105 protein-coding genes, 1 tRNA gene, 1 pseudogene and 1 riboswitch (2 of these 108 cut by a window edge) are annotated in these 114,061 nt (G+C 64.4%); of the genes and pseudogenes, 50 read left to right on the top strand and 57 right to left on the bottom strand.

The annotated features are described in order from the left end of the window. From AWB67_RS02290 to AWB67_RS02315, 6 genes are all read right to left on the bottom strand, one after another. Positions 1–131: the beginning of an SRPBCC family protein gene (locus AWB67_RS02290; protein WP_087654625.1), read on the bottom strand. Its footprint begins 691 nt before the window's first position; only the first 131 of its 822 coding nucleotides appear in the window; its start codon is at positions 129–131; the stop codon falls past the left edge of the window. Between the two features lie 95 nt (positions 132–226). Further along, positions 227–595, bottom strand: a complete 369-nt coding sequence (locus tag AWB67_RS02295; protein WP_087654626.1) for a DUF427 domain-containing protein — start codon at positions 593–595, stop codon at positions 227–229. A 204-nt stretch (positions 596–799) separates the two neighbouring features. Then, the gene (locus AWB67_RS02300) at positions 800–1,282 is read right to left on the bottom strand and encodes a hypothetical protein (protein WP_087654627.1); all 483 of its coding nucleotides are present in this window, start codon (positions 1,280–1,282) and stop codon (positions 800–802) included. A 126-nt stretch (positions 1,283–1,408) separates the two neighbouring features. Continuing rightward, positions 1,409–2,926, bottom strand: coding sequence for a DegQ family serine endoprotease (locus tag AWB67_RS02305; protein WP_087654628.1), 1,518 nt, complete (start codon positions 2,924–2,926; stop codon positions 1,409–1,411). 396 nt (positions 2,927–3,322) lie between these two features. Next, complete coding sequence (locus AWB67_RS02310; protein WP_087654629.1) at positions 3,323–4,624, bottom strand: ATP-binding protein; 1,302 nt, start codon at positions 4,622–4,624, stop codon at positions 3,323–3,325. Further along, positions 4,624–5,286, bottom strand: a complete 663-nt coding sequence (locus tag AWB67_RS02315; protein WP_087654630.1) for a response regulator — start codon at positions 5,284–5,286, stop codon at positions 4,624–4,626. Before AWB67_RS02315 ends, AWB67_RS02310 begins: the two co-directional genes overlap by 1 nt. A 236-nt stretch (positions 5,287–5,522) precedes the next feature. On the opposite strand from AWB67_RS02315, the gene dacB reads away from it, so the two are divergent. Further along, positions 5,523–7,112, top strand: coding sequence for a D-alanyl-D-alanine carboxypeptidase/D-alanyl-D-alanine endopeptidase (dacB, locus tag AWB67_RS02320; protein ID WP_235025007.1), 1,590 nt, complete (start codon positions 5,523–5,525; stop codon positions 7,110–7,112). Positions 7,113–7,494: 382 nt separating this feature from the next. Further along, entirely contained in the window at positions 7,495–8,646 is a 1,152-nt protein-coding gene (locus tag AWB67_RS02325) for an SGNH/GDSL hydrolase family protein (RefSeq protein WP_235025008.1), read from the top strand. A 257-nt stretch (positions 8,647–8,903) separates the two neighbouring features. Here the strand turns inward: AWB67_RS02325 and AWB67_RS02330 are convergent, their stop codons facing one another. The 9 genes from AWB67_RS02330 to AWB67_RS02370 all read right to left on the bottom strand — a co-directional run bounded on the left by AWB67_RS02330 (position 8,904) and on the right by AWB67_RS02370 (position 18,479). After that, positions 8,904–9,926: an L-threonylcarbamoyladenylate synthase gene (locus tag AWB67_RS02330; RefSeq protein ID WP_087654632.1), complete on the bottom strand. Its 1,023-nt coding sequence runs from the start codon at positions 9,924–9,926 to the stop codon at positions 8,904–8,906. 10 nt (positions 9,927–9,936) lie between these two features. Then, positions 9,937–11,124 (bottom strand): 5-(carboxyamino)imidazole ribonucleotide synthase, encoded by a 1,188-nt coding sequence (locus AWB67_RS02335; protein ID WP_087654633.1) that lies wholly within the window; start codon positions 11,122–11,124, stop codon positions 9,937–9,939. Between the two features lie 48 nt (positions 11,125–11,172). Further along, positions 11,173–11,691, bottom strand: a complete 519-nt coding sequence (purE, locus tag AWB67_RS02340) for a 5-(carboxyamino)imidazole ribonucleotide mutase (RefSeq protein ID WP_087654634.1) — start codon at positions 11,689–11,691, stop codon at positions 11,173–11,175. An 18-nt stretch (positions 11,692–11,709) separates the two neighbouring features. Next, positions 11,710–12,612 (bottom strand): phosphoribosylaminoimidazolesuccinocarboxamide synthase, encoded by a 903-nt coding sequence (locus tag AWB67_RS02345; protein ID WP_087654807.1) that lies wholly within the window; start codon positions 12,610–12,612, stop codon positions 11,710–11,712. A 145-nt stretch (positions 12,613–12,757) separates the two neighbouring features. Then, positions 12,758–13,822: a class II fructose-bisphosphate aldolase gene (fba, locus tag AWB67_RS02350; RefSeq protein WP_087654635.1), complete on the bottom strand. Its 1,065-nt coding sequence runs from the start codon at positions 13,820–13,822 to the stop codon at positions 12,758–12,760. Positions 13,823–13,974: 152 nt separating this feature from the next. Then, positions 13,975–15,411: a pyruvate kinase gene (gene pyk, locus AWB67_RS02355; RefSeq protein ID WP_087654808.1), complete on the bottom strand. Its 1,437-nt coding sequence runs from the start codon at positions 15,409–15,411 to the stop codon at positions 13,975–13,977. Between the two features lie 331 nt (positions 15,412–15,742). Beyond that, positions 15,743–16,933: a phosphoglycerate kinase gene (locus AWB67_RS02360; protein WP_087654636.1), complete on the bottom strand. Its 1,191-nt coding sequence runs from the start codon at positions 16,931–16,933 to the stop codon at positions 15,743–15,745. A gap of 461 nt (positions 16,934–17,394) precedes the next feature. Continuing rightward, on the bottom strand, positions 17,395–17,718 hold the full coding sequence (locus AWB67_RS02365) for a branched-chain amino acid transport AzlD family protein (RefSeq protein ID WP_087654637.1): 324 nt from the start codon (positions 17,716–17,718) through the stop codon (positions 17,395–17,397). Further along, on the bottom strand, positions 17,715–18,479 hold the full coding sequence (locus tag AWB67_RS02370) for an AzlC family ABC transporter permease (RefSeq protein ID WP_087654638.1): 765 nt from the start codon (positions 18,477–18,479) through the stop codon (positions 17,715–17,717). Before AWB67_RS02370 ends, AWB67_RS02365 begins: the two co-directional genes overlap by 4 nt. Positions 18,480–18,802: 323 nt before the next feature. Here AWB67_RS02370 and AWB67_RS02375 point away from each other — a divergent pair, with 323 nt between their 5' ends. The 6 genes from AWB67_RS02375 to AWB67_RS02400 all read left to right on the top strand — a co-directional run bounded on the left by AWB67_RS02375 (position 18,803) and on the right by AWB67_RS02400 (position 23,515). Then, the gene (locus AWB67_RS02375; protein WP_087654639.1) at positions 18,803–19,723 is read left to right on the top strand and encodes a branched-chain amino acid transaminase; all 921 of its coding nucleotides are present in this window, start codon (positions 18,803–18,805) and stop codon (positions 19,721–19,723) included. Between the two features lie 81 nt (positions 19,724–19,804). Next, a complete protein-coding gene (locus AWB67_RS02380; RefSeq protein ID WP_087643042.1) occupies positions 19,805–19,999 on the top strand; it encodes a zinc-finger domain-containing protein in 195 nt (64 codons plus the stop codon). Between the two features lie 142 nt (positions 20,000–20,141). Then, positions 20,142–21,194 (top strand): lipopolysaccharide heptosyltransferase II, encoded by a 1,053-nt coding sequence (gene waaF / locus AWB67_RS02385; RefSeq protein WP_087654640.1) that lies wholly within the window; start codon positions 20,142–20,144, stop codon positions 21,192–21,194. Between the two features lie 190 nt (positions 21,195–21,384). Then, positions 21,385–21,831, top strand: coding sequence for a nuclear transport factor 2 family protein (locus AWB67_RS02390; protein ID WP_087654641.1), 447 nt, complete (start codon positions 21,385–21,387; stop codon positions 21,829–21,831). 48 nt (positions 21,832–21,879) lie between these two features. Continuing rightward, a complete protein-coding gene (locus AWB67_RS02395) occupies positions 21,880–22,956 on the top strand; it encodes a hydrolase (RefSeq protein ID WP_087654642.1) in 1,077 nt (358 codons plus the stop codon). Beyond that, positions 22,949–23,515, top strand: a complete 567-nt coding sequence (locus AWB67_RS02400) for a DUF2946 family protein (RefSeq protein WP_087654643.1) — start codon at positions 22,949–22,951, stop codon at positions 23,513–23,515. The genes AWB67_RS02395 and AWB67_RS02400 overlap by 8 nt, the downstream gene beginning before the upstream one ends. A 145-nt stretch (positions 23,516–23,660) precedes the next feature. Here AWB67_RS02400 and AWB67_RS41700 read toward each other — a convergent pair whose 3' ends face one another. Next, positions 23,661–26,012 (bottom strand): M48 family metalloprotease, encoded by a 2,352-nt coding sequence (locus tag AWB67_RS41700; protein ID WP_235025009.1) that lies wholly within the window; start codon positions 26,010–26,012, stop codon positions 23,661–23,663. A gap of 442 nt (positions 26,013–26,454) precedes the next feature. Between AWB67_RS41700 and moaC the strand changes: the two genes are divergently transcribed. Then, positions 26,455–26,934 (top strand): cyclic pyranopterin monophosphate synthase MoaC, encoded by a 480-nt coding sequence (gene moaC / locus AWB67_RS02415; RefSeq protein WP_087654644.1) that lies wholly within the window; start codon positions 26,455–26,457, stop codon positions 26,932–26,934. Between the two features lie 6 nt (positions 26,935–26,940). Here the strand turns inward: moaC and AWB67_RS02420 are convergent, their stop codons facing one another. The 8 genes from AWB67_RS02420 to recA all read right to left on the bottom strand — a co-directional run bounded on the left by AWB67_RS02420 (position 26,941) and on the right by recA (position 36,283). Then, positions 26,941–28,755 carry a PglL family O-oligosaccharyltransferase gene (locus AWB67_RS02420; protein WP_087654645.1) on the bottom strand — a complete coding sequence of 605 codons (1,815 nt, stop codon included), beginning with the start codon at positions 28,753–28,755 and terminating at the stop codon, positions 26,941–26,943. A 182-nt stretch (positions 28,756–28,937) separates the two neighbouring features. Continuing rightward, positions 28,938–29,513 carry a pilin gene (locus tag AWB67_RS02425; protein WP_200822156.1) on the bottom strand — a complete coding sequence of 192 codons (576 nt, stop codon included), beginning with the start codon at positions 29,511–29,513 and terminating at the stop codon, positions 28,938–28,940. A gap of 138 nt (positions 29,514–29,651) precedes the next feature. Further along, positions 29,652–30,365 (bottom strand): TerC family protein, encoded by a 714-nt coding sequence (locus tag AWB67_RS02430; protein ID WP_087654647.1) that lies wholly within the window; start codon positions 30,363–30,365, stop codon positions 29,652–29,654. A gap of 157 nt (positions 30,366–30,522) precedes the next feature. Further along, a complete protein-coding gene (gene sucD, locus AWB67_RS02435; RefSeq protein ID WP_087654648.1) occupies positions 30,523–31,404 on the bottom strand; it encodes a succinate--CoA ligase subunit alpha in 882 nt (293 codons plus the stop codon). Between the two features lie 121 nt (positions 31,405–31,525). Beyond that, a complete protein-coding gene (gene sucC, locus AWB67_RS02440; protein ID WP_327365224.1) occupies positions 31,526–32,707 on the bottom strand; it encodes an ADP-forming succinate--CoA ligase subunit beta in 1,182 nt (393 codons plus the stop codon). Between the two features lie 97 nt (positions 32,708–32,804). After that, on the bottom strand, positions 32,805–33,422 hold the full coding sequence (locus AWB67_RS02445) for a DUF2889 domain-containing protein (RefSeq protein WP_087654650.1): 618 nt from the start codon (positions 33,420–33,422) through the stop codon (positions 32,805–32,807). Positions 33,423–33,754: 332 nt separating this feature from the next. Then, positions 33,755–34,660: a recombination regulator RecX gene (gene recX, locus AWB67_RS02450; RefSeq protein WP_445344207.1), complete on the bottom strand. Its 906-nt coding sequence runs from the start codon at positions 34,658–34,660 to the stop codon at positions 33,755–33,757. A gap of 549 nt (positions 34,661–35,209) precedes the next feature. Beyond that, positions 35,210–36,283 (bottom strand): recombinase RecA, encoded by a 1,074-nt coding sequence (recA, locus tag AWB67_RS02460; RefSeq protein WP_087654652.1) that lies wholly within the window; start codon positions 36,281–36,283, stop codon positions 35,210–35,212. A 236-nt stretch (positions 36,284–36,519) separates the two neighbouring features. On the opposite strand from recA, the gene AWB67_RS02465 reads away from it, so the two are divergent. The 6 genes from AWB67_RS02465 (at position 36,520) to AWB67_RS02490 (ending at position 42,497) form a co-directional block, all read left to right on the top strand. Further along, positions 36,520–37,281, top strand: coding sequence for a response regulator (locus tag AWB67_RS02465; RefSeq protein ID WP_087654653.1), 762 nt, complete (start codon positions 36,520–36,522; stop codon positions 37,279–37,281). 7 nt (positions 37,282–37,288) lie between these two features. After that, positions 37,289–38,875, top strand: a complete 1,587-nt coding sequence (locus AWB67_RS02470) for a sensor histidine kinase N-terminal domain-containing protein (protein ID WP_087654654.1) — start codon at positions 37,289–37,291, stop codon at positions 38,873–38,875. A gap of 221 nt (positions 38,876–39,096) precedes the next feature. Continuing rightward, complete coding sequence (locus tag AWB67_RS02475; RefSeq protein ID WP_087654655.1) at positions 39,097–40,755, top strand: MFS transporter; 1,659 nt, start codon at positions 39,097–39,099, stop codon at positions 40,753–40,755. 98 nt (positions 40,756–40,853) lie between these two features. Continuing rightward, positions 40,854–40,930: transfer RNA gene (locus tag AWB67_RS02480), tRNA-Met, on the top strand. Positions 40,931–41,320: 390 nt separating this feature from the next. After that, positions 41,321–42,037, top strand: coding sequence for a haloacid dehalogenase type II (locus AWB67_RS02485; protein WP_087654656.1), 717 nt, complete (start codon positions 41,321–41,323; stop codon positions 42,035–42,037). Between the two features lie 58 nt (positions 42,038–42,095). After that, positions 42,096–42,497: an FKBP-type peptidyl-prolyl cis-trans isomerase gene (locus tag AWB67_RS02490; protein WP_087654657.1), complete on the top strand. Its 402-nt coding sequence runs from the start codon at positions 42,096–42,098 to the stop codon at positions 42,495–42,497. 159 nt (positions 42,498–42,656) lie between these two features. Here the strand turns inward: AWB67_RS02490 and AWB67_RS02495 are convergent, their stop codons facing one another. After that, positions 42,657–43,307, bottom strand: coding sequence for a glycine zipper 2TM domain-containing protein (locus tag AWB67_RS02495; RefSeq protein ID WP_087654658.1), 651 nt, complete (start codon positions 43,305–43,307; stop codon positions 42,657–42,659). Between the two features lie 154 nt (positions 43,308–43,461). Here AWB67_RS02495 and AWB67_RS02500 point away from each other — a divergent pair, with 154 nt between their 5' ends. Further along, a complete protein-coding gene (locus AWB67_RS02500; RefSeq protein WP_087654659.1) occupies positions 43,462–44,322 on the top strand; it encodes an MBL fold metallo-hydrolase in 861 nt (286 codons plus the stop codon). Between the two features lie 6 nt (positions 44,323–44,328). On the opposite strand, the gene AWB67_RS02505 is transcribed toward AWB67_RS02500, so the two are convergent. Further along, complete coding sequence (locus tag AWB67_RS02505) at positions 44,329–45,039, bottom strand: FadR/GntR family transcriptional regulator (protein WP_087654660.1); 711 nt, start codon at positions 45,037–45,039, stop codon at positions 44,329–44,331. Between the two features lie 65 nt (positions 45,040–45,104). Here AWB67_RS02505 and dgoD point away from each other — a divergent pair, with 65 nt between their 5' ends. Both dgoD and AWB67_RS02515 read left to right on the top strand, forming a co-directional pair. Further along, positions 45,105–46,253 carry a galactonate dehydratase gene (gene dgoD, locus AWB67_RS02510; protein ID WP_087654661.1) on the top strand — a complete coding sequence of 383 codons (1,149 nt, stop codon included), beginning with the start codon at positions 45,105–45,107 and terminating at the stop codon, positions 46,251–46,253. 378 nt (positions 46,254–46,631) lie between these two features. Continuing rightward, the gene (locus tag AWB67_RS02515; protein ID WP_087654662.1) at positions 46,632–46,934 is read left to right on the top strand and encodes a hypothetical protein; all 303 of its coding nucleotides are present in this window, start codon (positions 46,632–46,634) and stop codon (positions 46,932–46,934) included. Between the two features lie 352 nt (positions 46,935–47,286). Here the strand turns inward: AWB67_RS02515 and AWB67_RS02520 are convergent, their stop codons facing one another. Next, a complete protein-coding gene (locus AWB67_RS02520) occupies positions 47,287–48,222 on the bottom strand; it encodes a CopD family protein (protein ID WP_087654663.1) in 936 nt (311 codons plus the stop codon). Positions 48,223–48,340: 118 nt separating this feature from the next. After that, on the bottom strand, positions 48,341–48,703 hold the full coding sequence (locus AWB67_RS39405) for a hypothetical protein (protein ID WP_125477535.1): 363 nt from the start codon (positions 48,701–48,703) through the stop codon (positions 48,341–48,343). Between AWB67_RS39405 and AWB67_RS02525 the strand changes: the two genes are divergently transcribed. The 4 genes from AWB67_RS02525 (at position 48,702) to AWB67_RS02540 (ending at position 53,255) form a co-directional block, all read left to right on the top strand. Beyond that, the gene (locus AWB67_RS02525; RefSeq protein WP_087654664.1) at positions 48,702–49,445 is read left to right on the top strand and encodes a c-type cytochrome; all 744 of its coding nucleotides are present in this window, start codon (positions 48,702–48,704) and stop codon (positions 49,443–49,445) included. The genes AWB67_RS39405 and AWB67_RS02525 overlap by 2 nt on opposite strands. A 21-nt stretch (positions 49,446–49,466) precedes the next feature. Beyond that, complete coding sequence (locus AWB67_RS02530; RefSeq protein WP_087654665.1) at positions 49,467–50,762, top strand: c-type cytochrome; 1,296 nt, start codon at positions 49,467–49,469, stop codon at positions 50,760–50,762. Positions 50,763–50,895: 133 nt separating this feature from the next. Then, positions 50,896–51,516, top strand: coding sequence for a PAQR family membrane homeostasis protein TrhA (gene trhA / locus AWB67_RS02535; RefSeq protein ID WP_087654666.1), 621 nt, complete (start codon positions 50,896–50,898; stop codon positions 51,514–51,516). A gap of 254 nt (positions 51,517–51,770) precedes the next feature. Further along, entirely contained in the window at positions 51,771–53,255 is a 1,485-nt protein-coding gene (locus AWB67_RS02540) for a DEAD/DEAH box helicase (RefSeq protein ID WP_087654667.1), read from the top strand. A 47-nt stretch (positions 53,256–53,302) separates the two neighbouring features. Here the strand turns inward: AWB67_RS02540 and AWB67_RS02545 are convergent, their stop codons facing one another. Beyond that, a complete protein-coding gene (locus AWB67_RS02545) occupies positions 53,303–53,815 on the bottom strand; it encodes a pyridoxamine 5'-phosphate oxidase family protein (RefSeq protein ID WP_087654668.1) in 513 nt (170 codons plus the stop codon). A 75-nt stretch (positions 53,816–53,890) separates the two neighbouring features. Then, positions 53,891–54,718, bottom strand: coding sequence for a ferritin-like domain-containing protein (locus AWB67_RS02550; protein WP_087654669.1), 828 nt, complete (start codon positions 54,716–54,718; stop codon positions 53,891–53,893). 424 nt (positions 54,719–55,142) lie between these two features. On the opposite strand from AWB67_RS02550, the gene AWB67_RS02555 reads away from it, so the two are divergent. Both AWB67_RS02555 and AWB67_RS02560 read left to right on the top strand, forming a co-directional pair. Beyond that, complete coding sequence (locus AWB67_RS02555) at positions 55,143–55,922, top strand: DeoR/GlpR family DNA-binding transcription regulator (protein ID WP_087654670.1); 780 nt, start codon at positions 55,143–55,145, stop codon at positions 55,920–55,922. 294 nt (positions 55,923–56,216) lie between these two features. Further along, entirely contained in the window at positions 56,217–56,414 is a 198-nt protein-coding gene (locus AWB67_RS02560) for a hypothetical protein (protein ID WP_087654671.1), read from the top strand. A 58-nt stretch (positions 56,415–56,472) separates the two neighbouring features. Here the strand turns inward: AWB67_RS02560 and AWB67_RS02565 are convergent, their stop codons facing one another. Next, entirely contained in the window at positions 56,473–56,877 is a 405-nt protein-coding gene (locus AWB67_RS02565) for a hypothetical protein (protein WP_235025011.1), read from the bottom strand. 200 nt (positions 56,878–57,077) lie between these two features. Here AWB67_RS02565 and glpD point away from each other — a divergent pair, with 200 nt between their 5' ends. From glpD to ribB, 4 genes are all read left to right on the top strand, one after another. Beyond that, on the top strand, positions 57,078–58,640 hold the full coding sequence (gene glpD, locus AWB67_RS02570; protein WP_087654672.1) for a glycerol-3-phosphate dehydrogenase: 1,563 nt from the start codon (positions 57,078–57,080) through the stop codon (positions 58,638–58,640). A 35-nt stretch (positions 58,641–58,675) separates the two neighbouring features. Next, the gene (gene glpK, locus AWB67_RS02575) at positions 58,676–60,172 is read left to right on the top strand and encodes a glycerol kinase GlpK (RefSeq protein ID WP_087654811.1); all 1,497 of its coding nucleotides are present in this window, start codon (positions 58,676–58,678) and stop codon (positions 60,170–60,172) included. Between the two features lie 170 nt (positions 60,173–60,342). Then, on the top strand, positions 60,343–61,050 hold the full coding sequence (locus tag AWB67_RS02580) for a helix-turn-helix domain-containing protein (protein WP_087654673.1): 708 nt from the start codon (positions 60,343–60,345) through the stop codon (positions 61,048–61,050). A 112-nt stretch (positions 61,051–61,162) separates the two neighbouring features. Next, positions 61,163–61,324, top strand: a riboswitch (FMN riboswitch). Positions 61,325–61,476: 152 nt separating this feature from the next. Further along, entirely contained in the window at positions 61,477–62,211 is a 735-nt protein-coding gene (gene ribB / locus AWB67_RS02585; protein ID WP_087654674.1) for a 3,4-dihydroxy-2-butanone-4-phosphate synthase, read from the top strand. Positions 62,212–62,226: 15 nt separating this feature from the next. On the opposite strand, the gene AWB67_RS02590 is transcribed toward ribB, so the two are convergent. The 3 genes from AWB67_RS02590 to AWB67_RS02600 form a co-directional block, all read right to left on the bottom strand. Next, complete coding sequence (locus AWB67_RS02590) at positions 62,227–62,913, bottom strand: HAD family hydrolase (protein WP_087654675.1); 687 nt, start codon at positions 62,911–62,913, stop codon at positions 62,227–62,229. Positions 62,914–62,979: 66 nt separating this feature from the next. Next, on the bottom strand, positions 62,980–64,155 hold the full coding sequence (locus tag AWB67_RS02595; RefSeq protein ID WP_087654676.1) for an MFS transporter: 1,176 nt from the start codon (positions 64,153–64,155) through the stop codon (positions 62,980–62,982). Between the two features lie 22 nt (positions 64,156–64,177). Further along, positions 64,178–64,561 carry a VOC family protein gene (locus AWB67_RS02600; protein ID WP_087654677.1) on the bottom strand — a complete coding sequence of 128 codons (384 nt, stop codon included), beginning with the start codon at positions 64,559–64,561 and terminating at the stop codon, positions 64,178–64,180. A 108-nt stretch (positions 64,562–64,669) separates the two neighbouring features. Here AWB67_RS02600 and AWB67_RS02605 point away from each other — a divergent pair, with 108 nt between their 5' ends. The 14 genes from AWB67_RS02605 (at position 64,670) to AWB67_RS02670 (ending at position 79,477) form a co-directional block, all read left to right on the top strand. Next, positions 64,670–65,647, top strand: a complete 978-nt coding sequence (locus AWB67_RS02605) for a LysR family transcriptional regulator (RefSeq protein ID WP_087654678.1) — start codon at positions 64,670–64,672, stop codon at positions 65,645–65,647. Positions 65,648–65,741: 94 nt separating this feature from the next. After that, on the top strand, positions 65,742–67,103 hold the full coding sequence (gene miaB, locus AWB67_RS02610) for a tRNA (N6-isopentenyl adenosine(37)-C2)-methylthiotransferase MiaB (RefSeq protein WP_087654679.1): 1,362 nt from the start codon (positions 65,742–65,744) through the stop codon (positions 67,101–67,103). A 31-nt stretch (positions 67,104–67,134) separates the two neighbouring features. Next, on the top strand, positions 67,135–68,250 hold the full coding sequence (locus tag AWB67_RS02615) for a PhoH family protein (RefSeq protein WP_087654680.1): 1,116 nt from the start codon (positions 67,135–67,137) through the stop codon (positions 68,248–68,250). 16 nt (positions 68,251–68,266) lie between these two features. Continuing rightward, complete coding sequence (ybeY, locus tag AWB67_RS02620) at positions 68,267–68,737, top strand: rRNA maturation RNase YbeY (protein ID WP_087654681.1); 471 nt, start codon at positions 68,267–68,269, stop codon at positions 68,735–68,737. Between the two features lie 15 nt (positions 68,738–68,752). Next, the gene (locus AWB67_RS02625; protein WP_087654682.1) at positions 68,753–69,415 is read left to right on the top strand and encodes a gamma-glutamylcyclotransferase; all 663 of its coding nucleotides are present in this window, start codon (positions 68,753–68,755) and stop codon (positions 69,413–69,415) included. A 190-nt stretch (positions 69,416–69,605) separates the two neighbouring features. Continuing rightward, positions 69,606–70,511, top strand: coding sequence for a CorC family transporter (locus AWB67_RS02630; RefSeq protein ID WP_087654683.1), 906 nt, complete (start codon positions 69,606–69,608; stop codon positions 70,509–70,511). A gap of 88 nt (positions 70,512–70,599) precedes the next feature. Continuing rightward, positions 70,600–72,237: an apolipoprotein N-acyltransferase gene (gene lnt, locus AWB67_RS02635; RefSeq protein ID WP_087654684.1), complete on the top strand. Its 1,638-nt coding sequence runs from the start codon at positions 70,600–70,602 to the stop codon at positions 72,235–72,237. 148 nt (positions 72,238–72,385) lie between these two features. Next, complete coding sequence (gene glyQ / locus AWB67_RS02640) at positions 72,386–73,393, top strand: glycine--tRNA ligase subunit alpha (RefSeq protein WP_087654685.1); 1,008 nt, start codon at positions 72,386–72,388, stop codon at positions 73,391–73,393. 17 nt (positions 73,394–73,410) lie between these two features. Continuing rightward, a complete protein-coding gene (gene glyS, locus AWB67_RS02645; protein WP_087654686.1) occupies positions 73,411–75,510 on the top strand; it encodes a glycine--tRNA ligase subunit beta in 2,100 nt (699 codons plus the stop codon). A 23-nt stretch (positions 75,511–75,533) separates the two neighbouring features. After that, positions 75,534–76,091, top strand: coding sequence for a D-glycero-beta-D-manno-heptose 1,7-bisphosphate 7-phosphatase (gene gmhB / locus AWB67_RS02650; RefSeq protein ID WP_087654687.1), 558 nt, complete (start codon positions 75,534–75,536; stop codon positions 76,089–76,091). Positions 76,092–76,131: 40 nt separating this feature from the next. After that, complete coding sequence (locus AWB67_RS02655; protein ID WP_087654688.1) at positions 76,132–76,905, top strand: lysophospholipid acyltransferase family protein; 774 nt, start codon at positions 76,132–76,134, stop codon at positions 76,903–76,905. Between the two features lie 82 nt (positions 76,906–76,987). Beyond that, positions 76,988–77,896 carry a M48 family metallopeptidase gene (locus AWB67_RS02660; RefSeq protein ID WP_087654812.1) on the top strand — a complete coding sequence of 303 codons (909 nt, stop codon included), beginning with the start codon at positions 76,988–76,990 and terminating at the stop codon, positions 77,894–77,896. A gap of 117 nt (positions 77,897–78,013) precedes the next feature. After that, positions 78,014–78,400, top strand: coding sequence for a lactoylglutathione lyase (gene gloA / locus AWB67_RS02665; protein WP_087654689.1), 387 nt, complete (start codon positions 78,014–78,016; stop codon positions 78,398–78,400). Between the two features lie 123 nt (positions 78,401–78,523). After that, positions 78,524–79,477 (top strand): DMT family transporter, encoded by a 954-nt coding sequence (locus AWB67_RS02670; protein WP_087654813.1) that lies wholly within the window; start codon positions 78,524–78,526, stop codon positions 79,475–79,477. Position 79,478: 1 nt separating this feature from the next. Here the strand turns inward: AWB67_RS02670 and rsmA are convergent, their stop codons facing one another. The 4 genes from rsmA to AWB67_RS02690 all read right to left on the bottom strand — a co-directional run bounded on the left by rsmA (position 79,479) and on the right by AWB67_RS02690 (position 85,191). Continuing rightward, on the bottom strand, positions 79,479–80,294 hold the full coding sequence (gene rsmA, locus AWB67_RS02675) for a 16S rRNA (adenine(1518)-N(6)/adenine(1519)-N(6))-dimethyltransferase RsmA (RefSeq protein WP_087654690.1): 816 nt from the start codon (positions 80,292–80,294) through the stop codon (positions 79,479–79,481). Positions 80,295–80,331: 37 nt separating this feature from the next. Continuing rightward, positions 80,332–81,318 (bottom strand): 4-hydroxythreonine-4-phosphate dehydrogenase PdxA, encoded by a 987-nt coding sequence (gene pdxA, locus AWB67_RS02680; protein ID WP_087654691.1) that lies wholly within the window; start codon positions 81,316–81,318, stop codon positions 80,332–80,334. Between the two features lies 1 nt (position 81,319). After that, on the bottom strand, positions 81,320–82,666 hold the full coding sequence (locus tag AWB67_RS02685; RefSeq protein WP_087654814.1) for a peptidylprolyl isomerase: 1,347 nt from the start codon (positions 82,664–82,666) through the stop codon (positions 81,320–81,322). A gap of 131 nt (positions 82,667–82,797) precedes the next feature. Beyond that, positions 82,798–85,191 (bottom strand): LPS-assembly protein LptD, encoded by a 2,394-nt coding sequence (locus AWB67_RS02690; RefSeq protein WP_087654692.1) that lies wholly within the window; start codon positions 85,189–85,191, stop codon positions 82,798–82,800. A gap of 238 nt (positions 85,192–85,429) precedes the next feature. Here AWB67_RS02690 and AWB67_RS02695 point away from each other — a divergent pair, with 238 nt between their 5' ends. From AWB67_RS02695 to purB, 3 genes are all read left to right on the top strand, one after another. Then, complete coding sequence (locus AWB67_RS02695) at positions 85,430–86,455, top strand: aminoglycoside phosphotransferase family protein (protein WP_087654693.1); 1,026 nt, start codon at positions 85,430–85,432, stop codon at positions 86,453–86,455. A gap of 9 nt (positions 86,456–86,464) precedes the next feature. Further along, positions 86,465–87,178, top strand: a complete 714-nt coding sequence (gene murU / locus AWB67_RS02700; protein WP_087654694.1) for an N-acetylmuramate alpha-1-phosphate uridylyltransferase MurU — start codon at positions 86,465–86,467, stop codon at positions 87,176–87,178. Between the two features lie 85 nt (positions 87,179–87,263). After that, a complete protein-coding gene (gene purB, locus AWB67_RS02705; RefSeq protein WP_087654695.1) occupies positions 87,264–88,652 on the top strand; it encodes an adenylosuccinate lyase in 1,389 nt (462 codons plus the stop codon). Between the two features lie 77 nt (positions 88,653–88,729). On the opposite strand, the gene AWB67_RS02710 is transcribed toward purB, so the two are convergent. The 4 genes from AWB67_RS02710 to edd form a co-directional block, all read right to left on the bottom strand. Then, positions 88,730–89,224 carry a gluconokinase gene (locus AWB67_RS02710; protein ID WP_087654696.1) on the bottom strand — a complete coding sequence of 165 codons (495 nt, stop codon included), beginning with the start codon at positions 89,222–89,224 and terminating at the stop codon, positions 88,730–88,732. A 10-nt stretch (positions 89,225–89,234) separates the two neighbouring features. Then, entirely contained in the window at positions 89,235–90,596 is a 1,362-nt protein-coding gene (locus AWB67_RS02715) for a GntT/GntP/DsdX family permease (protein WP_087654697.1), read from the bottom strand. Positions 90,597–90,937: 341 nt separating this feature from the next. Further along, on the bottom strand, positions 90,938–91,570 hold the full coding sequence (eda, locus tag AWB67_RS02720; protein ID WP_087654698.1) for a bifunctional 4-hydroxy-2-oxoglutarate aldolase/2-dehydro-3-deoxy-phosphogluconate aldolase: 633 nt from the start codon (positions 91,568–91,570) through the stop codon (positions 90,938–90,940). Positions 91,571–91,648: 78 nt separating this feature from the next. Next, positions 91,649–93,544 carry a phosphogluconate dehydratase gene (gene edd / locus AWB67_RS02725; protein WP_087654699.1) on the bottom strand — a complete coding sequence of 632 codons (1,896 nt, stop codon included), beginning with the start codon at positions 93,542–93,544 and terminating at the stop codon, positions 91,649–91,651. 301 nt (positions 93,545–93,845) lie between these two features. Between edd and AWB67_RS02730 the strand changes: the two genes are divergently transcribed. Next, positions 93,846–94,685 (top strand): MurR/RpiR family transcriptional regulator, encoded by an 840-nt coding sequence (locus AWB67_RS02730; protein ID WP_087654700.1) that lies wholly within the window; start codon positions 93,846–93,848, stop codon positions 94,683–94,685. Between the two features lie 196 nt (positions 94,686–94,881). Here the strand turns inward: AWB67_RS02730 and AWB67_RS41705 are convergent, their stop codons facing one another. The 12 genes and pseudogenes from AWB67_RS41705 to AWB67_RS02785 all read right to left on the bottom strand — a co-directional run bounded on the left by AWB67_RS41705 (position 94,882) and on the right by AWB67_RS02785 (position 106,083). Then, the gene (locus tag AWB67_RS41705) at positions 94,882–95,127 is read right to left on the bottom strand and encodes a YadA C-terminal domain-containing protein (RefSeq protein ID WP_235025012.1); all 246 of its coding nucleotides are present in this window, start codon (positions 95,125–95,127) and stop codon (positions 94,882–94,884) included. A gap of 8 nt (positions 95,128–95,135) precedes the next feature. Then, positions 95,136–95,348 (bottom strand): annotated as a pseudogene (locus AWB67_RS43315) (hypothetical protein); the annotation flags it as partial. A gap of 20 nt (positions 95,349–95,368) precedes the next feature. After that, on the bottom strand, positions 95,369–96,301 hold the full coding sequence (locus tag AWB67_RS02740) for a type I secretion system permease/ATPase (RefSeq protein WP_087654701.1): 933 nt from the start codon (positions 96,299–96,301) through the stop codon (positions 95,369–95,371). A gap of 542 nt (positions 96,302–96,843) precedes the next feature. Next, entirely contained in the window at positions 96,844–97,260 is a 417-nt protein-coding gene (locus AWB67_RS02745) for a CopD family protein (RefSeq protein WP_087654702.1), read from the bottom strand. A gap of 23 nt (positions 97,261–97,283) precedes the next feature. After that, complete coding sequence (locus AWB67_RS02750; RefSeq protein ID WP_087654703.1) at positions 97,284–98,555, bottom strand: glutamate-5-semialdehyde dehydrogenase; 1,272 nt, start codon at positions 98,553–98,555, stop codon at positions 97,284–97,286. Positions 98,556–98,687: 132 nt separating this feature from the next. Then, entirely contained in the window at positions 98,688–99,785 is a 1,098-nt protein-coding gene (gene holA, locus AWB67_RS02755; RefSeq protein WP_087654704.1) for a DNA polymerase III subunit delta, read from the bottom strand. Positions 99,786–99,797: 12 nt separating this feature from the next. After that, positions 99,798–100,403 carry an LPS-assembly lipoprotein LptE gene (locus AWB67_RS02760; RefSeq protein ID WP_374729795.1) on the bottom strand — a complete coding sequence of 202 codons (606 nt, stop codon included), beginning with the start codon at positions 100,401–100,403 and terminating at the stop codon, positions 99,798–99,800. Between the two features lie 26 nt (positions 100,404–100,429). Beyond that, positions 100,430–103,024 (bottom strand): leucine--tRNA ligase, encoded by a 2,595-nt coding sequence (leuS, locus tag AWB67_RS02765; RefSeq protein WP_087654706.1) that lies wholly within the window; start codon positions 103,022–103,024, stop codon positions 100,430–100,432. A 205-nt stretch (positions 103,025–103,229) separates the two neighbouring features. Then, entirely contained in the window at positions 103,230–103,658 is a 429-nt protein-coding gene (locus AWB67_RS02770; RefSeq protein ID WP_087654707.1) for an ExbD/TolR family protein, read from the bottom strand. Between the two features lie 5 nt (positions 103,659–103,663). Then, entirely contained in the window at positions 103,664–104,329 is a 666-nt protein-coding gene (locus tag AWB67_RS02775) for a MotA/TolQ/ExbB proton channel family protein (protein WP_087654708.1), read from the bottom strand. 21 nt (positions 104,330–104,350) lie between these two features. Beyond that, positions 104,351–105,148, bottom strand: coding sequence for a 4-hydroxy-tetrahydrodipicolinate reductase (dapB, locus tag AWB67_RS02780; protein ID WP_087654709.1), 798 nt, complete (start codon positions 105,146–105,148; stop codon positions 104,351–104,353). A gap of 116 nt (positions 105,149–105,264) precedes the next feature. Then, entirely contained in the window at positions 105,265–106,083 is an 819-nt protein-coding gene (locus AWB67_RS02785) for an outer membrane protein assembly factor BamE (protein WP_087654710.1), read from the bottom strand. A 199-nt stretch (positions 106,084–106,282) separates the two neighbouring features. Here AWB67_RS02785 and fur point away from each other — a divergent pair, with 199 nt between their 5' ends. Beyond that, positions 106,283–106,711 carry a ferric iron uptake transcriptional regulator gene (gene fur, locus AWB67_RS02790; protein WP_087654711.1) on the top strand — a complete coding sequence of 143 codons (429 nt, stop codon included), beginning with the start codon at positions 106,283–106,285 and terminating at the stop codon, positions 106,709–106,711. Positions 106,712–106,791: 80 nt separating this feature from the next. On the opposite strand, the gene AWB67_RS02795 is transcribed toward fur, so the two are convergent. The 3 genes from AWB67_RS02795 to AWB67_RS02805 form a co-directional block, all read right to left on the bottom strand. Continuing rightward, a complete protein-coding gene (locus AWB67_RS02795) occupies positions 106,792–107,307 on the bottom strand; it encodes an ureidoglycolate lyase (RefSeq protein ID WP_087654712.1) in 516 nt (171 codons plus the stop codon). Positions 107,308–107,312: 5 nt separating this feature from the next. Continuing rightward, positions 107,313–108,323 (bottom strand): allantoicase, encoded by a 1,011-nt coding sequence (gene alc / locus AWB67_RS02800; RefSeq protein ID WP_087654713.1) that lies wholly within the window; start codon positions 108,321–108,323, stop codon positions 107,313–107,315. 81 nt (positions 108,324–108,404) lie between these two features. After that, positions 108,405–109,739 carry a C4-dicarboxylate transporter DctA gene (locus tag AWB67_RS02805; RefSeq protein ID WP_087654714.1) on the bottom strand — a complete coding sequence of 445 codons (1,335 nt, stop codon included), beginning with the start codon at positions 109,737–109,739 and terminating at the stop codon, positions 108,405–108,407. A gap of 238 nt (positions 109,740–109,977) precedes the next feature. Between AWB67_RS02805 and AWB67_RS02810 the strand changes: the two genes are divergently transcribed. The 3 genes from AWB67_RS02810 to AWB67_RS02820 all read left to right on the top strand — a co-directional run. After that, positions 109,978–110,679, top strand: a complete 702-nt coding sequence (locus AWB67_RS02810; RefSeq protein ID WP_087654715.1) for a FadR/GntR family transcriptional regulator — start codon at positions 109,978–109,980, stop codon at positions 110,677–110,679. A 243-nt stretch (positions 110,680–110,922) separates the two neighbouring features. After that, positions 110,923–112,071 carry a formylglycine-generating enzyme family protein gene (locus AWB67_RS02815; RefSeq protein ID WP_087654716.1) on the top strand — a complete coding sequence of 383 codons (1,149 nt, stop codon included), beginning with the start codon at positions 110,923–110,925 and terminating at the stop codon, positions 112,069–112,071. 82 nt (positions 112,072–112,153) lie between these two features. Then, positions 112,154–114,061: the 5' portion of an arylsulfatase gene (locus AWB67_RS02820; RefSeq protein WP_200822153.1), read on the top strand. It continues 528 nt past the right edge of the window; 1,908 of the gene's 2,436 nt are visible here — the first part of the coding sequence; the start codon lies at positions 112,154–112,156; its stop codon lies beyond the right edge, outside the window.

A 114,061-nucleotide genomic window follows, 5' to 3' on the forward strand; every position in this document is an offset into this window, starting at 1 on the left:
TATTCGCCGCCCGGCAGACGCGCGAACGATTCGCAATTGTCGAGGCTCGCGCGCAACAGCGCGAGGTCGCCGAGCGCTTCCCTGACGTGCGCCAGGTCGAGCGGAACACGCAACGTATCGGTGACTTCCATCTGAGCCTCCCGGGCAAAGACTGCACTCGTTACTCGTTCTGTGTTTTTTGCGGCGATGTTGCGTGCTAACTAAGTGCTTGGTAAGTGCGTGACGCTCAGGAAGTCACGTCGATCCGATCGACGCGCGATGCGTAAAACGCCAGATAACCCTTTATTTGCGAGGCGCCCTCGACGGGCTGTTCATAACTCCAGGCGGCGTTTTCGACCGGGCCGTCTTCGGTGAGCAAGTGGTAATAGGTGGCGTCGCCCTTGATCGGGCACCGCGACGTATGGATCGACCGTTCGAGGCGCGCCATGTTCACGTCGGCGCGAGGGAAATAGTACACGGGCGGCAAGCCGGTTTCGGCGACCACCAGCGACGCATGCGTGTCCGCGAAGGTCACGCCCTGATGGATCACCCGGCAGCGCCGGCCGTTCAGCGTAATCTCGATGCGATGCGCGGATTGATGCGTGTCGGTGTTCATCGATGCCCTCCCGGTTCGTCTGAGCTGGAAACGCAAAGGCTGCGCAAGGCGCATGCGCCAAGACTACAGCACAAAAAAAAGCCACGGGAAGCGTTTCCCGTGACTTCATTATGAGACAAATGGCGGCCGCCTTGTGGGTGCTTTCGCGCCTTGGCCCGATCGTTTCTTTCGGACGTCCTGGCGCGCCCGAGCGTTGCTAAAACGTCACTGAATATTCCAGTGGAAGGCGCTTTTCGACTTGCCCGGACCCTCGACGCTGACCGCGTGCTTCTGCTCCTGGTCCTTGTACTTCGCGAACACGGTGTACTTGCCCGGCGGCAGCTTGACGAGCATGTACGGGCCCATTGCCTCGGTATTGAGCAACTCAGCGTTCTTCCCGTCGAGGATGCGCACGTGCACGCCCGACAGATAGTCCGCCGTCGGCCCGGTGAAGCGCAGCGAAAGCGGCCAGTGCGACTGTTCGCGCTGCAGCGCCTTCGATTCGTCGAGCCCGACGCCGCCCGACGTATATGACACGCTGCCCTGCTGCTGGACTTGCGGCAAGCCGCCGCCGTTGGTGTTGCCGGCGCTGCTCATGTCGGTGGTATCGGTGCTCGATGCCTGCGCCCACGCGCCGCCTGCCGCGCCGAGCGCGAGCACGGCCGCCACTGCGGCGGCCGCATGTTTTCCTGTGGTCTTGATCGTCATTGTGGTCCGCTCCTTGTGTCCGCTCGTTCGCGGATACGGTCAACCTGAACACGCCCGATGCGCCGTCAAGACGCGATGGGGCCCGAGCGTTGGCGACAGCAACCTTCGTGCCCGATCAGCCCAGGTTTAGCCGAGATCGACTGGCACGAAAATCTGCGCATCGTCGCGCTGGATCAGGAGCGCGAGGCTGTCGCCGGCGTGAGACACCATCGCCTTCAGTTGCTGCACGCTCGAAACCGGCTGGCCGTTGACCGCGAGGATCACGTCGCCGGCCTGGATGCCCGCGTTCGCCGCCGCGCCGCTCGCCTGCTGCACGATCAAACCGCGCGAGAGCGAGCTGTCCTGCTTCTCTTCCGGCGACAGCGGCCGCACCGCGACGCCCAGGCGCGCGTCCTGCGCCGACGCGCCGCCGTCGTCGCCCTTCGCATTGGCGCTCGCGGTCTTCGCGTCGTTGAGCGCGCCGATCGTCACCGTCAGGTCCTTCGTGCCGCGGTCACGCCACACCTGCACCTTCGCCTGGCTGCCTGGCGGCAAGCCCGCGACCTGCGACGGCAGCGACGTCGAATCCGTCACCGGCAAGCCGTTAAGCGACATGATCACGTCGCCCGGTTGCAGACCCGCCTTCGCGGCCGGCCCGTTCGTCTCGACCGAACTCACGAGCGCGCCCTGCGGCGTCTTCATGCCGAACGAATTCGCGAGCGTCTGGTTGAGCCCCTGCACCGTCACGCCGAGGCGGCCGCGATCGACGTGACCCGTCTTCACGAGCGCGTCCTTCACCTTGATCGCCTCGTTGATCGGGATCGCGAAGGAGAGGCCCTGGAAGCCGCCTGTCTGCGAGTAGATCATCGAATTGATGCCGATCACTTCGCCTTGCAGGTTGAAGAGCGGCCCGCCCGAGTTGCCCGGGTTGACCGGCACGTCGGTCTGGATGAACGGCGTGTAGTTCTCGTTCGGCAGCGAGCGCGACTTCGCGCTGATGATGCCCGAGGTCACCGTGTTGTCGAAGCCGTAGGGCGAGCCGATCGCGACCACCCACTGGCCGACCTTGCTACCGTTCGGGTCGCCGATCTTGACGGTCGGCAGGTTCTTCGCGTCGATCTTGAGCACCGCGACGTCCGACTGCTTGTCGGCGCCGACGACCTTCGCGCGGTATTCGCGCTTGTCGGTGAGCTTGACGGTGACGACGTTCGCGCCATCGACGACGTGCGCGTTGGTCAGGATATAGCCGTCGTTGCTGACGATGAAACCCGAGCCGAGCCCTTCGCTCGGACGATCCTGTCCGCCGCCGTTGCCATTGCCGCCGCCGAAGCCGGGCATGCCGCCGAAGCGCTTGAAGAATTGATAGAACGGATCGTTCGGATCGATCGGCAGTTGCGACGCGCCGCTATTGCGCGACGACGTCTTGCTGACGACGTGCTTCGCGCTGATGTTCACGACCGCCGGGCCATACGTTTCGACGAGGCCCGAGAAATCGGGGATGCCGGTCTTGGCGGCGGCTTCGGCCGGCATCATCGCGACGGCGGCTTGCGCGGGCGCGATGACCTGCGGCGCCGGAACGTTGTTATGACCGGCCACATAGCCCGCCGACAACGCAATGGCGACAGCGGCTGCAACGGCGCTTCGGGTGAGGATCTTCGCTTTCATCGTGTGCTCCTGATCGTCCTGATCGTTCGATTTCTTGCTGGCTGGGATTCGCGCGGGCTGCGCTACGTTGAATCGAAGATTAAAGGGGTGGTCTTAAAGGAGTCTTAACGCGGCGAAGAGAGATGCGCTTTTCGATAGTGGCGTGCTTGAGACGGCGTTCCAGGGGCGTGCCGATGCGCTCCAAAAAAACGCAGCGTTCCTACGGGGACGGGCGAAGTTGGGAATGCGCTGGCGGCGGAGCGTTCGTTGCAGCAAGTCGATGGGTATCGGCGCGAGGTGGAACTCAGCGCGTCGGCAAGGCGGACGGCTACGCCGTGGGTACAGCGCTATCAAGCACAGGCGGCAACATGCATCTCGCGCCGGGCGGTGATTTTTCTGAGACCGCGCCTGTCGCTCTTAGAACCTCACCGTAACGAGCAGTCCGCCCGCCGACGATTCGCCGAGCGCCACCGCCGCGCCGTGCTGCGACGCGATGCGCCGCACGATCGCAAGCCCAAGCCCGCTTCCCGCGACATCCGTGCGCGCACGACTCGCGCCTTCACCCACGCGATAGAACCGGTCGAACACGCGCTCGCGTTCATCGGCGGCGATCCCCGGACCGCTATCGGCGATCCGCACGACGGGGCGCCCGTCCTCCACCTTCAGCGACACATCGACACGCCCGCCCTCCGGCGTGTATTTCGTCGCGTTATCGATGAGATTGTTGAGCATCACGCGCAGCGCCTCGGGATCGCCGTCGATCGTCGCGGAATCGCTCGTTTCGATGCCGAGATCGACGCCCCGCTGCTGCGCGAGCAGCACGCTCGAGCCGACGCATTCGTCCAGCAGCGCGTGCAAGTCGACGGGTTTCATCGGCGTCTTGCTGTCCGGCTCCGAACGTGCGAGCGCAAGTAGTTGCTCGGCCAGCCGCGTCGCGCGCGCGATGCCCGCGTGCAAATCCGCGAGTGCTTCCTTGCGGGCGCCGTCGTCGTGCGCGCGCGCGACGAGCTGCGCCTGGATCTGCACGGCGGCGAGCGGCGTGCGCAGTTCGTGGGCGGCATCGGCGACGAAGGCTTTTTGCGTATCGAGCGCCGTCGCGAGGCGGTCGAGCAGCGCGTTCAGCGCGTGCACGACCGGCTTCACCTCCTGCGGCAAACGGTTGTCGGGCAAGGGTTCGAGCGCTTCGGGATGCCGCGTGTCGAGCGCGCGGGTCACGCGCTGCAATGGCGCGAGCCCGCGTCCGACGATCACCCACACCGCGAGCCCGAGAAACGGCAGCAGCAACACGAGTGGCCACAGCGTGCGCCACGCGACGCCCGCCGCGAGCCGGTTGCGGATCGACAGCGGCTGCGCGAGTTGCACGACGTTATCGCCGACGATCGCGCTGTACACGCGCCAGATGCCGCGCGGCGTCGCTTCGGTGGAAAAGCCGAGTTCCGCGTGCGGCGCGAGCGGCACACGCGGATGCGAGTAGTACATCAGGACACCGTTGCGATTCCAGATCTGGATCACGACACCTTCGTCGCTCTCGCTGCGCGACGTGAGCACCGACGAAAACGGCTCCGACGGCAACGCGGCCGCGATCTGCTGCAACTGGTAATCGAAGAGTTCGTTGGCTTCGGCGAGCGCCTGCCGGTAGATCAGCCACCCCGCAAATCCCACGCCGACGATCACGAGCGAGAGCAGCCAGATGAGCAACTGGCGGCGAATCGAATGCATCAGGCGTCCTTCGCGACCATGTAGCCCAAGCCGCGCACGTTGCGGATCAAGTCGGCGCCCAGTTTCTTGCGCAGCGAGTGGATGTAGACCTCGACCGTATTGCTGCCGATTTCCTCGCCCCAGCCGTAGATTTTCTCTTCGAGCTGGCTTTTCGAGAGCACCGAGCCGGGCCGCGCCATCAGCGCTTCGAGCAGCGCAAATTCGCGCGCCGACAACGCGATCGGCGTGCCGTCGAGCGTCACCTGGTGGCCGACCGGATCGAGCGTCAGCGCGCCGTGCCGCACGAGCGACTCGCCGCGCCCTGCGTGGCGGCGGATCAGCGCGCGCATGCGGGCGCCGAGTTCGTCGAGATCGAAGGGCTTGACGAGGTAGTCGTCCGCGCCTGCATCGAGGCCTTTCACGCGATCGGCGACGGCATCGCGCGCCGTCACGATCAGCACCGGCAGCGCATTGCCGCGTGCGCGCAGGCTTTTCAGCACGTCGAGGCCGTCGCGCTTCGGCAGGCCGAGATCGAGCAGCATCAGGTCGTAAGGCTCGCCGCCGACGGCCGTCAGCGCCGCCTCGCCGTCCTGCACCCAGTCGACGGCGAAGCCATCGCTCTTTAGCGCCTTCCTCACGCCCTCGGCGATCATCCGATCATCTTCGACTAGCAGGATTCGCATTGCGTGCTCGTTTATCAGGAAATTCCGATGCATTTTAGCCGCGACGCATGCCGGGAGGATTAAGCGGGACTTAAGGGCAGTTGCCGGCAGGTTCGCGTCGCCGGCAACATACCGCAACGATTTCGCAAGGAAAGCTTGTCTACAATAGCCGCTTTGCCCGGACGTGCCGCACATCGCCGTGATCTGCGCTTCAGCCGCGCTCGTCCTTTCGCATCATTCGCATCGAAGAAGAATTCATGCCGCTCGTCTCGTTTTCCGCTTCATCCCGTTCGATTACCGCGCGCCTGTCGGCGGGCATGTTGACTATTGCGCTCGCCACCGGCCTGACTTTCGCCTGCGCATCCGCCGCCGTTGCGCGCGGCGGCGGCTCCAAAGCCGAATCGCACGCGCCGAAGTCGCATAGCGCCTTCAAAGGCAAACGCAGCGAACACATCACCGTGCCGTCGGGACCGCTGCCACCCACCGTCATGGCTGCCCTCGCGCGCGCCCACGTGCCGATCTCGTCGATGAGCGTGGTCGTGCAGCGCATCGGCGCGCCGACGCCGCTCCTCGCGATCAACGCGACCGAGCCGATGCTCCCCGCCTCGACGATGAAGCTCGTCACGACCTACGCCGGCCTGTCGCTGCTCGGCCCCGATTATCGCTGGAAAACGACTGCCTACGCCGACGGCCAGGTGGATACCCAAGGCGTGCTGCACGGCAATCTCTACATCCAGGGCACGGGCGACCCGAAGCTTGTGCCGGAAGAACTGATCGACCTCGTCGACCAGATCCGCCGCAACGGCATTACCAGCATCGACGGTGGGCTCGTCCTCGACAAGCGCTACTTCGACGCCGCGACGCGCGACCTCCCCTCCTTCGACAACGACGATTCCGCACCCTACAACGTCGGCCCCGATCCTTTGCTGTACGCGTTCAAGTCGCTGTCGTTCACGCTGACGCCGAATCCCGACGGCGGGGTGTCCATCGACGTGCTTCCTCAACTCGCGCAACTGCAGATCGACAACGAGTTGCACGTCACGCGCGGCGCGTGCGCGGGATCGCTGCCGGCGGCGTCGCCGAGCGTCTCGCAGACGGCGAGCGGCTTCGTGCAGGCGTCGTTCATCGGCGACTATCCGCTGCGCTGCGGCTCGCGCACGATCAACGTCGCGGCGCTCGACCACTCGACGTTCTTCGCTGGCGGCTTCCTCGCGCTCTGGAAGCAGACGGGCGGCACGTTCAGTGGAACGACCCGCGAAGGCGCGACTCCGTCGAGCGCGCGGCTCGTCGGCACGCACCGCAGCCCCGTGCTCTCCGACGTCGTGCGCGACATCAACAAGTTCAGCAACAACGTGATGGCGCGCAACCTGTTCCTCACGATCGGCGCGGCCACCGCGAAGCCGCCCGCGACGCCCGCAAAATCCGCGCAGGCGATCCAGCAGTTCCTGCACCGCAGCGCCCTACCGATGAACGGCCTCTCGCTCGACAACGGCTCCGGCCTCTCACGCGACGAAAAGATCAGCGCGCTCTCGCTCGCCGACCTTTTGCAGGCGGCCAATTCGAGTCCGGTCGCGCAGGTGTTCACGGAATCGCTGCCGATCGCGGGCGTCGACGGCACGATGCGCAACCGGCTCACCAACGCAGGCGCGCTCGGTAACGCGCACATCAAGACGGGCACCCTGCGCGACGTGCGTGCGATCGCGGGCTATGTCGGCGCGCGGAACGGCGAGAGTTACGTCGTCGTGAGCTTCATCAACGATCCCCGCGCGGAAGCGGCGCGCGGCGCCCACGATGCGCTGCTCGAATGGGTCTACGAAGGCGCGCGCAAGGCGGGTGTGGCCGAATAGCACGGGCGTGCGCGTCCTGGAATAATCCTTCTACGAAGTAGCGAGCGCCGCCGCGCGCTCGCCGTGTACGCTGTCGGGCACGGCGGCACAGACCGCTTCTTTGGAGGGAGACAACCATGCAATTCGCCACCGGATTGCTTCTGCAACATCCAATCGCGCGTTTCAGCGCACCTTCATCGAACGACCGGCAACGCGCGACCTTCCTGGGCGACGCAGGAACGCCGTATGCGCTCTCACGGGGTCAGCGAAACACCTGATGAAGACGGGAAAGATTCGGTAAGCTGTCGCGACGCTGCATCCGCGGCGCACGACAACCGATAAACGCGGCGCACGACGCTGCGGCACTCACTACAAGATTCACCAAAAGATGGAGACGAGGTCGATGAGCAAGCACTACCTGACGCGCGGCAGCCTGCTGCGCCAAGCCCAATTCGTTACCGCGAGCGCAGCGCTCGCCCTGCTCGCCGCGTGCGGCGGCGGCTCGGACGACAACAATTCGACGCCCCCGGGCGGCGTCAAGCTGCAAGTCGTATCGTTCGGCGACAGCCTGTCGGACGTCGGCACGTATTCGCCGGTCGCGGCCAAGAACTTCGGCGGCGGCCGCTTCACCACGAACCCCGGCCAGATCTGGACGCAGAACATCGCGCAATACTACGGCGACACGCTCACGCCCGCGGCGACCGGCGGCTTTGGCGTGCCGCTCGCGCCGGCAACCGGTCTCGGCTATGCGCAGGGTGGCTCGCGCGTCAAACTGCAGCCGGGTCTCGGCCACGCGGCGGCGAACGTGCCGAACTCGGACTACGCGCAGGCGACGACGATCCCCATCAACGATCAGGTGTCGAACTACATCGCCGCGCACGGCACCTTCAACGGCGGACAGCTCGTGATCATCGGCGGCGGCGGCAACGACATTCTCTACAACCTCGGCGTGGCGCAAGCCGCCGCAGCGGCGGCAGCGGCCGGACAGATCACGCCGGCGGCGGCGCTCGCAGCCGCAACGGCCGCGCAGCAGGCCATCGGCCAGGCCGCGCTCGATCTGGCGGCCGTCATCGGGCGGGTGGTGCAGGCGGGCGCGACGCACGTCGTGGTGTCGAACGTGCCGAACATCGGCGCGGCGCCGCAGGGCGTCATGAGCGCGGACAAGGGCGCGGCGCTGACAAAGGCATCGCAGGGATTCAACCTCGCGCTGCAAACGGCGCTGACGCAAACCGGGCTGATCTCGAAGGTGATCTACGTCGACGCCTATGCCGCCGTCGATAACGTGACCGCGAACTATCAGGCTCTCGGCTTCACGGTGTCGAACACGGGCACGGCGTGTAATCTGCAGGCGATGATCGCGGCAGCGACCAAGTCGGGGCAGGCGAATCCGTCGGCGTTCGGTACTTCGCTGTTCTGCTCGCCGGAAACGCTGACCGTCGCGGGCGCGGACCAGACGTACATGTACGCGGATACCGTCCATCCGACGACGCATCTCCACGCGCTCTACGCGCAGACCGCCGAGCAGGCGATCGCGAAGTCGGGCCTCGGCAAGTAATTTGCGGTTAGTGGTGGCTCTTTGAAGGCAAAACGCCCGGTCTCGCGACCGGGCGTTTTTATTTGTGCTGGCTGCGCGCAGCCCGATTCAGGGGCGGCGCAGCTTTCGGAACCTGCTACTCGCTTGCCGGTCGAGCGGTTTGCGAGCGGTTTGCGAGCGGTTTGCGAGCGGTTTGCGAGCGGTTTGCGAGCGGTTTGCGTGCGGCCCGCGTGCGACACGACGCAAAGACGTGTCCGCCCCCCTCTAAAATGCGCGATTTACTCCTGCGCCTCGAACGCCGCCGCCGCGCGCCCGAGCCGATCATTCACCGCGATCCACTCGATCGATTCCGGCAGCTTCTCGATCAAAATCCGCTCGACGTTCGCCCTATCCAGCGCGCGCAGCAGGCCGTACAGATCGCGCGCGTAGCTCTGCGGATCTTCCGGCGCGGCGATGAAATGCACGTTCGGCTCGCTCGCCCAATCGCCTGCGCTCGACTTCCGCGCAACCAGCGCAATCTTCCTCTCACCGCCTTCACCATGCGCGGCGAGCAGCGGCGTGATTGCATCGAACGGCAAGAGCGCGAGCGGCGTGCGCGGCGCGTAGTGCGCCTTCAGCGTACCGGAAGCACGCGGCGCGGTCGCATCCGAGCCGTCAGGCAGACGCGGCGCGACGCCAAGCACATCGGCAATCGCCTGCGGGCTCACATGCCCCGGGCGCAACAACGCAGGAAAGCCACGCGACAAATCCAGAATCGTCGATTCGATACCGACGTCCGCCGCGCCGCCGTCCAGCACGTGAACCGCGCTGCCGAACTCGTCGCGCACGTGCTGGGCGGTAGTCGGGCTGACGTGCCCGAAACGGTTCGCCGAAGGCCCCGCCACGCCGCCGTGTCCGCCGCGCCGCGCGCTGAACGCGGTCAGCAGCGACTGCGCGACCGGATGCGACGGACAGCGGATGCCGACAGAATCCTGTCCGCCGCTCACCGCCGCAGGAATATGCGGCGCGCGCTTCAGGATCAGCGTCAAAGGCCCGGGCCAGAATGCGTCGATCAGCTTGACGGCGTCAGCAGAAAGCGCCCTCACCCAGTAAGCCGGATCACCCGCGGGCGCCAGATGCACGATCACCGGATGATTCGCCGGCCGCCCTTTCGCCGCATAGATGCGGGCGATGGCCTTGGGATTCTCGGCATCGCCGCCGAGCCCGTAGACCGTCTCGGTCGGAAACGCGACGAGTTCGCCCGCGTCGAGCAGCGCCGCCGCTTCGTCGATCTGCGCGGCGCTCGGATAGATGATGCTCATCGGCGCCCGCTCAATCGAGCGTGATGTGCAGCATGCGCGCGCAATCGCGCGCCGCTGTGCGGGCTTCTTCGAGCGTCGGCGCCGTGAAGTTGATGTGCCCCATCTTGCGCCCGGCGCGCGCCTCTTCCTTGCCGTACAGATGCAGCCGTGCCGCCGGCATCGCGGCGACTTCGGGCCACGGCGGCGTGCGCGACTTGTTGCCGTTGAACCAGACGTCGCCGAGCAGGTTCAGCATCGCCGCCGGGGAATGCTGGCGCGTGTCGCCGAGCGGCATGCCGGTCATCGCGCGGACCTGCTGCTCGAACTGGCTCGTGGCGCACGCATCGACCGTGTAGTGTCCCGAGTTGTGCGGACGCGGCGCCATTTCGTTGGCGATCAGCGTGCCGTCCTCGAGAATGAAGAACTCGACGCACAGCACGCCGATATAGCCCAGCTTCGCGGCGATCGTGAGCGCGGCGTCCTGCGCCTGCGCGACGAGCGCGGCCGGCGCGTCCGGCGCGGGCACGACGGTTTTCGCGAGGATGCCGTTCATGTGCGTGTTCTGCGCGAGCGGGAAGACGGCGGACTTGCCGTCGCCGCCGCGCGCAATCAGCACCGACACTTCGAATTTGAGCGGCATGCGTTTTTCGAGCACGCAAGACACGCCGGACAGCGACGCATACGCCGTACGCACCTCATCGACGTTGCGCACGCCGACCTGGCCCTTGCCGTCGTAGCCGAGACGCGCCGTCTTGAGGATGCCGGGCAGCACGGCGGCGATCTTCTCGTCGGGCAGCGCGGCGAGCGCTTCCGGCGAGTCGATCACGACGTGCGGCGCGACCGGCACGCCCGCGTCGCAGATGAAGCGCTTCTCGGCCACGCGGTCCTGCGCGATCGCCACGCACGCCGCCGCCGGGCTCACGAACGTGCAGTTCGCGAGGAATTCGAGGCTCGCGGCCGGCACGTTCTCGAATTCCGTCGATACCGCCGCGCACAGCCGGCCGAGCTCGGTGAGCGCGGCTTTGTCGTCGTAGGCGGCGCGGATGTGGCGGTCGGCGACGGCGCCCGCCGGGCTCGTCTCGTCCGGATCGAGGACGGCGACGCGATAGCCCATCGACTGCGCGGCGAAACAGAACATGCGGCCGAGCTGGCCGCCACCGACCATGCCGAGCCAGGCGCCGGGCAGGATGGGTGAAACCGGAGAGTTGTGTGGGTTCATCTTGGTCTGGTCAGGGCCGCTCGCGCGGCTGGGGATGCTTGGGGCGAATCAAAGCGGCGGCAGGACCATCGCGTGCGCTGCTTCGTTCTGGCGCACGCGAAACGCGGCAAGGCGCTCGGCGTACTCTTCGTTCGTGCCGCTCAACAGGGATACCGCGAAAAGCGCCGCGTTCGCCGCGCCCGCCTCGCCGATCGCGAACGTCGCGACCGGCACGCCCTTGGGCATCTGCACGATCGAATGCAGCGAATCGACGCCCTTCAGGTACTTGCTCGCCACCGGCACGCCGAGCACCGGCACGGTCGTTTTCGCGGCGAGCATGCCCGGCAGATGCGCCGCGCCGCCCGCGCCCGCGATGATCGCGCGCAGGCCGCGACCGCGCGCGGTTTCGGCGTAGTCGAACATTTCGTCCGGCATGCGATGCGCCGAGACGACCTTCGCCTCGTACGGCACGCCGAATTCCTGCAGGATCGCGACCGCGTTCTTCATCACGTCCCAGTCGGAACTGGAGCCCATCAGCACGCCGATCAACGGCGCGTCGTGCTTGTGTGCGGTCTGTACGTCGCTCATCTATGTGTCCCGGTCAGGTTAAACGAGCGATTGCCCGGTCAGGCGTTGCAGCGCCTCTTCGTACTTTTCCGCCGTCTTGGCGATCACGTCGTCCGGCAGCTTCGGCGCGGGCGGTTCCTTCTTCCATGGCTGCGTTTCGAGCCAGTCGCGCACGAACTGCTTGTCGAACGACGGCGGGTTCGTGCCGACCTGATAACCGTCGGCGGGCCAGAAACGCGACGAATCGGCGGTCAGCACTTCGTCCATCAGATACAGCTCGCCGCGATTGTCGAGCCCGAACTCGAACTTCGTATCCGCGATGATGATGCCGCGCGTCGCCGCGTATTCGGCCGCTTCCTTGTACAGCCTGATGGAAATGTCGCGGATCGTCGCCGAGAGTTCGGTGCCGATGCGGCGTTCCATCTCATCGTAGGCGATGTTTTCGTCGTGATGGCCCATTTCGGCCTTCGCGGCGGGCGTGAAGATCGGCTCGGGCAGCTTTTGCGCGTTTTGCAGGCCCGGCGGCAGCTCGACGCCGCACACCGCGCCCGTCGCCTGATAGTCCTTCCAGCCGCTGCCCGCGAGATAGCCGCGCACCACAGCCTCGACGAGAATCGGCTCCAGGCGCTTCACCACGACCGCGCGCCCTTTCACCTGCTCGGCTTCATCGGCCGCGACGACGGTCGCCGGATCGATGCCGGTGTTGTGGTTCGGCACGATGTGCGAAAGCTTCGCGAACCAGAAATCGGCCATCTGGTTGAGTACACGGCCCTTGTTCGGAATCGGTTCGCCCATGATCACGTCGAAGGCGGAGAGGCGATCGGTCGTGACGATCAGGAGCTTGTCCTGGCCGACGGCGTAGTTGTCACGGACCTTGCCGCGTCCGAGCAGCGGCAACGATTTGATCGTGGATTCGAGAAGTGTGGAACGCGCAGTAGACATCGTGATCGACCAGAAAAAATGCCGCAAAAATAAAAGCCAAACGCCGTTCCCCGGAAAGGCAGGAACGGCGGCGGGTCAAAAATCGAATAAAACTCAAACGGGCTCCGTGACGGAACCCGTTGATTTTACTCGCTCAATCTCAAAATCATTTGACGATCTGTGCCAGTTCGCCGGACTTGTACTTCTCGGCGATCTTGTCGAGCGGGATCGGCTTGATCTTGCCGGCCTGTCCTTCGCAGCCGAATTGCATGTAGCGCTCGAGGCAGATCTTCTTCGCCGCCTCGCGCGCGGGCTTCAGGTAGTCGCGCGGATCGAACTTCGTCGGGTTTTCCACGAAGTAGCGGCGGATGGCGGCGGTGATCGCCAGGCGCAGATCGGTGTCGATGTTCACCTTGCGCACGCCGTGCTTGATGCCTTCCTGGATTTCCTCGACCGGCACGCCGTAGGTTTCCTTCATGTCGCCACCGAATTCGCGGATGTCGGCGAGCAGATTCTGCGGCACCGACGACGAGCCGTGCATCACGAGGTGCGTATTCGGGATGCGCTGGTGGATTTCCTTGATGCGCTGGATCGCGAGGATGTCGCCCGTGGGCTTCTTCGTGAACTTGTAAGCGCCGTGCGAGGTGCCGATCGCGATGGCGAGCGCGTCGCACTGCGTCTGTTTCACGAAGTCGGCCGCTTGCTCGACGTCGGTCAGGAGCTGCTCGCGCGTCATCGTGCCTTCGGCGCCGTGGCCGTCTTCCTTGTCGCCCTTCATGGTTTCCAGCGAGCCGAGCACGCCCAGTTCCGCTTCCACCGTGACGCCGATCGAATGCGCCATTTCCACGACCTTGCGCGACACATCGACGTTGTATTCATACGATGCCACCGACTTGCCGTCCGCTTCGAGCGAGCCGTCCATCATCACGCTGGTGAAACCGCTCCTGATCGCCGCCATGCAGACCGCCGGCGACTGGCCGTGATCCTGGTGCATCACGACCGGAATATGCGGATACGACTCGACCGCCGCTTCGATCAGATGGCGCAGGAACGCTTCGCCCGCGTACTTCCGCGCACCCGCCGACGCCTGCATGATGACCGGCGCGTTCACTTCGTTCGCGGCCGCCATGATGGCCTGCACCTGCTCCAGATTGTTCACGTTGAATGCCGGGAGGCCGTAGCCGTTTTCGGCTGCGTGATCCAGCAACTGACGCATTGATACGAGAGGCATTACTGATACTCCGTGAATGAAACCGTGGCCGGGCGTGCGGCCTCATTTTTTAAGATTTTAGCGAAAAGGAGGCACCATTTCGGTGCGTTTCCTGCTTTTCACGTCGCCATCGGCGTTCACGGGGTGCGCCCGCGAACGCCGCACATCCTTCGTCAGAACGCCTCGCCGACGCGCACGATCTTCAGCGTATTCGTGCCGCCCGCCTGCCCCATCGGCTCGCCGACGGTCAGCACGACCATGTCGCCGCGCGCCGCGTAACCCTTGCTCACCACCACTTCCAGCGCCTGATGCAGCGCCGTGTCGCGGTCGGTGCTGGTGTCGAGGTGCAGCGACGTCACGTTGCGATAGAGCGCCATCGTCCGCTCGCTGCCGACGCGCGGCGTGAGCGCGAAGATCGGCACGTGCGTCCAGTGGCGCGACATCCAGAGCGCCGTCGCGCCCGATTCAGTCAACGCGACGATCGCCTTTGCGCCCAGGTGATAGGCCGTGAAGAGCGCGCCCATCGCGATCGACTGGTCGATGCGCGTGAACGTGCGGTCGAGGAAATCCTTGTCGAGCTGGGAATCTTCAGACTTCTCCGCTTCGACGCAGATCGCCGCCATCGTCTCGATGGTCGTCACCGGGTATTTGCCGGCGGCGGTTTCGGCGGAGAGCATCACGGCGTCGGTGCCGTCGAGCACGGCGTTCGCCACGTCCGACACTTCCGCGCGCGTCGGCACGGGCGCGTGGATCATCGATTCCATCATCTGCGTGGCCGTGATCACGAGCTTGTTCGACTCGCGCGCCATGCGGATCATGCGCTTTTGCAGCGCCGGAACCGCCGCGTTACCGACTTCCACGGCCAGATCGCCGCGCGCGACCATGATGCCGTCCGACGCGTCGAGGATGCCCTGCAGCGCCGGAATGGCTTCCGCGCGCTCGATCTTCGCGATCATCTTCGGCTTGATGCCGTACGGCTGGCCCGCGATGTTCGCCAGTTGACGCGCCATTTCCATGTCGGTAGCGTTCTTCGGGAAGGACACGGCGACGAAATCCGCGCCGAGCGACATCGCCGTCTTGATGTCCTCCATATCCTTTTCGGTCAGCGCCGGGGCCGTCAGGCCGCCGCCCTGGCGGTTGATGCCCTTGTTGTTCGACAGCTCGCCGCCGACCTTGACCGTCGTGTGAATCTCCTCGCCGATCACGCGCACGACGTCGAGGACGATCAGGCCGTCGTTGAGGAGCAGCACGTCGCCGGGGCGCAGGTCGCGCGGCAGGTCTTTGTAGTCGAGGCCGCAGCGGTCGTTGTTGCCGAGCTGGCAGTTGGCGTCGAGGATGAACGGATTGCCCGCGACGAGCAACGTCTTGCCGTTCTCGAACTTGCCGACGCGAATCTTCGGGCCCTGCAGGTCGGCCATCAGCGCGACTTCGCGGCCGACCTTGCGCGCCGCCTCGCGGACCCATTCGGCGCGCTGGCGGTGATCGTCGGCGGTGCCGTGCGAGAAGTTGAAGCGGACGACGTCGAGTCCCGCCTGCATCATCTGGAGCAGGATTTCGGGGCTGCTCGATGCCGGGCCGATCGTGGCCACAATCTTGGTAGCGCGATGCATGTCATTCCTCGTCTGGGTGGAGTCGCCTGGAAAGGCGCTGCGAGCATGTTGCGCGGCGGGCGAAGTATTGCTCTCCGTACGCAATTGCGCGCCGGATCGGGCCGGCGTCGCTTTCTGGGTGTTCTGTAACGCCTCGCCGTTCGTGCCGCCGATCAGCACCGCCGATGCGTTGGCGAGCGCGGCGGCGTCCGGCGTTTCGGGTGGTCCGACGGTTTCGGCGGCCTGTTCCGAGCCTTCCGGCGCGGTGACGGCGTCGTTGCCGGTCTCGTCCTGTGCGCGCCCGGCCTCTGGCGCGCCCTTCTTCTCCGGCCTGGTTCGAGCGATCAAGCGCTCAAGCCCGCGACTCGAGCACTTCGACCGCCGGCAGCGTCTTGCCTTCCAGGAATTCCAGGAACGCGCCGCCGCCGGTGGAGATGTAGCTGATCTTGTCGTGGATGTTGTATTTCGCGATGGCCGCGAGCGTGTCGCCGCCGCCCGCGATCGAGAACGCCGACGAATTCGCGATCGCGTCCGCGAGCGTCTTCGTGCCGTTGCCGAACTGGTCGAATTCGAACACGCCGACCGGCCCGTTCCACACTATCGTGCCCGCTTTTTCCAGTTGCGCCGCCAGCGCCTTGGCGGTGTCCGGGCCGATATCGAGGATCAGGTCGTCGTCGGTGACCTGATCGACGGATTTCGTTTCCGCCTTCGCCGTCGCCGCGAACTCCTTCGCCGTCACGACATCCGACGGAATCGGCACCGACGCACCGCGCGCACGGGCTTCAGCGATGATCGCCTTCGCTTCGTCGACGAGATCGGCTTCCGCGAGCGACTTGCCGATCTTCAGGTCCGACGCCAGCATGAACGTATTCGCGATCCCGCCGCCGACGATCAGCTGATCCACCTTCGACGCCAGCGATTTCAGGATGGTGAGCTTCGTCGACACCTTCGACCCCGCGACGATCGCGACCAGCGGACGCTTCGGGTTGCCGAGCGCCTTGCCGAGCGCGTCGAGTTCGGCGGCGAGCAGCGGCCCCGCGCACGCGATGGGCGCGTACTTCGCGATGCCGTTCGTCGTGGCTTCGGCGCGATGCGCGGTGCCGAACGCGTCGTTCACGTAGATGTCGCAGAGCTTCGCGAGCTTTTGCGCGAGCGCGTCGTCGTTCTTCTTCTCGCCCTTGTTGCAGCGGCAGTTTTCGAGCAGCACGACGTTGCCCGGCTGCACGTCCACGCCATCGGCCCAGTCGGCGACCAGCGGCACATCGCGGCCAAGCAGTTCCGACAGGCGCTTTGCGACCGGCGCGAGCGAGTCTTCCGGCTTGAACTGGCCTTCGGTAGGACGGCCGAGGTGCGACGTGACCATCACGGCGGCGCCGGCGGCGAGCGCGTCACGGATGGCCGGAACCGACGCGCGCACGCGGGTGTCTTCGGTGATGTTGCCCTGGTCGTCCTGCGGAACGTTGAGGTCGGCGCGGATGAAAACGCGCTTGCCTGAGACTTTGCCTTCGGCGATCAAATCGGTGAAACGCAGTACTTTCGTCATGGGAGTCAACGTGTTTAGAGAAGCGGTTCGGGCGAAGAAAAGACCGGCTTGGCGGCCGGCCGGGGCATCAGGTCCGCGCGGCGCCGGTCGGAGCCGCGCCGGGGTAGCGGCTCGACTCGTCGGCTTTCATCGGCTGGAGACGCCGGGCGGAAGCATGTTTCGGACTGATTCGCGCGCGGCGTCGTTGAAAAGAAGCGCTCGACACTACGCGGGCATTGCATGCAAGGGATGCGGGGAAGGTTGCCGGCCTGCCGCGGCGTGATCGGAGAGACGATCGTGCCGCGAGTGGTGAAGCTGTTGCGCAGTGACTGCCGGAAACTCGTTCGACCTCATTCGATGCGACAGCAAGGCCGACATTTTAACCGATACGCATGACGCTCCAACGCGCGCAATCCATGATGGCGCGTATTTGAGATGCAGCGCCCGCGTTGCGTGGTATGACGCGGCGCAGCAATAGGGAGTCAGGTCCCGAGCCGTAGAGCCGTGAAGATCAGCATCCCGACGACGATCGTGCCGAGCATGCTGCGGCGCCACAAATACCAGGCGAGCCCGGCCAGCGACGCATACAGCGCGTGATTGCCGAGGCCGATCGAAATGCCGTGCGGCGTCTCGACGAGATCCGGCACGACGACGGCGGCGAGCGCGGCGGCAGGCGCGTAGCGCAGCGCGCGCTGCACGCGATCGGGCAGGATCATGCGTTCGCCGCCGATCAGGAAGAGCGCGCGGGTGATCAGCGTGACGAGTCCCATGCCGGCGATCGCGAGCCAGATTTGCAGGGTGCTCATCGGGCGTTCCGGGTGGTGTCGCGCTGCCTTTCCGGCGCTGGCGCGGTCTTTCGCACCGCCCGTCCGATGATCACGTCCGCGCACGCTCCCGCCGCGAGCGCGGCGAACACCGCGAGCGGCAGGCCGAGCCGGTACGGCAAATCGAACGCCAGCAACGCGACGACGCTCGCGACGGCGACCGCCGCCAGCGTCGAGCGGGTCGCGATCGCGGAGACGATCAGCGGGATCAGCGCGAGCGTGCCGGCCAGTTCCAGGCCCCAGTCGTCGGGGAAAAGGCTTGCGAGCAGAATCCCCGCAATCGACGAAACCTGCCACGACGACCAGCTCGTCACCGCCAGTCCCCAGAAGAACGCCTCCTTGCCGGGCTGGAAACCGGTCGGGGAATTACACTTGGCGAACATCAGCCAGATGATGTCGCCGTTGAAATAGCCGAGTACGAGCCGCCGCCACAGCGGCAAATAGGCGAAGTGCGGCGCGAGACCGGCGCTGAAGATCACGAAGCGCAGATTGACCATCGCGGCGGTCAGGAGGATCGTCCAGAGCGGCAGCTTGGCGGCGAAGAGCGGCAAGACGGCCAGTTGCGACGACCCTGCGTACACCGCGAGCGACATGCCGAGCGCCTGCGGGACGCTCAAAACGGACTTCGTCATCGCGATGCCGGTGACGAGGCCCCAGGAAAACGTCGCCAGAACGGCGGGGGAAAACGTATGGATGCCGTCGAGGAACGCGCGGCGATTCGTGTCGGACAGCCGGTCGAGCATGGATGAGGAGCGAGCCATCGCGCGGCCGGGCCGGTTGCGCGAGGAATCGGTTTGAAGTGGGGTCGCCGTGGCGAAAGGCGGATTATAGCTTCGGGACAGCATGAAAACGCCTGCCAGAACCCGCGCCGATCGCTCGAACCCGCCCGTTCTGCACTGAAAAGACGCTAAAATGACGGTCTTTCGCCGCCTTCCGGGCAGCCCGCGCGGGGCACGAAGTGGTGTCTGTAAAGCACCGCCGCCGCGCCTTGAACATGCCTGGACGCCTGCTTCGAAGCCCGCCCCGCAATACTGACCCGGAACACGCAACTCGCTAGGAGAATTGTATGTCAATGGCCGACCGCGACGGCAAGATCTGGATGGATGGCAAGCTGATCGAATGGCGCGACGCCAACATCCACGTGCTGACTCACACGCTGCACTACGGGATGGGCGTCTTCGAAGGCGTACGCGCCTACAAGACGGCGAGCGGCACCGCCATCTTCCGCCTGAAGGAGCACACCAAGCGCCTGTTCAACTCGGCGAAGATCTTCCAAATGGATATCCCGTTCGACCGCGACACCCTCGAAGCCGCGCAACTCGAAGTCGTGCGCGCGAACAATCTCGAATCCTGCTACATCCGCCCGATCATCTGGGTCGGCTCGGAAAAGCTCGGCGTCTCGGCGAAGGGGAACACGATCCACGTCGCGATCGCCGCGTGGCCGTGGGGCGCCTATCTCGGCGACGACGGCCTGGCCAAGGGCATCCGCGTGAAGACGTCGTCGTTCACGCGGCATCACGTGAATGTGTCGATGGTGCGCGCGAAGGCGTCCGGCTGGTACGTGAACTCGATCCTCGCGAACCAGGAAGCCATCGCCGACGGCTACGACGAAGCGCTTCTGCTCGACGTCGACGGCTACGTGTCCGAAGGCTCCGGCGAGAACTTCTTCCTCGTGAACAACGGCAAGCTGTACACGCCGGACCTGGCGTCGTGCCTCGACGGCATCACGCGCGACACCATCCTCACGCTCGCGCGCGACTTCGGCATCCCGGTGATCGAAAAACGCATCACCCGCGACGAGGTCTACACCTGCGACGAAGCGTTCTTCACCGGCACGGCCGCCGAAGTCACGCCGATCCGCGAGCTCGACAACCGCACCATCGGCGACGGCGCGCGCGGCCCGATCACGGAGAAGCTGCAAAGCGCGTTCTTCGACGTCGTCGGCGGCAAGAACGAGAAGTACGCGAGCTGGCTCGCGAAGGTTTGATTGCGGCGCGGGCGCTGTGGCCGGAAGGCCGGGCGTCCGCGCTTCGTCCCCACGAAACGCACGAAACACAAGAGACTGACGATGAGCGACCTGAAGGAAATGCCGCTGGTGGAACTGACGGCCAAGGACTTGCCCGCTTTCTGCCCGAACCCGTCGATGCCGCGCTGGAGCACACATCCGCGCGTCTTTCTCGACATCACGCATGGCGAAGCGCGCTGCCCGTACTGCGGCACGCGCTACAAGCTGAAAGCCGGCGAAGTGGTCAAGGGCCATTGATCCGGCCTTTTGCGTCGACCGGGCGCTCTTCCCCCGAATGCGCCCGCTGTTCGCCGTTTCGCCTCGGCGATCCCCAACACATGACATCGACATCTCGCGCAACTGACGCGGAATGCGTTTTTTGAACGGAAAAATTACACAGATGCGCCGCGCGCTGGTTATTGCACCGAACTGGATCGGTGACGCATTGATGGCGCAGCCGCTCTTTTCGCTGCTGAGGAAGTTGCATCCGCGCATCGTCATCGATGCCGTCGCGCCCGCCTGGGTCGCGCCCGTGCTCGAACGGATGCCGGAAATCCACGATGTCTACGCCACCGATCTCGCCCACGGCAAGCTGCAGATGCTGCGCCGCTGGCAACTCGCGAGCGATCTGCGCGAGCTCGGCTACGACGCCGCCTACGTGCTGCCGAATTCGCTGAAATCGGCGCTGATCCCGTGGATGGCGAAGATTCCGCTGCGCATCGGCTACACCGGCGAGAGCCGCTACGGCCTGCTCAACGTGCGGCACGCGAATCCGGGCAAGAAGGAGCGCCCGCCGATGGTTGGCCAGTACGCCGCCCTCGCCTACGCGCCCGGCGCGAAGCTTCCGTTCTCGCAGGACGGCCGCGAAGGCACCACGCCGTTCCCCGTGCCGCGCCTCGACGCCGATCCGAACGAAGCCGCGCGCGTCTCGACCCGCTTCAACCTCGATAACCGCACGCCGCTCGTCGTGTTCTGCCCGGGCGCCGAGTACGGCCCGGCCAAGCGCTGGCCGCCCGAGCACTTCGCGGCGCTCGCGCAATTCATCGCGCAGTCGTTTCCATATGCCAGGATCGTCGCGCTCGGGTCGCCGAAAGATGCGCCGATCGCGCAGGCCATCGCCGATCGGGCGTCGAACGTGCGCAACCTGTGCGGCCAGACCTCGCTCGGCGAAGCGTGCGCGCTGATCTCGCGGGCGAGCGCCGTCGTCACCAACGATTCCGGCCTGATGCACGTCGCAGCGGCCCTGCGGCGGCCGCTCGTCGCGGTGTTCGGCTCGACCGACCCGCGCCACACGCCGCCCTTGTCCGATCTCGCAAAGGTACAATGGCTGCACCTCGAATGCAGTCCCTGCTTCGCCCGCGAATGTCCGCTGGGCCACCTGAACTGCCTGCGCGAACTGAGCGCCGAGCAGGTTTTCGGGGACTTGCGGGGCATGCTGCTCGCACATCGCTGAAAACGGGGCGGCAAGCGCGAAGAGTGAACGGCGGCCCTTGCCGTGTACGGCCGGCGTCCGGATCGCTCCTCCAGTGTGCGGATGCCGACACGCGAATGTCTCCGAACGGAGGCATGCTTTGACCAATGACCGATGCGTCACGCGCCGGCAGCACGGCGCGAGGTGCATCGAACGCAGAGACCCACGAGCCATGCCACGTTTTGCCCGCTTGTTCGAAGCCGCCGCCGACACCCTCAACGCCTATTACCAGGCCGTCGCGGAGGGCAACGTCGACAGCGTGATCACGCTCTGGATCGACGAGGAATTTGCTACCTGCATTTGCGCGAATGGCGCGCATCTGCATGGGCTGGAGGGAATCCGCGCGGGTCTCGCGAAGCAGTTCGAAGCGGCACCGGGGACCATCGAGCCGCTTGAAATTCGTGTCTACGACAGTCTTGGCACCGTCGTCTACGCGATTTCGGAGGCGCACAAACCGGCCGATCCGGCGGGCGTCACGCGGCTGATCTTCACGACGTATGTGATGGTCCACGAGCGCGGCGAGTGGCGAATCGCGCACATCCACGCGAGCGCGATGCCCGATGCCGCCGCCGGGCAGTTCGCGGCCAAGATGCGTCACGGGCAGGGGCCGTTGCACTGATGGACGCAGCACCGAAGCACTGAATAAGACGTTTGTCGGGGAGGGGCCATGAAGCGCGATCCATTGATTCAACGCGATCCATCGTTCGTGGACAGTGCGCCGTCCCGGGCGCCGGAAAGGGCGCTCGACGCCGCCGCCGATGCCATCGAATGGCTCTACCGCGCCCCGCGCTGGCTCCCGACGAGCCACGCGCAAACCATCGTCCCCGCACTTTTTGGCCGCAAACCGGCCGTCCAGTTTCGCCGCGAGCGGTGGAATACTCCGGACGGCGACTTCATCGATCTCGACTGGATCTCGAACGGTAACAGCGCCCCGCCGCCATCGACTGCGCCGCTTTTTGTGCTGTTCCACGGCCTCGAAGGCAGTTCCGACTCGCACTACGCCCGCGTGCTGATGGCCGAAGCGCAGGCGCGCGGCTGGCACGGCGTCGTGCCGCACTTTCGCAGTTGCAGCGGATCGCTCAACCTGCTGCCGCGCTTCTACCACCTCGCCGACAGCAACGAAGTCGACTGGATCTTGCGGCGGCTCGCGGCCACACACGGCGGGCCGGTCGTCGCGGCGGGCGTGTCGCTCGGCGGCAACGTGCTGCTGCGCTGGCTGTGCGAGCGCGAAGGCGATGCGTCGGTGATCGGCGCCGCGGCCGCGATCTCCGCGCCGCTCGACGTACACGCCGGCGGCCATGCGATCTCGCAGGGTTTCGGCATGGTGTACACGCGCAGTTTCCTGAAGTCGCTCAAGCGCAAGGGACTCGCGAAGCTCGCCCAATACCCCGGCCTCTTCGACCGCGACGCGATGCTCGCCGCCCGCACGCTCTACGAATTCGACAACATCGTAACCGCGCCGCTGCACGGCTTTCGCGACACTGACGACTACTGGACGAGCGCCACCACGCGTGGGCTCCTGTCGCGCATCGCGGTCCCGACGCTTGTCCTGAACGCCCGCAACGATCCGTTCCTGCCCGGCCGCGTGCTGCCGACAAAAGCGGAGGTATCGGCGGCGGTCACGCTCGATCAGCCCGATCACGGCGGCCACGTCGGCTTCATGACGGGGCCGTTCCCGGGGCGCATCGACTGGCTGTCGCAGCGCGTGTTCGGCTACCTGGAAACCTGTCTCGATCATGGATGACATCGTCAAACAGGCGCTCGCCAAATGGCCGAACGTCCCGCACTGCACCGGCTGGCTGCTGCTCGACCGCCGCGGACAATGGCGCATGCGCGACGAAAACGCCCAGGCCGCGGGCGAACTTGGCGACGTGATCCGGCATGAGGCGCTCATCGGCTTCGTCAATCGGAATTACGAAAGCGATGAGACGGGGCAGTGGTTTTTTCAGAACGGGCCGCAGCGGGTTTATGTCGAGCTGGGTTACACGCCCTGGATCGTGCGGTTGAGTTTTTTAAACGGTTCGCTCGCGCTGACCGATCACACCGGCGCGCCGTTCGAACCGACGCGCGCCTTTCTCGACGATGAAGGCGGGATGTTGTTCGCGGACGCATCGTCGCCGGCACGCATCGCCGCGCTGCATGACCACGATCTCGATTTGTTCGCGAACCATGCGACGTTCGGCGACGGGGACCCGGGGGTTTTTCACTGGCGTGATGGTGCTGACCTGTTGATCGAATCGATTCGACGTGGTGATGTGGCGGAACGGTTTGGGTTCGTCGCGAGTCCGGCTGCGGCTGGGTAGCTGCGGCTTCCGAAGGACTCTCGCCCGAGCGGCCTTCGCGTTCAGAGATGGTTGAAAGCTCGCGGTTTTGACTTCGCTTGCGCCTTTCTACCGCTGAATCGCAGAAAGCAACGCGCAGTTCTGTTGCGAGCGCGGTCGCTGCCCGCTAGCCGTTCTTTTCCAGTTCACGCTCTTCCCTGTAGCGCGCCTCGAAATCGCGCAAACGCGCTGAAATCGTCGATAGATCGTAGAAACTCGCGGTTTTTACGTCGCGCGCTTCCTTCAACTGGCGGATCGCGGACGGCCATGCGCCGTCGAGTGCGAATTTCTCCGCCATCGCCTGATGCTGCTGAAACGGATCGTTCAGCCCGACGCTCGATTGCGCCAGGTAGTACCACCAGTCGGGACGCGTCGGCTCGGCGCGTGTTTCTTCCTTCGCAAGCGCCTGCGCTTCGGCGAAGCGGCGCGCGGCAATCAGCGTCTGCAAGTGCATGTCGATCGCGGCGTGGGACTGCGGCCAGCGTTGTTGCGCTATTTCGGCGAGGCGGACCGCGTCGTCGCTGCGGCCAGCGCGGCGGGCGATGTCGGCGGCGAGGACGTCGAGGCTGGGGGAGCTGCGTGCTTGTTGCGATGACGAGATGTGCGGCGCGGCACTCGCGGCGGCAGGTGCGAGGTTCGGCGGCGCGGCGTTCGGTGGGCGGTGAGCCACGACCTCGATTGGTGACAAAGCGGGGAGATCGCGGGGGGCGGCTGCGGATTGCGACGCCGAGGTGGACGCGCCGGGCGCGGCGGCTGATTTGGGACTCGTAGCGGAACTACGAGCCGCGACGCTTGATTCGGAAACAGCCGCCGATCGGCGTAGCGGGGCATTGGATGCGGGGGTAGTGGCGAGATTGCTCGACGTCACGCTTGACCCAAGAACTGTGGCGAGACTGCCAGGCGCAGCGCCTGATTTGGGGATGGTGGCAACACTGCTTGGCGCGGCATCCGATCCGGGAACGGTCGCAAGACTGTTCGGCGTCGCGCCTGATCCGGGAGCAGCCGCAAGACCGCGCGGCGCAGCGTTCGATCCGGGAACCGTCGTCGCAAGACTGCTCGATGCGGCCGCAGAACCACGGGACACAGCCGCCGGCCGCGGCGCAATCGCAGATCCGCGCCCCGCCGCGCCCGCTTGCGCGCCGCGCTTCGCCGCCTTGTTCGGCGGCGCCTGATCTGCCACCCCTACCACCGGCTCCGACCTCTCCGCCTGCGCCGCCGCCACCACCGTGCTCGCCTGCTCGCCTTCAAACAACCGCCGCGCCTTCCCCAGCGCCTCACTAGCCGCCCCGTAATCCCCCATCAACGACTGCGCGAGCGCAATCCCATACCAATTCGCCGCCGCATTCAGCGCGGTCTGGTCCTCGATTTCCGACTTGAGCCGGCTCGCGATATCGCGATAGTCACTCGGCGAACTCACCTGCAGCACCCGTGCGCGCGCCCGCACGAACCCGTATTCCGCCGACTGCCGCGGCTGCCGGTACGGCACGCGCCGCGCGCGGTCCTCCATGTCGGCGATGCGCTCGCCCGTCAGCGGGTGCGTCCGCGCGTAGGGCGGCACGCCGTTGTCGCCCATCGTCGAGCGGTCGAGGCGATCGAAGAAAGCCGTCATCGCGTAGGGGTCGTAGCCGGCCGCGCTCAGCATCTGGAAGCCGACGCGGTCCGCCTCGTGCTCGGCAGCGCGCGAAAAGCGCAACTGGCTGTCGACGGCGAACGCCTGCCCGCCCATCGCGATGCCCATGCCGAGATCGCCGCTCCTCGTGGCGAGGCCCGCCAGCAGCCCGGCCAGCATCGCGGCGAGCGCGGCGTACGTGCTGCGCTCCTGCGCGCCGAGCATCCGCGCGATGTGCCGCTGCAAAACGTGCCCCATTTCATGCCCAACGACCGATGCCAGTTCCGACTCCGTCTGCGTCGCGGCGATCAGCCCCGTGTTCACACCGATGAACCCGCCCGGCATCGAGAACGCGTTGATCTGCGGATCGCGCACGGCGAAGAGATCGAAGTCCGGGGCGTAGCCGCCGAGATACTGCGTCACCGCCGCCGCCGACAGCTTCGACGACACTGAATTCAGGTAGTCGCGCACGAGCCAGTCGTCGAGATAGTCAGGGTCGCGGCGCAATTCGCGCATCAGGCGCTCGCCGAGACGGCGTTCGGCTTGGGGCGTGAGCGTGCCGCCCGAGCCGTCGCCGAGATCGGGGAGTTGAACGGCCGAGAGCGGCGCGCGCAGGCTGGCCGCGCCGCTCATCTCGCCTGGGCGGTTGGCGAAGCGACTTTCCGCGCCGCCGTAGACGCCGAAGACACCCTCTGCGACGTTCGCAGGGGCGGTGTTGGGTGGCGATGCGCGCAGGGCGTCGGCGGCTAACGTCGCGGTTTGGGTACGGGCGGTCGATGGCGTCGCGCTCGCGGGCGTCTGCCCGAGCGTCGCGGGCGGCACGGCGAGACTCAGGCACAGCACGGCGATCAGAAAACGATTCGGACGCATGGAGGACGGGGCGCGCAGGAGGACGGCGCGGGTATCGGGCTCGATCTTCGAAACGAGCTTATCGTATCAAGTGTTGGGGGGAATTCGGGTGCGAGGGTTTTTGCCTGGTTGGCGTCTGCTGGTGCTTCCGAGCGTGCCAGCGCCCGACGGTCCAAAACGCCGCGCGGGCAGGAATTCTCAACGCGCCGTGGAAAACAACGGCTTGGTATGATGAGCCCCCATTTGAATGGCTGAAGCAATTACTCGCATAGGGCCAGAAAGCGCTAAAGCGCTAACTCTCGTCGATACTCTGCATGGGACCAGAGTGAGCGCTAAAGCGCTAACTCTCGTCGATACTCTGCATGGGACCAGAGTAAGCGCTTTAGCGCTAACTCTCGTCGATGCTCTGCATGGGACGAGAGTAAGCGCTAAAGCGCTAACTCTCGTCGACACAGGAGACGCAATGTCCGGACTTACTCATTTCGATGCTTCTGGCGAAGCGCACATGGTCGATGTCGGCGACAAGGGCGAGACGCGCCGCATCGCCGTCGCGCGCGGGTCGATCGCGATGCTCGACAACACGCTCGCGCTGATCCGCGAAGGCCGCGCGAAGAAAGGCGACGTGCTCGGCGTCGCGCGGATCGCGGCGATTCAGGGCGCAAAGCGCACCGCCGACCTGATCCCGCTGTGCCATCCGCTCGCGCTGACGCGCGTCGCGGTCGATTTCGCCATCGATGACGCGCTCCCCGGCGTGCACTGCGAAGTGCGCGTGGAGACGGTCGGGCGAACGGGCGTGGAGATGGAAGCGCTGACCGCCGTGCAAGTCGGCTTGCTGACGATTTACGACATGTGCAAGGCGGTCGATCGGGGAATGACCATCACGAACGTGAAGGTCATGGAGAAGCATGGGGGGAAGTCGGGGGATTGGGTGGCGCCGGCCTGAGCCGCCTCACTCCTCCCCATCATCCTCATCTTCCGACGACGAAGTAGCTTCCGCCGCCGGCACCCCATAAATCCTCACCAACTCCGCCTTGAAAGAAGCCATCGGCTTGCCCTGCTCGTCGAGCAACTGATAAACCGCCGCCAGTTGCTTCGGCCAGTCGTGCAATTGCGTCGCGAAAATCTTCAGGCGCGCGACCGTATCGAGCGCGGCGTCGCGTTCGCCCGCCAGCGCCTGCAGCACCGCCAACCGTCGCAGCACCGTCTCACCGGGAAGCAGCGCCAGCGCCTGCTGGTGCATCGCGAGCTTCTCGGCGAGGTTCTGGCCGTTCATCGGAAGCAGCGTCGCCGCGCCGTATTCCCCCCACGCACGAAACAGAAACGACGGATCGTTCCGATACTGTTCCGCCGGCCGCGACCCGTAATACAGCACCTCCGCGCGGTTGTAGTCGCGCAGCACGGGATACAACGCCGCGAGCCCGCCGACCACGAGAATCGTGTAAAGCCCATACGACACCGGCCGCGCGACGAGTCGCAGCGCGCGCGTCTCGAGCAGGCCAAAGACGAGCATCGCCGGCATCAGGAAGAACATGTACTGCTGCGGATACTCGACGAGCGCATGCATCATCAGCACGCCGAGCAGCGCGAGGCCGAAAATCCACGCGGGCGTCTGAGGGGCGCGAACTACGCGCACGAACCACGTGATCACGCCGAGCAGCAAAATCCCGAGCCCGAGCGCACCGGTTTTCGCAAGCAGATCGATGAAGATGTCGTGCGCGTTGTTCGCGATCTCGACGCCGCCCAGTTCCCGCACGAAGTCGAACTGATAGCGCGGAAACTCGCCCCAACCGACGCCTAGCAGCGGATGCGTCTTGAACATCGTCCAGCCGTATTTCCACAGCGCGAGCCGCGGCGCGATCTGGTTCGCGTCCTGCATGCGCTCCGCCGCTGACTGCGCGAGATCCAGGTTGAAACGCAAATTCGCCCAGCGGATCGCGATGTTCACCGCAAAAAACAGCACGGCGAGCACGGCCGGCAGTAGCCACGCGCGCATGTCGCGCTTCCCCGGCAGGTCGCTTTCGCCCAACACGGAAGGCCGTCCAAGCACGAACGCCATCCAGAACCCGGCGACGACGACCACCGCCATCTGCAACCACGGTCCGCGCGACACGGTCAGCGCGAGTCCGACGGAAAAAATCGTCGACAAGACGAGCCACGCGATCACCGGCAGCCGCCGCGACTGCACGAAATAGAGCGCGCCCGCCATCGCGAACGCGATGTAGGTCGCGAGGTGATTGGCCTGCGCCATGTTGCCGAACGGCCGGCGCTCGATCATCACGTTGTACGCGACGATGAACGGCGTGAACTTCGCCTCCATGTGCAGCAACTGCACGATCTGGCAAAACACGGCAAACAACCCGCCGACGATCAACGCCGCCGCGCTCCAGCGCAGCGCCTTTTCAGCAAGACCGGCGCGCGCGAGGCCGAAGCCCGTATGCACCGTCACGAACGACGCAAGCAGATAACCGCCTCCGAGCCAGTTCAGCGACGGCTGCGCGACCGGCAGCAGCGCCGTCTGCGCGATCAGCAGGAGACCGAAGGCGAGCGGCATCAGCGCGATCATCGGCGTGGCGAAAGGAACGCGCGGCTCGTTCACGCGCACGAGGAGCGCCACCGTCGCGCCGAGCGCGAGATACAGGACGAGCGCGCTGTATTCGGCGTAGAAGGTCGGGATCGGATAGGTGTGGTTGACGACGGCGTAAGGAATCGTCAACGCGAGACAAAGAGCGGCAAGAGCAAGAAAACGCGCGAATTGTGAAGGCATGGCGGCTGGGAACGTCGGGGACCGGCGCACTATACAAAAAATTACCCGCACTGTCCGGCGCTCCGGCCGAAATGCCGCGAAATCGGCGGGAATCGTCGGGGAATCGTTGTGCGTTCGCCATGACGCGGCGTTTTCGAACGATGGACAGCGCGGACGCGCTGTCCATCGCTTGTCGCGTCACATCAGGCGCGGCACTCCGGAGGCGCGAGATTCGCCGGCAGCGTCGGCGCTTCGGCCGGATTCGGCCCCGCGCCCGGAGCCGGCAACGACGACGCCGTCTTCTCGCCCGCAAAGCACTCCCACGTCACCGACCCCGGCTGGACCACGCCCTTCGCGAGCGCGATGCGCTTGGTCGGCAAGTCGGCGTTGTCGGGCGCCGATGGCACGAGCACCAACGTGTTCGAGCCCGAAGGCGCTACGCGCGTCGAATAGGCGATCGTCACCTGGCCGTTGTCGCTGTCGACGTGAATCGACTCCACGTTGCGCGTGCCCGGCGGCGACGCGTAACCACCGCCCAGCTCCGAGCCGCTCGCCGCATTCTCCGCGACCGCCAGCCGCGCCGACGAAGCCAGCGACATCCCCTCGCCCACCCTGCTGCGTGCCAGATAGTCCTGATACGCCGGAATCGCGTACGCCGCGACCACGCCGACGATCGCCAGCACGATCATCAATTCGATCAGCGTAAAACCCGCCGCCAACCGGTCCGTGCTTCGTTTCCGAAACCACTGCAGACCACTTGCAGCTTCAATACCGCCCATCGCCAAGATCATTTTTCATCCTCCCAAAAGACAAAAGCGCCCGGCCTGCTCGGTGCAGACCGGACGCTTTCATCGTATTGAGAGGGGCGCGCGCGCGGCAGTCGGCCGATCGGCCAACGCTGCGTCTCGCCTCGGCCGTCAGTTCGTCGCGCTTCGCGAACCCGACGACAGCGCGCGCCGCCGGAAGAACCAGCCCGCCGCGAGCACGATAAGCGCACCCGCGATATGCGCCGCGTAAAGCGCGCTCGTCGTGTTGAGGGCGGGCCAGCGGTCGATAAACGGATCGTCGATGATCAGCCCGCCCGCGATCCAGCCGAGCAGCCCTGCGCCCAACGCGACGACGATCGGAAAGCGGTCGAGCAGCTTCAGCACCAGCGTGCTACCCCACACGATCAGCGGAATGCTCACGACGAGCCCGAAGATCACGAGCGTCAGCCGATGTTGCGGATCGGCGGCCTCGGCAGCGCCGGCGATCGCGATCACGTTGTCGAGACTCATCACGGCATCGGCGATGATGATCGTCTTGACCGCCGCCCACAGCCGGTCGGACGACGTGATGTGGTGATCGTCGTGGCCCGGCATCATCAGCTTGATGCCGATCCACAGCAGCAGCAGGCCACCGACGAACTTGAGGAACGGCACGTCGAGCAGCACGACCGCGAACGCGATCAGCACGACGCGCAGCAGGATCGCGCCGAGCGTGCCGAGCAGCACGCCGCGCGTACGCTGCTGGTCAGGCAGGTTGCGGCACGCGAGCGCGATCACGACGGCGTTGTCGCCGCCAAGCAGGATGTCGATGATGATGATCTGGATGACCGCGCCCCAGTGGAGCGTCGCAAAGAATTCGAGCATTGAAAAAGGCGGATAAGGACGAGCGAAAACAGTCGCGGAAATAAAAAAGCGAGGAAGCCAACGCTCCCTCGCTTTTGAATCGACATTTTTACGAAAGGGTCTAGTAAGAGTACCAAACCCTCGCGCTTTCCGCCGCTTTACCGTGCCCGAATCGGCCCTAGATCACCGATTTCAACAAACGCGCCATCTCCGACGGGTTCTTCGTGACCTTGATACCACAGGCATCCATGATTTCGAGCTTCGCGTCCGCCGTATCGGCACCGCCCGAGATCAGCGCGCCGGCGTGGCCCATGCGCTTGCCCGGAGGCGCCGTCACGCCCGCGATGAAGCCGACCACCGGCTTCTTCATGTTGTCCTTGATCCAGTAGGCCGCGTTGGCTTCGTCCGGACCGCCGATCTCGCCGATCATGATCACGGCGTCCGTGTCGGGATCGTCGTTGAACATCTGCATGATGTCGATGTGCTTCAGCCCGTTGATCGGATCGCCGCCGATCCCCACCGCCGACGACTGGCCAAGACCGAGCGCCGACAACTGGCCGACCGCTTCGTACGTCAGCGTGCCCGAACGCGACACGACGCCGATTCGGCCCTTCTTGTGGATGTGACCCGGCATGATGCCGATCTTGAGCTCGTCCGGCGTGATCGTGCCCGGGCAGTTCGGCCCGAGCAGCAGCGTCTTGCGGTTTTCGCGGCGCATGCGGTCCTTGATCTCGAGCATGTCGCGGACCGGAATGCCTTCCGTGATGCAGATCGCGAGATCGAGGTCGGCCTCGACGGCTTCCCAGATCGCGGCGGCAGCGCCTGCCGGCGGCACGTAGATGACCGAGACGGTCGCACCCGTTTCAGCCTTCGCTTCGGCGACGCTCGCGTAGATCGGAATGCCTTCGAAATCTTCGCCCGCGCGCTTCGGGTTCACGCCCGCGACGTAGGCCTCGCGGCCGTTCGCGTACTCGCGGCACGCGCGCGTATGGAACTGACCGGTCTTGCCGGTGATGCCCTGCGTAATGACCTTGGTGTCTTTGTTGATCAGAATCGACATGTAGTGACCTCTGTTCGTTTGGCATCGCCCGTTGCGCGTGTTTCACGCGCACACGAGCGCCGCCATTCGTATCTGGTGGAACGGAACGCCCGTAAGTGCTTTTCGAATGCCCGAAAAGCGCTTACTTGCCTTCGGCTGCGGCGACGACCTTCTGCGCAGCTTCTTCCATGCTGTCGGCCGCGATGATCGGCAGGCCGGAGTCCGCCAGAATCTTCTTGCCGAGGTCTTCGTTCGTGCCCTTCATGCGCACGACGAGCGGCACCTTCAGCGCCACCGCCTTCGAAGCCGTCACCACGCCTTCCGCGATCACGTCGCAGCGCATGATGCCGCCGAAGATGTTGACGAGGATCGCCTTCAGGTTCGGGTTCTTCAGCATGATCTTGAAGGCTTCCGTCACCTTCTCGGTCGTGGCGCCGCCGCCGACGTCCAGGAAGTTCGCCGGTTCGCCGCCGAAGAGCTTGATGGTGTCCATCGTCGCCATCGCGAGGCCCGCGCCGTTCACCAGACACCCGATGTTGCCGTCGAGCGAGATGTACGCGAGGTCGAACTTCGACGCTTCCACTTCAGCCGGATCTTCTTCGTCGATATCGCGATACGCGACGATCTCCGGATGACGGAACAGCGCGTTCGAATCGAAGTTGAACTTGGCGTCGAGCGCGATCACCTTGCCGTCGCCGGTGACGATCAGCGGGTTGATTTCGGCGAGCGATGCGTCGGTTTCCCAGAACGCCTTGTAGAGACCTTGCAGGATCGCGCGCGCTTGCGGGATCGACGCATCGGGGATGCCGATCTTGCGCGCGAGGTCGTCGGCGTCTGCGTCCTGCAGGCCGGTCGACGGCTCGACGGCGAACTTGTGCAGCAGTTCCGGCGTCTTTTCCGCGACTTCCTCGATGTCCATGCCGCCTTCGCTCGACGCCATCACAACGACTTTTTGCGAAACGCGATCGAGCACGAGTCCGATGTACAGTTCCTTCTTGATGTCCGCGCCTTCCTCGATGAGCAGGCGGTTCACCTTCTGGCCTTCAGGGCCGGTCTGATGGGTGACGAGCTGCATGCCGAGGATCTGGTTCGCGTATTCGCGAACCTGGTCGATCGACTTCGCGACCTTCACGCCGCCGCCCTTGCCGCGGCCGCCAGCGTGAATTTGCGCCTTGACGACCCAAACCGGGCCGCCCAGCTCTTGCGCGGCCTTGACCGCATCGTCCACCGAGAACACGGGCTTGCCGCGCGGGACCGCGACGCCGAATTTCCGCAGGATTTCCTTACCCTGGTACTCGTGAATCTTCATGCGTGATTCCTTCAGTCTGAGAGTTGGATTGAACTTCGCTTGTCTTGAAGCTTTTATGGACCGCTGGTTTCTTCGCTAGCCGGCTGGGCCGGTCTTGCTGTGTCTTGTTTGATCAACCTGTCTTTTCTTCGATTCCGGCCGGTTCGTTCGGATCGCTCGGCTTATGGCCGAACCAGCGCGGGTAGTACTCGCCGACTGCCGGGCCGTCGAAGCGCAGCGCATTGCATCTACCGAGCTGGAATGGCGGTTTTTCTTCGGATGGGGCTGCGGCTTCCCCTTTTGGATTGCCGTTCTCGATACTCCAGACTTCGCCCGCGAACGCCTGGATGGCGGCCGTCGGCAAGACGGCGCACAGCTCGGTGAGATGCGTGCAGCCGACGGTACCGCGCAACAGCCGATTGGCTTCGCGACGAAAATTCTGGAGGAGATTGAGACCGATGAGGGAACGGTAGACAGGATTGGACTCGGCACACAGACCGCCATAGGGCGCCCATTCCGACGACGCTTCGGCGTCGACGATAGTGAGCTTGCGGTCGATGGTGATGCGCAGCCAGAGTTCATGGATCGGCAGGCCATTGGGCCGGACGCCCGACGCGAGATGGACATCGCGCGGCTTTTCATCGGTTAGACGGGCTTCGATGTCCCACAATCCATCGTCTCGCTCAAAGGCTTCCAGTCGAATCGCGCGGCGATGGCGCAACTGGCGGGAAACGGGCGGCGAAAGCGGCATGCGAGGTCAGGAAGGCCGGATGAGAAAACTTGTGAATTTTAGCATATTGGGTATTTCGGGCTGGGATGGGCTTCGGCACGTGCGTGCTAGGACGGGATGTCCCGGGACGTGGGCGATGATGGGTCAAGACTCATCAACGGGCGGGTCTGTCATGTAATCCGACGTAGCCGCTGGCATTCTGGATCATTCGCCGGACGCGCAAGGTCACGCATTCCGATGCAGCGGATCACGGTTTACATCCTTTGACAGGTGAACCGTCCAAGTGTCCGACCGAGCCGACGGTGCGTGAATTTAGTGCCGGCGGGACCTGTCATTCATTCCCACGCCACCGATCAATCATCCGCTGACTGAGGCAGCCATTCTTCATCGTCGCCACCTTTCAGCACATTCGCGATAGTTCCGCCCGAAAAACCGCGCGCCGCGAGAAAGCGCGCCTGCTTCGCCCGCTCCGCCGAATTTTGTGGCGGCGTGCCGTATTTTCTGCTCCAGACGGCGTGCGCGCGCGCCGTCTCGGTTTGTGACAGCTTGTCGCCGGTTTCGCGGATAAGCGCCTCCCCGACGCCGTGTCGCTTCAGTTCATTGACGATCACGTTCGCGCCCACGCGGCCCGCCCGCCGATGCACGACGCTCTCGACGAAGCGTTCATTCGACAACCAGCCGTCGCGTTCGAGCTCGTCGAGCAAGGTTTCGAGCGATTCGGCTTCCTGGACGAAAGGCATCAGCTTGCGCGACAACTCCGCCCGGCTGTGCTCCCGACGTGACAGATAGCCAAGCGCGCGACCCTTCAGCGACCGCTGCGGACGCTTGCTGGATTTGGCGTCCGCGCTTGGCGGTTTGCGGCGGGATTGAGTCGAGCGGCTATAGACGGATTCTTCCGGTGCGGACTCGATGTTCGACTCCGGCACGCACTGCTCGAAGGGTTCGAAAGGGTCGGCGTCGTCGAAGGGATCGGAGAAGGCGGGAAGCGTTGAAGGCGCAGGGCTCGTCGATTTCACCTCGCGCGGCTTCTCCAGCGTTTGCTCGAGCAACGCGCGGGCGCGTTCGAGCCGCCTGCTGCGGGCGGCTTCGAATGCTGCTTCGGTGGGCGGCAATGAGGCTTCGCTGGGTGGCGATATTCCTTTGCTCGGGGCTGATGATGCTTCGCTATGCGTCAATGCTGCTGTGCTGGGTGGCGATGATGCTTCGCTATGCGTCAATGCTGCTGTGCTGGGTGGCGATGATGCTTCGCTATGCGTCAATGCTGCTGTGCTGGGTGGCGATGATGCTTCGCTATGCGTCAATGCTGCTGTGCTGGGTGGCGATGATGCTTCGCTATGCGTCAATGCTGCTGTGCTGGGTGGCAATGCTGATTCGCTGGATGGCGCGTTGTTCGCTGGAGTGCGCTCGTCGCATGCCGCGCGTCGTACGTCTTTGCGACTCCAGGCGCGGCCGCCTAGCGGCGCACGATCGCGAGCCGACGAGACCTCATCACTCGTTGCGCCCTCGGACCCAGACGCCCCCGACGCCCCGCCACGTGAAAATCCGCCCCCCAAAACACGACGCGCCGACGCGGATTGCTCCGCGCCGGCGCGTTCGTTCTTGCGTCCCCAGCCATTCGCACCCTTCGATGCGCCGGCCCCAACGCCGCGTCGTTCGCTGCTTCGCTCGTAGCGATCAGCGCCTTCGACAGCATCGTCGGCCGAGCCATCCGGACTCCGGTCTTCACCGCGGCGTGCATCACCGCCTACCTTCGATCCGAACCGGCTCTTGCGCATCATGGCTTGCAGCCTGGATGGTGACCCAAGCGCTTACTCTTCCTCACCCGCCACCGCGACGCCCGTCACAACAGCGTCCGCCATCGCGTTGACACCCAACGACTCGCGAATCCTGTTCTCGATTTCGCGCGCCATGTCCGGATTTTCGCGCAGGAATTCACGCGCGTTGTCCTTGCCCTGGCCGATCCGCTCGCCGTTGTAGCTGTACCAGGCCCCCGCCTTGTCGACGAGTTTCGCCTGCACGCCTAAATCGATGATTTCGCCCTGACGCGAAATACCCTCGCCATAAAGAATGTCGAAGATCGCTTCACGGAACGGCGGCGCCACCTTGTTCTTCACCACCTTCACGCGCGTTTCATTGCCGATCACTTCGTCGTTCTTCTTGATCGAGCCGATCCGGCGAATATCGAGACGCACCGACGCGTAGAACTTCAACGCGTTACCGCCCGTGGTGGTTTCCGGATTGCCGAACATCACGCCGATCTTCATGCGGATCTGGTTGATGAAGATCACGAGGCAATTCGTGCGCTTGATCGTGCCCGTAAGCTTGCGCAGCGCCTGCGACATCAGCCGCGCCTGCAGACCCGGCAGCGAGTCGCCCATTTCGCCTTCGATTTCCGCCTTCGGCACGAGCGCCGCGACCGAGTCGATCACGATCATGTCGATAGAACCCGAGCGCACCAGCGCATCAGCGATTTCCAGCGCCTGTTCGCCCGTGTCCGGCTGCGAGATCAGCAGGTCGGATGCGTTCACGCCCAGCTTCTGCGCGTATTGCACGTCCAGCGCGTGTTCCGCGTCGATGAACGCCGCCGTGCCGCCGATCTTCTGCATCTCGGCGATCACCTGCAGCGTGAGTGTGGTCTTGCCCGACGATTCCGGGCCATAGATTTCCACCACGCGCCCGCGCGGCAAGCCGCCGACGCCGAGCGCGATGTCCAGACCGAGCGAACCGGTGGACACCACCTGAATGTCTTCGACGACTTCGCCCGCGCCGAGCCGCATGATCGACCCTTTGCCGAACTGCTTTTCGATCTGCGAAAGCGCGGCGGCCAGCGCCTTGCTCTTCTCTGCAGACATCCCGCCCGGGCCTTTCTTGCTTTCTTCCATGAATCGTCCTTTGCTATGATGAACGGCGTCTGAGATTGCGCGCGCGGGGCCGAACCCGCCGGTCGCACTAATCCGGACACTGTATAAAAAAACAGTAGTTTTTGCAAGCCCGATCGTCGGGGCGACGCATTTTAAGCGCCCGCGAATCGTGCAAGAACCCGCAAGAACCACAACAACACCTGGAGACCGCCGCGCCGGGCGAATTGCGGTGCCGGCAATGCCCCCGCGCACATCACATGCGAATCCTCATTGCCGAAGACGACAGCATACTCGCGGACGGGTTGGTTCGATCACTCCGCCAATCGGGATACGCCGTCGACCATGTCAAGCACGGCGCCGAAGCCGACACCGCGCTCACGCTGCAAACATTCGACCTGCTGATCCTCGATCTCGGCCTGCCACTGATGTCGGGTCTGGAGGTTTTGCGCCGTCTGCGCGCCCGCAATTCGCAGATGCCGGTCCTGATCCTGACCGCCGCCGACAGCGTCGACGAGCGCGTGAAAGGCCTCGATCTCGGCGCCGACGACTACATGGCGAAACCCTTCGCGCTCAACGAACTCGAAGCCCGCGTGCGCGCGCTCACGCGGCGCGGCGCAGGCGGCGGGCCGACGGTTGTGAAGCACGGTTCGCTCTCGCTCGACCAGGTTGGGCGAATCGCCTATATCAACGAGCAGATCATCGAGCTGTCCGCGCGCGAATTGGGCGTGCTCGAAGTGCTGCTGCAGCGCATCGGGCGGCTGGTGTCGAAGGAACAGCTCGTCAATCACCTGTGCGAGTGGGGCGAGGAAGTCAGCAACAACGCGATCGAGGTGTACGTCCACCGGCTGCGCAAGAAGATCGAGCCGAGCGGCGCGAAGATCATGACGGTCCGCGGACTCGGCTATTCGCTCGAAAAGGCCGCGAGCAACGCAACGAGCGCGTCGGGCGCAAACGGCGCCAACGGTCAAGCCAATCCGTCGGGCAGCAACCCGGCGCCGACGAGCCCTCACTATAAGTAGAGCCAGCATGGCGTCGCCCGCTTCCACCGAGCGCGCCGCCACTGCGTCGCGCGATTCCCCGCCCGGCGGTCCCGGTAATCCAGGCACCGACCGCGCAGATTCCGACGCCGTCCGCGACGCCCGCTACGCCAACCCGTTCGCCCCGCCCGACGAGCTCGAGCCCGAAGGCGAGCCGCATCCGCGCTCGCTCTTCGGCGAAATCCTCGACTGGATGCTCGCGCCGCTCCTTCTGCTCTGGCCGATGAGCATCGCCGTGACGTACCTCGTCGCGAAGTCGATCGCGAACGGCCCGTTCGACCGCGCCCTCGAAGCCGACGCCTACGTCCTCGCCCGCCAGATCCAGCCGGTCAATGGCGTCGCAGAGTTGCGGCTGCCCGAGGCGACGCGCGATTTCCTGCGCGCCGACAACGTCGACAGCGTGTTCTTCCAGGTGCTCGGCACGCGCGGCGAACTCGTCGGCGGCGACCGTGACATGCCGCTCCCGCACGACGACGACCGCCCGCAGCCCGGCATCGTCGAATTTCGGGATGACGTCTTGCGCGGCAACGACATCCGCATCGCGTACACGACGGTCGAGTTGCCGACCCTGCCGGAGCCAGTGCTCGTGCAGGTCGCCGAGACGCTCGACAAGCGCAGCCAGCTCGCCAACGACATCATCAAGGGCGTGATCCTGCCGCAGTTCGTGATCCTGCCGCTCGCGATCGTGCTCGTGTGGTTCGGGCTCTCGCGCGGGCTCGCGCCGCTGCACGCGCTGCAGTCGAACATCCGCGCGCGCCGCCCCGACGATCTCTCACCGCTCGAAGCCGGCCACGCGCCGCCCGAGATCGCGCCGCTCGTCGCGTCGTTCAACGATTTGCTGACGCGGCTCGAACAGAACATGGAGTTCCAGAAACGCTTCATCGCCGATGCCGCGCATCAGATGAAAACGCCGCTCGCCGGCCTGCGTACGCAGGCGGAACTCGCGCTGCGCCAGGACGTTTCGACGGAAGTCCAGCGCTCGCTCGAGCAGATCGCGACGAGTTCCGAGCATGCCGCGCGCCTCGTCACGCAACTGCTCGCGCTCGCCCGAGCCGAGAACCGCGCCACCGGCCAGATTTTTTCGCGCGTCGAGCTGACGGATATCGCCCGTTCGGCGGTGCGCGACTGGGTGCAGGCGGCGCTCTCGAAGGGGATGGACATCGGTTACGAGGAGCCGCCGCAACCGGTCGAGGTGGAAGGCAACGTGGTGATGCTGCGCGAAATGCTGTCCAACCTGATCGATAACGCGATCCGCTACACGCCGCCGGGCGGCCGGATCACCGTGCGCGTGCGGGCCGACGAGCGCAATCTCGATCTCGTCCATCTCGAAGTGGAGGACACCGGGCTCGGGATTCCGGCGGCGGAGCGGGAGCGCGTCGTGGAGCGGTTCTACCGGATTCTCGGCCGCGAGGGCGATGGCAGCGGCCTTGGGCTCGCGATCGTCCGGGAGATCGTGGCGATGCACGGCGGCACGCTCGAACTCGAGGATCATGTCTATCAGGAAGCACCACGGCTTGCCGGGACGCTGGTTCGCGTCAGCCTGCAGCGGGTTTATCCTGCCCGGGATAAACCCTGAGCACGCAACCTACGAACGATCATTCGAAATGCGTGATGCAGGCTGGATATCTGTCTTTTAAGAGAACTTGCAGGCACTTTGACGATTTTTGCCTAAAATACGGCTTCGTCCCACGATAAAACCAGCCGTCAGAACGCCGTAAGTTTCGACTCCAATAATCGTTGCACGGAGCCTACGGGGATCCGCGAGCCGATTCGAAAATCACAATCAGGAGACGATTCATGGCTACGGTTGAGGGGCGCATTTCCCACGCGCCGATGACGGGCGAAGAGAAGAAGGTGATCTTCGCCTCGTCGCTCGGCACGGTGTTCGAGTGGTACGACTTCTATCTGGCGGGCTCGCTCGCCGTCTATATCAGCAGGACGTTCTTTTCCGGCGTCAATCCAACGGCCGGCTTCATCTTCACCCTGCTGGGCTTCGCGGCCGGCTTCGCGGTGCGTCCGTTCGGCGCGATCGTGTTCGGGCGGCTCGGCGACATGGTCGGGCGCAAGTACACGTTCCTCGTGACGATCGTCATCATGGGTCTCTCGACGTTCGTGATCGGCTTTTTGCCCGGCTACGCGTCGATAGGCATCGCGGCGCCCGTCATTTTCATCGCGATGCGGCTCCTGCAGGGCCTCGCGCTCGGCGGCGAATACGGCGGTGCGGCAACGTATGTCGCGGAGCACGCGCCTGCGAACAAGCGCGGCGCCTGGACCGCGTGGATCCAGACGACGGCCACGCTCGGCCTCTTCGTCTCGCTGCTCGTGATCCTCGCGGTGCGCACGGCGGTCGGCGAGGAAACGTTCGGCGCCTGGGGCTGGCGCGTGCCGTTCCTCGCGTCGATCATCCTGCTCGGCATCTCGGTGTGGATCCGGATGCAGTTGCACGAATCGCCGGTGTTCGAGCGCATCAAGGCCGAGGGCAAGACGTCGAAGGCGCCGCTGACCGAAGCGTTCGGCCAGTGGAAGAATCTGAAGATCGTGCTGCTCGCGCTCTTCGGCCTGACGGCGGGCCAGGCGGTCGTCTGGTATACGGGGCAGTTCTACACGCTCTTCTTCCTCACGCAGACGCTGAAGGTCGATGGCACGAGCGCGAACATCATGGTCGCGGTCGCGTTGTTGATCGGCACGCCGTTCTTCGTGTTTTTCGGGTCGCTGTCGGACCGCATCGGCCGCAAGCCGATCATCATGACCGGCTGCCTGATCGCCGCGCTCTGCTACTTCCCGCTCTTCAAGGCGCTCGCGCACTACACGAACCCGACGCTCGAAGCCGCGACGCTGAAGTCGCCGATCGTCGTGATCGCCAATCCCGACGAGTGCTCGTTCCAGTTCAATCCGGTGGGCACGTCGAAGTTCACGTCATCGTGCGACATCGCCAAGAGCGCGCTGTCGAAGTCGGGGCTGAACTATGAGAACCTGGCGGCGCCGGCCGGCACGCTCGCGCAGATCAAGGTGGGCGAGACGGTCGTCGAGACGTACGACGGCAAGGCCGCCGACGCCAAGGCGAAGGGCGCGGCGTTCGACAAGACGCTCTCGGGCACGCTGAAGAGCGCGGGCTACCCGGCGAAAGCCGACCCGGCGCTGATCAACTGGCCGATGGCGATCGTGGTGCTGACGATCCTCGTGATCTTCGTGACGATGGTCTACGGGCCGATTGCGGCGATGCTGGTCGAGATGTTCCCGGCGCGGATCCGCTATACGTCGATGTCGCTGCCGTATCACATCGGCAATGGCTGGTTCGGCGGCTTCCTGCCGGCGACGGCGTTCGCGATCGTAGCGGCGAAAGGGAACATTTACTCTGGGCTGTGGTATCCGATCGTGATCGCGCTCGCGACGTTCGTGATCGGCATGCTGTTCGTCAAGGAGACGCGCAACTCGGCTGTGTACGACTCGGATTGACGGTTTCGACTTTTCGGCTCTTCGCGAAATGTCAGTAGGAATGTGCTGGGAAGGGGTTGACAGGCTTCCCGGCTATCTCCATAATCCTGCTCTCTTTAGGCGAATTAGCTCAGCCGGTTAGAGCGACGGAATCATAATCCGCAGGTCCGGGGTTCGAATCCCTGATTCGCCACCAGCATCAAGAAAAAGCCGCTGCTTCGAAAGAAGTGGCGGCTTTTTTGTTTGCAGGGTCCGCAAGCACACAAAGAAAAGCCGGCAATCGCCGGCTTCCGAAATCCACATAGTTATAAGAGCTAAGGCCCTACGGCCATTGCGCCTGGCTCGACTTTCGGCAAAGAGTCGCGTCCCATCACGCTATCCTTTGCCGACAGCCTCGACCCGCTGCCACTCTTTTGTTATCTCTCCTCGCGCATACTTCCCTCGAGCGCAGAAGCAGTATTGCCGAACTGCGCCGAGGCCAATGTGTGCTGCCGAACGTTCAGACGATAGTCTTACACGCGTCCCGAGTCTCCCTCGCCCGCTGCGCTAAACTCGCCCGATTACGCCGGCAAAGAGGTGAATCGCAATGCCAGAAATCAAGGCTCTGTTATTCGATGTCTTCGGAACCGTGGTCGATTGGCGCAGCGGCGTCGCGCGCGATTCCCAGCCGTTCATCGAACGCCACGCCCCGTTGATCGATGCGCACGAATTCGCCGATGCCTGGCGTCGCGAATACGCGCCCGCGATGGAGGAAATCCGCAGCAAACGCCGCCCGTTCGTACGGCTTGACGTCCTGCATCGCGAGAACCTCGTGAAGGTGATATCCGGCTACGGCATCGCACCGCCACCGCCTGCGCATGAACTCGATGAACTCAACCTCGCGTGGCATCGCCTGGATCCGTGGCCCGATTCCGTCGATGGCCTCGTGCGTCTCAAGCGCCGCTTCATGATCGCGCCGATCTCGAACGGCAACATCCGGCTGATGCTCGACATGGCCAAGCGCGCCGGCCTCCCCTGGGACGCAATTCTCGGCGCGGAAGTCGTGCGGGCGTACAAGCCGTCGCCGTCGGTGTATATCGATACCGTCGACATTCTCGGGCTCGAACGCAACGAAGTCTGCATGGTCGCGGCGCACAACAGCGACCTCGCGGCCGCGCGCGACTGCGGGCTCAGAACGGCGTTCGTCGCGAGACCCGCCGAGCACGGCCCGGCGCAGACGACCGACCTCCGCGCCGAACAAGCATGGAACTTCGTGGCGAGTGACCTCGTCGATCTCGCGACCCAACTCGGGTGCCCGGACTGAAGCGAACGCGCCGCAGTCTAAGATGTCGAATTCCCCTCACAACACGGAGAACTACCGCATGAAATCTGCCATTGCCCTGCTTGCCGCATCCGTCATCGCATCGACGGCGTTCGCCGCCACCGGCGCGACCGAGAAGCTGCCATCGGGCATCGTCGTCCAGCACATCACGCAGGGCACCGGCCCGCAACCGACCGCCGACGATGTCGTGCGCGTCAACTATCGCGGCACGCTCGCGAACGGCACCGAATTCGACAGCTCCGACAAGCACGGCGGCCCCGCGACGTTCCCGCTCGGACGCGTGATCCCGTGCTGGACGCAAGGCGTGCAGAAGATCAAGGTCGGCGGCAAGGCAAAACTGACGTGCCCTGCCGCGACCGCTTATGGCGAGAAGGGCGTCGGAGCGATTCCGCCGAACAGCGATCTGACGTTTGAAATCGAGTTGCTTGGGATCGGGAAGTAAGGGTTTTAGGACTGTGAGCTGGAAAGTGCTAGCAATCCCACTTCGACTGGCGCCGGTCTGAAAGCCGCGCGCCGGATCGGATAACGATCTGCCGAGCGTTCGCGTTCCTATCGAAACGGAACCGCTACCATCGTAGCGGTCCGCCCTTCCCCCATCAAATCAAGACGCCACCAGCGAATCCCCCGCCACGCGCACCCGCTGCCCCACCTGAACGCCCGGATCGGCCTGATACGTGAAATTGCGATAGCTGCCGTCCGCCATCCGGACCTGCACCTGATACGTCGTCGCCTTGTGCACGGCGTGCTCGATCGTGTTGCCCGCAAGACCGCCCCCGAGCGCGCCGATGATCGTCGCCGCGGTCTTCCCGCGGCCCTTGCCGATCTGCGTGCCCGCCAACCCGCCGACGACCGCGCCGCCGATCGCGCCGATACCGGTCGTCGGCTGGGCGCTCTGAACCGCGTTGACGGCGACGACCTGTCCTGCGGCCGGATCGTAAGCGGGCGCTTGCACGGGCGACAGCGACGCCTCGCCCGGCACGTAGCCCTGCTGCGCCTTCGACGGAACGTGATGCGGGCGCGGCGCGGCTTGCGTCACGGTTGCGACGCGGGCAGGAGGCGTGACGGCTTGCGTGTCGATCACTGGGGAGGACGTCGCCGTCGGGGAAACGGCTTTGGACGTCGGCAAGAGGCCGGTCATCGCCGCGACGCCGGTGCCGCACGCGAGGATCACCGCGACGGCTGCGGCCGCGACGAGCGGGTGAATACGGCTGGACGTCGATGTCGATACGGAAACGTTCGGTGTAGCGCTCATGTCAGCAATCTCCCAATGGATGCTGAGCGATATAACGCGGTGACCGGCGAGCGCGTGTACTTCAAAGTTATGACAGTTGTAAGCAAATGTCGTGGCGAAGCGGCATCTTCGGCATACTGTCACCAGCACAACCGACCAGCTTCGGGAGAACAACGTGCAACCGACCATACAGCCCTTCTACGACCTCACCACCGGCACGATGACCTACGTCGCATACGCGCAGCCGGGCGCGCCCTGCGCGATCGTCGATTCCGTGCTCGACTACGACCCGCACGCCGCGCGCACCTCGACCCGTTCCGCCGATGCCGTCATCGCGTTCATCGAAGCGCAGCGCCTCACCGTCGACTGGATTCTGGAGACGCACGCGCACGCCGATCATCTGTCGGCGGCGCCGTATCTGAAGCGCAAGCTTGGCGGCAAGATCGCGATCGGCGAATCGATCCGCACCGTGCAGGGCGTGTTCAAGAAGATCTTCGACCTCGAGCCGGCGTTCCAGCTCGACGGCTCGCAGTTCGATCATCTGTTCAGCGACGGCGAGCGGTTCCGCATCGGCGGACTGGAGGCCTCGGCGATGTACGTGCCGGGCCACACGCCCGCCGACATGGCGTACCGAATCGGCGATGCGGTGTTCGTCGGGGATACGCTCTTTTTGCCGGACGTCGGTACGGCGCGTTGCGATTTCCCCGGCGGCAATGCGCGCACGCTCTACCGGTCGATCCAGCGCCTGCTCGCGCTGCCCGCCGATACGCGTCTGTTCGTCTGCCACGACTACCCGCCCGAGACGCGCGCGCCGCACTGGGAGACGACCGTCGGTGCGCAACGGCTGCACAACATCCACGTCGGCGCGGGCAAGACGGAGGACGAATTCGTCACGATGCGCGAGGCGCGCGACGCCACGCTCGGCATGCCGACGCTGATCCTGCCGGCGATCCAGATCAACATCCGCGCAGGACAATTCCCCGAAGCGGCGGGCAATGGCACGACTTATCTGAAAATACCGCTCAACGCGCTCTGAGCCGGCTCACCCTTCGATCCGCTCGCGCGTCACGCCGAGCAGATCGGCCATGGCGCGGCGCGCGGCGATCTCGTCGCGCGCGACGATCGCATCGAACACGGCCGTGTGTTCCGCGAGCGACGCGTTGTACACCTCCGCGCGCTTCGCGTTCAGCCGCAGCTGGCCTTCCAGAGTGCGCTCGATCAGCGTGCCGAGCGGGATCAACAACTCGTTGCTGCATGCCGCGAGCACGCCCAGATGAAATCGCAAGTCTGCACGAACCCATTCGTCGACGTTCTGCGCTTCGGCCATCGCACGGTGCGCGTCGGTGAGCATCGCGAGCGTCCCGTCCTCGTGATTCGCCGCCGCGAGCGCAGCCGCGTACGGCTCGATCATCTCGCGCATTTCCTGCAGCTTGATCGCAAACTTCAAAGGCGGTGCGACGCGCGAATACCAGTCGAGGACATCGGCGTCGAGCAGATTCCACGCGCTTTTCGGACGCACGCGCGTGCCCACTTTCGGCCGCGACCCGATCAGCCCCTTCGACGTCAGCGTGCGCAGCGCCTCACGCAGCACGGTGCGGCTGACGCCGAAGCGCTCCATGAGTTCAGCTTCGCGCGGCAGCGTCGATGCCGGCGGGAAGTCGCCGCGCAGGATCGCGGTGCCGAGTTCGTACGCGACGCGTCCGTGCAGATCGTGCTGAATGGCGATTCTCCGAGAAATTACCTTGTCAATAATACTATTAATACGACCACAGCGCGATTTTTTGATAGCATGTGAATCCCTGTCAGGAGACGCTTCTCATGGAAATCACCAAACTCGAAACCTTCATCGTCCCGCCGCGCTGGTGCTTCCTCAAGATCGAAACCGACGAGGGCGTCGTCGGCTGGGGCGAGCCGGTCGTCGAAGGGCGCGCGCACACCGTCGCCGCCGCTGTGGACGAACTCGCCGATTACCTGATCGGCAAGGATCCGCTCTTGATCGAGGACCACTGGCAGGTGATGTACCGCTCGGGCTTTTATCGCGGCGGACCGATCGGCATGAGCGCGATCGCGGGCGTCGATCAGGCGCTGTGGGATATCAAGGGCAAGCATCATGGCGTGCCGGTTCACGCGCTGCTCGGCGGCCAGGTGCGCGACAGGATCAAGGTCTATTCGTGGATCGGCGGCGATCGTCCGAGCGACGTCGCGAACAACGCGCGCGCCGTGGTCGAGCGCGGTTTCAAGGCGGTGAAGATGAACGGCTCGGAAGAGTTGCAGATCATCGATACCTTCGACAAGGTGCAGGGCGTCATCGATAACGTCGCGGCCGTGCGCGAGGCGGTCGGGCCGAACGTGGGCATCGGCGTGGACTTTCATGGCCGCGTGCACAAGCCGATGGCGAAGGTGCTCGCGAAGGAGCTCGATCCGTTCAAGCTGATGTTCATCGAGGAGCCGGTGCTGTCGGAGAACGTGGAGGCGCTGCGCGACATCGTCAACCAGACGAGCACGCCGATCGCGCTCGGCGAGCGGCTCTACTCGCGCTGGGACTTCAAGCACATCCTCGCGGGCGGGTACGTCGACATCATCCAGCCGGACGCGTCGCATGCGGGCGGGATCACGGAATGCCGCAAGATCGCGTCGATGGCGGAGGCGTACGACGTCGCCGTCGCGCTCCATTGCCCGCTCGGGCCGATTGCGCTCGCGACCTGCCTGCAGATCGACGCCGTCAGCTACAACGCGTTCATCCAGGAGCAAAGTCTCGGGATTCACTACAACAAGGGCAACGACCTGCTCGACTACATCCGCAATCCGGAAGTGTTCAAGTACGACGACGGCATGGTCGCGATTCCGCAAGGGCCGGGGCTTGGCATCGACGTGAACGAGGAAAAGGTGCGCGAGATGGCGAAGGTGGGACACCGCTGGCGCAATCCGGTGTGGCGTCACGCGGATGGGAGTGTGGCGGAGTGGTGATTTCAAGCGGCGGGGGTCGTGCTTGATGCACGCTTGATTCAAGCTCGATGCAAGGTTTGCACGAGCGCGGTTCGTGCTTGATTCGTGCCTGGCTTGTGCCTGACTTGTGCTTAATCTGTGCCGGTTCGGGCTTGATCCGTGCTCGGTTCGTGCCTGGCTCACGCTCAGTTCGTGCTTGAGGCGTGCTCGCTTCGTTTGGTTCGCGCTTGGTCGGAGGCGGTTCGCGCTCGACCCGAGCATGACCGGCGCTTCCCAAGCTTGACCCCGCGGCCGCAGGCGCATCAGCGCACACGCCAGCCGGTTTGCGCCATCTCGCACATTCGGGCGCGGAGTTTGCGTTTATGCTTGCGTCACCTGCAATCGCCCCGAGAGACGAGCATGTACCACACCTTTCCTGACGAGTATGTCCGCGCGCAAATGGCCGTCGGCGCGATTGTGCTGTTCGGCGTGTTGCGCGTGATCGGCGCGGCGATGGGCGCCGAGCGCGGCTGGCGTATGTCGACGGTCAATTGGAGCTTTATCGGCGCGGCGGTCGTGTTCTGCTTGCCGCAACTCTTCGATTTACTCGCTTACGCGTTCGCGTCGCACAAGGCGCTCGTCGAACTCGAGGGCAAGGCGGTCGGCTGCGCGGTGGCGCTGTTCTTTGCGCCGATCGTGAGTCACAAGCTGGGGTATGAGTAGCGGTCGGGCGCTGCGTGTGGGTCTGCGAAGAAATCATCAATTCACGCGTGATGGGCAACGCACGAGCAAATTGAAGTCGCTTACGCGTTCGCGTCGCACAGCGCGCTCGTGGATCTCGAGGGCCAGGCGGTCGGGTGCGCGATCGCGCCGTTCTTTGCGCCGATCGTGAGTCACAAGCTAGGGTATGAGTAGCGGTCGGGCGCTGCATGCGGGTCTGCGAAGAACGCTGTAATTCACGCGTGAGACCGCGAAGCAAGATCAAATTGAAGTCGAATACGTCGTGATAGAAACTTTAGCGCGACGAACCGGGCACCAGGCGAAAGAGCGGAGACTCAAGCGTCGAGCCGCAATGCTATCCGCCGCTGGCAAACCCCGGCACGCTGTGCGACAGCACCGCCGCCGCCACAAACACCCCGATCATGAGCAACGCCTCGACGCGCATCACGCCCGTGAAGGTATGCGCATCGACGGTCGATGCCGTGCGCTGCAAACGCGGCAACGCCGACCAGCGATTGAGCGCGCCGAACAGTAGCGCTGTGGCGACCAACACGGCCTTCACGATCAGCACGTGCCCCCAGATGCTCGCCTGCAGCACGCTCGCGGCGCCACCGAGTCCGCGCAGCGCGTTGAACACGCCCGTCGCGACAACGAGCGCCACCGCGACAACCGCCACCTTCGACATGCGCCCCGCGAGGCGAATCAAGAACGCGCGCGCGAGTGACGTGCCGAGTGCCGGAAGCACCGCGAACGCTCCCGCGATCACGACACCGCCCCACACGCCCGTCGCCAATAGATGCACGGTTTGCACGATTTCGGCGACGGAAAACGCGCCGGCATCGGCGGCATGCCCGACCGATGCCTTGCCCGCCGCCGCCACGATCGCCCCGAGCGCGGCGAACGCGAGCCTTCCGCCGCCCATCGACGCCCCCGACGCGCACGCGCAAACGAGCAACACGCTGCCGCCGAAAGCGATCGCCCAACCGATGCCGGCATGCGTCGCGGTAAGCACGATCCAAACGGCGGAGCCGGCCTCGGTGACCGGCACGCCGCTCATCGAGGCCGCCTGCAGCCAGAGCGAAACGAGGTTCGCGAGCGCGAGCAGCAACGCGCCGCCGATACCCACGCCCCGCGCCCGCGCCCAGCCGAAGCGAGCGGGCGACACGGGCGCGAACGCCTTCTCCTTCGATAGCCACGCGTTCATCAGCACGGCGCCGAGCACGCACGCGAACGCGATGTCGGCGAGCGCCGCGACTGCGACCTGCGCAAACCAGAGCGGGTCGCCGTTCATGGCCGGCCCCGGAAAATAAATAGCGAGACGAACGTCATTGGTGCGCGGTACGAAGACGATAGGGAGGGTTTAAGTACAACGCGAAACGTAAAGAACAGGCAGCGATCCGCCGCGAAGTCTAGTCGAAGGCGCGTACAGCGTGCACGTAATGAAACGCCTTGATACCTTTCGCCGATGTCACCCGGCGCCGCATCGGGTCGAATGTTTGTCGATGCCAACTATATGCAAAACGCGCCAAAAGCCCGCCGGACGGGCCCGCCAGGCGACGCGAAGTCACGTGACAAATTGTCGCGGATACGCCGCAGAGCCCGTCAGGAAAGGCTAAGCCCAAATAGTCATCATCATGCATCGATGATAGAATGCCGGTCGCGTCGAAGGCTCCCGGAGCCTTTTGTGGTAGCAGCCCGCCACGTGTTCGCCACGTATCAGCAAGTCCTTTCGCACCGAGCCGAACGAAGCTCGGCAGGTCCCCGAATTTCATGGAGTGTCGCGTGTCTTCAAGACGCAATTTCCGTCCGCTGCTCGCCTCGTTGCTCGGCCTGGCACTGATTGGCAGCGCCGGCATTTTCAGTGCCGCGCAGGCGCAAACCCAGCCGATCGCACCCGACACGATGGCCGCTCGCGTGCAAGGCTGTACGGCGTGCCACGGCGTGCATGGTGAAGGCACGGACAACGATTATTTCCCGCGTCTTGCCGGCAAGCCCGCCGACTATCTGTACAACCAGTTGCAGAACTTCCGTGAAGGGCGCCGCAAGTACCCGCCGATGAATTACCTCGTCACGTATCTCTCCGACGACTATCTGCACAAGATCGCCGATTACTTCTCGCAGCAGCGCCCGCCGTATCCGCCGCCCACGAAGAGCAACGTGTCGCCCTCGACGATCGCGCGCGGCCAGCAAATCGTGCTCAACGGCGACGCAGGCAAGCAGATTCCCGCTTGCGCGGCCTGCCACGGCAAGGCGCTGACCGGCATGCAGCCGGCCATCCCGGGTCTCGTCGGCCTGCATTCGGACTACATCAGCGCGCAGATCGGCGCATGGCGTTCGGGCACGCGGCACGCGAAAGCGCCTGATTGCATGCAGCAGATCGCCTCCCGCCTGACCGACGACGACGTCACCGCCGTCGCCGCATGGCTCTCGACGCAAACCGCACCCGCCAACCCGGTGCCCGCGCCCGCTGGCTCGTTGAAGATGCCGCTGACCTGCGGCAGCGAACCGCAATAAGGCGTGAGGAGCGACCACAAAATGAAACGCAAGTCCCTGTTTGCACTCTCGGCTGTCGTCGTGGCAGCCGTCGCAGCCGGCGCCGTCCTCTGGTCGGGCGGCGGCAACCTCCATTCGGGCGGCGCCATCGCGGCCACGCCCGCGGACAAAGCCGCGCTCGTCAAGCAAGGCGAGTATCTCGCCCGCGCCGGCGACTGTATCGCGTGCCACTCGGTGCGCGGCGGCAAGGAATTCGCCGGCGGCCTGCCGATGGCCACGCCGTTCGGCACGATGTTCACACCGAACATCACGCCCGACGACCAATACGGCATCGGCAAATGGACATCGGACGACTTCTACCGCGCGATGCACACCGGCCGGTCGAAGGACGGCAGCCTGCTCTATCCGGGCTTCCCGTTCACGAGCTACACGAAGGTCACGCGCGCGGATTCGGACGCGATCTATGCGTACTTGCGTTCGGTGCCGCCGGTGTCGGTTGCGAGCCGCCCGCATGAACTGCGCTTCCCGTTCAACAACCGCAACCTGCTGATCGGCTGGCGCACGCTGTTCTTCTCGGAAGGCGAGTACAAGCCGGACCCGACGAAGTCGGTCGAATGGAATCGCGGCGCGTATCTCGTCGAAGGCCTGGGCCACTGCGCGATGTGTCACACCTCGATCAACGCGATGGGCGGCCCGGTCAACTCGGCGGCGTTCGCCGGTGGCCTGATTCCGCTGCAGAACTGGTACGCGCCGTCGCTGACGTCGAACAAGGAAGCCGGCTTGGGCGACTGGGACATCAAGGACATCAACGACTTGCTAAAAACCGGCGTGTCGCAGCGCGGCGCGGTGTTCGGCCCGATGGCGGAAGTGGTCCACAACAGCCTGCAATACATGACCGACGCGGACATCAACGCGATGTCGACGTATCTCAAGTCGATCCCGCAGAAGAAGGAAGCGCCGGAAACGATGCAGCTCGAAACGTCCGAGAAGTTCGGCACCGAGCTGATGCAGATGGGCCAGAAGGTTTACACGGAGAACTGCGCGAAGTGTCACGCGGAGAACGGTCTGGGCAAGCCGCCGGCCTACCCGCCCCTCGCGAACAACCCGTCGATCCAGATGCAATCGGCCGTCAACCCGATCCGCATGACGCTGAACGGCGGCTATCCGCCGAGCACCGGCGGCAACCCGATGCCGCACGGCATGCCGCCGTTCGCGCAGGCGCTGTCGGATACGGAAGTGGCCGCGGTGGTGACTTACATTCGTCGTGCATGGGGCAACCACGGCACGCCGGTGTCGCCGCAGCAGGTCAGCAACCTGCGTTCGGCGCCGCTCGACTGAGCCATTCGCCGCAAGGGCGTACAATAGATGCTGGGGCGCAGCCTTGAAGCCGGGGCCGCGCCCCTTGTCTTTTATACGCAGCAGTTCACGCGGCGTCCGCGAGGCTTCATGCGGGCGCGCGACGAGGAGGCGAATGCATTTTGGAGAGCGGTTCAACAGCATCAGTCATCTGATCGGCACGGTGCTGTCGGTGGCGGGACTGGCGGCGCTCGTCACAATGGCGTCGATGGAAGGCGATCCGTACAAAGTGGTGAGCTTCGCCGTCTATGGCGCGATGCTCTTCGCCCTGTACCTGATTTCCACGCTGTATCACTGGGCGCGCAACCCGCGCGTCAAGGCGGTACTGCAAAAATGCGATCATTCGGCAATCTACTTGCTGATCGCAGGCAGCTACACCCCGTTTGCGCTCGTGACATTGCGCGGTCCGTGGGGCTGGTCGCTGTTCGGCGTAAGCTGGGGGCTGGCCGCCTTCGGCATCGTGCAGGAACTCACGCTCGGGCGCCGAACCCGCAGCGTTTCGATGGTGCTTTACGTGTTGATGGGCTGGCTCGCGCTCGTAGCCGTCCGTCCGCTCGTTTCGGCGCTGCCGCCCGCAGGCACTGCGTGGCTGGTGGCGGGCGGCGTGATCTATAGCGCCGGTATCTACTTTTTCATCAACGACGAGCGCATCCGGCACGGCCACGGTATCTGGCACCTGTTCGTGCTGGCAGGCAGCTTGTGTCAATTTGTCAGCGTTGCGCGCTACGTCGCCTGAAGGCGCGTACGGCGCGCGCAATGCCTGACACGCGAAACGCATCACGGCGTTTCGGATGCAACTTAACGCCAGTCGACGTGTCTTGATAGCGCGTCGAACTTCGCGGCATCTTTCCAGACGCCCGGTGAATGCACCGGTCGCCATGCCGCCCGATTTCTTCGATCGTCGTACGCGCGCTGATTTCAGCGCAACGGTCCGCATTTGCGGCCAACAAGCGTCAGCGCCGGTCGTCATACCGAATTTGCAAACAATCTATGTCTTTTGATTCCCTCGGCCTGTCCGAACCCCTGCTGCGCGCCGTCAACGAACTCGGTTACAGCATCCCGACTCCGATCCAGCTCCAGGCGATTCCCGCCGTCCTGAACGGCGGCGACCTGCTCGCCGGCGCGCAAACCGGCACCGGCAAGACGGCCGGCTTTACCTTGCCGATCCTGCAGCGCCTCTCGCAAATGGCGCCGCCCGCCGCCGGGGCCAAGCGCCACGTGCGCGCGCTGATCCTCACGCCGACGCGCGAACTAGCCGCCCAGGTCGAGGAAAGCGTGCGCGCCTACGGCAAGTACATGAAGCTGAAGTCGACGGTAATGTTCGGCGGAGTCGGCATCAATCCGCAGATCGATGCTTTGAAGCGCGGCGTCGATATCGTCGTGGCGACGCCGGGGCGCCTGCTCGACCACATGCAGCAGAAGACCATTGACGTGTCGCATCTCGAAATCCTCGTGCTCGACGAAGCCGACCGCATGCTCGACATGGGCTTCATCCACGACATCAAGCGCGTGCTCGCGAAGCTGCCGCCGAAGCGCCAGAACCTGCTCTTCTCGGCCACGTTCTCGGACGAAATCAAGACGCTCGCCGACAACCTGCTCGATTCGCCGGCACTGATCGAAGTCGCGCGCCGCAATACGACGGCCGAGCGCATCGAGCAGAAGATCTATCCCGTCGATCGCGACAAGAAGCGCGAACTGCTCACGCACCTGATCAAGCAGAACAACTGGTTCCAGGTGCTCGTCTTCACGCGCACGAAGCACGGCGCGAACCGGCTGGCCGAACAGCTCGGCAAGGACGGCATCAGCGCACTCGCGATTCACGGCAACAAGAGCCAGTCGGCGCGCACGCGCGCGCTCGCCGAGTTCAAGGGCGAGACGCTGCAGGTGCTGGTCGCGACCGATATCGCCGCGCGCGGTATCGATATCGATCAACTGCCGCACGTCGTGAACTACGACCTGCCGAACGTGCCGGAAGACTATGTTCACCGGATCGGCCGTACGGGGCGCGCGGGCGCGACGGGCGAGGCGGTGTCGCTGGTTTGCGTCGATGAACATCAGTTGCTGAAGGACATCGAGCGGCTCATCAAGCGCCCGATTCCGCAGGAAATCATCGCCGGATTCGAGCCGGACCCGCACGCGAAGCCGGAACCGATCCAGCGCCGCAGCCAGGGCGGCGCCGGTGGCGGTGGCCAGCGCGCGCCGCGTCAGGGCGCGCCGCGACGCGATGGCGCGAAGCCGGCTCATGCGAACGGCGGTGGCAATGCCAGTGGAAACGGCGGCAAAAAGCCCGCTACGGCTAAGCCGACCGGCAATTCGAACGCCCCGCGCAAAGCCGATGCGCCGCGTCCCGCGCATTCGAATGGTCAGCGCAATGGGCCGGCGGGTGGCGCTGCGCTGCTCGGCGGCAAGCCTCGTGGCGATGGCACCGGTGCCGGCCGTCGCGACACGCCACGTTCAGGGCAGCGCGGCCGTTGATCGCGAAGCTAGAAAGGGCGCGACTTCTTAAAAGTCGCGCCAGCCAATCAAGCGGCGGCGCTTGCCGCCCGCTTCAGCATCTCGACCTGCGCGCGCCAGCGCGTCATCACGGTCTCAGTCTCTGCCAGCTCGAAACAAATCCCACTCGTCAGCCGCGCATAGCCGACGCGCTGTAGTTCGCCCGTCTCTATCGTCGCGACGAAACACGCGAGCGGCGCGTCATCGAGCACAACCGCGCGCGCCTCGAGCTGGACCTGGAAGAAAGCTTCGTCGAATACAAAGGTGAGCGTGGCGCGCCCTGTCGATTCGATCGCCTGCGCCGCGCGCGAGTTCGGCCACAGCGCAAAGCACAGCGTGCGCGGATCGGGCGCGAACAATTCGCCGAGACTCAGGAGCGACGTCCGAACACGCCCCGCCTCGTCGACGGCGAGCAGCGACGCCGTGAGGCCGCCCTTCGTCTCGATCAGCGTGCCGTCGAAGAGCGTGCGCAATTCTGACGGCCATTCGTCGAACGCGACTTGTTCGACAGGGCGCGTGCCGGGCGATGGGGAATCGGTCATGTGCATTCTCGTCGGAGGATTGGAACCACGAGCAACCGGGGCCCCGAGCTTCAGACAACAGCCAGCCTTTTAAGACTAGCGGAAGAACACGTGCTGCGTGATCTTCGCGAGCGGATAATGCACGCCCGGCTGGATGCGCGCCGGTAGATCGAGCGGCTTGAGCAGCATTTTGATGCACATGTCCGCGGAGAGATTGCGCTTCACCAGCTTGTTCACACGCGCGGACAGATCGCGGTTGTACGCGGAATCGCGCGCGCGGTCCGGGTAGCGGATCGCGAACACGTGCCGCAGGGCGATCTCCGAGTCCTCGTTCTTCATTTCCAGCACGCGCCGCAGCAGCGCGCCGAGCACCGCCATGCGCCCGTTGCCTTCGATCTTGTTGTACTTCTTGAAGAAGCGGAAAAAATGCTTGTAGTGGCGGACTTCGTCGGTCCGGATGTTGTCGGTGATGTGCTTGAGCACCGGTTCGTCAGAACATTGATTGATTGCGCGATACAGCGTCGCCGTCCCCGTCTCGACGACACAGCGCGCGACCATCTCCAGCGCCCGCTTCTTCTCGAAATCCTCCATCGAGCAAGTCAGCGAATATTCGGCGAAGAAATTCCTGAACGCGGTGTCCCAGTCGAACTCGGGCCACACGTGGTGGATGTAGCTCTTCAGCGCACGCCCATGCTGCATTTCCTCGGGCTCCCACTCGTTGTTGAGCCAGGCGGAGATTTCGGGATCGTCGTTGAAGTAGCTGCTGAGATTGCTCGTGTAAAGATCCGTGCCGCTCTCAATGAACGAGCAGGCGCACAACAACAAGAGAAGATGCTCGTTCGAGACCGCCTTGCTCCGGTCGATCCGGTTCAAGTCGATGTCCTCGATCCGCCAAGGCATCACATGGCTACTGTCGGTGTGCATTTATCGCGCTCCAAGCTGTACTGAACCCTTCGCGACCGGGGATCATGGCCGGGGTTCAGGCAAGCCGCGGACGGGTCAGCCGCGGCGTCGTCAAAGTGATACGGCTCTTTTTCCATCTTAGCCGTCCTGCAATGAGTTTGCAGATTACTCAGAGACTCGCGAATTGCAGAAACAGTTCCTAATCATGACGGGCTATTGAGCACGTTTCGTCCGATCGCACGCCGTTTCGAGCGATTCGGCTATTTTGAAATGGATTCCTCGTAAGCCATGAAAGCGAACTCCCTGAAGCGCCGTGTGTTCGCTAACAGACTTAAGGACCGCCCTCGTGGACGTCCGAAGTCGAAAGCCGCCTCGTTCGTTCGAACATTTCCAACTTACAATACCGCTACCAAAACGATGCGCTCGCTCGCAAAAGAACATCGCCATGACACGAGACCCCCGCCTCACCTTGAACGCGCGACAGCAGGAACTGCTCGACTGGGTGCAGCGCGATGGCTTCGTGACCGTCGACGATCTGGCCGCGCACTTCGACGTCACGCCGCAGACTATCCGCCGCGACGTCAACTGGCTCTCCGACATGAACCTGCTGCGTCGCTATCACGGTGGCGCGAGCCTGCCGACGAGCTCGGAAAACGTCTCCTACACCGCCCGCCAGCGCATGTTCCACGACGAAAAGCGCCGCATCGCGACGCTCGTCGCCACGCATATTCCCGACCAGGCATCGCTTTTCATCAACCTCGGCACGACGACCGAGGAAGTCGCGCGGGCGCTCAACCGTCATCGCGGGCTGCGCGTGATCACGAACAACCTGAACGTCGCGAGCATGATGGGCGGCTATCCGGACTGCGAGGTACTGGTGACGGGCGGCATTGTGCGTCCGTGGGACAAGGGCATCGTCGGCGAACTGGCGATCGATTTCATCCGTCAGTTCAAGGTGGACTTCGCGATTATCGGGACGTCGAGTATCGAGGAGGACGGCACGCTACGCGACTTCGATACGCGCGAAGTACGCGTGGCCGAAGCGATCATCCAGCACGCGCGCACGGTTTTCCTTGCTGCCGACCACTCGAAGTTCGGCCGTCCCGCGCTCGTGCGCCTCGGTCACCTGAACCAGATCCACGCGCTCTTCACCGATGCCCCCACGCCGCCCGAGATGGCCGACGCCCTCGCCGCGGCCAATACGCAGGTCTACATCGCCGAATAATGGCGCCGGCGTAAAGCCGCACCGTTGTGTGCACTGCGGCAAGAACCTAAAGTAATTTCTCTGAATCCGCGCGTCGCTCGAACCGCTTTCGCATCTCGAAAAAGTCAAACCCAATATTTTCCGAGAAGCGTTTGCCACTCGTCTGACACTTGAATAGAATCCGAATTCCCGGCACCCGCAATTCGACAACAACGCGTCTGCCCGGCTAATGCAGTTCCCCCAGCAAAGTTTCGAGCACTGAGCGCCGGTTCGCGCCGGGCATCTGTGCCGTACTGTCGTCATGGAGAACACGAGATGCTAAGTCCGCACGAATTCGCCACGTTGCTATTGGTTCAGGAAGCCCCCCACCAAGTCGACATGGAGCGCGAAGAACTCGACGCCCTGCTCGAACGTCAGCTTGTCCAGCTCGAAAATCTTGCTTCCGGACGCCAGCAATGGCGCCTCACCGAGTCCGGTGACTCGACGATGAAGGCGTTCAAGCGTTTCTCGTAGGTCTTTCTTTTGACGACTGCGCCCGGCCTGCCGGCCGCGCGCAGTCGTATTCCCTTATTCATCCAGCCCGCAACGTCGGATCGACGGCCGCGCGCCAGCTCAAAGCCTGCGCGCGCTGATCGAGGAAGAAGTTCGCCCACGCGCTTTGCGCCTGCGGCCCTGGATTCGACATGTACGCCGTGTGCCGCTGGGCAATCCCCGCCTGGAACTCGCAGAAGCGTTCCTTCGAGAGCCCTTTGCGCCTGAACGCCACATAGGCGTCGAAGAACGTCGTGTACACGGCCTGCGCGTCAGCGCCGTAATCCACCGGCGTCGATCCGCACATTTCCTGTAACGCGCCGAAGGAAGTCGCCCCCGAGTTATCGAGGCTGGGCGTACCCACGCACGCGCCGAGCATCACGGCGCTTGCCGCGCCAACACCAACCAGCAACTTTCGCATCGCATCCACCTCTACGTTTTTCATCTGCGCTCAGTATCGGCCCGTGCCGACGTTCGCGCCACTCGGCCGGGTGGCATACGCCGAAAGCGCAAAAAGCGCGCGGCATCGGCGAAAACACCTATCCCGCCCAGCCGACTTTACTTTTTCGTTTTTGTTCGATAGATTTCGAATTCGAACATTACAAGTTCGTCAAATTTCTTTTCGACGGACGGGAGAGGATCAAAGTGACGCAGGGCGGACTGTACGACTTGCTCGTGGTGGGCGGCGGCATCAATGGAGCGGGCATTGCGCGCGATGCCGCCGGGCGTGGCCTCTCGGTATTGCTGTGCGAGCAGGACGACCTGGCGTCGCACACGTCGTCGTCGAGCACGAAGCTGATTCACGGCGGGTTGCGCTATCTCGAATACGGCGAGTTCAAGCTCGTGCGCAAGGCGCTGCAGGAGCGCGAGGTGCTCCTGCATGCCGCGCCGCACATCATGTGGCCGCTGCGCTTCGTGATGCCGCACATGCCCAACCTGCGCCCCGCGTGGATGATCCGCGCCGGCCTTTTTCTCTACGATCACCTCGCACGACGCGAGCTCTTGCCCGGCTCGCGCGGCATCGATATGCGGCGGCATCCGGCGGGCGCGCCGCTCGTCGACTCGATCCGGCGCGGCTTCGTGTACTCGGATGGCTGGGTCGACGACGCGCGCCTCGTTGCGCTGAATGCGCTCGACGCGCACGAGCACGGCGCGACGATCCGCACGCGCACGCGGCTTGTCGGCGCCGGGCGCGTTGGCGGCGAATGGCACGCGACGCTCGCCGACGAAGCCGGCCACACAACCGAAGTGCGCGCCCGGTCGATCGCGAATGCGGCCGGTCCGTGGGTCGGCGATTTGCTGAAAGGCGCGCTCGGCAGCACGCGCACGCGTCACAGCGTGCGGCTCGTGAAGGGCAGTCACATCGTCACGAAGCGCCTTTTCGACCACGATCACGCGTACATCTTCCAGAATCCCGACAAGCGCATCATCTTCGCGATCCCCTACGAAGGCGACTACACGCTGATCGGCACGACCGATATCGAGTACGGCGGCGACGCGGCGAAAGTGGAGATCAGCGCCGACGAAATCCAGTACCTCTGCGATTCGATCAACCGCTACTTCAAGCACCACATCGTGCCGGGCGACGTCTGCTGGACCTACTCGGGCGTTCGGCCGCTTTTGGAGGACGAATCGGCCGAAAATGCGTCGGCGGTCACGCGCGACTATCTGCTCGAACTCGATGCCCCCGCGAACGACGCGCCGCTTCTCTCCATCTTCGGCGGCAAGATCACAACGTTCCGCAAACTCGCGGAAGAGGCCGTGGACAAGCTGACCGAAGTGCTCAAAGCACCCGCCCGCACCTGGACGGAAGGCGCGCCACTGCCCGGCGGCGATCTGGCGGACGCGAATTTCGGGCGCTTCCTCGACGAATTCCGCCGCGACGCAGCGTGGCTTCCCGCCGATCTCGCGCATCGCTACGCGCGCGCTTACGGCACGCGGGCGTCGCGCGTGATCGGCGCGGCGCGCTCGACCGAAGAACTTGGCGAGGAATTCGCGCCCGGTCTCTACGAAGCCGAACTGCGCTACCTGCGCGACAACGAATGGGCGACGCGCGCCGAAGACGTCCTCTGGCGCCGCTCGAAACTCGGCCTGCACTTCGGCCGCAATTCGCTCGAAGACGTGAGCAGCCGCATCGACCGATGGTTTGCGAGCGCAGGCTCGACCGCGCCGCCATCGCGCGCCGCCGCGCGGCTACACTCACCTTGAAGAAAATCGCAAAAACAAAATCCGTGGAGAAGACAATGCAGGATCAGTACGTCCTCGCGCTCGATCAGGGCACGACCAGTTCCCGAGCCATGCTGTTCGATCGCAACGGCAACGTCGTATCGATGGCGCAGAAGGAGTTTCAGCAGATTTATCCGCAGCCCGGCTGGGTCGAGCACGATCCGCAGGAAATCTGGTCGACGCAGGCGGGCGTCGCCGCCGAAGCCGTCACGCGCGCGGGGATGAACGGCACGTCGATCGCGGCGATCGGCATCACGAACCAGCGCGAGACGACCATCGTATGGGATCGCGAGACGGGGCATCCGGTCTATAATGCGATCGTCTGGCAGGACCGGCGCACTGCCGAATTTTGCGATCAGCTCAAAGCGCAGGGCCTCGAGGAGAAATTCCGCGCTAAAACGGGCTTGCCGATCGATTCGTACTTCTCGGCCACCAAAATCCGCTGGATTCTCGACAACGTCGACGGCGCGCGCGAAAAAGCGAAGCAGGGACGGCTCGCCTTCGGCACGGTCGATAGCTGGCTCGTGTGGAATTTCACGCGGCACGAACTGCACATCACCGACGTGACCAACGCGTCGCGCACGATGCTGTTCAACATCCACACGCTGCAATGGGACGACGAACTGCTCGACGCGCTCGACATTCCGCGCAGCATGCTGCCTGAAGTGCGGCCGTCATCGGAGGTATACGGGCCGACCAAGACCACCGTGTTCGCCTCGAAGATTCCGCTCGCGGGCATCGCCGGCGACCAGCACGCGGCGCTCTTCGGCCAGATGTGCACGGAAACCGGCATGGTGAAGAACACTTATGGGACCGGCTGCTTCCTCGTGATGAATACCGGCGCCAAGCCGATCGAATCGCGCAACAACCTCGTCACGACGATCGCCTGGCAAATCGGCGACGAGATCAATTACGCGCTCGAAGGCAGCATTTTCATCGGGGGCGCGGTCGTGCAATGGCTGCGCGACGGCCTCGGCATCATCAAGAGCGCCAGCGAAATTGAATCGCTCGCGCGCGGCGTGCCGCATTGCGACGGCGTCTATCTCGTGCCCGCGTTCGCCGGGCTCGGCGCGCCGCACTGGAACGCACGGGCGCGCGGCACGCTGTTCGGCGTCACGCGCGGCACGAATTCGAGCCACATCGCGCGGGCCGCGCTCGATTCGATCGCATATCAGTCGCTTGATGTCCTGAAGGCGATGGAAGCGGATTCCGGCATCAAAATCGCGGAATTGCGCGTCGATGGTGGCGCGTGCGCGAACAACCTGCTGATGCAATTTCAGGCCGACATCCTCGGCGTCGACGCCGTGCGCCCACAAGTCGCGGAAACGACGGCGCTCGGCGCGGCATATTTGGCGGGGCTGGCGGTCGGCTACTGGAAGGACATCGGCGAACTGAAACAGCAGTGGAAGCTCGAACGCCGCTTCACCCCGTCGATGCAGGCCCGCGACGTGGACGTCTGCCTCGCCGGCTGGCAGCGCGCGGTCAACGCGGCGAAGGCGTGGGCCGACGCGTGACGCGTGATGGCGGAACCGCCGCCGCGACGTCCGCTCCTGTCGCTTTCTTCAGAAATCCGCACGTCATAACGGTGTGACGATAACTTGGTTTGAGCGCATAGGAGCCGATGCTAGTCTCGCCTCACTGCATTCCGGCGCACTCGCCGGACGCGCTTTCGAGGAGGCAAACCATGGTTTCACCGTCGCTGGAACTCGTGCGGGAATTCGACACCGACGCTATCCAATCCCGCGCCGACACTGCTGACCGAGCAGCGCCCGCCGATTCCTTCGACGCCCTCGAACAACTCGTCGGCGTGAACCTCGCGCGGCTGCGCGCCGAGCGGCAACTGTCGCTCGACGCCCTCGCCCGCGCGTCCGGCGTCTCCCGCGCGATGCTCGCGCAGATCGAATCGGCGCGCAGCGTGCCGTCAATCAAGGTGCTGTGCAAGGTGGCGGGCGCGCTGAAGGTGTCGGTGGCCGCGTTTCTCCGGCGCCACGCTGCAAGCGGTATCGAGCATCTGCCGGCGGAGCGCGCCGTGCGCGTGGTGAGCTCGAACGGCCGCTTTTCCGCGCGGGCGCTCCATCCGCAGGCGCAGCCCGCCGCCGCCGAATTCCACGAATTGCGCATCGCGCCGCTGCACACGGAAGCCGGCACGACGCGCGCGCCGGGCACGACGGTGAATCTCGTCGTGAGCGAAGGCACGCTCGAAGTCGGCGTGAACGACCGCAAGCAGTTGCTCGCGACCGGCGACGCCATCATCTTCGATGCCGACCAGCCGCACACGCTGCGTAATCCCGGCAACGCGGAAGCGCGCGCGTTCAGCGTGACGGTGAGCGCCGAAACGCCGCCGCGCTGGAATTTCCCCGCCGACACGCGCCGTCACGATTTGCCGCGCTGAATGTCGTTTCTGGACAAGTTCCGTGCGGTGCCATGCTGCAAATCCCGCGTGGCTGTTGTATCCTAAAAATGTCCGCAAGTCGCTTAATACCGAGTGACTTGTCGGAAAATCAGTGCGTCTTCAGGGCGGGGCGAAATTCCCCACCGGCGGTATGTGCGCTTAACCGAAAGGTCATCCACGAGCCCGCGAGCGCCTGCCGGCAGCATCGGCGGGGTCAGCAGATCTGGTGCGAAGCCAGAGCCGACGGTCATAGTCCGGATGGAAGAAGATGTGCAGATGGTCATGTCCGTTCCCCCGTCGGCGACGGCACCCTCCCCGCGTGCCCGCCCAGGCGGCGTCGCGAAACCGGCGTCGTACGGGCGTCGTTATGTCCTTCTGCAATGCCCTGAAACGTTTTTCGCCCATTCCTTTGCGAGAGCGTTTCACATGTCCGTTTCTGTTCAGAACTTGTCTTTTCCGGCACCTTCCATCGTCGCCGACGATGCCTTCGCCGATCTTCCCCAACTCGCATCCATCGACGTTCCGCCGCGCATTTCAGCCGCATTGAAAGCGATGCGCGAGGGCCGCGCTGTTGTCCTCCAGGACGATCACGACCGCGAAAACGAAGCCGATCTGATCGTTTCCGCCGAAAAACTCACCGATGCCACGATGGCACTTCTGATCCGCGAATGCAGCGGCATCGTGTGCCTGTGCCTGCCCGACGATAAAGTGCGCGCGCTCGAATTGCCGCCGATGGCCGCCGCCAACGGCAGCCGCTACGGCACGGCGTTCACGGTATCGATCGAGGCGCGCGAAGGCGTCACGACGGGCGTCTCCGCAGCCGATCGCGTGACGACGATCCGCGCCGCTATCGCAGACGGCGCGAAGCCGTCGGACATCGTGCGACCCGGCCACGTCTTCCCGTTGCGCGCGATGCCGGGCGGCGTGCTCGCGCGTCGCGGACACACGGAAGGCACCGTCGATCTGGCGATTCTCGCGGGATTGAAGCCGGCCGGCGTGCTGTGCGAACTGATGAACGCCGACGGCACGATGACGCGCGGCGCGCAAGTCGAGCGATTCGCGCAGGAACACAATCTGCCGATGCTGACGATCGCCGAGCTGGCCGAATTCCGCGCTGCGCTGGCAGCGGCGCGGGAAGTCGTGGAAGAAGAGGCTGCCTGAAGCCGGTTTGAAGCGCTAGGAACGCACGTCGCCGAGTTCGCCGCGGATGCCGGCGGCGACGAGCGCGGGCAGATCGTCCATTGAATCGATGATGCGCGTGATGCCCGACTCGCGCAGCACCTGCGCATAACCCGCCGGAATGTGGCTCGCGCCGACGAACGCGATCGTCATCATGCCGGCAGCGCGCGCCGCAGTCAGCCCGGCGACGCTGTCCTCGACCACGAGACAGCGCTCCGGCGCGACGCCCAGCGTTTCCGCGGCGAAGAGATAGACGTCGGGATACGGCTTCGGCCGCGCGACCTGCTCCGCGCTGAAGACGCGCTCCCCGACGATCTCATCGAGCCCCGCGCGCCGCACTGAAGAGCGCACGCGCTCCATCCGGCTATTCGACACCACGGCGACAGGCAAGCTCACGCGCTGCAACGCGCAACGCACGCCGGTGATCGGCCCGAGCGACTTCGCCAGCTCGGTGCTCACGCGCGCCTCGACGATATCGAAGAAACCGGCGGGCATCCTGATGTCGAACGTCGTTTCGAGATGGGCGAGAAAGCGCGAAGTCTGCTGGCCGAACGCCGTCTTGACGACCGGCTCGAAGTCGATGCCGGGAAACGTTTCGGTGAGCGCTTCCAGCAGGGCGCGATCGGCGATGATTTCGCTGTCGACGAGGACGCCGTCGCAGTCGCAGATGAGGTGGTCGATCATGATGGCTCGTGTGGCGTTGAGCCGACATGATAAGCGGCCGTTAATCCAAGATCATACGAATCCGCCTCACGCATCCACAGCCTTCCCCCGCACCACCGACGGCCGCGCATCCAGCCGCCCGGCATACCAGGTCACCGCGAGCGCCAGCACCGCCACCGCCGCCGCGACCCACGGCAGCGAATCGAGCGCATGGCCGTGTTCCAGCGCTACGCCGCCAAGCCTCGCGCCGCCCGCATTGCCCACGTTGAACGCGCCGATATTCAGCGTCGAGGCGAGATTCGGCGCGTGCTTCGCCTTCTCGACGACGCGCGTCTGCAGCGGGGGCACCGTCGCGAACGCCGCGATGCCCCAGATGAAGATAGTCACGATCGTGCCGGTCTGGCTGTGGCTCGTCGTCGCGAAGACGGCCATGATCAGCGCGAGCGCGATCAAAATGCCCATCAGCGACGGCATCAGCGCGCGGTCCGCCAGCTTGCCGCCGATCGTGTTGCCGATCGTCAGGCCGATGCCGAACAGCACGAGCACGAGCGTCACGCCGCGTGGCGAGAATCCGCCCACTTGCTCCAGAATCGGCGCGATATAGGTGAACACGACGAACACACCGCCGAAGCCGAGCACCGTCATCGCGAGCGCCAACCAGACTTGCGGCTCCTTCAGCACGCGCACTTCGTGGCCGAGGTTGCTCGGGCCGGCGTCGTGGCGGTTCGGCACGAGCGCCGTCACGCCGAGCGCCGAGAGCACGCCCAGCGACGCCACGATCCAGAACGTCGCGCGCCAGCCGAACTCCTGGCCGATGAACGTCCCGAACGGCACGCCGAGCACGTTTGCGAGCGTGAGGCCGGTGAACATCAGCGCGATCGCGCTCGCCCGCTTTTCCGACGGCACGAGCGACGCCGCGACCACCGCGCCGATCCCGAAGAACGAGCCGTGCGCGAACGAGGTCACGACGCGCGCGACCATCAGCAAGCCGTAGCTCGGCGCGACCGCGCACAGCACGTTGCCGACGATGAACACCGCCATCAGCAGTTGCAGCGCGAGCTTGCGCGGCATCCGGCTGGTAAGAACGGCGAGGAGCGGCGCGCCGACCGCAACGCCGAGCGCGTAGCCGGTCACGAGCAACCCGGCGGACGGAATCGACACCGCGAGATCGCGGGCGACATTGGGCAAAAGCCCCATGATCACGAATTCGGTGGTGCCGATCGCGAAAGCGCTGATGGCCAGCGCGATGAGTGGAATGGGCATGATGAATCCCTAAGAGAAGTAATTAAGCGCGGGCCGTGACGAATTCGACGACGACGCCCGAAGCCAGCCGCACGAACAACTGAAGCTCCTGCGTAAGCGGAACTTCGGCGAGCTGATAAACGGTTTCGTGCCGATGGAGCCGGTCGAGCAAGGCGCTCCACTCGGCGGCATCATCGATGCGCAGTGCCAGGTGGTCGATCCGCGTAGGAGGCACCGAAGTGCTGCCAGGCGTAGCCGAAGCGCCCGACGCGATCAGATGCACGACCGGCCGACCGCGAAGATAAAGCCAGTACCCGCCGACGCCGAACGGCGGCCGGGCCCCGAGTGCCATCCCGGCGACATCGACGAAAAAGTCCTTCATCGCGTCGCAGTCGGGCGCGACGATCGTCACGTGATCCAGTTGCATCGCCGTTTCTCCATTCGCCACAGCATTGCGGGCATTGTGCGTGGCAGGCGGCGTTTTGATAATTGGCGTAGCATTTGAATCATTGTCAAACCGAATTTGAGAATTGCGATGGATCGTCTCGGCGACATGCGTCTTTTTGTTGAAGCGGCGGCGGCCGGCAGCCTCACGGCAGCGGGGCGCAAGCTCGGGCTGTCGCCGGCTGCAGCGAGCGCGCGGCTACTCAAGCTGGAGAAATCGCTGCACGCGCGGCTTTTCGAGCGCACGACACGCCAGTTGCGCGTCACCGATGAAGGACGTTTGTATCTCCAGCACTGCCGCATCGCGCTGCAAGCCATCGACGACGCCGAGGCCGCGCTGCAAGCCGGCCAGAATCTCGTGCGCGGCAAGGTGCGCATTTCCGCGACGTCGGATTTCGGGCGCTATCTGCTGCGCGGCTGGCTCGACGATTTCAACGGGCGCTATCCCGAAGTACGTTTCGCGCTAACGCTGTCCGACTCGGTGTCGAACCTGCTGCAGGAAGAAATCGATCTCGCGATCCGCTTCGGCGCGCCTCCCGACAGCGGTCTCGCCGCGCGGCAACTGGCGCCGAACCGGCGCGTGCTGTGCGCGTCGCCGGAATATCTGGCGCGGCGCGGCACACCCGCCTCGCCCGCCGATCTCGAAGGCCACCAGTTCGTGATCGGCGTGACGTCGACGGGGCCGTTGAACGAGTTGAACTTCGTGCGCGGCGACGAGCGCGCCGCGTTCACGATGCCCGTCGAGCAATCGTGGGAATCGAACGACGGGGCGCTGACGCGCGCGTGGGCGCTCGCGGGCCACGGCATCGCGCACAAATCGATCTGGGATATCGCCGCCGACGTGCGCGCGGGCACGCTGAAAATGCTGCTGCCCGACTGGTGCACGCACGAGGCGGCCGTCCACGCGCTCTTTCACGCGAACCGTTACATGGCGCCGCGCGTGCGGGCGCTGCTGGATTTCCTCGTCGAGCGGTTCGCATCGGCGACGGAGGAACTGCTCGGCGAGCTGGCCTATCCGCCCGCCTCTGACGGCCGCGCGGAACGTAAGGAATCGTCGCGGGCGCTATAATATCCGGCTAAATTACGACGATAAGCACGCAAAAAGCGTCTCCTTCAACCTCACTACCGCGCCCCCAGGTTAACCACTGCGACCGGCGAAATTCATGACCAAGAAAGTTTATGTAAAGACCTTTGGCTGCCAGATGAACGAGTACGACTCCGACAAAATGGTCGACGTCCTCGGCGCAGCGGAAGGCCTCGTCAAGACGGACACGCCGGAAGACGCGGACGTCATCCTCTTCAATACATGCTCGGTGCGCGAAAAAGCGCAGGAAAAGGTCTTCTCCGACCTGGGCCGCGTGCGCGAACTGAAAGAAGCGAATCCGGACCTGATCATCGGCGTCGGCGGCTGCGTGGCGAGCCAGGAAGGCGCGTCGATCGTGTCGCGCGCGCCCTATGTCGATCTCGTGTTCGGTCCGCAGACGCTGCACCGCCTGCCCGACATGATCGACAAGCGCCGCGCTACCGGCCGCGCGCAGATCGACATCTCGTTCCCCGAAATCGAAAAGTTCGACCACCTGCCGCCAGCGCGCGTGGAAGGCCCGAGCGCGTTCGTCTCGATCATGGAAGGCTGCAGCAAGTACTGCAGCTACTGCGTCGTGCCGTACACGCGCGGCGAGGAAGTCTCCCGCCCGCTCGACGACGTGCTCACCGAAATCGCCGGCCTGGCCGACCAGGGCGTGCGCGAAGTCACGCTGCTCGGCCAGAACGTGAACGCATATCGCGGGCCGCTGACGCTCGGTTCGCACGACATCGCCGACTTCGCCACGCTGATCGAGTACGTCGCGGACGTGCCCGGCATCGAGCGGATTCGTTACACGACGTCGCATCCGAAGGAATTCACGCAGCGCCTGATCGACACCTACGCAAAGGTGCCCAAGCTCGTCAGCCACCTGCATCTGCCCGTCCAGCACGGCTCGGACCGCATCCTGATGGCGATGAAGCGCGGCTACACGGTGCTCGAATACAAATCAGTGATTCGCAAGCTGCGGGCGATTCGCCCCGATTTATCGCTTTCGACAGACATGATCGTCGGCTTTCCGGGCGAAACCGAGGAAGATTTCGCGAAGATGATGACGCTCATCGACGAAATGAGCTATGACACGAGCTTCTCGTTCATCTACAGCCCGCGCCCCGGCACGCCCGCCGCGAACCTGCACGACGACACGCCGCGTGAAGTGAAACTCAAGCGCCTGCAACATTTGCAGGCGACCATCGAGGCGAACGTCACGAGGATCAGCAACTCGATGCTCGGCTCGGTGCAGCGTATTCTTGTGGAAGGCCCGTCGCGCAAGGACCCGAACGAACTCGCCGGCCGCACGGAAAACAACCGCGTGGTGAATTTCCCGGCGCCCGTCGAATCGCATGCGCGGCTGATCGGCCAGATGATCGACGTCGAGATCAATCACGCGTATCCGCACTCGCTGCGCGGTGCGCTGATCATGACGCCCGCCACGACACATTGAGCAGCACACAGACCGGACACCCACTTTCGCCTTGAAGACCGCCAATCAGCAGCATCTGGAATTCACCGCTCCGCGCGAGGACAACGCGCGGCTCGCCAACCTCTGCGGCCCGCTCGATGAAAACCTGCGGCAGATCGAGCAAGCGCTCGACGTGACGCTGTCGCGGCGCGGCCACAAGATCTCGATTCGCGGACGCGGCGCGAAAGTGGCGCTCGCGGCGCTCGAAAACTTCTACAACCGCGCGCGCGACCCGATTTCCGTCGACGACATCCAGCTCGCGCTCGTCGAAGCGCGCCACGCGGCGCGGCGCACGCGCGAATCCGGCAATGGCGACGGCCACGCCGACCAGCCGGTCGACCCGCGTTTTCGCGGCGATCCGGACCATCCGTTCGACGAACCCAGCGCCACCATTGATCTCGACGAAACCGAAGATCCTGGCCCGAAGCTCTACACGCGACGCGCCGACCTGCGCGGCCGCACGCCCGCCCAGCGCGAATACCTGAAGCAAATCATCGCGCACGACGTGACGTTCGGCATCGGGCCGGCGGGCACGGGCAAAACGTATCTGGCGGTCGCCTGCGCGGTCGATGCGCTCGAACGCGATCAGGTCAAGCGCATCGTGCTGACGCGTCCGGCGGTGGAAGCCGGCGAGCGGCTCGGCTTCCTGCCGGGCGATCTGGCACAAAAAGTCGATCCATACCTGCGGCCGCTCTACGACGCGCTCTACGACCTGCTCGGTTTCGACAAGACCGCGAAGATGTTCGAACGCCAGATGATCGAAATCGCGCCGCTTGCGTACATGCGCGGACGCACGCTGAACCACGCGTTCATCATCCTCGACGAGGCGCAGAACACCACGCCCGAGCAGATGAAGATGTTCCTGACGCGGATCGGCTTCGGCTCGAAGGCTGTCGTCACCGGCGACACGACGCAGGTCGATCTGCCGCGCGGCCACAAGAGCGGGCTGATCGAGGCGCAGCATGTGCTGTCGGAGGTGCGCGGCATCGCGCTCACGCATTTCACGTCCGCCGACGTGGTGCGGCATCCGCTCGTCGCGCGCATCGTCGAGGCTTACGACGCGCAGTCGCAAAAGGACGCCGCGCTCGCCGAAGCGGCGGCGAGGGCCGCGGCGCAGCGGTCGCAATGAGCGTTCCGTCCGACCGATGACTCGTCCGCACTCCCTCGCGCTCACGATGCAGTTTCCCGCCGCGAAGGCGTATCCATCGCACAAGGCGGTGTTGCCGCGCGCGACGGTCGCGCGCTGGATCAAGGCGGCGCTGTTCGCGGACGCCGAGTTGACCATCCGTTTCGTCGACGAGGACGAAGGCCGCACGCTCAATCGCACCTATCGTCAGAAGGATTACGCGACGAACGTGCTTACCTTTGCCTATGCCGAATCGGAGGACGATCCGGTGACGGGCGACCTGATCCTGTGCTGCCCCGTCGTCGAGCGGGAAGCCGGCGAGCAGGGCAAGCCGCTCGCCGCGCACTACGCGCATCTGATCGTCCACGGCACGCTGCATGCTCAAGGGTACGATCACGACGACGAGACCGAAGCCGAAGAAATGGAATCGATCGAGACCGACATCATGCGTGCGCTCGGCTTTTCCGACCCCTACGTCCCGATTCCCTGACCTGCTGCCGCCGCCGTGAAAGACGAGACGCCCGACTTCCAGCAACTTGCGCCTTCATTGGCGGGCTACCCGCCGAAACTCGTCGAAACGCCGCTTCTGACCGACGAGCAACTCGCCGCGTCGCGCGAAAAAACCCTCGTGAACTGGGACCGCAAGTCGGATTTGTGGCTGTTCGGCTATGGGTCGCTGATCTGGAACCCGGGCCTGCCGACCGTCGAAGCCGTGCGCAGCAAGGTGCACGGCTACCATCGCGGGCTGTACTTGTGGTCGCGCGTGAACCGCGGCACGCCCGAGCAGCCGGGCCTCGTGCTCGCGCTCGATCGCGGCGGCTCGTGCACCGGCATCGCGTTCCGGCTCGCCGCCGAGGGCGCGATCGAGCATCTCGAAGTGCTCTGGCGCCGCGAAATGGCAATGGCCTCCTACCGTCCGGCGTGGCTGCCGTGCACGCTCGCGGACGGCCGGCGCGTCGAAGCGCTCGCGTTCGTCATGCGGCGCGACGCGGCCTCCTATACCGGCAAACTCGCCGACGTCGTCGTGCGGACCGTGCTCGGCTGCGCATGCGGCCGCTACGGCACGACCTTCGAATATGTCAGCCGCACCGTCGAGGCATTGCGCGAGAGCGGCATGCCGGATCGCGCGCTCGAAGCACTCCTCAGGCGCTGCAAGGCACAGGAATAAGCCTATTGATACGACTTTAGAACGGCGCCCTCATCCGTTCGGCCAACGCGTTTTCCTCGACATACTTCCCGCATATTTATCAGTTAGCATGGTTGCAAATGTGTGCGCCCGGCCTGCCGGAGGCGCATTTTCCTTGGTGTATGCTTAACTTTCTGCTATTTCGCGTCCCGAAACTTCGGGGCGCCCCGCTATGAACGACGCCTATCCCAGTCGACGACAAACCGACAAACCGCAGGAAAAACGCTCGCTGCTCGAGCGCCTGACCGATTTCATCTCGCACGAACCCGAATCGCGCGACGAACTGCTCGAAGTGCTGCAGGACGCCCACGAACGCAATCTGCTCGACGCCGATTCGCTTTCGATGATCGAAGGCGTCTTCCAGGTTTCCGACCTCTGCGCGCGCGACATCATGGTCCCGCGCGCCCAGATGGACGCGATCAACATCGCCGAAACGCCCGCCGAATTCATTCCCTTCGTGCTCGAAAAGGCGCACTCGCGCTATCCGGTGTACGAGAGTAACCGCGACAACATCATCGGCGTGCTGCTCGCGAAAGACTTGCTGCGCTACTACGCCGAGGAGGAATTCGACGTGCGCGGCATGCTGCGCCCCGCCGTGTTCATCCCGGAATCGAAGCGTCTGAACGTGCTGCTGCACGATTTCCGCGTGAACCGCAACCACATCGCGATCGTCGTCGACGAATACGGCGGTGTCGCGGGCCTGATCACGATAGAAGACGTGCTGGAGCAGATCGTCGGCGACATCGAGGACGAATACGACTTCGACGAGGAAGCCGGCAACATCATCGCGTCGCCGGACGGCAAGTTCCGCGTGCGCGCGCTCACCGGCATCGAGCAGTTCAATGAGCAGTTCGGCACCGATTATTCCGACGACGAAGTCGATACCATCGGCGGGCTCGTCACGCATCGCTTCGGGCGCGTGCCGCATCGCGGCGAGAAGGTGCGCATCGACGACTTCGCGTTCGAAATCCTGCGCGGCGATGCACGGCAAATCCATGTGCTGCTGGTCCGGCGCGTGCCGAGCCTGAGCCGCCACGATCGCTCGCTGCACGACGGCGAGGAAGACGATCGCGGCTGAGCGCCGCGCTTATTTCGCCTTTCCGCTCTCCCGACGGCGCGTCGTCCGCGCCGCTTCCCTCTCCTGCCGATCCCCGACCGTGTAATCAATGGCCGATTCATCGTTTCCCCTCCTGCGCAGGCGGCGCAGCAAGTCTTCTTCTACAACCAGCGGCATCGAAGCGCTTCCGTTCTGGCATTACCTCGTCGCCGCCGTGCTCGGCGCGGCGAACACGCTCTCTTTCGCGCCGACGCCGCACGGCGGCTGGGTCGAGATCGTCGTCTTTACGCTGTTTTTCGCGTGGCTTTCGCGCACGAACGGCTGGAAAAGCGCTGCGCTGACTGGCTGGGCGTTCGGCTTCGGCAATTTCGTGACGGGCGTCTGGTGGCTCTACGTCAGCATGCATTTCTATGGCGGCATGGCCGCGCCGCTCGCGGCGGCGGCCGTCGCGCTGTTTTCGCTGTATCTCGCGCTATATCCGGCGGCGGCGGCGGTCGTATGGTCGCTAGTGGCGGGGCGTGCGCGCTTTGATGAAGACGAAATCAGCGCCAAAAAAGAGCCGCGCTTCATCCCGACCTGGCACGGCGCGTTCGCGTTCGCGAGTGCCTGGGCGCTCGGCGAATGGTTGCGTGGGCTCGTATTCACCGGTTTTCCATGGCTCGCGAGCGGTTACGCGCAAGTCGACGGACCGCTTGCCGGATACGGCGCGGTGGCAGGCGTGTATGGCGTCGGCTGGGTGCTCGCGCTCGTGGCCGCGCTCATCGTGCAGGCGCTCTACAGCGCTCGGCGCGCGAGCGTCGCCCCGGCTTTGGCGGCGGCAGCGCTGACCGTCGCGGGAATGCTGCTCTCGCTCGTCCAGTGGACGACGCCCGCAAACTCGCCGCTCACCGTGCGGCTGATCCAGGGCAACGTGAAGCAGGAAATGAAGTTCGAGCAGGAAGGCGTGAACGAATCGCTCGCGCTCTATCAGCGGCTGATCACCGAAAAGCCTGCCGATCTCATCGTCACGCCCGAAACCGCGTTTCCGGTTCTGGCCGTCCAGGTGCCGCAGGACCTCGCGCTTTCACTGCGCAATTTCGCAGACACGACCAAATCGTCGATCCTGTTCGGCGCGGTGGGCGTGACGATCACGCCCGAAGGCCGCGCGACCGATTTCACGAACAGCCTCTTTGGCATCGCGCCCGGCTCGTTCGATGTGTATCGCTACGACAAACATCACCTCGTGCCGTTCGGCGAATTCGTACCGCTCGGGTTTCACTGGTTCGTCAAGTTGATGGGCATTCCGCTCGGCGATCTCGCGCGCGGACCTGCCGTGCAGAAGTCGTTTTTCGTGCGCAATCAGCCGATTGCCGTCGATATCTGTTACGAGGACATCTTCGGTGAGGAGATCGCGCGGACGCTGCGCGGGCAGGAGGCGCCGGCGGGCATCCTCGTGAATTCGACGAACCTCGCGTGGTTCGGCAACACGATCGCGCTCGACCAGCACCTCCAGATCGCGCGGATGCGGTCTATCGAAACCGGCCGTCCGATGCTGCGCGCGACCAATACCGGCATGACGGCGGTGATCGCGGCAACCGGCGAAGTCGTCTCGAAATTGCCGACGTACACCACAGGCACGCTCGAAGCGCACGTTCAAGGGACGTCGGGACGCACGCCTTACGTGACGAGCGGAAATCTGACGGTGATCGTCGTTTCGCTCGTGCTGCTCGCATTGGGATTCGCGTTCGCGCCTTCGCGGCGCAAGTGAACGTGCGGGGCGGCCGTCGCCGCCCCCGAATACCCCAAAAGTCGCACAAGCCCCCCATACCCGCTAAAATTCAACGTTTTAGCACTTTGGCCGGCCCGCTTTCGTCGTCGTGACGCTCAAGCCGCTCCGGCCCGCCTCAAAGGCAATCATGCTCACTTTTCAGCAAATCATCCTGACGCTGCAATCCTATTGGGACAACAAGGGTTGCGCGCTTCTCCAGCCGATCGACATGGAAGTCGGCGCCGGCACCTCGCACGTCCACACGTTTCTGCGCGCGATCGGCCCGGAACCGTGGCGCGCCGCCTACGTGCAGCCGTCGCGCCGCCCGAAGGACGGCCGTTACGGCGACAACCCGAACCGCCTCCAGCACTACTACCAGTATCAGGTCGTGCTGAAGCCCGCGCCGGAAAACATCCTCGACCTGTACCTCGGCTCGCTTAAAGCGCTCGGCTTCGACCTGAAGCAGAACGACGTGCGCTTCGTCGAGGACGACTGGGAAAACCCGACGCTCGGCGCGTGGGGACTCGGATGGGAAGTCTGGCTGAACGGCATGGAAGTGACGCAGTTCACGTACTTCCAGCAAGTGGGCGGCATCGACTGCAAGCCGGTGCTCGGCGAGATCACCTACGGTCTGGAACGCCTCGCGATGTATCTGCAAAAGGTCGAGAACGTATACGACCTCGTCTGGACCGAATGGGAAGAAGACGGCCAGAACGGCAAGGAAACGCGCCGCCTGACCTACGGCGACGTCTATCACCAGAACGAAGTCGAGCAATCCACCTATAACTTCGAGCACGCCAACGTCGAGTTGCTGTTCGGCTTCTTCAACAGCTACGAGGCCGAAGCGAAGAAGATGATCGACGCGAAGCTCGCCCTGCCCGCCTATGAGCTCGTGCTGAAAGCCGGCCACACGTTCAACCTGCTCGACGCGCGCGGCGCGATCTCGGTCACAGAACGCGCGGCTTATATCGGCCGGATTCGCGCGCTGTCGCGGCTCGTCGCGCAGGCGTACTACGATTCGCGCGAGGCGCTCGGATTCCCGATGCTCGGGAATCCGGTGCATCCGGCGGCCGGCCTCACCACCGATGAACACGACGCCGCCATGCCCGCCTGGGCGCCGCCACTGAAGGTCGAACGCAACATCGACCAGGTTTGACGAGACACGAAAGAACAATGACGCAATCCAATCAAGCCACCCTGCTCGTCGAGCTGCTCACCGAAGAACTGCCGCCGAAAGCGCTCGCGCGCCTCGGCACCGCGTTCGCCGAAGGCATCGTGCAACGTCTCGCCGCGCGCGATCTGATCGACGGCGAGCCGCAGTTTGAGAAATACGCGACGCCGCGACGCCTCGCGGTCATGGTCAAGAACGTGCGCACGGTCGCACCGGAAAGGCAGGTGCGCGAAAAGGTGCTACCGGTTTCCGTCGCGCTCGATAAAGATGGCCAGCCCACGCCGCCGCTCGCGAAGAAGCTCGCGGCGCTCGGCTTCCCCGACTTCCCGCTCGCCGAACTCGAACGCGCGCAGGACGGCAAGGCCGAAGCGTTTTTCCTGCGCTACGCGGCGCCCGGCGCAACGCTCGCCGACGGCTTGCAGGCGGCGCTCGACGAAACGCTCGCGAAGTTGCCGATCCCGAAGGTCATGACCTACCAGCGCCCCGACGGCACCAACGTGCAGTTCGTGCGCCCGGTGCAGCGGCTCGTCGCACTGCATGGCCGCGAGATCGTGCCGGTAACGGCGCTCGGCATCGATTCCGACGATACGACGATCGGCCATCGCTTCATGTCGCACGGTTTCGTCGCGATCCCGAACGCCGACGGCTACGCGGAAACGCTGATGTCGAAGGCGCACGTGGTTGCGAGTTTCGAGGACCGCAAGGAATCGATCCGCACGCAGTTGCGGGCGTTCGCGGGCGAAGATCGCGTCGTGATGCCCGAAGCGCTGCTCGATGAAGTGAACGCGCTGGTCGAATGGCCGGTGGTGTATCAGTGCCACTTCGGCGAGGAATTCCTGCAGGTGCCGCAGGAGTGCCTGATCCTCACGATGCAGACCAACCAGAAGTATTTCGCGCTGACCGACGCGAACGGCAAGCTGCGCTCGCGCTTCCTGATCGTGTCGAACATCGATACGAAGACGCCCGCCGATATCGTCGAAGGCAACGAGCGCGTCGTGCGCCCGCGTCTCGCCGACGCGAAGTTCTTCTTCGAGCAGGACAAGAAGAAGCGCCTCGCCGATCGCGTGCCGCTGCTCGCGAACGTCGTGTATCACAACAGGCTCGGCTCGCAGTTGCAGCGCGTCGAGCGCCTCGAAGCGCTCGCGGGCGAGATCGCGCCGATGATCGGCGTCGATGTCGCATTGACGAAGCGCGCCGCGCGGCTCGCGAAGGCGGACTTGCTCACCGACATGGTCGGCGAATTCCCCGAGCTGCAAGGCACGATGGGCACGTACTACGCGCGCCACGACGGCGAGCCGGAAGAGGTCGCGCTCGCATCGTCGGAGCATTATCAGCCGCGCTTCTCGGGCGACGAAACGCCTTCGACGGGCGTCGGCTGCGCGGTCGCGCTCGCGGACAAGCTGGAGACGATCGTCGGCATCTGGGGTATCGGACTGCAGCCGACCGGCGAGAAAGATCCGTTCGCGCTGCGCCGTCACGCGCTCGGCGTGCTGCGCATCCTGCTGGAAAAGCGTCTCGCGATCGACCTGATCGACCTCGTGCGCGCCGCGCAAAAGCAGTTCGCGGACAACCCGCAAGTCGCCGAGTCGACGGATGCGATCTACGCGTTCTTCATGGACCGCCTGCGCGGCGTGCTGCGCGAACGCGGCTTCAACGCGACCGAAATCGACGCCGTGCTGAGCCTCGACCCCACGCGTCTCGACGACATCGTCGCGCGCCTCGATGCCGTGCGCGAATTCACCGCGCTGCCCGAAGCGGCATCGCTTGCGGCGGCGAACAAGCGCATCTCGAATATCCTGAAGAAGTCGACCGAATCGGTGCCGTCGAGCGTGAATCCCGCGCTTCTCGTCGAAGCCGCCGAGAAGGCGCTCTACGCGCAGCTCGAGCAAGTCGCGCCGCGCGTGCAGGGCCAGCTTGCCGAGCGCAACTACACGGAAGCGCTGTCGGCCCTCGCCGCGTTGCGCGATGCCGTCGATACGTTCTTCAACGACGTCATGGTGAACGCGGAAGACCCGGCGCTGCGCGGCAACCGGCTGGCTCTTCTCGGCGCGCTGCATCAGCAGATGAATTGCGTCGCTGACATTTCGAAGCTCGCTGCGTAACGCTAGAAGGCACCGGCCCGCCCATGAACACGAACCGCAAACTCGTCATTCTCGATCGCGACGGCGTGATCAACGTCGATTCCGACGCTTTCATCAAGTCGCCCGACGAATGGGTCGCGATTGCCGGCAGCCTCGACGCCATCGCGCGCCTGAACCAGGCCGGCTGGCATGTGGCGATCGCGTCGAACCAGTCGGGCATCGGGCGCGGTCTCTTCGACATGGCCGAGCTCAACGCAATGCATCAGAAGATGAATCGCGCGGCGGCGGCAGTGGGCGGACGGATCGACGCGGTCTTTTTCTGCCCGCACACCGCCGAGGATCAATGCGATTGCAGGAAGCCGAAGCCCGGCATGCTGCAGCAGATCATCGACCGCTTCGAGATCGATCCGGAAGACACGCCGGTGGTCGGCGACTCGCTGCGCGACCTGCAAGCGGGCGCGACGCTCGGCTTTCCGGTGCATCTGGTGCTGACCGGCAAGGGACAGAAAACGCTCGCGGCCGGCAACCTGCCGGAGGGTACGAAGGTACACAAGGACCTGCGCACATTCGTGCTCGACTTCCTCGCCGTGCAACACGATTGACGCGCTCACTCCGCGCACCATAACAATCTCAAGCAAAACAATGCGCTTCATCCGTTCGCTGTTGCTGCTGGCTTACTTCGTCGTGTACACGGTGCCGTACGCGATCGCGTGCTTCATCGCGTTTCCGTTCCTGCGCGCCGATCGGCGCTACTGGATGGCCGCCGGCTGGTGCAAGTCGACGATCGTGGTGCTGCGCTACCTGAACGGCATCCGCTATACGATCATGGGCTTCGAAAATCTGCCCGACGGTCCCGCCGTGCTGCTCTCGAAGCATCAGTCCGCGTGGGAGACGATCGCGTTTCCCGCGCTGATGCCGCGCCCGCTCTGCTACGTGTTCAAGCGCGAACTGCTCTTCGTGCCGTTCTTCGGCTGGGCGCTGGGCTTGCTGAAAATGGTGCACATCGACCGCAAGCAGGGCAAGGACGCGTTCGCGTCGGTGGCGCGGCAAGGCCGTGCGCGCATGGACGAAGGCGCGTGGGTCATCATGTTTCCCGAAGGCACGCGCACGCGCGTCGGCAGCCAGGGCAAGTACAAGACGGGCGGCGCACGCTTCGCGGTCGCGACGGGGGCGCCGGTCGTGCCGATCGCGCACAACGCCGGGCACGTCTGGCCGCGCCATTCGTTTCTCAAATATGCGGGTATAGTCACGGTGTCGATCGGCAAGCCGATCGACACTGCGGGTCTCACGGCGGAAGAGGTCAATCAGCGCGTGGAGGCCTGGATCGAGGCGGAAATGCGTCGTATCGACCCGGCTGCCTACAGTTCGTCGGATGCAGGTTCGAGCGAGGCCGAGCGCGTGCCCGCCGGCCGCTGAATCGACCGCATCAACGCCGAGCCGCGCATTGCCTTTTTCGTTCTTCTCGTCATTCCTGCGCCGCGAGCGCAAAGCTGAGCCGATGCAGAAGCCCCCATCGCGGCAGCGCCCCGCTGTCGCGCTCGACAACCTGCAACTCGATCTGCCGTTCGCCGATGCACCGGCGAGCGCCGCGCCCGCGTCGCCGATCCCCCCTACGCCCGCCCCTCTGCGTGGCGACATCGCGCCCGCCGAACCTGCCGCGCCTCCCACCTTCGCTCCCGATGGCACGCGCATGCGCCGGCTCGTGCTCGGTCAGCGCACGCTCGATTACCGGTTGAAGCGTTCGTCGCGCCGCACGATCGGCTTCACGATCGACGGCACGGGACTCGCGATCACCGCGCCGCGCTGGGTCACGCTCGCCGACATCGAAAGCGCAATCGTCGACAAGCAGAAGTGGATTTTCAAGAAGCTTGCGGAGTGGCAGACGCGGGTCGAGCAGCGCGCGCTGCCGCGCATCGACTGGAAGGACGGCGCGCAGTTTCCGTATCTCGGCAAGACGATCCGCGTGTCGCTCGGGTCGGCGAAAAGCGCGCTTCACTTCGATGTCGAGAGCGGCGTGCTATCGCTCGCGCTGCCCGCGCTGGCCGATCCGCAGCAGATCAAGGATCGCGTGCAGGGCTGGCTGCAGACCGAAGCGAAGCGCATTTTCGGCGATCGGTTGCGCGTCTATGCGCAGAAGCTGGGCGTCGAGTTTCGGACGTATGCGCTGTCGTCGGCGGCGACGCGCTGGGGCAGTTGTTCCAGCGACGGCAAGATTCGTCTCAATTGGCGGCTGATCCACTTTCCCGTTTCGATCATCGATTACGTCGTCGCGCATGAACTGGCGCATCTGCGCGAGATGAACCACAGCCCGCGATTCTGGGAAACCGTCGAATCGATTTTTCCCGAGTTTCGCGAAGCGCGGCATACGCTCAAGCACCATCCACCGGAGCTGTTGCCGGCGCTCTGAGCACGCTCTGCAAGCGCGCGCGACGGGCGGTACAATTTTTTAGCCGGCCTCGGTGCGTCTTGCGATAGTGATGTCGCGGCGACGCGGGCCGCCAGAAATCAACAACAGGAACCCACCATGCGACTTCTCCACACGATGCTGCGCGTCGGCGACTTGCAGCGCTCGATCGATTTCTACACGCGCATTCTCGGCATGAAAGTGCTGCGCCAGAGCGAAAACACCGAATACAAGTACACGCTGGCGTTCGTCGGCTACGGCGACGAGAGCGAAACCAGCGTGCTCGAACTCACTTACAACTGGGGCGTCGACAAGTACGAGATGGGCACGGCTTACGGCCACATCGCGCTCGAAGTCGATAACGCCGCGGGCGCGTGCGACCGCATCCGCGAGGCAGGCGGCAAGGTGACGCGCGAAGCCGGTCCGGTGAAAGGCGGCACGACGGTGATCGCGTTCGTCGAGGATCCGGACGGCTACAAAGTCGAACTCATCGAAAGGCATTCCTGAGCGGTTCATCGCTTGGGGGAAAGGCGCGACCCTACGCGCAACCCCGCCTTTCGCGCGCGCCGGTGATTGGTGGCAAAATCGACGCTCCAAAACAGTGCACGCGCCGATGCGTTCGTAAAGCCGATGAGCACCCCCGCCCTTTCCCTACGTCGCGCGCCCGACGCGACGGCCGTCATCGTGATGGTCGCCTTATGCGCCGCGTGGGGCTTCCAGCAGGTGGCGATCAAGGAAGCGAACGCATCGTTCCCGCCGATGCTGCAAGCCGGCGTTCGCTCGGCAATCGCGACGGTCCTCGTCTGGTTCTGGACGCGCTCGCGCGGCACCTCGCTCTTCCAGCGCGACGACACGCTTGGCGCCGGCTTGCTCGCGGGCGTGCTGTTCGGCGGCGAGTTCGTCTGCATTTTCTTCGGCCTGACGCTCACGACGGCCACGCGCATGGCCGTGTTCATCTACACCGCGCCGTGCTTCACGGCGCTCGGCTTGCACTGGTTCGTCGCGGGGGAAAAGTTGCGCCGCGTGCAGTGGCTCGGCATCGCCGTGGCGTTTTGCGGCATGGCGCTCGCCTTCGCCGACGGCTTCCTGCACGGCAATCCAAACGCGACGTCGACGCTGCGTGGCGCGACGTCGACGCTGCGTGGCATCGCGGGCGATGCGCTCGGCGTGCTCGGCGGCCTGCTGTGGGCCGCGACGACCGTTGTCGTGCGCGCGACGTCGCTCGCTCATGCAAGCGCGAGCAAGACGCTCTTCTATCAACTGGCGGTATCGGCGGTGCTGTTGCTGGCGCTTGCGTTCGGACTCGGCCAGACGCATGTGAGCGCGGTGACGCCGATTGCGCTCGCGAGCCTCGCGTATCAGGCGATCGTCGTCGCGTTCATCAGCTATTTGACGTGGTTCTGGCTGCTGACGCGCTATATGGCGTCGCGGCTCTCGGTGTTTTCGTTCCTGACGCCGATTTTCGGTGTGACCTTTGGCGTCGTGCTCCTGGGTGAGCACTTCACGCTGCGATTCATGATCGCCGCGGCGATGGTGTTGACGGGCATCGCGCTCGTCAACAAACCCGCGCGGCGCACCGCGTAATTCAGGCTCGCGCGGCGGTCACGACCTGCGCGAGCTTCACATATTCCGCGACGGGCACTTCCTCCGCGCGCCGCGCGAGATCGAAGCCGAGCGCATCGAAATCCACCTTGTCGCGATACGCCGCGAGCGTATTGCGCATCATCTTGCGACGCTGCGAAAACGCCGCCTGCACGACCTCGCCGAGCACGCGCTCATCGACGGCCGGCAGTTCATGCGGCGCGAATGGAATCATTCTCACGATCGCGGAATTCACCTTCGGCGGCGGCTGGAAAGACTCGGGCGGCACGTCGATCATCTTGTCCATCACGTATCGGTATTGCAGCATCACGCTCAGCCGCCCGAAATCCTTCGTGCCCGGCTCGGCGATCATCCGGTCGACGACTTCATCCTGCAGCATGAAATGCTGATCGATGACTTTCGACGCGAACGCCGTCAGATGAAACAGCAGCGGACTCGAAATGTTGTACGGCAAGTTGCCGACGATCCGCAGCGACGGCTTGTCGCCTTCCAGCGCGAGCGAGCCGAAATCGAAGCCGAGGGCATCGCCGGAATGGAGCACGAGCAGGTCGGCGAAGCGCTTTTCGAGCCGCGCGATCAGGTCGCGATCCAACTCGACGGCATGCAGCGGCGACTCCGGCGTCGCGAGCCGCTCGATCAGGGGCGCGGTGAGCGCGGCGAGTCCCGGCCCGATTTCGACCATGCGCTCGCCGCGTTTTGGCGCGATCGTATCGACGATCGAATCGATCACGCCCTGATCGACGAGGAAGTTTTGCCCGAAGCGCTTGCGCGCGAAATGGCCCTGGTGCTTGGTCGACATCGAAAGAACCGCTTTGAGACTGCGTGAATAAGGTGAATCAGCCCGCGCGCCGATGGCTCGCCATCGAAACGGCGGTGTCGATGGCCGCGATCATGCTGCCGGCGTCGGCGCGGCCGGTGCCCGCGAGATCGAGCGCGGTGCCGTGATCGACCGAAGTGCGGATGATCGGCAAGCCGAGCGTCACGTTGATGCCTTCGCCGAACGTCGCGAATTTCAGGACCGGCAGGCCCTGATCGTGGAACATCGCGAGGACGCAATCGGCGTCTTTCAGGTAGCGCGGCTGGAAGAGCGTATCCGCGGGATACGGGCCGGGGGCATCGATGCCCATTGCGCGGGCGCGTTCGAGCGCGGGCGCAATCACGTCGATTTCCTCGCGGCCGAGGTAGCCGTTTTCGCCCGCGTGCGGATTGAGGCCGGTCACGAGAATGCGCGGCGCGGCGAGGCCGAAATGCGCGCGCAGATCGTGATCGATGATCCGCAGCGTCTCGACGATCCCGTCGACGGTCAGCGCCGCCGACACGTCCTTGAGTGGCAGATGCGTCGTGGCGAGCGCGACGCGCAGCGGGCGTTCGCCGGTGCCCGCGAGCATCATCACGACGCGCGGCGTATGCGTGCGCTCGGCGAGATATTCGGTGTGGCCGGTGAAGGGAACGCCGGCATCGTTGATCGTGCTCTTTTGCAGCGGCGCGGTGACGATGGCGTCGAAACGGCCGTCCAGAGCGCCGTCGATGGCGGCATCGAGCAAGTTCAGCACGTAGAGGCCGTTGGCGGCGTCGAGTTTGCCCGCCTGCGACGGCACGGCCAACGCGCGATGCTCGATGGCGACTCGTTCGTTCGCCAGATTCGCTGCCGATCCCGCACGCGCCTGCAACAGCGCGCGGTCGCCGAGTACGGTGAAACGCGCCGTCGGCCAGCGCGTGGCCGCCTGCCCGAGTGCCGCCGCCGTCAACTCGGGACCGACTCCGGCGGGCTCGCCGGTGGTGATCGCGATGGAGAGCGGCGCGGCGTCGGAGGCGGCGTTCATGTTACTGGTCCGTTTGGGCCGCGATGCCCTTGTACTGGACGTATGCGGTGTCGCGCAGTTCGCGCAGCCAGTCGGAATACGCTTGCTCCGCTTTGCGCTGGCCGATCGCCTGACGCGCGATGTCGAGCTGCTGCGCGGCCGATCCTTCGGCTTCGCGGCGTCCGAGCACCTGGATCAAGTGGTAGCCGTACTCGCTGCGCACCGGATCGCTGACGTCGCCGTCCTTCAGGTTGTTCATCGTGCGCTCGAACTCGGGCACCGTCTCGCCCGGGCTGATCCAGCCGAGATCGCCGCCCTGCGACGCCGAGCCGTCCTGCGAATACGTGCGCGCGAAGTTGGCGAAGTCGCCGCCGCCCTGCACGTCGCGCTTGATGTCAACGAGCTTCTGGCGTGCCGCCGACTCCGACATCCCGTCCGACACGCGCAGCAGAATGTGGCGCACGTGCGTCTGCACGAGCTTCGGCGCGTCGGCGGCGGTGCCTTGCCCCGTGCGTCGCTCGACCAGCTTGATGACTTCGAAGCCACCGTCGGTGCGGATCAGTTGCGGCACGACTTGGCCCGGACGCAGCGCCGCTACCGCCGTCACGATGCCTGCCGGCAGCGAGCCTTGCGTGCGAAATCCGAGATCGCCGCCTTTCGGGGCGTCGGTGTCCTGCGAGTTCTGCTTGGCAAGCTTCGCGAAATCTTCGCCGCCTTGCGCTTCCTTCAGCACGCCTTCGGCCTTCGCCTGGACTGCTGCGAGGTCGGCCTGGGACGCGTTCGCGGGCACCTTGAACATGATGTGCTGCAGGCGCAGGTCGCTCGAATTCCGCGCGCTCGGGCCGCGCTGGCTCGCGACGTAGTTCGCGACTTCCGCGTCCGACACCGTCACCTTGCTGTCCACTTCCTTCTCGCGCAGCTTAGAGAGCGTCAGTTCCGTGCGGGCGTCGCGCGTGAAGGTCGCCCAGGGCACGCCTTGCGCCTCGATGCGCGAGCGGTACACATCGAGCGTCATCTGGTTCTGCTGCGCGAGGCGTTCGAGCGTGCGCTTGACGGAAGCGTCATCGACGTTGATGCCGTCTTCCTTCGCCTTTTGCAACTGGACGCGCTCGATCACCATCTGGTCGAGCACCTGGCGCTGCAATTGCGGCGCGGGCGGCAGCGGCGCGTTCTGCTGCTGCAACCGGCGCGTGATGAGACCCGTGCGGTCGAGGAGTTCGCGTTGCGTGATCACGTCGTTGTTGACGATCGCGACGACCGAATCGGCGAGTTGCACATTGCCCTTCGACAAGGCCTGCGCGCCGGCCGGCGAACTCAGAAAAAGTGCCGCGGCGAGTGCGCCCGCTGCAAGCGTTGTCGATCGAAACATGTTCATGTCTGCCACAAATACTCCATCAAATACGGGTCTTGCCCGCTAGTGTGCTGCCTGTCTCGCGGTGGATTTTGGCCCGCTATGACTCGTTCGTTCGACGACGTTTCGATCCTTTTCGATTCGCCGCGTCACTCGTAATTCGTGAAACGCGCGAGCGGCGGCGCCGAGCCGGGCGGCGTCTGGTAGCCCTGCACGCTCGAACGGAACGCGCTCACGAGACCGTTGTCGACGTTCGACAAGCCCTTGAACGTCAGCTGCGCGAGCACCCGCGTGCCCGACGACGACTGGCCCGTGCTGTTCACGCCGTTCGCGTAGCGCTGCATGCCGACGCCGAACTGCCAGCAGTCGGCATCGTACTGGAAGCCGACGAGACCGTCGACGAGACGATGGCCCGCCATATCGTAATTGACGCGCCCGACGCCGTAGAGGCGCTGCGTGATCGGCCACTGGACGGAGAGCAGGATCTGGTTGATCGGCTCGTTCACCAGCGTGGTTTCGTTCTTGCGCGTGTAGCGATAACCGACGTTGATGACCTTGCGATCGGCCGGACTAAACGCGAAACCGACGCTCGCGCGCACGAGCTGATCGTTGTCGACATTATATTGGAACGCTGTTTCCGAGGCGAAACCCGCGCCCAGCTTGATCGCGGCACCCGCGATCAGGTCCGAGTGCTTCGCCTGGTCGAGCGATTGCACGTTTGAGATCGTCGTGCGCTGGCTCTGGAAATAATACTGCTGCGCGATCACGAAACGCGCGCGTTCGTCGCCCGTCGCCGGGTTGATGAAGCGCGTCGTGAGGCCGGCAGTCAGGCGGTTCGCGTCGGCGATGCGGTCGTTACCGACGAACGTGTTCGGCGTATAGATTTCCGCGAGGCCGAAGTCGGCTTCGGCGGTATCGAAGATCGGCGCGAAGCTCTGGTCGCGAAACGGCGTGTAGACGTAGTAGAGCCGCGGCTCCAGCGTCTGGATGTAGTCCTGGCCGAACAGGCGCACCGAGCGGTCGAACACGAGGCCGGTGTCGAACGAGATCGTCGGGATCGATTCGGTGAAGTTCTTCGGCTGGTTCGGCGGCGCGTAGCCCACCGTTCCCGGCGTCAGCCCGGTCGAGATATGCGACAGGTCGTACGACGCGAAGTGCCACTGGATCTTGGGCACGGCGAAGTAGCCCGGCGCGTTGATCCCGTAGCTCAGGTACGGATTGAAGACGAAGCGCTGGCCGTCGGTCGCGTTGTCCTGGGTGATCGTGAAGCGCGTGTAGTCCGTTTCGGCCCCGAAGTCGAAGCCGCCGACGTTGTACTTGTTGTACTGCACGTTCAACTGCGGTTCGCGCGCGTACGGCGGCACGGACGGCTGCAGCGTCTGCCAGCGCTGCTCGCGCGCGAGCACCGACCACGGGCCGTTGTTATACGTCAGCCCGGCTTCCTGCTGATACAGCAGTTGCGTCCCGTTCAGGAACTGGTTCGACGCGTTTGCAAGGTCTTCCGGATATTGATCGTCGGAGACCTTGTTGTAGTTGATGTACCCGCCGAATCCGCCGCCGAAGTTCTGCTGATGCTGAAGGTAGATCGCATAGCGGTTCGTATGCGTCTGGCGATCGTTCGGCAGGAACTCGCCGGTGATCGTGCCCGAGTACGTCGGCGACAGGTATCGATACGTGCCCGCCATCTGCACGCCGCGCCGCGTCATCAGGCGCGGGGTCACGGTCAGGTCGCGGTTCGGCGCGATGTTGAAGTAATACGGGACCGTTGCTTCGAAACCGGTGGTCGAGCTGAGCGCGAAGGTCGGCGGCAGAAGACCGCTGCGGCGCTCGCTCGTCAGCGGAAACGACAGCCACGGGCTCGCCATGACCGGCACGCCCTGGAAGAACAGCACGCCGTTATGCGCGATGCCTTCCTGCGAACCTGTGTCGAAATCGAACGACGAGCCCTTGATGTACCACGCGGGATCGGTTTCGCATTCGCACGCGGTGTACGTGCCGTGATCGACGCGCGCCTGCTCGTTGCCCATCAATTCGGCGCGTTCCGCGCTGCCCGATCCGCCCGACAAATTGAAGCGGTACTTCGGGTTCGTCATGTAGCCTTCGTTCGCTTCCACCTTCAGGTGGGCTTCCGGGCCGACGAACGTATTGCCGTTGCTGATGATCCTGACATTGCCGTAAGCATCGGCCATGTCGGTGTCCTGGTCGTAATGCAGCGCATCCGACTTGATCACCGACACATTTCTACGCACTTCCGCCGAACCCTTGGCGGCCATGTCCTCGTCGGTGGTGCCGGTGGCCGTGTCGCCGAGGAGGAACGTGGCCGGCTGGTCGCCCGCGCGCAGCGGCCGCTCTTCGAGCTGCGGCGCGAGACGCAGGTTGCCGGGGCCGTCGATCGGTTGCGGCTCGGCTGCTGCGCCCGCAAGCTGAGCGTGCGCGAGCGCCGGCATGAGACCCGGCACAGCAAGCAGTGCCGCGACGAGCCGCCGCTTGCGTGGCAGTGCATGACGCTTGGTAATCGATTGGGGAAACTGTCGTGGCGGCATGTATGGGTGGCGGTTCGATCCCGTTATGCGTCCGCGAGCGATGAATGCCGTGAAAACTCGCACCGGCGCACCCGAGTACCGCGCACGCGCGCCGCGCGGTCGTATCCGGCGATCCCGCTGGATGACACTTCGATCGATTGGTGAAGCCGCGGTGCTCGGGCCTTGGCGCCGGGCGAAAACGGATCGCTTAAAAAAGTCGTGGGGTATTATATGGCAAGAAGTTTTGCCCCTCGAATTTATGACGCACATTCCCACCGACGCACGCCTTACACAGCTTTACGCCTGGCTCGAATCGTTCGCCGAACGCTATCGGCTGGATGTCGCGAGCCTCGCGCCCGCATCGACCGATGCGAGTTTCCGGCGCTATTTCCGCGTGGCCAGCGGCTGCGCGGACGGCAAGACGCTGATCGCCGTCGATGCCCCGCCGCCGGAGAAATGCCGCGAGTTCGTGCAGGTCGCGGGCCTGCTGGCAGAAGCGGGCGTGCACGTACCGCGCATCCTGGAAACCGATTTCGACACCGGCTTCATGCTCGTGACCGATCTCGGCACGACGTCCTTTCTCTCCGTGCTCAATGAAAAGAACGCCCGGCCGCTGATGCGCGCCGCACTCGATGCGCTGATCCGCTTTCAGCTCGCGTCGCGTGAAGGCGTGCTGCCGCCGTTCGACGAAGCGTTCCTGCGCCGCGAGATGGAACTGATGCCGGAGTGGTTCGTCGGGCGGCATCTCGGGCACGCGCTGACCGAAGCCGAACGCAAGATCCTCGACGATACCTTTGCCGTGCTCGTGCAAAGCGCGCTCGCGCAGCCGCAAACCTTTATGCTGCGTGACTTCATGCCGCGCAATCTGATGGTGTGCGAGCCGAATCCCGGCGTGCTCGACTTCCAGGACGCGGTCTACGGCCCGATCGCGTACGACGTCGCCTCGCTCCTGCGCGACGCTTTTATCAGTTGGGACGAGGAGTTCCAGCTCGACTGCATCGCGTACTACTGGGAGCGCGCGAAAAAGGCCGGACTGCCCGTGGATCCGGACTTCGGCGAGTTCTACCGGCAAGTCGAATGGATCGGCCTGCAGCGCCATATCAAGGTGCTCGGGCTGTTCTGCCGCATCTACCACCGCGACGGCAAGCCGCAATATCTCGCCGATTTGCCGCGTTTCATCGGCTATGCGCGCAAGGTGGCCGAGCGTTATCGGCCGCTGCGTCCATTCGCGCGCCTGCTCGATACGCTCGAAGGCCGCGCCGTCGATGTCGGCTACACGTTTTAAGCGCGCCGCATGACGTCTCCCCTCAAGAAGGCGATGATCTTCGCCGCCGGGCGCGGCGAGCGCATGCGTCCGCTCACCGATACGTGTCCGAAACCGCTGCTCGAAGCCGGTGGAAAACCGCTGATCGTGTGGCAGATCGAGCGGTTGGCGAAAGCTGGCGTCGAGGTGATCGTGATTAATCACGCGTGGCTCGGCGCGCAGATCGAAGCGGCGCTCGGTGACGGATCGCGCTGGGGCGTCAAGTTGCTCTATTCGGCCGAAACCGACGCGCTGGAGACGGCCGGCGGCATCGCGCAGGCGCTGTCGCTGATCGAGGATCGCGGCAAGCCGGAAGCGTTCGTTGCCGTCAGCGGCGACGTGTTCTGCGAGTTCGATTACGGCTCGCTCGCGACGCACGCCGCCCGTCTCGCCACCGCCGATGCACCCGGCATGCATCTTGTAATGGTGCCGAACCCGCGTTTTCACGCCGACGGCGACTTCGCACTGAAAGACGGCCAACTCTCCCTCGACGGCACGCCGCGCTACACGTTCGGCAACATCGGCATCTATGACACGCGCATGTTCCGCGGTCTCGCGCCCGGCACGCGGCGCGCGCTCACGCCCTACTACCGCGAAACGATCGCAGCGGGACGCGCGAGCGGCGAGCTTTACGAAGGCCGCTGGGAGAACGTCGGCACGCCGGCACAGCTCAAAGCACTCGATCTGGCGCTTCGGGAAGGCTGAGCCGCAAAACGTCCGCGGGCCGGTTTAAGCCGGCTCCGATGTTAAAATCCGGGGTTCTCCCGTCCCGAAGCCCGCGGCTGCCACCATGTCCGATACCCGTCCCGATACCCTCTTCGCGCTCACCGCGCTTTCGCCGCTCGACGGCCGTTACGCCGCCAAGACCGAGGCGCTGCGCGAATGGCTCTCCGAAGCCGCCTTCATGAAGCATCGCGTGACGGTCGAAATTCACTGGCTGATCGCGCTGTCGCGTGCTGGTTTCGCCGAAGTGCCGCGTTTTTCCGATGCATCCGAGCAATTCCTGCTGCAAATTGTCGAGCGCTTCACCGCGCACGACGCCGCGCGCATCAAGGATATCGAACGCGTGACGAATCACGACGTGAAGGCTGTCGAATACTGGCTGAAGGAATCGGTGAAGGGACAGCCGGAACTGGAGCGCGCGAGCGAATTCATCCATTTCGCGTGCACGTCGGAGGACATCAACAACACGTCGCACGGGCTGATGCTCGCGGGCGCCCGCGAACACGTGATCCTGCCCGCGCTGCGCTCGGTGCACGAGCGCCTCGTCAAGCTCGCGCACGAGCACGCCGCCCAGCCGATGCTCTCGCGCACGCACGGCCAGCCCGCCAGCCCGACGACGCTCGGCAAGGAGATCGCGAACGTCGCGGCGCGGTTGTCGCGCGCGATCGAGCGTATCGCGGAAGTGCCGCTGCTCGGCAAGATGAACGGTGCGGTCGGCAACTACAACGCGCATTTGTCGGCTTATCCGGAATTCGACTGGGAAGCGTTTTCGAAGGAAGTCGTCGAGGAGCGGCTGAAGCTCACGTTCAATCCGTACACGATCCAGATCGAGCCGCACGACTACATGGCCGAACTCTTCGATGCCATCTCGCGCGCCAATACGATCCTGCTCGACCTCGACCGCGACGTCTGGGGTTACATCTCGGTCGGCTATTTCAAGCAGAAGACGAAAGCCGGCGAAATCGGCTCGTCGACGATGCCGCACAAGGTCAACCCGATCGACTTCGAGAATTCGGAGGGCAATCTCGGGCTCGCGAACGCGACGCTGCGCCATCTCGCCGACAAGCTGCCGATTTCCCGCTGGCAGCGCGACCTGACCGATTCGACCGTGCTGCGCAATATCGGCGTGGCATTCGGGTATTCGCTGCTGTCGTACGATTCGCTGATTCGCGGGCTGGACAAGCTCGAAGTGAACGCGGCGCGCCTGAACGAAGACCTCGACAATACGTGGGAAGTGCTCGCCGAACCGGTGCAGACGGTGATGCGGCGCTATGGCATCGAGAATCCGTATGAGCAATTGAAGGAACTGACGCGCGGGAAAGGCATCACGCGCGAAGGGCTGCAGGCGTTCATCAACGGGCTCGCGATTCCCGATGACGCGAAGAAGCTGTTGCTGGACATGACGCCGGGGTCGTATGTGGGTAAGGCGGTGGAACTGGCGAAGCGGATCAAGTAACGCGCGTCTCCCTTGTGGAACGCAAGAAGGGCGCCCCGCGGGGCGCCCTTCTTTTTTCCAGCCGGGAGCGCAGCGAATCAGCGCTCCTTCACCTCTCTCAGCACCTTCTCGACGATCTGATCCGGCGTCATCGCGATATCCGCCTCAATCGCCTCATCCTCGCTTGGCGGCTCAAGCGTATCGAGCTGGCTCTTCAGCAGCGACGGATCGAAGAAATGCCCCTTGCGCTCGCCCAGCCGCTCGCGCAGCAATTCCGGCGTGCCGTGCAGATACACGAACGTCACGTCACGATCGCCCGCTCGCAGGATCTCGCGATACGAGCGCTTCAGCGACGAGCACGTGAACACCGCCGTCTCCCCCGCGCGCTGCTTGTCTTCGATCGCCGCGCGGATCGTCTTGAGCCAAGGCCAGCGGTCGTCGTCCGTCAGCGGGATGCCGTTGTGCATCTTCTCCTTGTTCGCAGCGCTGTGGAACGTGTCGCCATCGGTAAAGGGGCAGTTCAGCCGTTCAGCCAGCAATTCGCCAATCAGCGACTTGCCGCAGCCCGACACGCCCATCGCGATCAATATCATCGAAGTCTCCTTACACGATCGCCGCGAGTGCGAAAACCAATCCCAGGCCCAGGACAGAGATGATCGTCTCGCACAGCGACCACGTCTTGAACGTCTGGCCTACGGTCATCCCGAAATACTCTTTGATCAGCCAGAAGCCGCCATCGTTCACGTGAGAGAAGATGAGCGAGCCGGCTCCTGTCGCCAGCACCAGCAGCTCGGGCTTCACGCCGCCGCCCGCGGCCGCCGCGATCGGCGCGACGATGCCGCACGCGGTCGTCATCGCGACCGTTGCGGAGCCTGTCGCCAGGCGGATCAGCGCGGCGACGAACCAGCCGAGCAACAGCGGCGACAAATTTGCCTGCGACGCCGACGCGACGATCTGCTGCGAAATCCCGCTTTCGCGCAGGATGTTGCCGAAGCCGCCGCCCGCGCCCACGATCAGCGTGATGCCCGCGATCGGCGCGAGACAGTCGCCGCAGAACTTCTGGATCTGCGCGCGATTGAAGCCGCGCGCCGCACCGAACGTGTAGAAGCTGACCAGCACGGCGATCAGAAGCGCGATATCCGATGAACCGACGAAGCGCAGCAGGTCGTTGGGCAGCGTCTTCGGCGTGAAGACGAGGTCGGCCCAGCTTCCCACCAGCATCAGGATCACCGGCAGCAGGATCGTGAACAGGGTCACGCCGAAGCTCGGCAGGTCGCGCTTCGCGCCTTCCGTGTGCGTTTCGACGAACTGCTCCGCGAGCGGATTGTTTGCCGGCAGCTTAATGGACTTGTGGATCAGGAGCGCGAAAAGCGGACCGGCGACGATCGCCGTCGGTATACCAACGATCAGACCATACGCAATCGTCTTACCGATATCGGCGTGATACGCCTGCACGGCAAGGAGCGCGGCTGGGTGCGGCGGGATCAGGCCGTGCACGACCGAGAGGCCTGCGACCATCGGCAGGCCGATCAGCAGCAGCGACTTGCCCGTGCGCTTCGCGACGTTGAACGCGATCGGAATCAGCAGCACGAAGCCGACCTCGAAGAACACCGGCAAGCCGACGATGATCGCGACGACCATCATCGCCCAGTGAATGTTCTTCTCGCCGAAGAGGTGGATGAGCGTATTAGCGACGCGTTCAGCGCCGCCCGATTCCGCCATCATCTTGCCGAGCATCGTGCCGAGGCCCACCACCACCGCGATGTGCCCGAGCGTATTACCGTTGCCGGTTTCGAACGCCTTGACGATCTTGTCGATCGGCATGCCAACGGCGAGGCCGAGCAGCAGTGAAACGATCAGAAGAACGAGGAACGGATAGACCCTGTAGCGTGTGATCAGCAGGATCAGCAATGCGATCGCGATGACCGCATAGACGAGCAGCATGCTGCCGTGGACAGCTTCCATGAAGCGCCTCCTTTAGTTTTGTTGACGTTTATCGCTACGGGTGCGTTTGCTGTCGCCTGATTGCTTTTCTGACGGCGTTCAGCAAGCGCTCACGTGGCGCCGAAGTTTTCGGATTTTACTTTGTCGACCCGAGTTGGCGCTGTCGATCCAGAGTTAGCGCTTTAGCGCTTACTCTGGTCCCATGTGCTTACTCCGGTCCCGCGCAACGAAGTTGCGGTCCAGATTAGAGTAGGTGCTTTTAGCGCTTCCTCCGGCCCCCCATACAACGAAATTACTACGCATACAAAAAAAGCCTCCGTGACACTGGGTCTCAGAGGCTTCCGTAGTAGCGCCGCTGGCGATCAGGCCGGCGCCGCCAGCGTGCTCGCCGCGCGCGCGAGGCGCGTCACTTCTTCCCAGTTCTGCGCCGCCAGCGCCGCCTTCGGCGTCAGCCAGGAACCGCCGACACAGACCACGTTCGGCTGCGCGAGGAAGCTCGTCGCGGTTTCCGCGGTGATGCCGCCCGTCGGGCAGAACTTGAGCGTCGGGAACGGGCCGTAGAACGCCTGCAGCATCGGAATGCCGCCCGCCTGCTGCGCCGGGAAAAACTTGACGATCTCGTAGCCGAGTTCGAGCGCGTGAATGATGTCGGTCGGCGTCATCACGCCGGGCAAGAGCGGCAGGCCCGCGTCCTGCGCGGCCTTATGCATGTCCTTCGTGAGTCCCGGCGACACGCCGAACTGCGCGCCCGCTTTCTTCGCCTGCGCGCAGTGCTCGGGCTTCGTGATCGTGCCGACGCCGACGACGATGTCGTCCGCGAGCTGGCTTGCGCGCTCGATCGCGGCGATGCCCGCCGCCGTGCGCAACGTGATTTCGAGCACCTTGACGCCGCCCGCGTGTAACGCGCGCGACACGTTTTCACCCTGCTCGACTGAATCGAATGCCAGCACCGGAATCACCGGGCCCAGACGCACGATTTCGCTTACCGTTTTCATTTGATGCGACTCCTGTCTTGTGCGGCGCTTGGGTTTTTAGTCCGCGAGTTGTCTCTCAGGTCCTGCGCTGCCCCCGCTTCAGTGCGTGGCATGCGAAACGTGCGTCGACGGCGCATGGTGCGGTGCGTGCGACGTGTGCGTTTCGCCCACCATCGCGCCGAACACCGATGCGCCCTGCTCCGCCGGCAATGCCGCGCTGCGGAACACGCCGAACAGCTCGCGGCCAAAGCCCACTTCGTTGTCCGCCTGATGTCGCGGCGCCTCGACGACGCGCGCCGCCCATTGCTTCGAATCGATTTCGATGTCGAGGACGCCCGCCTGCGCATCGATGACGATCGTGTCGCCGGTGCGCACCTTGCCGAGCGGCCCTTGCAACAGCGCTTCCGGCGAGACGTGGATCACGGCCGGCACCTTGCCCGACGCGCCCGACATCCGTCCATCGGTGACGAGCGCGACGTGGAAGCCCTGATCCTGCAACACGCCGAGAAGCGGCGTCAATCGATGCAACTCCGGCATGCCGTTCGCCCGCGCACCCTGAAAGCGCACGATCGCGACGAAATCGCGCTTCAGCTCGCCCTTGTCGAACGCTTCCTGCACTTCTTCCTGCGAATTGAACACGATGGCGGGCGCCTTCACCACGCGATGCTCCGGCGCCACCGCCGAGATCTTGATCACGCCGCGGCCGAGCTTGCCCTGCATCAGGCGCAGGCCGCCGTCCGGCGCGAACGGCTCTTCGATGCTGCGCAGCACTTTCGTGTCGTGACTTTCCGGCGGGCCGTCGACCCATAGCAGCTTGCCGTCGATGAGCTTCGGTTCCTGAGTGTAGTGCGTGAGACCCGGCCCCGCGACGGTTTTCACGTCTTCATGCAGCAGCCCCGCTTCGAGCAGGTTGCGCACGAGGAACGCGACGCCGCCCGCCGCGTGGAAATGATTCACGTCGGCCTTGCCGTTCGGGTAGATCTTGGCCAGGAGCGGCACGGCTTGCGAGAGTTCGTCGAAGTCGTTCCAGTCGATCACGATGCCCGCCGCCCGCGCGATCGCCACCAGATGCAGCGTGTGATTGGTCGAGCCGCCCGTCGCCAACAACGCGACGATGCCGTTCACGATCGCCTTTTCATCGACGACATGGCCGATCGGCGTGTAGTTACCGCGCTCGGCCGTGAGTTCGAGCACGCGCTTCGCGGCCTCGGCGGTCAGCGCATCGCGCAGCGGCGTGTGCGGGTGCACGAACGCCGAGCTCGGCAGATGCAGACCCATCACTTCCATCAGCATCTGGTTGCTGTTCGCCGTGCCGTAGAACGTGCAGGTGCCGTGGCTGTGATACGCCGCCGATTCCGCCTCGAGCAACGCGCCGCGGTCACACTGGCCGGTCGCGAACTGCTGGCGGACTTTCGCCTTGTCGTCATTGGTCAGGCCGCTCGTCATCGGGCCGGCCGGGATAAAGATCGTCGGCAGATGGCCGAACTGCAACGCGCCGATCAACAGGCCCGGCACGATCTTGTCGCAAATGCCCAGGCACAGCGCCGCGTCGAACATGTTGTGCGTGAGCGCGACAGCCGTGCTCATTGCGATTACTTCGCGCGAGAAGAGCGATAGTTCCATGCCCGCGTTGCCCTGCGTGATGCCGTCGCACATCGCCGGGACGCCGCCCGCGAATTGCGCGACGCCGCCGCTTTCGCGCGCCGCCTGCTTGATGATGTCGGGAAAATTCTTGTACGGCGCGTGCGCCGAGAGCATCTCGTTGTACGACGACACGATGCCGATGTTCGGCTCGCGCACTGCCTTGATCGCGAACTTTTCCTGGCCTTCGAGGCCGGCGAAACCGTGCGCCAGATTGGCGCACGAGAGCGCGCCGCGCGCCGGGAACTGGCCGTGCGCGCCGTCGATGCGCGCCAGATAAGCCGCACGCGTCGGCTTGCTGCGTTCGATCACGCGGTCGGTGACCTTTTTCAATTGCGGATGCGGGGAAACCATCGAAACTCCTTCGCCTCGCTGCGGGGGACGGGCCGTCGAGGTGTTTGGGTTGAATGTCGCGGGGATCGGCAGTTGTGTTGCGTTTTGTCTCCGTGCCGAGTGACCCGATGTTAGTAGAAAAACTACACACTTGCAACGAGCTTTTGACATTCGACGTTAAGCGCTTGCTTAGACACCGATCCTTTATAGGCATGCTAATCAGGGAAATCCCTGATCTACGCGCCGTTGTTTTATGTAGTATTTGTACATGGCTGGACATCGGCTATAGTCCACGCAATTTCCAGCATAGGCGAGATTCCCGATGTTGCTGTCCCAAGTGGAAACAATGCGCGAACAATTGCGGCCGTCCGAGCGGAAGCTGGCCGACTACGTCCTCGAAGCGCCGCGCGAAGTCCTGGACCTCGCGATGACCGATTTCGCGGCGCGCGTCGGCGTCAGCCAGCCGACGATCGCGCGGTTCTGCCGGGCGCTCGGCTTCTCGGGTTTTCGCGAGTTCAAGATTCGCCTTGCACAAAGCGTCGCAGGAGACGTGCCCACCGTCTATCGCGACGTGCGCACGGACGAGCCGGCCTCCGGCGTCGCGGCGAAAGTGCTCGACCGGACGATCGGCGCGCTGATCCAGGTTCGCAACAGCCTGTCGACGGACAGCGTCGCGGCGGCGATCGCGCTCTTGAGCGAGGCGCGGCGTATCGAGTTTTACGGTGCAGGCGGCTCCGGCATCGCGGCGCTCGACGTACAGCACAAGTTTTTCCGGCTCGGCGTGCCGTCGGTGGCTTATTCCGATCCGCATACGTACACGACGTCGGCGGCGCTGCTCGGCGCGGGGGATGTGGTCGTCGCGATTTCCAACACGGGGCGCACGAAGGACATCCTCGACGCGTGCGCCTCGGCGCAGGCGGGCGGCGCGCAAGTGATCGCGATCACGCACGGCACTTCGCCGCTTGCGCGCATGGCGAACGTGGGCTTGTTCGCCAACGTCGACGAAGACACCGACATCTTCTCCCCGATGACCTCGCGCGTCTCGCATCTGGCGATCGGCGATATCCTGGCCGTGGGGGTGGCACTTGCACGCGGACCGCAGTTGGCGGAGAAGCTGAAGCAGGCGAAAGACGTGTTGAATCGGCGGCGAGTGGGCTCCTAGTTTCGCGATCCTGTCATCAGCGCGCGCATAAAAAGAAAGCGGGCTCTTCCGAGGAAGAGCCCGCTTTTGTTTGAAGCTATGCTGCAGTTGCCGATCCGTCCGTCGCGGCCGTTCTTTCGAATCGGCCATTGGACTGGACCGGCCGCTGCAGGCAGCGCGCCGAAGCGCGCTGCCGACCGGCGGTCAGACTACCGGATTACCACTGGTACGCAGCGCCAGCACCGACCGTCGTGCCGTTGGAGCTCCAGCCTGCACCCACGCGAACCTTGATGTTCTGCGTGATGCGTGTCGTACCGCCGATGGCCGTTGCCGCGTAGCCCTTGTACGTGCCGCCGCCGATACCGATCGACAACGTCTTGTTCGCGTCGACGTCCGGATCATCGTCAGCGCGGTTGCCGCTGCGATACCGCCGTACGACTTGCGAGCCACGTCGTTCAAGCACGACTGCACTGCGCCCAACTGGTTCATGTTGACCGCGTCCGTGCCGTTGATGCCCGGCGCGACGTTGGTCAAGCGACGCTCGTTGTTTTCCGAACCGATCGAAATCGTGTTCGGCTGGTCAGCGAGCGAATGAGCGCCCAGCGCGACAGCGTTGTCAGCCGGAGCTTGCGCGCCGTTGCCGAGGGCAAGCGAGTCCTTGCCTCGCCGATGCCACGAAGTCACGAAGTCACGAAGTCACGAAGTCACGAAGTCACGAAGTCACGTACCGATTCGAACTCGCGCAACTGGTTCGCGAACGATCCCGCCGACGCCGGCTTGTGCTCCATGCGGATACCCATCGCCTTGCGAAACAGCAGCGCGCCCATCACGGGGTCGGCTTTCTTGCCGGCGACATCGAGCACGCGCGCCCGCACATTGCGCGCGATGATTTCGAAGAGCATCGCGATCGACACGCCGACCGCGAGCGACCACAGCGTGACAAAGGCGTGATTCGGCACGACACGGTCGTACACGTTCATCGTGAAGAACGTGCCGGCGAGCGCGAGCACGTTGATGAGCAACGCGCCGAGCGCCGCGCTCCAGTAATAGCGGCGATAGCGCCAGAGCGTGCTCAGCAGCCAGTGGCCTTCGCTTTTCGCGGCCGGCGTTCCCGCGCGGGCATCGACCTTGCCGAGCGGCTTCACCAGCATGGCGAAGCCGGAGTAGAACGCCTTCACCTTCGACACGCCCATCTTGACGACCTGCGGCCCTACCTCGGGCAGGATCGGCAGATAAGCCGCTTCGTATTCGTCGTCCGCCTTGTCCTTCGCATCCTCCGCGGTCATTTCGACCTTGACCTTGTCGGGCGCGCGGCCGATCAGGATGCAGCCGCCATGGTCCTTGCGAAACAGGATGACGGGCAGCAGCATCGGTGACACCTCGTGCACGTGGCGCTCGACGACACCCGCCGCGAAGCCCGCCTGCTCCATCGCAATCTGCGCCTGCTTCGGCGTCGTGAAGCGTCCGGCTGGAAGGCCGGCGACTAGCGCAGCCTCGCTGACAGGCTTGCCGTGATAAGCCGTCATCCAGATGAGACTCTTCAGCAAGGTATCGTCGACTTTTTTGGCGAGCGTCAGGACATGCGCGTCGGAAGCGGGGTTGACAGGCGCGTTGGCGCCCGGAGCATCGTTTTTCATGACGTGTGACTACGCGGTTGAGCACACCGACCCAGGCTCACGCCTTGACCCGGGTACGATTTGATGCAGCGATCAGGTGGGGATTTGCAAATTGCTCGGATATCCGAAACATCTTCCCGGCACCCGGGAAGCAGCGCAATTCGTCGGATTCACGACTACTGCCCCTTTTCAATGCTCGTTTGGGAAGCGCATTATCCGCAGCGCCTCACGGTCGGCGTATAAGAGGCGTCTTAATCGCAATTAGTAGGGTTGACGTAAGATTGAATGAATTTCTACGCCGATTGAGATGTTTTCTCCGCCAAAGCTCGACAGCAGCTACTCGCGCCGACATTCAGGAAAGGTCGCCTTTCGTCGGCGAGTCGAGCCGCAAGGCTTCATGGCCGCGATCGGCTCTAGTGCGGAAGGGGATTGTCCACGTTTGATATCGGATGACTATGAGGTTCGTCCGATTTTTAGATCGCATTGCGCGATCGAAAACGTATGAAAAAAGGTGAGACGGCGAGCCGCGGGTTCGGGTCTAGCGGCTGCCGTTGATAGATCGCCTAAAAAGGCTTGATGATGACGAGCGCCGTTGCGCCGAGAAGACCCAGCACCGGCAGTTCATTGAACATTCGATACCACTTGTCCGAGCGCTTGTTCTCACCGCGCTGAAACGTATGCAGCAACCGGCCGCAATACGCGTGATAGACGATGAGCAGCGCGACGATCGTCAGCTTCGCGTGCAGCCAGCCCTGCCCCTGTCCGATCCCGACCGCGAGCCAGAGCCACAGGCCGCAAGCAAGCGCCGGGATCGCGATGAACGTCATGAAGCGAAACAGCTTGCGCGCCATCAGGAGCAGCCGCGCGGTGGCGGCAGCGTCCGTTTCCATCGCGAGATTGACGAAAATGCGGGGCAAATAGAAAAGCCCCGCAAACCACGAAGCCACCAGGACGATATGCAGCGTTTTGATCCAGAGCATCGATGAGTTGCCTTCTAGTTTTCTTATTGACGCACTTCGCCATGTCCGAGCACCACGTATTTCAGCGATGTCAGACCTTCCAGCCCCACCGGTCCGCGCGCGTGCAGCTTGTCGTTCGAGATGCCGATCTCCGCGCCGAGGCCGAATTCGAAGCCGTCGGCGAAACGCGTCGAGGCGTTCACCATCACGCTCGCCGAATCCACTTCGCGCAGGAAACGCATCGCGCGGTCGTGGTCTTCGGTCACGATCGCGTCGGTGTGATGCGAGCCGTATTCGTTGATGTGCTCGATGGCCTGGTCGAGATTTTCGACGACCTTGATCGCCAGCACGGGCGCCAGATACTCAGTGCGCCAGTCTTCCTCGGTGGCATCGACGAGCGCGCCGATCTGCGCCGCTTCGAGCACGGCGCGGGCGGCCGGATCGACGCGCAGTTCGACTTCCTTCGCCTGGAACGCGCGCGCTAGAACCGGCAGCACGTCCTTCGCGATCCCGCGCGCGACGAGCAGCGTTTCCATCGTATTGCAGGTGCCGTAGCGATGCGTCTTCGCGTTCTCGCAGATGGCGAGCGCTTTCGCGAGATCGGCGCGATCGTCGACGTAGACGTGGCAGATGCCGTCGAGATGCTTGATCATCGGCACGCGCGCCTCTTCCATCAGACGCGCGATCAGGCTCTTGCCGCCGCGCGGCACGATCACGTCGACGTAGTCGGTCATCGTGATCAGCTTGCCGACCGCCGCGCGATCCGCTGTTCCCACGACCTGCACGGCGTCCTGCGGCAGCCCGGCCGCTTCCAGCCCTTCGCCGATCAGCTTCGCGAGCGCCGTGTTGCATTCGAGCGCCTCGGAGCCGCCGCGCAGAATCGCCGCGTTGCCGGATTTGAGACAGAGGGCGGCGGCGTCGATCGTCACGTTCGGCCGCGACTCGTAAATGATGCCGATCACGCCGAGCGGCACGCGCATCTGGCCAACCTGGATGCCGGTCGGGCGGAACTTGAGGCCGCTGATCTCGCCGATCGGATCGGCCAGCGACGCCACTTGCCGCAAGCCTTCGACCATCGTGTTCAACGCCTTGTCGGAGAGCGTCAGGCGGTCGATGAAGGCGGCGTCGTGGCCCTTGTCGCGGGCGCGGGCGAGATCGCGCGCGTTCGCCTCCGTAAGCGCGGCGCGATCACGCTCAATCGCGACCGCCACCGATTCGAGCGCCGCATTGCGCGCGGCGGTCGATGCGCGCGCCATCGCGCGTGATGCGGCGCGCGCGCGGCGGCCCAGATCGGTCATGTATTCGTCGATGTTCATCGTGGGTCTCTTGCTGTTTTGTCGCCGCTCGCCGGATGCCGAAATGCGCACGCGAGCGTCTGAAGACGGCTGGATTCGAACGCGTCCGCGAAAATTGGACGCCGCTATCGCGATTTTAAGCCGATGCGCGTTTCAGCGACGAGGTCGGGCCGGCGCGGGCGCTTTGCCCGGTGACGGATTGCCGGAATGCGCGACCGTCATCGCGAGTTCGAACATGCCGTCCCATGGATTGGGCGGCGGCTCGCTGCCGCGTTTTCCAGTGCCGCCGGAGAGGCCTTTCACTTGCCGGTCGAGCTTTGCCGCAAGCGACAGCGCCTTCTCCAGTGCGCCTTCCGTCACACGCGAGAGCGCCGGGCCGATCAGCCGTTCGCGCGGTCCCCAGACGCGATTTTCGCGCAGCAACGTCGCGAGCGGCTTGCCCGCCGCGACGCCGCGCTTGATGCGCAACAGCGTGCGCACTTCCTCGACGAGCGCCCACAGCACGAGCACGGCCGCTTCGCCTTCGCCCTTCAGGCCGTCGAGCATGCGCGCCAGGCGGCCGACGTCGCCCGTCAGCATTGCCTCGTTGAGCTTGAACACGTCGTAGCGGGCGACGTTGAGCACGGCGTCGTGGATCTGTTCGACGCTCAGCACGCCCTCGGGGTACAGCAGCCCGAGCTTCTGGATTTCCTGATGCGCGGCGAGCAGATTGCCTTCGACGCGCTCGGCGATGAATTGCAGCGCGCGCCGCCCTTCTTCTCCCGGCGCGACGCGCTGGCCTTGCTGCGCGAGCCGCTGGCCGACCCACATCGGCAATTGCGCCCGCTCGACGGGATCGATTTTCAATGCCACGCCCGCGGCGGTGATCGCCGTGAACCACGCGGCTTTCTGTGACGCCGAATCGAGGCGCGGCAGCGTGATCAGCGTGAGGACGTCGGGGCTGTTGGCGGCGGCCATGAGTTTGAGCGCTTCGCTGCCGTCCTTGCCTGGCTTGCCGGTCGGGATGCGCAGTTCGACGAGTTGACGGTCGCCGAACAGCGACATCGAACGGCTGGCGCCGATCAGGCTGCTCCAGTCGAAACCGCGCTCGACGGTGAACACCGAGCGATCGGTGAAGCCGCTCGCCCGCGCCGCCGTGCGAATGCGGTCGCACGCCTCCTGGGCGAGCAGGTGCTCGTCGCCATAGACGACGTACAAGCCTTTCAGACCCTTGGAGAGGTGCGCTTCGAGCGCGTCGAGCCGGAGTTGCATGCGTGCGCCCGGTTACAGCGGCGGCGTGGGCAGCGGCGCGCGCGGCAAGATGCCCGGCGTCTGCTCGCTCGGCGCCGGATGCAGCGAGCGCACGACGGCGAGCCGGCGAGTCAACTGATCGACGGCATCGAATTGCATGTCGCGATAGAGCAGCGTGGCTTCCTGCTGCTTCGCAAGCGCGTATTGGTCGCTGTAAGTCATTGCGCGGTTGAGCGCGATCACGCTCGGCGGGATCAGCAAGGTGCCGTCCGCGCCGGAAAGCGAATAGTTGAGCGTGTAGACAAGCTCGTATTCCTGAACGACGCCCTGCGAATTCAGGCTCAGCGTGCGCTGGCCGTTGCCCTCGGCCAGCGACAGAATGGCCTCCGGCTTCTCCGACGGCTTGACGATCACCGTGTCGCTGCCGCCCTGCACCATCCGTTCAAGACGCGCGACCATCACCGGCGCGCCGCCCGAGATCGCGAGCCGCTTGAACGCGTAGTCCTGCTGGCCGCGCAACTGGAAGCCGCACGCGGACAGCGCGAGCGCGCCACCCACGAGCGACAGGAACGAACGCCTGCTGACGCCGGACACCGGCTGCGCTTCCGGCGCCTTCCCTTCGACGACTTTCCGGCTCACATCGACTCCCATGATTTTCACGGCGCTCAAACTACCACGTTCACGAGGCGCCCCGGCACCACGACGATCTTTTTCGGCGCACGGCCTTCCGCGAACTTGGCGAACATCTCATGCTCGACGGCCGCCTTTTCGATGGCTTCGCGCGGCGCGTCCTTCGCGACCGTCAGCGCGCCGCGCACCTTGCCGTTCACCTGCAGCACGAGCTCGATTTCAGCCTGCTCGAGCGCGGCTTCGTCGACTTTCGGCCACGGCGCGTCCAGCAGATCGCCGAATTCCTTCGCGTAGCCGAGTTCGGCCCACAACTGGAACGTGACGTGCGGCACGACCGGATACAGCACGCGCAGCAGCACGCCGAACGCTTCGTTGAGCACGCCCGCGCTCGCATCCTTCGCGCCTTCGACGGCGTTCAGCATCTTCATGCCCGCCGACACGACCGTGTTGTACTGCAGGCGGCCGTAGTCGAAATCGGCCTGCTTGAGCACGCTGTAGATTTCGCGGCGCAGCACGCGCTCGGTGTCGTTCAGGTTCGATACGTCGAGCTTCGCGTGCTGTTTCAGCGCGTCGGCCTGGCCGTGCGCGTACTGCCACACGCGGCGCAGGAAGCGGCTCGCGCCTTCGACGCCCGTGCCCGACCATTCAAGCGACTGCTCCGGCGGCGCCGCGAACATCACGAAGAGACGCGCGGTATCGGCGCCGTATTGGTCGATCAGCGTTTGCGGATCGACGCCGTTGTTCTTCGACTTAGACATCTTCTCGACGCCGCCCAGCACCACCGGCTGGCCGTCGGCGATCAGCACTGCGCCCGCCGGGCGGCCCTTGTCGTCGTGGGAAACGGTGACTTCGAGCGGGTTGTACCAGGTCTTCTTGCCCGCCGCGTCCTCGCGATAGTACGTTTCGTTCAGCACCATGCCCTGCGTGAGCAGATTCTTCGCCGGCTCGCCGAATTTGACGAGGCCCATGTCGCGCATGACCTTCGTCCAGAAACGCGAATACAGCAGGTGAAGAATCGCGTGCTCGATCCCGCCGATGTACTGGTCCATCGGCATCCAGTAGTCGGTGCGCTCGTCGACCATCGTCTTGGCGTCGGGCGCGGCGTAGCGCGAGAAGTACCACGACGAATCGACGAAGGTGTCCATCGTGTCGGTTTCGCGCTTCGCCGCCGCGCCGCACTTCGGGCACGCGCAGTTCACAAACGCTTCCGACTTCGCGAGCGGATTGCCCGTGCCGTCCGGCACGAGGTCTTCCGGCAGCACGACCGGCAAGTCCGCTTCCGGCACCGGCACGTCGCCGCAACTCGGGCAGTGGATGAGCGGAATCGGCGTGCCCCAGTAGCGCTGGCGCGAAATGCCCCAGTCGCGCAGACGCCACGTGACCTGCTTGTCGCCGAGATCGAGCGCTTTCAAGTCGCCGGCGATGGCGTCGGTGGCTTCTTCGAACGTCAAACCGTCGTATTTGCCGCTATTTACGAGGCGCCCGGCCGTCTTGTCGCCGTACCACTCTTGCCACGCTTGCGTCGAGTATTCCTTGCCTTCGATCGCGACAACCTGTTTGATCGGCAGATCGTATTTCTTCGCAAACGCGAAATCGCGTTCGTCGTGCGCCGGCACGCCCATGACGGCGCCTTCGCCGTAGCTCATCAGCACGTAATTGCCGACCCACACTTCGACTTTCGCCTGCGTCAGCGGATGCGTGATGAAAAAGCCGGTCGGCATGCCCTTCTTTTCCATCGTCGCCATGTCAGCCTCGGCGACGCCGCCGCGCTTGCATTCGTCGACGAACGCCTGCAATTCGGCGTTGTCGCGCGCGAGGCGCGTGGCAAGCGGGTGTTCCGCGGCGATCGCGGCGAAGGTGACGCCCATGATGGTGTCGGCGCGCGTGGTGAACACGCGCAGCAATTTCGCTTCGCCGTCGATTTCATACGGGAAGCCGAAATTCACGCCGAAGCTCTTGCCGATCCAGTTCTGCTGCATGACCTTGACGCGCTCCGGCCAGCCGAGGCCTTCGAGGTCGTCGAGCAGTTGGTCCGCGTAATCGGTGATGCGCATGTAGTACATCGGGATCTCGCGCTTTTCGACGAGCGCGCCCGAACGCCAGCCGCGCCCGTCGATCACCTGTTCGTTCGCGAGCACGGTCTGGTCGACCGGGTCCCAGTTCACCGTGCCGGTTTTCTTGTACGCGATGCCCTTTTCGAGCATCTTCAGGAACAGCCACTGGTTCCACTTGTAATACTCGGGCGAGCAGGTGGCGATTTCGCGCGACCAGTCGATGGCGAGGCCCATCGACTGCATCTGCTTCTTCATGTACGCGATATTGTCGTACGTCCACTTGGCGGGCGGCACGCCGTTCGCCATCGCGGCGTTCTCGGCGGGCATGCCGAACGCGTCCCACCCCATCGGCATCAGCACGTTGTGACCGTTCATCCGCAGATAGCGGTACATGACGTCGTTGATCGTGTAGTTGCGCACGTGGCCCATGTGCAGCTTGCCCGACGGATACGGCAGCATCGAGACGCAATAGAACTTGGGCTTGGCCGTAGCTTCGGTCGACCGGTAGACGTCTTTCGCGCGCCAGTCGCTTTGCGCGGCGGATTCAACGTCGGCGGGTACGTATTTATCGTGCATGGTGTGGTTGGCTGTTCGGCTGATGCTGGAAACTGGCTCGGCCCCGGTCGCGCTTTGGCTACGTGAGCGCGCGGTGGCGGGGCTGCGGCGTTTTGGCTTGAGTCTTCGGTCGTGTCGACGCGCCGATCAGGCAAAGGGCGATTATACCGTTCGACGGCGCGCGGCTGGCGCTTGGCCGGATGGCCAACTCCGCTGGCTAGCCGCCTTACTGGGGCTTTGCGCCCTTCGGCTCGGTCACAAAACCGATCTTGTCGAGCCCGGCCTGCTGCGCCGCGCCCATCACCTGCGCAATGACGTCGTAGCGCGTCGCGCCGGACGCCCGCAGATGGATCTCCGGCGGCGCCGGGCGCTTGCCTTCGTCGGCGAAACGCGCGCGCATCTCGTCGAGCGTGACCGGCTTGTCGTTCCAGTAAAGCCTGCCGGCGTCGTCGATGGACAGCGTGACGGTGTCCGGCGTCTCGCGCACCGATTGCGACGACACCTTCGGCAAATCGAGCCGGATCGCGTGTGTAAAAAGCGGCGCGGTGATGATGAAGATCACGAGCAGCACGAGCATGACGTCGATGAGCGGCGTCATGTTGATCTCGGCCATCGGCGAGCCGTTGGGCTTTTTCTCGAGTCCGCCGAATGCCATCGCCGTTATTCCTTGTCGACGCAGAGGAAGGCGTGGAGGTCGTGCGCGAAGCCGTCCAGTTCCTCGGAGACTTGCCGCACGAGCCGGCCGAGCACGTTGTACGCCAGCACCGCCGGAATCGCGACGACGAGCCCGAACGCCGTCATGATGAGCGCCTCGCCGACCGGTCCGGCGACGTTTTCGATCATCGCCTGCCCGCTCGCCGCGATGCTGCCGAGCGCGTGGTAGATGCCCCACACGGTACCGAGCAAGCCGACGAACGGCGCCGTGCTGCCCACCGACGCGAGCAGAACCTGTCCGAATTCGAGCCGCCGCTGCGAACCAAGCAGCGCCTGACGCAGCGCGCGCAACACGCGCTCGCTGCGCTCGACACGCGCCAGCAACGCGCCCGGCACTTCCGCCTCGGACGCGTGCCACGCGGCCTCGGCGAGCGGAAGGTAGACGCGCTCGCGATCGGTCGCGCGCAGGGCGCTGATGCCGTCGGAGAGCGTCGCAGCTTGCCAGAAATGCTTCAGCGCGCGCGGCCCTTGCCGCTTCGCGCGCGCCAGAATCCATGCCTTGACGATCAGGAAACACCAGCTAGCGACCGACATCGCGAGCAGCACGCCGGCGACGCCGCGCGTGACGCCGTCGCCGCTTTGCAGATAGTGGATAACGCCCGTGTCCGCCATCGGTACCTTGGGAGACTTGGCTCAGCGCAGGCCGAGCACGTCCTGCATGTCGAAGAAGCCGGTGTCACGGCCGGCGAGAAAGCGGGCCGCCCGCAGCGCGCCCTGCGCATACGACAGGCGGCTCGCGGACTTATGCGTGATCTCGATGCGCTCGCCGATGCCGGCAAACAGCACCGTATGATCGCCGACGATATCGCCGCCGCGAATCGCGGCAAAACCGATCGTCGACGGATCGCGTTCGCCCGTCACGCCTTCGCGGCCGTAAACCGCGCAGTCTTTCAGATCGCGCCCGAGCGCCTTCGCGACGACTTCGCCCATCGCGAGCGCCGTGCCCGACGGCGCATCGACCTTGTGGCGGTGATGCGCCTCGATGATCTCGATGTCGTAGCCCTCCGCGAACTGCTTCGCGGCGAATTCGAGCAGTTTCATCGTCACGTTCACGCCGACGCTCATGTTCGGCGCGAACACGATGCCGATCTTCTCGCCCGCGGCGCGCAATTGCGCTTTTTGCGCGTCGTCGAAACCCGTCGTGCCGATGATCATCTTCACGTTGTGGCGCACCGCCGCTTCCAGATGCACGAGCGTGCCTTCGGGGCGCGTGAAGTCGATCAGGAAATCGGCATCGGCGAAGACGCGTTCGATGTCATCAGTCAGCACGACGCCCGTCGTCTTGCCGAGGAACGCGCCCGCGTCCTGCCCGAGCTGCGGCGCGCCGGGACGGTCCAGCGCGCCAACCAGTTCGGCGTCGATATCGTCGAGAACGGTTTCGATCAGCATGCGGCCCATGCGGCCCGATGCACCAGCGATGGCGATTTTCATGGCGATTCAGCGTGAAAACGTGTTGAAAGATGCGCGCGATGCGTCGCGCGCCCTGTCCAGACAAGGGACAGCGGGACAAACCCGCCGTTCCCCAATTTGACGTTCTTTAACTCAGCTCAGTTGCTCGGCGTGCCGGCGGGCGGCACGTAGAACGGAGTCGGTCCGACCGGATTCGTGGCGGCGGGCGCCGGCGACGAACTCTGCGGACCCACGGCGCTGCTGTCCGGAATGTTGATCTGCTGCGGCTGGCGCTTCAACTGGATCTGCGAATTGCCCTGGCTGTTCGAACCAAGCGCGCCGCCCGGCGTTTGCGGCACGTTCGGGCGAGCCGTGGATTGCGTGCGGCCGGTCGGCGTCTGGATCGCGTTCGTCGCGCGGTTAGCGGCCTGCGCGGCCTGCTGGTTCGCATCACCCGCAAACGCGGCCGACGGATCCGGCGAGATCGACGGCTCCTCGGCGGACGGCGCCGCGACACCCGCCGACGTAGCCGAAGCCGGCACCGCGACCGGCGTCGGCGGCTTCGGCAGCGAGGCGAGCTTGACGCCCTTGTCGCCATCGATTTCAGCGAGCAATTCGAGGTTCGACGGCAGGTTCTCGCCGCCCGACCAGCTCGTCACGCGATCCGCCGTGAAGTTCACGATGAAGTCGCGCTGCTGGACGACCGAGGTCGATCCGCGCTTGAAGTAGAAGACGTAATCCCAGCGATCCGCGTGGAACATGTCGGTGAGCAGCGGCGTGCCGAGCAGCGCCTTCACCTGATCCCGCGACATGCCGATCTGCATCTGGCTCGCCGCTTCCTGCGACACGAAATTGCCTTGCACGACGGTGATTCGGTACGGCGTGATGCTCTGCGCGATTTTCTGCGTGACGCTGTCGTAAGAGGAGCAACCGGCCAGCGTGGTGGCCAGGACGGCAGCGATCAAGGTTCCCCGCATACGACGGCTCTCCAGGCAATTCGACAAAGATTTTGGAAACATTTCACCCTTCATTTCACCCCGCGCGCGACGCGTTTTCATATGACGCTAATATCGATCGCAACGGTTCCCGGCTGTTCGACTTCGGTTCGAAGATGACCGAAACGGTAAAAACGCATTACTATGAGAACCTTGAATTGTACTCTAGGGATGCCTAGCCATGACCAATCCCGCCGATCTCAAAAATATCGGGCTCAAGGCGACCCTGCCCCGCCTCAAGATCCTCGAGATTTTCCAGCACAGCCCGGTGCGCCATCTGACGGCCGAAGACGTGTATCGCAACCTGATTCACGAAGAGCTCGACATCGGGCTCGCGACGGTTTATCGCGTGCTCACGCAGTTCGAGCAGGCCGGCCTCCTGTCGCGCAGTAATTTCGAATCGGGCAAGGCCGTGTTCGAGCTGAACGAAGGCACGCACCACGATCATCTGGTGTGTATCGACTGCGGACGCGTCGAGGAGTTCTTCGATGCGGAAATCGAAGGCCGTCAGCAAGCGATTGCCAAGGCGCGCGGTTTCAAGCTGCACGAGCACGCGCTCGCGCTGTACGGCGCGTGCACGAAGGAAAACTGCCCGCATCGGAAGCACTGAAGTACTAAAACGCAGACCGTAAGACAAAACCGCCGCCCATCGTGACCGATGGGCGGCGGTTTTTTCGCACACGCGGTGTTTTAGGCAGCCTGTCCGATCGCCGCCGCGCGCGTCAGTACATAGCGCTCGGGCAAGTCGATTTCGTCGCAATTCGGCTGGCTGCCGCCGCGATCGACGACGATGAAATCTCCCTCTCGTTCCAGCACGATCAGCGGGTGATGCCAGACGCCGCGCGCGTAGTTCACGCCCTGCCAGCCCTTTGTGTGGAACGCGCGCAGCCCGGCGGGATCGAACTCTCCCGCCGGCGCCACGACGATCAGGTACTCCACGTCGCCGAGCGGCACGAACGCCTGGCTGCCGAGCGGATGCCGCTCCATCATCGAGATCTCGACCGGCTGCGGCCGCGGCTGGCCGCGAAACACGCTGATGAGCGGCCGGCCGCCGTCATCCGCGCCGATCTCGACTTGTGCCAGATCGTGAAAGCGCTCGGTCGTGCCGCCATTGATCGGAAAATGGCGCGCGCCTTCCAGTTCGATGACGTCGCCATAGGGCGCGAAAGCCTCGCGCGTCAGGGGTTCCAGCGTCAGCGTCTTCATGATCGTTACTCGATGTCGCCGAAGACGCGCAGCCGCGACACGCCGCCGTCCGGGAAAATGTTGAAGCGCACGTGCGTCACCGGCCCGAGCGCGGCAACTTCCGACTCGAAGCGATGCACGTTGTCCATCGACAGTTTCTGCTCCGGCAGCAGCACCGGCCAGAACATCGCCTGCGTGACGAGCGACTCGTCAGTGCCGCCTTCCACGCGCGCCGCCTGCAGCGAGCAGCGATCGGGGAAATTGCCCTTGAAGTGCGCCGTATCGACTTCGATTGCGCGGATCACGCCCGGATGCGCCAGCGCGACAATCGCCCAGTCGTTGCCCGGCTCGCGGCGGCGGCGCGTTTCCCAGCCGTCGCCCATGTTCACGCCGCGCCCCGGCATCAGCATCTGCGAGGCCGGCCCGAAATGCTGGTTGTTCGCGGCGACCAGGTACGCGCCGTTTTCGATCGCAGCGAGATCCAGCAGCGTGCCGCGCGCGACGCGCGAGAAGTCCGTCTTCGGCTGGCCGTAGACGCGCAGCCGCGCAATCCCGCCGTCCGGATAGATGTTCACGCGCAGATGGGTATAGGCGCGCGTATCGCTGATTTCGAGATAATGGTGATGGTTGCCCTGCAGCGTCGTCGCGGGGACGATTTCGCGCCAGTCGCCCTGTTCCTGGGGATTCGGGCTGTCCGTATAGCACGCCTCGATCGATGCCGCCGGCGGGAAGTTACCGGTGAAATGGCTCGTATCGATGTCGATGCCGTGGATCGTGCCCGGCCGCGCGAGTTTCACGATGCAGAAATCGTAGCCCGTCGTGCGCTTGCGGCGCGTTTCCCAGCCGTCCATCCACTTGCCGTGGTCGTCGTACTTGCCGGGGATGAACTGCGCCGGCTGCGGGTCGAGCATGCGCTCTTTCGGCGCGAAGAATTCGTCGGTCGCGAAGAGCGCCGTCGCGCCCAGACGCGGATCGGCGAGATTCATGTAGCGGCGCGTGAAGGCGGGGGCGTCGGCGTCGAGGATCGGGTTTGCCATGGTGGTCGGCTCCTTGGAATCGGTTGAGTGAGGCGGCTTGAAGCGCGGTCGCCGGCAGGCGGGCGACCGCGTTGACGTTGCTTACAGTGCGTGGGCGGTTTCGTGGCCGTTCGCGTTGGCGGCGGCGTCCGACTTGCCCGTCGCCGGGACGAAGAGGAAATCGGCCTCCTGATTGAGGACGCGCTGCGCGCGCACCCGGTCGATGTCCTTCTCCCAGACCGCGACGATCACCGTCGCCACGCAGTTGCCGATCAGGTTCGTCACGGCGCGTGCGATGCCGACGAACCAGTCGACCGGAAGGATCAGTACGAGGCCCAGCACGGGAATCGCGGGGATCGCGGAGAGGGTGGCGGCGAGAATCACGATCGCCGAGCCGGGGATGCCGTGCGCACCCTTCGACGTCACGAGCGACACCAGCACAACGACGATCAGGTCATGCACCGACAGCGGCGTGTTCGTCGCCTGCGCGATGAAGATGACGGCGAGCGTCAGGTAGATCGAGAAGCCGTCGAGGTTGAACGAGTAGCCGGTCGGAATCACGAGGCCGACGGTGGAATCCTTCACGCCCATCCATTCGAGCTTGCGCATGATCTGCGGCAAAACGGCGTCCGACGAAGCGGTGCCGAGCACGATCGACAGTTCTTCACGCAGATACCGCACGAGCTTGAAAATGCTGAAGCCCGCGAGGCGCATCACGACGCCGAGCACGACGAACACGAACAGGAAGCAGCTCGCGTAGAACACGACCACCAGCATGCCGAGCTGCTTGAGCGAATCGACGCCGTACTTGCCGGTCGTGAACGCGATCGCGCCGAGCACGCCGAGCGGCGCGAGCTTGATGATGAACGACATGATGCGGAAGAACACATGCGACAGTTCCTCGATCAAGCCCGACACCCGCCGCCCCTTCTCGCCGAGCATCGACAGCGCCGCGCCGAACAGCACGGAGAACACGAGCACCTGCAGGATGTCGCCCTTCGCGAAGGCGTCGGTGGCCGTGTTCGGGATGATGTTGAGCAGGAAGCCGGACGTGTCCTTCAGGCTTTTGGCGTGCTCGGTGTACTGCGTGAGCGACGCGGCGTTGAGCGAATGCAGGTCGATGTTCGCGCCTGCGCCCGGCTGCGTGACATAGGCGAGCACCGCGCCGATCACGAGCGCGAGCGTCGTCATGATTTCGAAGTAGATGACCGCCTTCAGCCCGACCCGCCCGACTTTCTTCAGATCGCCGGCGCTCGCCATCCCGCTCACGACGACGCAAAACACGATCGGCCCGATGACCATCTTGATGAGCTTGAGAAAGCCGTCGCCAAGCGGCCTCAGCGACTCGCCGAAATGCGGGAACATCGCCCCCACTACGACACCTATGACCAGCGCAATCATTACCCTGCCAAACAGCGAATTCAGGAATCTCAGCACGACTGTTCTCCTTCGTCGTCAATCTCTGTCACGGGATCACTTCAGCAACTGTTCCGACTGGTCCGACCAGTGCTGTGATGACGAATATTAGAAAACCGATATAGTCCAGTCAAGGACGTTGCCGTACCTGTTTACCCGCAATATCGGCAGCATCTTGCGATTGTCAAAGGCAATTTCGAGACACCGGCTAAACCCGCGCCTACAATGGCGGTCAGACCGGACTAGTACGATTCTTCCTATGAAAAACGTTCCGCATACCGTTACCGATGCCGCCATCGCGACCATTCGCGAACGGATCGAATCCAGCGTTTATCCGGTGGGGAGTCTCTTGCCGGCACAGCGGCAGCTCTCCGACGAACTGGCGATCAGCCGGGCGTCGTTGCGTGAAGCGCTCTCGACGCTCGAAGCGCTCGGCATGCTCCACATCCGGCCGGGAAAGGGCGTTTATGTCAGCAGCGCGCAGGCGAGCACGTCGCACGCGTGGCGCTTCGCCGATCAGGCGTCGCTGCCGGATACCTACCAGATGCGTTTCGCACTCGAGGGCTTCGTCGCGCGGCTGGCCGCCCATTCAATCGGCGATGCAGATATCGACTGGCTCCAGGACAACCTCGATTCGCTGCAGGGCGCGTTGATCAGCGCGGAACTGGAGGAAGCAGCGCAGCTCGACTTCGCGTTTCACATGCGGATCGTGAGCCTCGCGGGGAACGCGGCGATCGAATCGATCCTGCGCGGCAGCGCCGACATCATGAAGGAAAGCCAGCGGCTGCCGTTTTATCGGCGGGAGCTCGTGCTTTCGACGTATCACGAGCATTCGGCGATCGTCGAAGCGCTCAAGGCGCGCGACGGCGAAAGCGCCGGCCGTGCGATCGAGACGCACATCGTGAACGCCGCGCAGCGCGCGGGCGTGCATTTTCCGTTGCCCGCGGATTCAGCGCGCTAAGGGCGAAAGAAATGCGCGGAAACAAGGCCGTCCGGTCATCACCGGACGGCCTTGTTTACGTTCGCGAGATGCGCAACAGCAGGCCCGCCGCTGCTCCCAGCGATCGCGCGCAAGTCAATCGAAAATTGAAATAAATCCCGGCCCAGATCGTATTAATTTGACTTTCGGAATCATCTCATTCCGAAAAAAGCGAACAAAAAGCACTCTCGCATTCCTATAAATAGCCGAAAGGAATGCAGCATCATGGGTCGATTTTCCCGTAGGGCATGGCTGGGCGCGTTGCTCACCGTTGGCGTGCTCGCCGCAGGCGGCGGCCTTGCTGCCTGGCATTTCGATCTTTTCGAGCCGGGCAAGACCTATCTCGGCGACGGCAGGACGGGTCCCGCGAACATGGCGTGGATTCCCGCCGGCGCCTTTCTGATGGGCAGCGACCACCCGCACGCCCAGCCGAACGAAAAGCCCGCGCACAAGGTCGCGCTGTCGGGCTTCTGGATCGACGTGAGCGACGTCACCAACGCCGACTTCCGGCGCTTTGTCGAGGCCACCCACTACGTCACCACCGCCGAGCGCAAACCCGACTGGGAAACGCTCAAGGTACAGGCCCCGCCCGGCACGCCGAAACCCGACGACAGCCTGCTCGTGCCCGGCGCGCTCGTCTTCAGCGGCACCGCCGCGCCGGTTTCCCTGCGCGATTACTCGCAATGGTGGCGCTTCGTTCCGGGCGCTGACTGGGAGCGTCCGCAGGGGCCGGACAGCAGCATCGTCGGCAAGGACGATCATCCGGTGGTGCAGGTCTCGTACGAGGACGCCGAGGCGTATGCGAAATGGGCCGGCAAGCGGCTGCCGACGGAAGCCGAGTGGGAATACGCGGCGCGCGGCGGGCTCGAGCAGGCCACCTACGCATGGGGCAACGAACCGAACCCGCAGCAAAAGACGATGGCGAACATCTGGGACAACCATCGCGAGACACCATTCCCCGTCGTCACGGACGAAAAAGTGCAGGTCGGCACCACGGCCGTGCGGAAGTTCGCGCCGAACGGCTATGGCCTCTACGACATGGCCGGCAACGTCTGGCAATGGACCGCGGACTATTACCGTGCCGACTACTTCAAGACGCAGGCGCAGTTCGGCAAGACGACTCGCGACCCCATGGGCCCCGCCGACAGCTTCGACCCCTATGACGACTCCGGCGTCCCCGCCGATGCCCCGCGACGCGTGACGCGCGGCGGTTCGTTCCTGTGCAGCGACACGTATTGCCTCAGCTACCGCACGAGCGCGCGGCGCGGCGCCGACCCGTATACGAGCATGTCTCACATCGGCTTTCGCCTCGTCATGACACAGGATCAATGGAAAGCCGAGCAGAAACGCACCAAGGCCGAAGCCAACCGTTGATGCACCTCTTTCGGCGTTCGCCGGATTACAGGGCTCTCCGCTGATGCCGGAGAGCATTTACTCAAGCAATAAGGAAAACTCCATGCACATGCCAAAATTCAAAGGGCGGCGCACGGGCGGGCTGCTCATAGCCGCCTCGTTGGCGCTGACCCTTGGCATTACCGGACTGTCACAGGCGAACACGGCCGCCGACGCTGCGAAGGTCCAGTTCAAGCCGCTCGTCAGCGAAACCACGGGCAAGCTCGGCGAAATTCTGCCGCTGCCTCAAACCGAATACGAGGCGATGACGGAGCAGGACTACGCCAAGGTTCAGGCGCCGGCATTTCGTCAGGTGCGGCCGCCGAAGGGCGCACCCAACATCGTGATCGTGCTGCTCGATCAGGTGGCCTATGCCGACCCGCAATTGTTTGGCGGCCAGATCCGCATGCCGACGCTCGACAAGCTCGCGAAAGACGGCCTGACGTACACCAACTTTCACGTGAACGCGCTGTGCTCGCCCAGCCGCATGACGCTCCTGACCGGCCGCAACCAGCATCTGGCGGGCGTCTCGACCGTGATCGATACCGCCACGGCCTATCCGGCGAATAGCGGCGTGCGTCCGCGCAGCGTCGCGACGGTCGGCGAAATCCTGCATCAATGGGGCTACGTCACGTCGTACTTCGGCAAGAATCACGAGGTGCCGCCGTATGAAGGCAGCGTGAGCGGTCCGTTCGACCGCTGGCCGACGCACTCCGGCTTCGACAAGTTCTACGGCTACATCGGCGGCGAGCAGTCGTCGTTCTATCCAAACCTGATCGATGGCACGACGCACGTCGAGCGCCCGCGCAACGACCCGAACTACCACTTCAACACGGACATGACCAATCAGGCGATCGCCTGGCTGCGCGGCACGCAGTCGCTGACGCCGGACCGGCCGTTCCTGATGTACTACGCGTCGAGCGGCGGCCACCGGCCGCACACGCCGCGCCCCGACTGGCTCAAGAAACACCTGTACGCGGGCGAGTTCGACAAGGGCTGGGACGTGATGCGCGAGGAAATCCTTGCGCGCCAGAAGAAGCTCGGCATCGTGCCGCAAAACACGCAGCTCGCGAAAAATCCCGACTACATCAAGAAATGGGCGGATCTCTCGCCGGACGCGAAAAAAGTCTACGCGCGCCAGATGGAGGTTTACGCCACGCTGGTTGAAAGCGCGGATGCGGAAGTGGGCCGCCTCGTCGATACCATCGAGGACCTTGGCCAGATGGACAACACGCTGTTCTTCTACATCACGGGTGACAACGGCGGCTCGTCGATCGGCGAGATCAACGGCGTGTTCAACGAGTGGTCGGCGCTCAACGGCGCGCCAGAGGACGTGGCCTATCTGAAGAAACGCATGGACGCGGGCGAATACGGCGGTCCGAAGTCGTATCCGAACTATTCGATCGGCTGGGCTGCGGCAGGCGCGACGCCCGCCACCTGGATGATCCAGATGACGCACGGTGGCGGCAACATGGCCGGGATGGTCGTCCACTATCCGAAGGGCATCCAGGCGAAGAGCGAATTGCGACACCAGTACGCGCACCTGAACGACATCGTACCGACGATTCTCGACGTGATCGGCGTGCCGGAACCGAAGATGGTCAATGGTGTAAAGCAGGTGCCGATGTCGGGCACCAGCCTGAAGTACACCGCTAGGGACGAGAAGACGGAGCGCCACATCACGCAGTACAACGAGTCGTCGGGCAACCGGAGCATCTATCACGAAGGCTGGCTCGCCGCCGTGGTCCATCGCGCACCGTGGCAGCACGAAGCGCCGCAGCACGACTTCGAAAAGGACGATTGGCAGTTGTTCCACATGGCCGAGGACTTCGGCCTCGCCAACAACGTCGCGGCGAAATATCCGGAAAAGCTGAAGGAAATGAAGGAGTTGTTCCGCCAGGAAGCAATCAGGAACAAGGTCTTCCCGCTCGACGATCGCGGCTTCCAGTTGTTGAACCCGGTCGAAGCCGGC

The sequence above is a fragment of the Caballeronia terrestris genome (assembly GCF_001544515.1).
GTDB classification, from domain to species: domain Bacteria; phylum Pseudomonadota; class Gammaproteobacteria; order Burkholderiales; family Burkholderiaceae; genus Caballeronia; species Caballeronia terrestris.

Coding starts and splice junctions, on each gene's coding strand:
- AWB67_RS02295 (WP_087654626.1), bottom strand. CDS start 595: ATGAACACCGACACGCATCAATCCGCGCATCGCATCGAGATTACGCTG.
- AWB67_RS02300 (WP_087654627.1), bottom strand. CDS start 1,282: ATGACGATCAAGACCACAGGAAAACATGCGGCCGCCGCAGTGGCGGCC.
- AWB67_RS02305 (WP_087654628.1), bottom strand. CDS start 2,926: ATGAAAGCGAAGATCCTCACCCGAAGCGCCGTTGCAGCCGCTGTCGCC.
- AWB67_RS02310 (WP_087654629.1), bottom strand. CDS start 4,624: ATGCATTCGATTCGCCGCCAGTTGCTCATCTGGCTGCTCTCGCTCGTG.
- AWB67_RS02315 (WP_087654630.1), bottom strand. CDS start 5,286: ATGCGAATCCTGCTAGTCGAAGATGATCGGATGATCGCCGAGGGCGTG.
- dacB (WP_235025007.1), top strand. CDS start 5,523: ATGCCGCTCGTCTCGTTTTCCGCTTCATCCCGTTCGATTACCGCGCGC.
- AWB67_RS02325 (WP_235025008.1), top strand. CDS start 7,495: ATGAGCAAGCACTACCTGACGCGCGGCAGCCTGCTGCGCCAAGCCCAA.
- AWB67_RS02330 (WP_087654632.1), bottom strand. CDS start 9,926: ATGAGCATCATCTATCCGAGCGCCGCGCAGATCGACGAAGCGGCGGCG.
- AWB67_RS02335 (WP_087654633.1), bottom strand. CDS start 11,124: ATGAACCCACACAACTCTCCGGTTTCACCCATCCTGCCCGGCGCCTGG.
- purE (WP_087654634.1), bottom strand. CDS start 11,691: ATGAGCGACGTACAGACCGCACACAAGCACGACGCGCCGTTGATCGGC.
- AWB67_RS02345 (WP_087654807.1), bottom strand. CDS start 12,612: ATGTCTACTGCGCGTTCCACACTTCTCGAATCCACGATCAAATCGTTG.
- fba (WP_087654635.1), bottom strand. CDS start 13,822: ATGCCTCTCGTATCAATGCGTCAGTTGCTGGATCACGCAGCCGAAAAC.
- pyk (WP_087654808.1), bottom strand. CDS start 15,411: ATGCATCGCGCTACCAAGATTGTGGCCACGATCGGCCCGGCATCGAGC.
- AWB67_RS02360 (WP_087654636.1), bottom strand. CDS start 16,933: ATGACGAAAGTACTGCGTTTCACCGATTTGATCGCCGAAGGCAAAGTC.
- AWB67_RS02365 (WP_087654637.1), bottom strand. CDS start 17,718: ATGAGCACCCTGCAAATCTGGCTCGCGATCGCCGGCATGGGACTCGTC.
- AWB67_RS02370 (WP_087654638.1), bottom strand. CDS start 18,479: ATGCTCGACCGGCTGTCCGACACGAATCGCCGCGCGTTCCTCGACGGC.
- AWB67_RS02375 (WP_087654639.1), top strand. CDS start 18,803: ATGTCAATGGCCGACCGCGACGGCAAGATCTGGATGGATGGCAAGCTG.
- AWB67_RS02380 (WP_087643042.1), top strand. CDS start 19,805: ATGAGCGACCTGAAGGAAATGCCGCTGGTGGAACTGACGGCCAAGGAC.
- waaF (WP_087654640.1), top strand. CDS start 20,142: ATGCGCCGCGCGCTGGTTATTGCACCGAACTGGATCGGTGACGCATTG.
- AWB67_RS02390 (WP_087654641.1), top strand. CDS start 21,385: ATGCCACGTTTTGCCCGCTTGTTCGAAGCCGCCGCCGACACCCTCAAC.
- AWB67_RS02395 (WP_087654642.1), top strand. CDS start 21,880: ATGAAGCGCGATCCATTGATTCAACGCGATCCATCGTTCGTGGACAGT.
- AWB67_RS02400 (WP_087654643.1), top strand. CDS start 22,949: ATGGATGACATCGTCAAACAGGCGCTCGCCAAATGGCCGAACGTCCCG.
- AWB67_RS41700 (WP_235025009.1), bottom strand. CDS start 26,012: ATGCGTCCGAATCGTTTTCTGATCGCCGTGCTGTGCCTGAGTCTCGCC.
- moaC (WP_087654644.1), top strand. CDS start 26,455: ATGTCCGGACTTACTCATTTCGATGCTTCTGGCGAAGCGCACATGGTC.
- AWB67_RS02420 (WP_087654645.1), bottom strand. CDS start 28,755: ATGCCTTCACAATTCGCGCGTTTTCTTGCTCTTGCCGCTCTTTGTCTC.
- AWB67_RS02425 (WP_200822156.1), bottom strand. CDS start 29,513: ATGGGCGGTATTGAAGCTGCAAGTGGTCTGCAGTGGTTTCGGAAACGA.
- AWB67_RS02430 (WP_087654647.1), bottom strand. CDS start 30,365: ATGCTCGAATTCTTTGCGACGCTCCACTGGGGCGCGGTCATCCAGATC.
- sucD (WP_087654648.1), bottom strand. CDS start 31,404: ATGTCGATTCTGATCAACAAAGACACCAAGGTCATTACGCAGGGCATC.
- AWB67_RS02445 (WP_087654650.1), bottom strand. CDS start 33,422: ATGCCGCTTTCGCCGCCCGTTTCCCGCCAGTTGCGCCATCGCCGCGCG.
- recA (WP_087654652.1), bottom strand. CDS start 36,283: ATGGAAGAAAGCAAGAAAGGCCCGGGCGGGATGTCTGCAGAGAAGAGC.
- AWB67_RS02465 (WP_087654653.1), top strand. CDS start 36,520: ATGCGAATCCTCATTGCCGAAGACGACAGCATACTCGCGGACGGGTTG.
- AWB67_RS02470 (WP_087654654.1), top strand. CDS start 37,289: ATGGCGTCGCCCGCTTCCACCGAGCGCGCCGCCACTGCGTCGCGCGAT.
- AWB67_RS02475 (WP_087654655.1), top strand. CDS start 39,097: ATGGCTACGGTTGAGGGGCGCATTTCCCACGCGCCGATGACGGGCGAA.
- AWB67_RS02485 (WP_087654656.1), top strand. CDS start 41,321: ATGCCAGAAATCAAGGCTCTGTTATTCGATGTCTTCGGAACCGTGGTC.
- AWB67_RS02490 (WP_087654657.1), top strand. CDS start 42,096: ATGAAATCTGCCATTGCCCTGCTTGCCGCATCCGTCATCGCATCGACG.
- AWB67_RS02495 (WP_087654658.1), bottom strand. CDS start 43,307: ATGAGCGCTACACCGAACGTTTCCGTATCGACATCGACGTCCAGCCGT.
- dgoD (WP_087654661.1), top strand. CDS start 45,105: ATGGAAATCACCAAACTCGAAACCTTCATCGTCCCGCCGCGCTGGTGC.
- AWB67_RS02515 (WP_087654662.1), top strand. CDS start 46,632: ATGTACCACACCTTTCCTGACGAGTATGTCCGCGCGCAAATGGCCGTC.
- AWB67_RS02520 (WP_087654663.1), bottom strand. CDS start 48,222: ATGAACGGCGACCCGCTCTGGTTTGCGCAGGTCGCAGTCGCGGCGCTC.
- AWB67_RS02525 (WP_087654664.1), top strand. CDS start 48,702: ATGGAGTGTCGCGTGTCTTCAAGACGCAATTTCCGTCCGCTGCTCGCC.
- AWB67_RS39405 (WP_125477535.1), bottom strand. CDS start 48,703: ATGAAATTCGGGGACCTGCCGAGCTTCGTTCGGCTCGGTGCGAAAGGA.
- AWB67_RS02530 (WP_087654665.1), top strand. CDS start 49,467: ATGAAACGCAAGTCCCTGTTTGCACTCTCGGCTGTCGTCGTGGCAGCC.
- trhA (WP_087654666.1), top strand. CDS start 50,896: ATGCATTTTGGAGAGCGGTTCAACAGCATCAGTCATCTGATCGGCACG.
- AWB67_RS02540 (WP_087654667.1), top strand. CDS start 51,771: ATGTCTTTTGATTCCCTCGGCCTGTCCGAACCCCTGCTGCGCGCCGTC.
- AWB67_RS02545 (WP_087654668.1), bottom strand. CDS start 53,815: ATGACCGATTCCCCATCGCCCGGCACGCGCCCTGTCGAACAAGTCGCG.
- AWB67_RS02550 (WP_087654669.1), bottom strand. CDS start 54,718: ATGCACACCGACAGTAGCCATGTGATGCCTTGGCGGATCGAGGACATC.
- AWB67_RS02555 (WP_087654670.1), top strand. CDS start 55,143: ATGACACGAGACCCCCGCCTCACCTTGAACGCGCGACAGCAGGAACTG.
- AWB67_RS02560 (WP_087654671.1), top strand. CDS start 56,217: ATGCTAAGTCCGCACGAATTCGCCACGTTGCTATTGGTTCAGGAAGCC.
- AWB67_RS02565 (WP_235025011.1), bottom strand. CDS start 56,877: ATGAAAAACGTAGAGGTGGATGCGATGCGAAAGTTGCTGGTTGGTGTT.
- glpK (WP_087654811.1), top strand. CDS start 58,676: ATGCAGGATCAGTACGTCCTCGCGCTCGATCAGGGCACGACCAGTTCC.
- AWB67_RS02580 (WP_087654673.1), top strand. CDS start 60,343: ATGGTTTCACCGTCGCTGGAACTCGTGCGGGAATTCGACACCGACGCT.
- ribB (WP_087654674.1), top strand. CDS start 61,477: ATGTCCGTTTCTGTTCAGAACTTGTCTTTTCCGGCACCTTCCATCGTC.
- AWB67_RS02590 (WP_087654675.1), bottom strand. CDS start 62,913: ATGATCGACCACCTCATCTGCGACTGCGACGGCGTCCTCGTCGACAGC.
- AWB67_RS02595 (WP_087654676.1), bottom strand. CDS start 64,155: ATGCCCATTCCACTCATCGCGCTGGCCATCAGCGCTTTCGCGATCGGC.
- AWB67_RS02600 (WP_087654677.1), bottom strand. CDS start 64,561: ATGCAACTGGATCACGTGACGATCGTCGCGCCCGACTGCGACGCGATG.
- AWB67_RS02605 (WP_087654678.1), top strand. CDS start 64,670: ATGGATCGTCTCGGCGACATGCGTCTTTTTGTTGAAGCGGCGGCGGCC.
- miaB (WP_087654679.1), top strand. CDS start 65,742: ATGACCAAGAAAGTTTATGTAAAGACCTTTGGCTGCCAGATGAACGAG.
- ybeY (WP_087654681.1), top strand. CDS start 68,267: ATGACTCGTCCGCACTCCCTCGCGCTCACGATGCAGTTTCCCGCCGCG.
- AWB67_RS02630 (WP_087654683.1), top strand. CDS start 69,606: ATGAACGACGCCTATCCCAGTCGACGACAAACCGACAAACCGCAGGAA.
- lnt (WP_087654684.1), top strand. CDS start 70,600: ATGGCCGATTCATCGTTTCCCCTCCTGCGCAGGCGGCGCAGCAAGTCT.
- glyQ (WP_087654685.1), top strand. CDS start 72,386: ATGCTCACTTTTCAGCAAATCATCCTGACGCTGCAATCCTATTGGGAC.
- glyS (WP_087654686.1), top strand. CDS start 73,411: ATGACGCAATCCAATCAAGCCACCCTGCTCGTCGAGCTGCTCACCGAA.
- gmhB (WP_087654687.1), top strand. CDS start 75,534: ATGAACACGAACCGCAAACTCGTCATTCTCGATCGCGACGGCGTGATC.
- AWB67_RS02655 (WP_087654688.1), top strand. CDS start 76,132: ATGCGCTTCATCCGTTCGCTGTTGCTGCTGGCTTACTTCGTCGTGTAC.
- AWB67_RS02660 (WP_087654812.1), top strand. CDS start 76,988: ATGCAGAAGCCCCCATCGCGGCAGCGCCCCGCTGTCGCGCTCGACAAC.
- gloA (WP_087654689.1), top strand. CDS start 78,014: ATGCGACTTCTCCACACGATGCTGCGCGTCGGCGACTTGCAGCGCTCG.
- AWB67_RS02670 (WP_087654813.1), top strand. CDS start 78,524: ATGAGCACCCCCGCCCTTTCCCTACGTCGCGCGCCCGACGCGACGGCC.
- rsmA (WP_087654690.1), bottom strand. CDS start 80,294: ATGTCGACCAAGCACCAGGGCCATTTCGCGCGCAAGCGCTTCGGGCAA.
- pdxA (WP_087654691.1), bottom strand. CDS start 81,318: ATGAACGCCGCCTCCGACGCCGCGCCGCTCTCCATCGCGATCACCACC.
- AWB67_RS02685 (WP_087654814.1), bottom strand. CDS start 82,666: ATGTTTCGATCGACAACGCTTGCAGCGGGCGCACTCGCCGCGGCACTT.
- AWB67_RS02690 (WP_087654692.1), bottom strand. CDS start 85,191: ATGCCGCCACGACAGTTTCCCCAATCGATTACCAAGCGTCATGCACTG.
- AWB67_RS02695 (WP_087654693.1), top strand. CDS start 85,430: ATGACGCACATTCCCACCGACGCACGCCTTACACAGCTTTACGCCTGG.
- murU (WP_087654694.1), top strand. CDS start 86,465: ATGACGTCTCCCCTCAAGAAGGCGATGATCTTCGCCGCCGGGCGCGGC.
- purB (WP_087654695.1), top strand. CDS start 87,264: ATGTCCGATACCCGTCCCGATACCCTCTTCGCGCTCACCGCGCTTTCG.
- AWB67_RS02710 (WP_087654696.1), bottom strand. CDS start 89,224: ATGATATTGATCGCGATGGGCGTGTCGGGCTGCGGCAAGTCGCTGATT.
- AWB67_RS02715 (WP_087654697.1), bottom strand. CDS start 90,596: ATGGAAGCTGTCCACGGCAGCATGCTGCTCGTCTATGCGGTCATCGCG.
- eda (WP_087654698.1), bottom strand. CDS start 91,570: ATGAAAACGGTAAGCGAAATCGTGCGTCTGGGCCCGGTGATTCCGGTG.
- edd (WP_087654699.1), bottom strand. CDS start 93,544: ATGGTTTCCCCGCATCCGCAATTGAAAAAGGTCACCGACCGCGTGATC.
- AWB67_RS02730 (WP_087654700.1), top strand. CDS start 93,846: ATGTTGCTGTCCCAAGTGGAAACAATGCGCGAACAATTGCGGCCGTCC.
- AWB67_RS02740 (WP_087654701.1), bottom strand. CDS start 96,301: ATGAAAAACGATGCTCCGGGCGCCAACGCGCCTGTCAACCCCGCTTCC.
- AWB67_RS02745 (WP_087654702.1), bottom strand. CDS start 97,260: ATGCTCTGGATCAAAACGCTGCATATCGTCCTGGTGGCTTCGTGGTTT.
- AWB67_RS02750 (WP_087654703.1), bottom strand. CDS start 98,555: ATGAACATCGACGAATACATGACCGATCTGGGCCGCCGCGCGCGCGCC.
- holA (WP_087654704.1), bottom strand. CDS start 99,785: ATGCAACTCCGGCTCGACGCGCTCGAAGCGCACCTCTCCAAGGGTCTG.
- leuS (WP_087654706.1), bottom strand. CDS start 103,024: ATGCACGATAAATACGTACCCGCCGACGTTGAATCCGCCGCGCAAAGC.
- AWB67_RS02770 (WP_087654707.1), bottom strand. CDS start 103,658: ATGGCATTCGGCGGACTCGAGAAAAAGCCCAACGGCTCGCCGATGGCC.
- AWB67_RS02775 (WP_087654708.1), bottom strand. CDS start 104,329: ATGGCGGACACGGGCGTTATCCACTATCTGCAAAGCGGCGACGGCGTC.
- dapB (WP_087654709.1), bottom strand. CDS start 105,148: ATGAAAATCGCCATCGCTGGTGCATCGGGCCGCATGGGCCGCATGCTG.
- AWB67_RS02785 (WP_087654710.1), bottom strand. CDS start 106,083: ATGCGGGGAACCTTGATCGCTGCCGTCCTGGCCACCACGCTGGCCGGT.
- fur (WP_087654711.1), top strand. CDS start 106,283: ATGACCAATCCCGCCGATCTCAAAAATATCGGGCTCAAGGCGACCCTG.
- AWB67_RS02795 (WP_087654712.1), bottom strand. CDS start 107,307: ATGAAGACGCTGACGCTGGAACCCCTGACGCGCGAGGCTTTCGCGCCC.
- alc (WP_087654713.1), bottom strand. CDS start 108,323: ATGGCAAACCCGATCCTCGACGCCGACGCCCCCGCCTTCACGCGCCGC.
- AWB67_RS02810 (WP_087654715.1), top strand. CDS start 109,978: ATGAAAAACGTTCCGCATACCGTTACCGATGCCGCCATCGCGACCATT.
- AWB67_RS02815 (WP_087654716.1), top strand. CDS start 110,923: ATGGGTCGATTTTCCCGTAGGGCATGGCTGGGCGCGTTGCTCACCGTT.